The following is a 110,559-nucleotide window of genomic DNA, read 5'->3' as shown; positions in this document are numbered from 1 at the left end:
GCTCCTGGCGGGTGCAGGTTTTGCTCATGCGGAAGGTGCCGGCGGTGCGGGCGGCGCAGCTGGACAGTCCGGCGGCGCAGCCATGCAGGGCGGCGCGACCGGCGGTGCTGCCGGCGGAGCATCGAGCGGCGGCATGAACGCGCCCGGCGGCGCGATGCATCGCGACAGCGCCTCGCCTGCGGCCGGCGGCGCGTCCGACATGCGCTCCAGTCAATCGGAACAGAAGCCCGGTGCGACCAAGAGCCAGCACGCCGAGGACGGCATGAAGGGCCCGGCCACCAAGGGCGCGAGCACCGAGAGCGACAGCAAGGGCGGCGCCAAGAACATGAAGGCCGAAGGTCGCGAGGGTCGCGACAACAACATGAAGGCCGAGGGTCGCGACAGCAAGACCGGCACCAGCACCAATGCCGAAACCAAGACCGGCACCGAGCGTTCGCAGACCACCACCGGACAGGCCGGCGCCGCTGCCAAGCTCACCACCGAGCAGCGCACCAAGATCACCACGGTGATCCGCAGCCAGCGCGTCGAGCCGGTGACCAACGTCAACTTCAACATTTCCGTCGGCACAAGGGTGCCGCGCGAGGTTCACTTCCACCCGCTCCCGACCGAAGTCGTGACGATCTATCCGGAGTGGCGCGGATATGACTTCATCCTGGTTCGCGAGCAGATCGTCGTGATCGATCCTCACACCTACGAGATCGTCGCGGTTCTCAACGTCTGATCCCGACCAGGCAGGCGACGAGAACGAGGGGCGGGCAGCAATGCCCGCCCCAACCTATTGCGCAAAGCGCGCGCGGGAGCCATCACACGCAACGCGTGCAGTCCCGTGGACAAAGCCGGTTGTTCAGCAATTTCGTACTCTTAAGACGGTTTTTCGTGTGACGGACCAAGCCTCGGTCAGCCTACCCGGCTGCCGAAAGGCTTCCCCTTGGCGGCTTTGTTACCTATAACGCCGCCCACTGCCGCCACACCGCCGGGATGGGAATGGCCGACGCCGCGCACAACACGATCTATGTCCTCAACGGACCCAACCTCAACCTGTTGGGCACCCGCGAGCCGGAGACCTACGGCCATGCCACCCTGGCAGACGTGGAACGGCTGTGCGTCGAGACGGCCGCCCGCTTCGGCCTGACGGCGGAATGCCGGCAGTCGAACCATGAGGGTGTGCTCGTCGATCACATCCATGAGGCCCGCAGCCGCGGTGTGGTCGGAATCATCCTCAATGCCGGCGCCTACTCTCATACCTCCATTGCCCTGCACGACGCGCTGATGGGGGTGAAGATTCCCACCGTCGAAGTGCACATCAGCAACATCCACGCCCGCGAGAGCTTCCGGCACCATTCTTTCACCGCGAAGGCCGCGTTTGCCTCGATCTGCGGCTTCGGCATCGACGGCTACCGGCTGGCGATCACCGGCCTCGCCGCCAAGATCGGCGCCAAAGCCGTCACGCAGACCGACATCTAGCGCAAGCCTGACGTCACAGTCCTCACGCATCCCAACGTTCCGGATCAGATCATGGCGCCCCAGCCCGACGACAAGACCATCGCGAAATCCGAAGACAGCCAGCTCATTCGCGAGCTCGCAGCGCTGCTGGATGAGACCAGCCTGACCGAGATCGAGCTGGAGCGTGCCGGCCTTCGCATCCGCGTTGCCCGCAACGTGACCGTTGCGGCGGCCGTCCATTCGGCCATCGGAGCCGCCACCGCTGGCGTTCCCGTGGTCGCGGCCGCCACCGCGGCAGCCGCCGGCGCGGACTTGTCAAAACATCCCGGCGTGGTGCCCTCGCCCATGGTCGGCACCGCCTACTGGGCGCCCGAGCCCGGCGCCAAGCCGTTCGTCGAGGTCGGCTCCAAGGTCTCGGTCGGCCAGACCCTGATGATCATCGAGGCCATGAAGACGATGAACCAGATCCCGTCGCCGCGCGCCGGCACGGTGACGCAGATCCTGGTCGAGGACGGCCAGCCCGTGGAGTTCGGCGAGCCGCTCGTCATCATCGAATAAGCGCGACTAGCGGACGGCGACGAGCGAATGGTCCGCCATTCCACGTCCGCCGCTCACTACTCGCCACTCGCGCCCGAGGCACAATGTTCGACAAGATCCTCATCGCCAATCGCGGCGAAATCGCCCTTCGCATCCTCAGGGCCTGCAAGGAGCTCGGCATCTCCACCGTCGCGGTGCATTCCACCGCCGACGCCGATGCGATGCATGTCCGTCTCGCCGATGAAAGCGTCTGCATCGGGCCGCCGCCGTCGAAGGACAGCTATCTCAACATCCCCGCCCTGCTCGCCGCCTGTGAAATCACCGGCGCCGACGCCGTGCATCCCGGCTACGGCTTCCTGTCGGAGAACGCGCGCTTCGCCGAGATTCTTGCGGACCACAATCTGCATTTCATCGGGCCGAAGGCGGAGCACATCCGCCTGATGGGCGACAAGATCGAGGCCAAGAAGACGGCCAAGCGGTTGGGTATTCCGGTGGTGCCCGGCTCCGACGGTGCGGTGACGCCCGACCAGGACGCGATGGCGATCGCCAAGGAGATCGGCTTCCCGGTGCTGGTCAAGGCCGCCGCCGGCGGCGGCGGCCGCGGCATGAAGGTCGCCCACACCGAGGCCGATCTGCAGCTGGCGCTGACCACAGCGGCCAACGAGGCGAGATCGGCGTTCGGCGACGCCTCGGTCTATCTGGAGAAGTATCTGCAGAAGCCGCGCCACATCGAGATCCAGGTGCTCGGCGACGGCCGCGGCGGCGCCATCCATCTCGGCGAGCGCGACTGCTCGCTGCAGCGCCGCCACCAGAAGGTCTGGGAGGAAGGCCCCTCCCCGGTGCTCGATGCGGCCGCGCGCGCCAAGATCGGCAATACCGTCGCCAAGGCGATGCAGGAGCTGAAATATATCGGCGTCGGCACCATCGAATTCCTCTACGAGGACGGCGAGTTCTATTTCATCGAAATGAACACGCGCATCCAGGTCGAGCATCCCGTCACCGAGATGATCACCGGGATCGACCTCGTGCTGGAGCAGATCCGCATCGCCGCCGGCGGCGACCTGCCGATGAGCCAGGACCAGGTCGTCATCAACGGCCACTCGATCGAGTGCCGCGTCAACGCAGAGAACCCGGTCAGCTTCCGGCCCTCGCCCGGCAAGATCCAGCAGTACCATCCGCCCGGCGGCCTCGGGGTCCGCATCGATTCCGCCGTCTACCAGGGCTATGTGATCCCGCCCTATTACGACTCGCTGGTCGGCAAGCTCATCGTCCACGGCAAGAGCCGGGTCGAGTGCCTGATGCGGCTGCGGCGCGCGCTGGACGAGATGGTGGTCGACGGCATCGAGACCACGCTGCCGCTGTTCCGCGCCCTGGTCCGCGAGCCCGCGATCATCGACGGCGACTATCACATCCACTGGCTCGAGCAGTATCTGGCCGGCCAGAAGACCGACTGAGCGGCCGCATTCAGAAAACTGTCATCCGAAGCGGAACCATCCGGCCGCAGCCGCGTTCTGGTGGGTCGGATCAGTTCCGCCAGGGGGCAGTGATTTTCAACGACGTGCGAGTATGCGGTGGCGCCTGAGGTGAGACGAAGGCGCACGCTGGGACAGGTCCTGCTGCTGTCAGCGGGCTTCCTCGTGCTTGTCGCGGTCAGCACGGCGTCGGTTCTGCTGGTCAACAAGGCCCGCAGCGACAGCGCCTGGGTGGTGCACACCGTCGAGGCCGAGAACCAGATCAACGCCCTGCTGCTCGAGGTGCGGCGCGCCGAGAGCGCGGCGCGGGCCTACCTTCTCACCCAGGGACAGGAGTTCCTCAACGACCACGAGGCGGCCGTCGCGGCGATCGGGCCGGTGCTCGAGAAGCTCCATGGGCTGGTCGCGGACAACCCCGCCCAGGTTGAAAATCTCGCCACGCTGCGCAGCGTGATCGAGACCCGGCTGTCGCAATTCGACCGCGAAAAGCTGCTGGTCGCGCGCGGCGACCTCGCCGCCGCGATCGCCCTGGTCCGCGACGCGGGCTCGACCAGCAGCAGCAAGACCATGCGCGACACCGCCGAGGCGATGCGTCTCGAGGAGGAGCGGCTGCTGGCGCTGCGGACCGCCAATGCCGATGCCAGCCAGCAGCTCGCCGCCATCGTCACCATCACCGGCTCGGCGCTGGTCGTCGTGCTCGCCATCATCTCGGTGCTGCTGGTGCGCCGCTCGACCCGCGCGCGCGACGATGCCGAGGCACAGCTGCGCGAGAGCAATCTCAATCTGGAAGCCACCGTCGACGAGCGCACCGCCGATCTGCGCGAGGCCAATGAGGAGATCCAGCGCTTCGCCTATATCGTGAGCCACGACCTGCGCTCGCCGCTGGTCAACATCATGGGCTTCACCAGCGAGCTCGACGAACTGCGCAACGATATCTTCCGGCGCATCGCGACGCTGGCGCGGGCGGCCTCCGACGCGCCGCCGCCGGCGGAAGGCACCGAGCCCGAGCTCGAAGGCGCCGACCAGCAGCTGTCGGAGGATTTCACCGAGGCGCTCGGCTTCATCAAATCCTCGATCGCCAAGATGGACCGGCTGATCTCGGCCATCCTCAACCTGACCCGCGAGGGCCGCCGCGAGTTCGTGCCGGTGCGGGTCGATACGCGCGAGCTGATCGAGGGCATCGTCTCGACCCTGGCGCATCAGGCGGCCGAAACCGACACCACCATCCGCGTGGAACCGCTGCCGGCCATCGTCAGCGACCGCCTGGCGCTGGAGCAGATCTTCTCCAACCTGATCGACAACGCCATCAAATATCTCAAGCCGGGCGTTCCCGGCGACATCGCCATTCGCGCCCGCACCAAGCTCGGTTTCGCCATCTTCGAGATCACGGACAACGGCCGGGGGATTGATCCCCGGGATCATCAACGTATCTTTGATCTGTTCCGCCGCGCCGGGACCCAGGACCGTCCGGGTCAGGGGATTGGATTGGCGCATGTCCGCGCGCTGGTGCGCCGGCTCGGCGGAACCATGTCGGTCGCGTCGGAGCTCGACCAGGGCAGCACGTTCACCGTCACGCTCCCGATCAACTGGAACGCCTCAAACCGGAATTCAGACCGATGACCATGCCCGTGACGATCATCATGATCGAGGACGACGAAGGCCACGCCCGCCTGATCGAGCGCAACATCCGCCGGTCCGGCGTCAACAACGAGATCAAGCCGTTCACCAATGGTACAGATGCCGTGAAGTATCTGCTGGGTGCTGACGGCACCGGCCTCGATCACAAGGGGCACGCATTGCTGATCCTGCTCGACCTGAACCTGCCGGACATGACCGGCATCGACATCCTGAAGATGGTCAAGCAGAACAGCTTCCTGAAGAGCGCGCCCGTGGTCATCCTCACCACGACCGACGACTCGCAGGAGATCAAGCGGTGCTACGAACTCGGCTGCAACGTCTACATCACCAAGCCGGTCAACTACGAAAGCTTCGCCAACGCCATTCGCCAACTCGGCCTGTTCTTCTCCGTCATCCAGGTTCCGCCCGCCGCATGAGCTCCGCCGCCCCCACGCTGCTCTACATTGACGACGACGCGGCGCTGGCGCGGCTGGTGGAGCGCGGGCTCAAGCGCCTGGGCTTCACGGTGGAACACGCGAGCGACGGCAGCGCGGGCTTGCAGCGGCTGGAGCGCGGCGGCATCGACGTCGTGGCGCTCGACCAGTACATGCCAGGCTTCGACGGGCTCGAGACGCTGGAGCGCATCATGGCGCTGCCCGAACCACCGCCGGTGGTGTTCGTCACCGCCTCACAGGATTCCAAGATCGCGGTCACGGCCCTGAAGGCGGGCGCGGCCGACTACCTCGTCAAGGACGTGCAGGGCGAGTTCATCCCGCTGCTGCAGGTCGCAGCCGAAGGCGCGGTGCGGCAGGCACGGCTGCAGAAGGCGCGCGACGAGGCCGAGGCCGAGGTGCGGGCGTCACGCGACCGCTACGCGGCGCTGGCCGCCGAGCGCGAGGTCCTGCTGCGCGAGGTCAATCACCGCGTCGGCAATTCGCTCCAGATCATCGCCTCGCTGCTGCATCTTCAGGCCAACTCCAGCAATCAGGACGACGTCAAGGCGGCGCTGACCAACGCCATGGGCCGCGTCGCCGCCGTGGCACAGGTGCATCGCCGCCTCTACACGTCCCAGGACCTCAAGAGCGTGCTGCTCAACCAGTACCTGGATTCGCTGCTCGACGACCTCCGCCGCTCGGCCGAGGGCAACCGGATGTCGCGGCTGACCCTGAAGGCGGAGCCGGTCGAGATCGACCCGGATCGCGCGGTCGCGATCGGCATCGTCGTCAACGAGCTGGTCATGAACGCGGTCAAATACGCCTATCCCGACGGCCCTGGCCCGATCCATGTCGAGCTGAAGCTCGCGGGTGAGGACATCATGCTGTCGATCGCCGACAACGGGGTCGGCCTCAACGCGACCAGCGACCCGCGCTCGACCGGCATGGGCCAGCGCATCGTCAGCGCCATGGCGACCAAGCTCGATGCCAGCGTCGGCCCGGACCCGAACCATGCCGGCACCAAGATCGTCGTCCGATTCCGCTTCGAAAAGCATGCTCCCAAGCCCGCTTCTGCCGCGGTCGGTTGAGCTGGCGCGGACGGAACGCGACCATCGCGCGGCCGACGTCGGCCTGCTATGCTGATCTCATGAATACGCGCGACTCCGCAGCGTCAGAGATCACGCCCGAGGTCCTGCTGCGTGCCTATGCCTGCGGCATCTTCCCGATGGCCGAAAGCGCCGACGACCCGACCTTGTTCTGGGTCGAGCCGGAGCTGCGCGGCGTCATTCCGCTCGACGGCTTTCGCGTCGCCTCGCGCCTGGCGCGCACGGTCCGGTCGGATGCCTTCACCGTGACCGTGAACCAGGCCTTCAAGGCGGTGATGGATGGCTGCGCCGCGCCGCAGCCCGGCCGCGAGGACACCTGGATCAACAAGCGCATCCGCGAGCTCTATAGCGGCCTCCACGCGCTCGGCCATTGCCACAGCGTCGAATGCTGGCAGGATGGCGAGCTGGTCGGCGGCCTCTACGGCGTCAGCCTGGGCCGCGCCTTCTTCGGCGAGAGCATGTTTCACCGCACCCGCGACGCCTCGAAGGTCGCGCTGGTGCATCTCGTCGCGCGGCTGATCGCCGGCGGCTTCGAGCTGCTCGACACCCAATACGTCACCGAGCACCTCAAGACCTTCGGCGCCCTCGAGATCCCGCGCCGGCGCTACACCGTGCTGCTCGAAAAGGCCCTGAGGGGGCCGGCCGCCAATTTCGCCAGGCTGGCGGTTGATCGGCCGATCTCAGGCGCCGAGGCACTCGCGATCATCGCCGCGCGCGGCTGAGCGCCGGTTATCTGAACACTCCGCCGAACGGTCCGCCCGCCTGGGGCGGCGGCGGTGGTGGCGGCACCTGCTGGGTCTGATACTGCTGCGGCGGCGGTGGCGACCTGGGCGCCGCCTGCCGCTGCTGCGGCGGACGCTTTTGCGCAGGCTGCGGCGCCGCGGCCGGCTTCTGATCCGGCGCGGCGCTGACGACCGTGGTCTGCGGCTCTTTGCAGTCGACCAGCCAGATGTCGTAGATCGGGTGCTCGACGCCGTGCAGGCCGGGGCTGGCCGCGAACATCCAGCCCGAGAAGATGCGCTTCACCTCGCCCTGCAAGGTGATCTCGTCGACCTCCACGAACGCGTCGGTGTTGGCGGCCTCGGTGGCCGGCCGCGTGTAGCAGGCATCGGTTTTCACCCGCAGGGCGCCGAACTGCACGGTCTCGCCGATTTCCTCGTCGAAATTGATGATGCGGCCGGTGATCTTGTCGAGCCCGGAGAAGCTCGCCTTCTTGTTGACGATCTTCTGCGCCGGCGGTTCGGTCACGACCTCGTCGCCCGGCTGGATGGTGGCCGGGGTTTGCGGTACCGCGCCGTTCGGCGGGATCGCCGCATTCTGGGGTACGCCGCGTGGCGGCGCCTGCCGCTGACCGGGCGCAGCCCCCGGCTGGCCGGGCGGCGGCACGGCCGCGACCGGAGGATTGTTCTGTGGCAGGATCGTCGTTCCCGGCGGCGGCGCCAGCGGCTGGGATTGGACCGGACCCGGCAGGGCGGCGCCCTGCCCTGGCGGCGGCCGGGTCGGCGCCGGCAGCACCCGGCCCTGCGGCAGCTCGGGGATCTCCTCCTCTTCCTCGGGAGGCGGAATCGGCTCGCCACGGCGCGGAATGTTGCCCGGCGGGCGCGGAACCGGATCGGAGAAAATGGTACCGATCTGCGCGCGCGCCGGCACGGACAGCGTGAGGGATGTGGCGGCCAGCAATGCCGCGATACCGGTCAGGACGATTGTTCGGTGCATCTCGCGCGGCTTTATCAGGCGAATCGGGGTTCGGGACAATCAAATCGCGTCATGACCCATCCGCCGCTCTCGATCAGCCCTCCCGTTAACATGCCGAATACGGCGGGGAAAGGGCGAGCTGCCAGCACGCCGCGTGCTGGTCAGCCGGTTCATCCAATGAGATAGTCGTGATCAAGAGCCGGACGGAACCGGCGTCAAAGGGAAGGAAACCGATGTCTGATTCGATCCGTCTCGACTGCCGGGTGGCCGTCGTTACCGGCGCGGCCGGCGTCATCGGCGCCGCGACCATGCGGCTGCTGGCCGCGCGGGGCGCCCGCATCGTCGCCGTCGACCGGCGCGAGGCCGATCTCGCCGCCGCGACGGCCGGCCTGCCCGCAAGCGCCGAGACCTTCGCCGTGGCCGCCGACGTCACCGACGAGGACCAGGTCGCGGCCTATGTCCGACAGGCCTGCAATCGGTTCGGCACCATCGACGTGTTCTTCAACAATGCCGGCATCGAAGGCGAGATCAAGCCGATCACGGCGTATCCGCTGGAGGCGTTCCGCCGCGTGCTCGACGTCAACGTGATCGGGGTCTTTCTCGGCCTCAAGCACGTGCTGCCGGTGATGCTGAAGCAGAACCGCGGCTCGATCATCAACACCGCCTCGATCGCCGGCCTGATCGGCTCGCCACAGATCGCGGTCTACAGCGCCAGCAAGCACGCGGTGATCGGCCTGACCAAGAGCGCATCGTGGGAATGCACCGGCACCAATGTGCGCGTGAACTGCATCTGCCCCGGGCTGATCGAGAGCCGCATGCTGAGCGCGATCATCGAAGGGCGCAGCGGCGCACCCGTGCCGGCCGACAAGGTCGTCGACCGCGTCCCCGCGCGCCGGCTCGGCCAGGGCGCGGAGGTCGCCGCGATCGTCGCCTTCCTCGCCTCCGATGATGCGAGCTACGTCTCCGGCGCAGCCTACACCGTCGATGGCGGCCGCACCGCCGCCTGACGTCCCTTCCACTCGACCGTCTTTTCAACCCGACAGGTTTTTGCAATGCCCGTGCAACTCGATGCCGATGCCGCTGCCGTCTACAAGGCATTTCAGGAGGCCGGTCGGCCGGCCTATGAGACGCTGACACCGCAGGAAGCGCGGGACTACTACCTGGCCGCGCGCGTCGTCAGCAATCCCGAGCCGCCCGAGCTTGCGGAGGTCAAGGACCTCGCCATCCCTGCCCCGCATGGCGCAATCCCGGCCCGGCTCTATCGGCCAAAAACGGTGCGGCAGACCAACGGTCTTGCGCCGGGATTGGTGTTCTATCACGGCGGCGGCTGGGTGATCGGCAATCTGGACTCGCACGACGTGGTCTGCCGCGCGCTGGCGCACGAAGGCGAACTGATCGTGATCTCTGTCGATTACCGCCTCGCGCCCGAGCACAAGTTTCCGGCCGCGGTCGACGACGCCGCCGCGGCCATACGATGGATCGCCGACAATGCCGCCGCGCTCGGCATCGATGCAGCCAGGCTCAGCGTCGGCGGCGATTCCGCCGGCGGCAATCTCGCCGCCGTCGTCGCGCTCTCGGCGCGTGACGGCAAGGGCCCGAAGCTCTCAGGCCAGGTGCTGATCTATCCGGCCACCGACTTTTCGATGAGCCATCCCTCGCACAGCGAGCCCGAGACCAGCGTGCTGCTGACGCATTCGGTGATCCGCTGGTTTCGCGACCACTATCTCAACAGTGCCGCCGACATCCATGATTGGCGGGCCTCGCCGGCAAAGGCGGAAACCCTGGTCGGGCTCCCGCCGGCTTATGTGCTCACCGCAGGCGCCGATCCGCTGCGCGACGAAGGCGACGATTACGCGCGGCGCTTGCGCGAGGCCGGCGTGCCGGTGACCTATCGGACGCATCCCGGCCAGTTCCACGGCTTCTTCACCATGGGCAAGCTGCTCGACCAGGCCAATGTCGCGGCGCGCGACATCGGCGTCTGGCTGAAACAGCTCGATCGGCCCGGCGGCATCTGAGCCGTTACCGCGCTGAGCTCAGAACACAACGACCCGCGAGTTCGCGGGTCGCGCTCACATGCGGTCGAAGTCGTCTCGTGTGAGATCGGCTTGCTCGCGCTCGAGCAACAGCTACATCCCGTGCAAACCAGCCGGGACGACTGGACAGCCACATCTCATTCCTCGCAGCAGGAGACTCGCGCATGAAGACCGTGAACCTCGCCGACAAGCTGAGCCAATTCTCAGGCCATTGGGACCCGCACGTGGTCGCGGACTACAACGACAATGACGTGATGGTCGTGAAGTTCATGGGAGAATTCCCGTTCCACAAGCATGACACGACGGATGACTTCTTCCTCGTCCTGGAAGGCGAGATGGAAATGGATATCGAAGGTCAGCCCTCGCGAACGGTGAAGGCCGGCGAGTTGTTCGTTGTTCCCAGAGGCGTCGTCCATCGGCCGCGCGCGGCCAAAGAGGTCAAGGTGCTCCTGATCGAACCCAAGGGCGAACCGAACTCAGGCGACTCCGACCGGGTGCCCGCGCCCAAGCCGCGCATCTGACTCGCCGAAAGACGTCAGAGCTTCGGGACTCCGCGAGTTTGAGATATCATTCGGAGCGGACAGGTGAGCAGGATGAACATGGAGCCAACTCTGGAGATTGCGCTGGCTTGGTTCAAGCCCGAGGAGTGGGATGATATCAGGCGTATCTGCCCAGATCTGCACGATACCTACGAAGAATGGCTGACCAGCGTTCAGGAGGTCATCGACACGATCGGCGATCGTCCAGACCAGCGTGTCGTGAAGGTGATCCTGACCGCCGCCGAGCTTCGGACATGGCAGCGTGCGGCCGGACGCAAAGTCGATGGCAGGGTTCGCTCCCAGCTTGCCGCCAAGCGCGCGAGCAGGATCCGCAACGAGTCCCCACAGCCGTCCCCCGAGCCTCGTTCTGGCTCAGACGGCAGTCGCTGACGCTTGTCGCTCAGTACGCTCAGGCAGGCCAGGGCCAGTTCTGAGGGCGCAACGGCCGCCCATGCAGCTGACGAAGCGGAGCATCGCCGAAATGTCCGCTGTTTTTGCGCTGCAACCAAGATAGTGTCCCGTCGCCCGCAAGAACGGCCCATGGCCGTCTGGCGAGACCATCCTCCAATAGGATCGCCCCGATGTTCGACCGCTTGACCCACCAACCCGATGACCCCCTGCTCGCTCTGATCGGCATCTTCAAGGCTGATCCGAGAGCGGACAAGGTCGATCTGGGCGTCGGCGTGTATCGTGACGAGGCCGGCCATTCGCCGATCTTCCGCGCTGTGAAAGCTGCCGAGCGTATCATCTGGGAGAGCCAGGACAGCAAGAGCTATGTGGCGCCGGAAGGCGACCAGGCATTCCTCGACCTGCTGTGGTCGATGGTCGGCGGCACGGCCTTGCCGGTCCACGCCGCCGGCGTGCAGACGCCGGGCGGCTCCGGCGCCTTGCGCCTCGCAGCCGATCTGGTTCGCCAGGCCGGCACCGGCAAGATCTGGCTCGGCCTGCCGAGCTGGCCCAACCATGCCGGCATCTTCGCCGCGGCCGGGCTCGAGATCGAGACCTATCCCTACTTCGACGTGCCCTCGCAGACGCTGCAGCTCGACCGCATGCTGGAGGCACTGCAGCGCGCCGCGCCCGGCGACGCCGTCCTGATCCACGCCTCCTGCCACAATCCCACCGGTGCCCCGCTGCGCGCGGAGGATTGGGCGCGCATCACCGCCGTGATCGCCGCGCGCGGGCTCGTGCCGCTGATCGATTCCGCCTACCAGGGATTCGGCGCCGGGCTCGAAGGTGACGCCGCCGGCCTGCGGACGATGATCGCGGCCGTCCCCGAGGCGCTCGTGGCCGTGTCGTGCTCGAAGTCCTTCGGGCTCTATCGTGAGCGCACCGGCGCGCTCTATGCCGTCGCGACGTCGCAGGCAGCCGCCGACACCGCGCGCTCCAATCTCGTCGCGATCGCGCGCACCAGCTACTCGATGCCGCCGGACCATGGTTCGGCGATCGTGAAGACCATTCTCGACAGCTCCGATCTGCGACGCGACTGGAGCGAGGAGCTCGAGTCGATGCGGCTCCGCCTGGCGAGCCTGCGGCGCGGCTTTGCCGAGGCGCTCGGCGGGCGCTGGTCCAACACGATCGCGATCGGCGTCCAGGAAGGCATGTTCTCGCTGCTGCCGGTGACGCCGGCCGAGGTCATGGCTTTGCGCGAAAAGCACGGCGTGTACATGCCGACCTCGGGCCGCATCAACATCGCAGGCCTGAAGCTCGCCGACGTCGCGCGCGTCGCCGGCCTGTTCAAGTCGCTTTGAGCCATCGCCTGCAAGGACCAAGGCCGTGACCGAGATCGTCGCTCAGGAGCGGCACAAGCTCTACGAGGACGCGATGGCGCTGACGCTGGGCACGCTGTTCGTGTCGCTCGGCATGCTCATCTACAGCAAGACGGTACTGCTGGTCGGCAGCACCGCCGGCCTGTCGCTGCTGTTGAGCTACGTCAGCGGCTATGGCTTCGGCGTCAGCTTCTTCCTGATCAATCTGCCGTTCTATGCGTTGGCCGTCCGGCGCATGGGCTGGCCATTCACGATCCGGACCTTCGTCGCGGTCGGGCTCGTCGCGCTGTTCTCACGGCTGACGACGTCATGGATCGACATCAGCCATATCGATCCGATCTATGCCACGGTGATCGGCGCCGGCCTGACCGGGACCGGCCTGCTGATGCTGTTCCGGCATCGCACCGGGCTCGGCGGGATCAACATCCTGGCGCTGTATCTGCAGGAGCACTGGAAGATCCGCGCCGGCTATTTCCAGCTCGCCGTCGACTTCCTCATCATGATCGCCGCGTTCTTCGTCATCCCGGTCAACCGTCTGGCGCTGTCGATCCTGGGCATCGTGATCGTCAACGTCATCATCGCGATCAACCACAAGCCCGGGCGCTATATGGCGCTGAGCTGAGCCGCCGGATTTCCAAGCGCAAGGTCGATCGCGCCTGGCCGGCTCGGCCGCGACACGCGCCGGGTGCCGCCTGGGTGCGCTGCACCTTGCCAGACGGCGCATTCCATGGGATGAAAGCTCTGGTATGCCAGCAACCGAGGCAATGGGTTACCGCCTCCGTCCGCCCCTGCGGGGCGCCTGACGGACTCTTCGGTCCGGCTGGATCACCAATAAGAAACGCGAACGCGAAATCTCGAACCGATCTCTGGGGACGACCAAGGCATGGCACGCAACATCCTGATTCTCGGGGCCTCCTACGGCTCCCTCCTCGGCACCAAGCTGCTGATGGCCGGTCACAACGTGACGCTGGTCTGCCGCAAGAAAACGGCGGAGCTGATCAACCGCGATGGCACCGAAGTCCGCATCAAGCTGCGCGACGAGCCGACGCACCGCTCGATCTTCTCGCGCGACCTGCCGGGCAAGCTCGACGCCGCCACGCCGGACAGTGTCGACCTGTCGCGCTACGACCTGGTCGGCCTGGCGATGCAGGAGCCGCAATACACCAACCACACCATTCGCGTGCTGATGGTGAAGATCGCCGAGGCCAGGCTGCCGTGCCTCTCGATCATGAACATGCCGCCGCTGCCCTATCTCAAGCGCATCCCGGCGCTCGCCAATGTCGACCTCGACGAGGCCTACACCAATCCCGCGGTCTGGGAACGCTTCACGCCCGGGCTGGTGACGCTGTGCTCGCCGGATCCGCAGGCCTTCCGTCCGCCGGAGGAAGGCGCGAACGTGCTGCATGTCGGCCTGCCGACCAACTTCAAGGCCGCTGCGTTCGAGGACGAAACGCACAACGCGCTGCTGCGCGAGCTCGAGCGCGACATCGACGCGGTCAGGCTCGACGGCCAGGACGTGCCCGTGAAGCTGAAGGTGTTCGACTCGCTGTTCGTGCCGCTGGCGAAGTGGTCGATGCTGCTGACCGGCAACTACCGCTGCATCACCCGCGGCGAGCCGCAGGCGATCCGCGACGCCGTGCACGGCAACCTCGCCCAGTCGAAATCGATCTACGAGCACGTCGACGCCATCGCGCGCAAGCTCGGCGCCGATCCAAGCGACCAGGTGCCGTTCGAGAAATACGCCAAGGCGGCCGAGAGCCTGCTCAAGCCGTCGTCGGCCGCGCGCGCCGTCGCCGCCGGCGCGCCCTTCATCGAGCGCGTCGACCTTCTGGTGAAGCTGATCTCGCAGCAGCTCGGCATGCCCAACCCCGAGATCGATCAGACAGTGCAGACGGTCGACTTCAAGCTCAACGAGAAGATCGTGGTCGGCGGCTCCAGCGCGCAATGACGCGCGGGCGCCGACATCGTCCGTAACCAGATGTGACTTTGCATGAACGCGCGGCCAACGCATGGTTCGCGCGTTCATTGATTCCCATCGTTCGGAATGAAGATGCCGTCCCTCGGGCCTCTCGCTTTTCCTCTGCAGGCCCTGAGCTGGCTCGGCAATCAGGGCACCCGCGCCATCGTCGCGGTGCTGATCGTGGCAATCGCAGTGCCGCCGCTCGGCGAGCTCACGCGCCCCTACGTCACGCATGCGATCTTCCTGCTGCTCTGCATCTCGTTCATGCGCGTCGACGTCGCGATGCTGCGCGCGCATCTGCGCCGGCCTCTGCTGGTGGTGGCCGCGACGGCCTGGACCACGGTCGCCGTGCCGGCACTGGTCGGCACGATCGCGCGCGCCACGGGCGTCGATGCCGCCGCGCCCGACCTCCATCTCGCGCTGATGCTGCAGGCGACGGCTTCGCCGATGATGGCCTCGCCCGCGCTCGCCGCGCTGATGGGGCTGGATGCGACGCTCGTACTCATCACCTTGGTGACCTCGACCGCGCTGGTGCCGCTGACGGCGCCGCTGTTCGCCTATGTGTTTTTGGGCGAGACATTGTCACTGTCTCCGGCCGCGCTCGGGCTGAAGCTCGCCGCCATCCTTGCGGGCGCGCTGGCTACGGCGGCCGCGATCCGCCTTGCCTTCGGCAGCGACGCGATCCGCCGCTACCGCGCGCCGATCGACGGCTTCAACATCCTCATCCTGTTCGTGTTCGCTTCCGCCATCATGGCGCATTTTCTGGCCGACCTGGCGGCGAGCCCGTTCCGCATGCTGGGACTGGCGCTGCTCGCCTTCGCGGTGTTCTTCCTGCTGCTTGGTACCACGATGCTGCTGTTTCGCGGTGCGGGGCGCGAACGCGCGATGGCGCTCGGCATGATGGTGTCGCTGCGCAACATGGGGCTGATGCTCGCGGCGACCGAGGGCGCGATCCCCGGCACGACCTGGCTGTATTTCGCGATGAGCCAGTTCCCGATTCACCTGGCCCCACAATTGTTGCGGCCGGTCGCCGAGCGCCTGCGCCCGAGGCCGCTTCCATCTGGCGGGACCGATCACGGCTTGATCAGTCCTGCATCGGAATGAGGCAGACCAGCAGCGGCATGCGGCCGCTCCGGCATGACGACGGCCGGCCGCTTACTATCAAGGCCGACATGGTTGTTGCTGGCGTGAAAGGCCGGCGCTACGCTCCGCGCCTGTTGGTGCAGGAGGATTATGTGACCCCATCAGACGATCAGACAATTTCCGAAGACCGCCGCGAGGCGCTGCGCTACGCGCTCGCGATCGGCTCCGGTGCCGCGCTCGCGTCCGCCATGACGACGACGCCGGCTTCGGCGCAGGCGGCCGCCGACAACACGCTCGACCGCGTCCGCGCCAACAAGGTGCTGCGCATCGCCGTGCTGCCGGGCGAGCTGCCCTATTTCAACAAGGATCTCGCCTCCGGCACGTGGTCGGGCTTCTCGATCGAGATGGCCAACGACATCGCCAAGCTGCTCGACGTGAAGCTCGAATATGTCGAGTCGACCTACGGCAATTCGGTGCTCGACCTGCAGGCCGGCAAGATCGATCTCGGCTTCGCGCTCAACCCGACGCCGCAGCGCGCGCTGGTGATCGACTTCTGCGGCACGGTGTTTCCGCATCCGTTCGGCGCGATGCTGAAGAAGGGCATGGAGGCCAAGACCTGGGCCGACATCAACAAGCCGGAAGTGAAGATCGCCGTCGACGTCGGCTCGGCCAACGAGGCGGTGGCCCGGCGCTTTGCGCCGAACGCGACCATCAAGTCGCTGAAGTCGCGCGACGAGGTGATGCTGGAGATGGCATCGGGCCGCGTCGACGTCGTCGTCAACGCACTGATCCTCGGCCTCACCGCGATCGCCAAGAACCCCAACCTCGGCACCTACAAGATCCTGCAGTCGCCGTCGGTCGCGATCCCCTCCAGCATGGGCGTGCGCCGCGAGGCCGACAAGCGCTGGCGCGACTTCCTCGCGGTGTGGATCGACTACAATCGCGGCATCGGCCAGATGCGCGAATGGTTCGTCAAGGGCCTCGGGCTGGCCGGCGTCAAGGCCGAGGACGTGCCGGTCGAGGTGAATATCTAAGCGAAGCTGCGCTCTCTCCGCCGTCATTGCGAGGAGCGCAGCGACGAAGCAATCCAGGCCTACGCGTGCCGCCCTGGATTGCTTCCACCGTCGCCCTTCAGGCTATGGCGGACAAGTCGCTACGCTCGCAATGACGGCGAGGATGTTGCTACGCCGAGCCTCTCACGCCTTGTCGTAGCTCATGCCGCGCTCGAACCGGCGGCCCAGCAGGGTGGCCGGAAACAGGATCGCGAAATAGATCAGCGCGATGATGGTGTAGACCTCGAGCGGCCGGTAGGTGTCGGCGTTGATCAAGGTCGCGTTGTAGACGAGATCCGGCACGGCGATCACCGACACCAGCGAGGTGTTCTTCAACTGCGTCACCGACTGGTTGACGTAGGGCGCGAGCATCGGCTTCAAGGCCTGCGGCAGGATCACGAGCCGCATCATCCGCCACGGACGCAGACCGAGCGCGCGCGCCGCATCCCACTGCCCGCGCGGCACGCTCTCGATGCTGCCGCGCACGATCTCGGCATAGAACGCCCCGGCATAGAGCGACAGCACGGTGACCGCGGCGACATGCGCCGGAATGTTGACGCCGATCACGACCGGGAAGGCGTAGTAGAACCAGATGATCTGCACCAGCAGCGGGGTGCAGCGGAACAGCTCGATATAGCCGATCAGCAGCCAGTCGATGACGACCGGGCGGCGCAGCCTGACGATGCCGACGAGGAGCCCGATCACCGAGCCGAGCAGGATGGTGCCGAGCGTGTAGGCCATGGTCCAGCCGAGCCCCACCCAGAACAGATGGCTGTACTTGGCGAGGATGGCGAAATCCCAGGTGTAGTTCATCGCAGCTCCGGCGTGACGCGGTCGCGGCCCCTCACAGATACCGGCTCGGAGCAAAGGCGGAGGCGTCGAACGGCGGCGCCTCGCCCGCGATCATCGCGGCGATCGCCGCGCCCGTGGCCGGCCCCGTGGTGAAGCCGATATGCTGGTTGCCGAATGCAAGCCACAGGCCGGAATGTCGCGGCGCCGGCCCGATCATCGGCAGCGAATCCGGCAAGGTCGGCCGCGCGCCGCGCCAGGGCTGGGCCACGGCCTCGCCGAACTCGACCACGCCGCGCGCCAGCGGCACCACCTGCTCGAGCTGGGCGAAATTCGAGCGTGCATCGCGGTCGGTCAGCTCGACGCCGCTCGTGACCCGCACGCCGTTCTCCATCGGCGTCATCAGGAAGCTGCCCTCGGCGTCGTGGATCGGACGGTGCAGCATGCGCGCTGGATTGGGCGTGAACTCCTGGTGATAGCCGCGCTCGAACGCCATCGGCACCCGGTAGCCCAGCGACCTGAGAATGTCCGGCGACCACGGGCCGAGCGCAACCACGACATGGCGGGCGCGGATCTCGCCGTCGCCGAGCACGATTCGCCAGCCGTCGCCGTCCGACAGCAGGGCCCTGATCTCGGACTGCCGCAGCACACCGCCCGCGCCCTCGAACATCCGCGCATAGGCCTTGGTCACGTTGCCGGGCGAGTCGACCGACGCCGTCTGGCTGTGCAGCAGGCCGACCTTGTAGACCGGCAGCATGTTCGGCTCGAGCGCGGAAATGCCCTGGCGGTCGAGCAGCTCGCTCTCGATGCCGTATTCGGCCAGGAAAGCCTGCTCCGCCTTGGCCGCTCCGACGGCGTCGCTGCGCCAGGCCTTGAGCCAGCCGGTCTCGCGGATGCGCTGCGGCTCGCCCGACCTGACGATCCAGTCGCGATGCAGCTTCAGCGACGCGCCAATCAGGCCATGCAGGGCGGTGGCACGCGGCCTGACGCGGGACTCCACGGCATTGGCGAGGAAGCGCAGCACCCATTCGACGTTACGTAGAGTCCATGCCGGATCCCAGCGCAGGGCTGCACTCCGGTTGCCGATATAGGACGGCAGCGCTGAGAACAGCGAGGGTTTATTGAGCGGCAGGATCGAGCCGGAGGACAGAATGCCGGCATTGCCGTACGATGTCTCCTCGCCCGGCGCCTTGCGGTCGACCAGCACCACCGAAAGCCCGCGCTCCCGAATGGCGTAGGCGGAGGAGACGCCGACGATCCCCGCTCCCAGCACGACCACGTCGGCTGTCTGCTGCACGCTCTCCATCGTCACTCGATCCATCTGCTGCTTACATCAGGGTCAGGCCGCCATCGACCGGCAGCAACGCGCCGGTGACGTGGCCGGCGTCTTTCGCCAGCAGGAAGGTCACGGCCGCGGCGATGTCATCGGGCTCGGCGAGGCGCTGTTGCGGATTGGCCGCCGCCGCCGTCTGCCACGCGGCCGGGTCGAGCGAGCCGAGCCGCCCCGCATCCTTGCGCGTGTAGCCGGGCACGACGATATTCGCCGTGCCGCCGCACGCAGCCAGCTCGATGGCGAGGCATTTCACCAGCGCCTCCAGCGCCGCCTTGGCGGCGGCCGAGGCGGGAAAGGTGCCGCCCGGCACGAAGCGATGCGCGACGAAGCTGGAGATCGCGACGACGCGCGCATCCGCGCTTTGCATGAGGTCGGGGAGTGCGGCGCTGGCGAGCTCATGAAAAGCCGCCGGCATCACGGCGAGCGAGCGGTCGAGCCCGTCGCGCGGCAGATCGCGAAAGCTGCGGCGGTCGGCAAAGCCGGCGGCATGCACCACCGCGTCGATCCGGCCGAACCGCGTTCGGGCCGCAGCCGCCAGCTCGGTGGCAACGCCCTGTCTGGCCAAGTCGCCGCAGTGAAATTCGACTTCGGCACCGGCCTCTCGGCACGCCGCGGCGACGTCCCGCAGACGCGCCAGACCCGCTTCGTTGGCCCCCTGCCCGTGCAGCATCACGGCCTGTCCCGGCGCGGAGAGGCGGCGCGCCACGGCCGCGCCGATGCCGGCTCCGCTGCCGGTGATGATGGTGACACGCATCGTGCCTCGTCTACCCCTCGGTTTCGCGGGGCGGACTATAGGTCTCACACCTGCCGATGCCAACACGCGGACGGACATGCACCGATGTCCGCCGCGCGGGTCTGCGTGTCACAGACGTTCGGAAACGTCTAGCTGATCAGCTGTTCAGCATTTGGCGCCGACACTGCACTTGTTGGTCGACTGGGAAATCGTGCCGCCCTTGCCGCTGCAGGTGGCCGCATAGGCATTCACGCAGGCGACCTTCGCGGATGTGCAGCCCGCATGATCGTTCTTCACGCAGATCGTCTCGCTATAGGTCTCGATCGTGCTGCCGCCTTTCTTGCAGACGCACATTCCGGTGACTTCAGCTTTTGCCGCAAAGGCGCTGTCGACACCGCCGACCGCGGCAGCAGCAAACAAAATCAGGGACAGAAATACGCGCATCGTATCCTCCATGAACAATGGCAATACATTCAGTATGCGCACTCTACGCGCGAGACACAACTTTAAATTGTTTCAATTGCCATCGACGATCGACGCCCGCGCCTCCAATCCACCGACGCAGGTCAAGCGGTGAGGCGTGCCGCGCGCCGCAGGGCCTGCGGCGGCTGGCCGAAGGCGCGAATGAAGGCGCGACGCATCCGCTCAGGATCGCGAAAGCCGGTCGCCTCGGCCACCAGCTCGATCGGCTGATGCGAGGCCTGCACCCGATCGCGCGCCACTTCCAGCCGCAGACGCTCGATCGCCTTCGACGGCGTCGTGCCGGTCTCGGCCACGAAGGCGCGGGTGAAATGCCGCGTGCTCATGCCGGCACGCTCGGCAAGGTCGTCGACCGTCAGCGGCGCATCGAGATGCTCGCGCGCCCAGGTCAGGAGTTCGGCGAAGCGGCCGCTCGGCGCCTTCAGCTCCAGCAGCGAGGAGAACTGCGACTGCCCGCCGCTGCGGCGATGGTACAGCACGAGCTGACGTGCGGTCTTCTGCGCGATCTCCTCGCCGTGATCGTCGGCGACCATGGCGAGTGCGAGATCGATGCCGGCAGTGATCCCAGCCGAGCTCCAGACGTTGCCGTCGCGGACATAGATGCTGTCAGGCTCGAGCTTCACATGGGGGTAGGCGCGCAGGAACTGCCGCGTGCGCTGCCAATGTGTGGTCGCGCGCCGCCCGTCCAGCAGGCCCGCTTCGGCCAGCACGAAGGCGCCGGAACAGATGCTGGCAAGCCGGGTGCCGCGCTGCGCGACCTTGCGAACGAAGTTCAGCGTGCATGTGTTGCGGCTCGCGGCTTCCACACCCTCGCCGCCGGCGATCAGCAGCGTGGTCAGCGCCGACACCGGACCGAATTTGCGCGCCAGCATCTCAGCCCCCGATGACGACCGCACGGGTCCGGGCGTGGCGGCGATGACCCTGATCGATGGCGTGACGCGCGCATAGCGCGCGGCGATCTCGAACACCGAGATCGGCCCGGCGGCGTCGAGCAACTGAAAATCGGGATAAATGAGCACGCCGATCATGGGGATGGCTCCGTGGCCCGCGCTGTCCGGAAACGAGGGAACTTTGGCATATGAGCCATCCAGCGGACCATGCAGAATGACCGCCGTCAAGCACCAGACCTGCGAGCACCGCCATGCCCCGACCGATTTCGATCGCTCTCGTTCTGTTTCCCCAGGTGACCCAGCTCGATCTCACCGGACCGGTACAGGTGTTCTCGAGCGTGCCCGGTGCAACGCTGCACCTGGTCTGGAAGAAGATCGAGCCGATCCCGACCGACTCAGTTCTCACGCTGCTGCCGACGACGACCTTTGCCGACTGTCCGCAGGCGGACGTGATCTGCATTCCCGGCGGCTTCGGCGTCGACGCCATCCTCGGCGACGCCGAGGTCATCGGCTTCATCCGCCGCCAGGCCGAAGGGGCCAGATACGTCACCTCGGTGTGCACGGGCTCGCTGGCGCTCGGCGCCGCCGGCCTGCTGGATGGCTATCGCGCCGCGACCCATTGGAGCGCGCGCGAGTGCCTGCCGCTGTTCGGCGCCACCGTCAGCACCGAGCGCGTGTGCATCGACCGTAACCGGATAACCGGCGGCGGTGTCACGGCCGGCATCGACTTCGCGCTGACCCTGGTGGCGCAGCTGGTCGATCGCCAGACGGCCGAGGCCATCCAGCTCAGGCTCGAATACAATCCGGCGCCCCCTTTCACCGCTGGTTCCCCCGACACGGCGCCGCCCGAGGTGGTGTCACGCATGCTGGAGCGGATCGCACCGTCCCGGAAGCGGCGAATCGAGGCGGCGGAGCATGCGGCGGCCGCCCTCCGGACCAACCCGTCGTAGCGCAGGTTTGCCAGGCTCCCGAAAGCAAAGCGGCCGCCCGGAGTTCGGGCGGCCTCTTCCGATCGGGTCATCTCGCGCGAAATCGAATCAGCCGCCAGGAGTCCAGGGCTGATAATCACCGGTGGCCTTTGGCCTGCGACCGCTGCCCAAGGTCGAGCCGGCCGGGCGATACGCCAGCGCGGTCCCCGTCAGGTTCGGCTGATGCGGCTTTTCCCACTCGCGCGGCTTGTAGCCGTCCTGAGTCGGCGGCACGTCGACCATGTGATGCATCCAGCCGTGCCATTCGGGCGGAATACGGCTCGCTTCGGCCAGGCCGTTATAGATCACCCAGCGCCGCTCGAAATGCAGCACCGGATCGATCTTGCCGCCGGCGGTCCGATAATAGCGGTTGCCCTGTGCATCCTGCCCTACGAGCTCGCCGAAGCGCCAGGTCCACAATTGGGTGCCGAAAGTCTGGCCGTTCCACCACGTGAAGAGCTTGAGAAAGAACTGTTTCATGGGCTTGGGGCCGGTTCTGTGAAGGTCCCGGTTCTGATGCCACCCCGCCCGCATCTTGTCCAGTGTTGCACCGCCTCCGCCCGCGACGATGTATCGGTTCACGGCGGGGAACGACATCCGCGGCCTGCGGTTAGGTCATTTTCCCCCTGATGGAGCGATAACGATGACCAGACTGAAGACGTGGAGCACGGCGGCGGCAGTGGCGCTGATTCTGCCGCTGGCGGCAGCGACGACGAGCTTTGCCCAGGGTCCGGGCGGCGGCGGTCGTGGTCCGGGCGGCGGCGGTGGTGCCGCCATCGGCGGGGGCGGTGGCGGTGCGATCGGCGGCGGCGGACGCGGCGGCTTTGCGGCCGGTCCGGGTGGCGGCGGCATGAGCGGCGGCAGCTTTGCCGGACGCGCAGCCGTTGGCGGCGCAGCGCTGGCGGGTCGCGGTCCGGCGGCCGGCGCCAACGTCGCCGTCAACACCGGTGGCGGCCGCGGCAACTGGAGCGGCGGCAATTGGGGTGGCGGCGGCTGGCAGGGCGGCCACCGTGGCGGCTGGCATCACCGCGGCGGCGGCTTCTGGCCGGGTGTCGGCGTTGGCGTCGGAATCGGGTTGGGCAGCAGCTATGCCTACTACAATGATCCGTATTATTACGGGCCCGACTATTACTCCGACTACTCGTACTATGACGACTCCGCGCCTGTTGCCGTCGTCGGAACCGAAGGCGTCGACCCGAGCTACTGCGCACGCAGGTACCGCTCGTATGATCCGGCTTCGGGAACTTATCTCGGCTATGATGGCATTCGCCATCCATGCCCGTAAGAGTCTGACATCGTAGCTGCGACAACAGCAGGCGGCGAGGGCTACGCTCGCCGCCTTTTTCGTGCCGTATTGTTGTTTGTTCTGTGTCTAATGCGCCACGTTGCAGGCTGATTTTCGCCCATATTTCAAAATGTGCCTCGCGACGTGCAGATGATCGGCCCGTTCCGGTCCAATATTGTTTGAGCTCGTGATTCTGCCCGTTTGGGCGCTTCGCAGGCTTGGTTGATATCAGTCGATGGACACATGGATTTTCGCGGGACTCGCGCAGTGCAAACGCCGCGGGTGAGCGGCTTGGGCCTGCCGCCCGCGAACGCGCCAAGAACTTCGAACAAGGAGGCGCGCCTTGCCGACATATCTTCACTGCTTGGACGCAGCTGCATCGAAGCTCGGAGCATGTGGCTGGCCGCGATTGTCCCCGGCCCGGCTGGCGGACATGTCGATGATTGAGAAACGCAGATGACCTATCAGCGCCTCGCATTGGGGCTCGGTCTTGGAACGCTGCTGGCGATCGGCGCCGCGTCCACGGCGCTCGACATCAAGTCGCGCCACGACGCGGCCTGGGTGAATTCATCGCTCGACATCCTGCAGAAGACCTCCGATCTGCGCCTGCTGCTACGCGAAGCGGAAGCGGCCTCTCGCGGCTACGCACTCGTCGGTGAAGATCAATTCAGGACGGAGTTTGCCGATGTCAGCACGAAAATTCCGGTCGCCATGGCCGAGCTGCGGCGCGCCGTGGCCGACAATCCCGAACCGCTGAAGCTTCTGACCGAGACCGAAGCCCTGGTTGCCCGCAGGGTCGAGCTCGCCGCGGAGCTGATCCGGTTGCGCGCCGCCTCCGATCGTGCGGGGCTCGAAGCGCTCAGAAGCCGCGCCGAAGGCCCGGCGACCATGAGCGAGATCACGGCCCATCTCGACCGTTTCGTTGCCGATCAGCGCGAGCTGCTGACGCAGCGTTCGATGACGTCGAAGGCCACCGGATCGCTGTTGCTCACGATCGACCTGTGCGGCCTCGCGCTGCTGCTGATCATCGCCTTCTACCTCATCCGGCGGACCTATCTCCACGATCGTGCGCTGCGCGCGTCGCTGGTCCGGTCCGAAGCCGAGGCCATCTCGCTGGCGGAAAAGGCCGAGCAGCAGCATCTCGACCTGATCGCCGCCCATGAGAAGCTGCGCCATTCCGCCGAGATCCTGCAGAACACGTTCAACAGCATGGCAGAGGGCGTGCTCGTCATCGATGCCGCGGACACCGTGGTATTCTCGAACCCCGCGGTCGAACATCTGCTTGGCTACAGCCCGGAAAAGAATCTGGCCGACGTCCGCGCGCGCCTCCGCGTCTACGAAAGCGACGGCGTGACGCCTGTCGCAGCCCACGACCTGCCGACGCCGCGAGCCTTGCGGGGCGAGAGCTTCGACCGCCGCGAGCTGATCGTCTACCGGCCCGACCGGGACGAGACGCTGCGACTGATGATCTCCGGCCGCCCGCTGCGCGACGCCGCGGGCGGCATTACCGGCGCGGCGATGGTCTATCACGACATCACCACGGCGCACGAGACCGAGCGGCTGCTGCAGCAGGCGCAGAAGCTGGATGCGATCGGCAAGCTCACCGGCGGCGTCGCACACGACTTCAACAACATGCTGACGATCATTACCGGCACCATCGAGACGCTGGCCGACGAGGTGAAAGACCGCCCCGCCGCCGCGGCGACCGCAGCGCTGATCGGACAGGCGGCAGACCGCTGCACCGAGCTGATCCGGCATCTGCTCGCCTTTGCCCGCAAGCAGCCGCTGCATCCGCGCGACAGCGACGTCAACAGCACGATTCTCGACATCGCAAAGCTGCTGCGTCCGACGCTCGGCGAGCAGATCGAGATCAACTCGATCCTCGAAGACGAGACGCTGATCACGCACATCGATTCGGCGCAGCTCGCCAACTCGCTGGTCAACATGGCGATCAACGCCCGCGACGCGATGCCCAATGGCGGCAAGCTGCTGCTGGAATCGCGCCGGGTGGTGCTCGATGAGGCCTATGCCTCGGCCAACGCCGGCGTGACGCCCGGGCCCTATGTCATGGTCGCCGTCAGCGACACGGGCACTGGCATGTTGCCGGAGGTCCGCGACCGCGCCTTCGAGCCGTTCTTCACGACCAAGGAAGCCGGCAAGGGCTCCGGCCTCGGCCTCAGCATGGTCTACGGCTTCGTCAAGCAATCCGGCGGCCACATCAAGATCTACAGCGAGGAAGGACGGGGCACCACGATCCGGCTCTACATCCCCGTGCCCAAGGGACAGGCGACGAGCCCTGCTCCGCCCGAGCCGCCGCCGCCGCGCGGCGAGGAGACGATCTTTATCGTCGAGGACGATCCCCTGGTGCAGGATTTCGTCGTGTCACAGTTGCAGAGCCTCGGCTACAAGACCATCACCGCATCGACCGGGGTCGAGGCGCTGGCCAAGATCGACTCCGGCCAAAGCTTCGATCTCCTGTTCACCGACGTCATCATGCCCGGCGGCGTCAACGGCAAGGAGCTCGCCGAGGAGGCGCTGCGGCAGCGGCCCGGCACCAAGGTGCTGTACACGTCCGGCTATACCGACAACGCGATGGTCGAGCACGGCCGCCTCGACCAGGCGGCGCTCCTGCTCACCAAGCCCTATCGCAAGTCGGAGCTCGCCAAGATGGTGCGGCTCGCGCTGGCAGACCCCGCCGATGACGCCCTGGCCGATGATGCGTTGGCCGAGAATGCCTTTTCCGAGGACGTGCCGACGCGCGCTCACTTCTCCTGACTCGACCATCGCGCGGATCGGAACTGCGATCGTCCCGGAGCTCGGCGCCAAAAAATTCCGATGGAAACCTTCCCATGCAGTTGGCAGGACACGACGGCATCCCGCGCCATTGGAGGCCACCGATGATCCGCCGGCGCGTGGTGCTGGGGCTCGGCCTTGGAACTCTGCTCGCGATCGGCGCTGCGTCGACGGCACTGGACATCAAGGCGCGCAACGATACCGCCCTCGTCGAGCACACGATGGAGGTGCTGGAGAAATCCTCCGAGCTCCGCGTCCTGCTGCGTCAGTCAGAAGCGGCCTCGCGCGGCTTCGCCTTGTCCGGAGCCGACCGTTTCATCGCAGAGTTTCAGGAGACAAGCGGACTCATCCCTGCGGCCTGGGCCGACCTGCGAGGGCTCGTCCGGGACAATTCCTCGCAGAGCGAGCGGCTGCGAGCAATTTATGGCATCGTGCAGCGGCGCATCCAGCTTGCCGGCGAGCTGATCCGTCGCCACGCGGCGAACGATCGCGACGGCCTGCAGGCGCTGGCGGCGAGCGCGGCCGGTCCGGCGGCGATGACGACGATCAACCAGGCGCTCGACGCCTTTACCGACGACGAGCGCCGGCTGCTGGCGGACCGCGCCACGATCTCGCGACGAACCGGGTCCTGGCTGCTGGCGATCGACCTCGCCGGCGTCGGCCTGCTGCTCCTGATGTCGGGCTATCTCGTCCGGCGCGCTCATCTTTCCGACCGGGCGCTGCGCTCGTCCCTCACCCTGTCACGGAAGACCGCGACCTCGCTGGAAGCCCAGGCCGTGCAGCAGCGCAGCGATCTCGCCGCGGCCTATGACGAGCTGCGCCGCTTCTCCGCCATTCTCACGAACACCTTCAACAGCATGGCCGAGGGCGTCCTCGTCGTCGATCCCGAAGGGACCATCATGCTGTCGAACCAGGCGATGGGACGTTTCCTGGGAACGAATGTGGGCAAGACTTTCGCCGAGATGCTGGCCGCAAACCAGTTCTACGAGAGCGACGCCGCCACCCGCATTGTCGACGAGGAGCTCCCGATCGCGCGCGCCTTGTGCGGGCGGTCGTTCGACCGCCGCGAGGTCGTGGTCAAGCCGACTGACGGCCGGCCGCAGTTTCGCCTGATGGTCAGCGGCCGGCCGCTGCGCAATTCCGCAGGCGCGATCAGCGGCGCCGCGCTGGTGTATCACGACGTCACCGACGTGCACGAGACCGAGCGCCTGCTGCAGCAGGCGCAGAAGCTCGATGCCATCGGCAAGCTCACCGGCGGCGTCGCGCACGACTTCAACAACATGCTGACGATCATCACCGGGTCGATCGAGGTCCTGATCGACGCGGTGCAGGACCGGCCGGCGGCGGCCGAGTTCGCGGCCCTGATCGGCAGGGCCACCGATCGCTGCACCGAGCTGATCCGTCATCTGCTCGCCTTCGCCCGCAAGCAGCCGCTGCGTCCGCGCAACATCGACGTCAACGGCACGGTGGAGGACATCGCCAAGCTGCTGCGGCCGACGCTCGGCGAGCAGGTCGAGATCAGGACCGTTCTCGCCGACGAGGATCTCATCGCCCATGTCGATTCCGCGCAGCTCGCCAACGCGCTGGTCAACATGGCGATCAACGCGCGCGATGCGATGCCCGACGGCGGCAGGCTGCTCCTGGAGACGGCGAAGACCACGCTCGACGCGGCCTATGCAGCGGCCAATCCCGGCATCGTCCCGGGCTCCTACGTCATGGTCGCGGTCAGCGACACCGGCAGCGGCATGCCGGCCGAGGTGAAGGATCGCGCCTTCGAGCCGTTCTTCACCACCAAGGACGCCGGCAAGGGCTCCGGTCTCGGCCTCAGCATGGTCTATGGCTTCGTCAGGCAGTCCGGCGGCCACGTCAAGCTTCAGAGCGAGCAGAACCGCGGCACGACGATCCGGCTCTATCTGCCGGCGGCGCAGGCGGCGCAACAGACCGAGCCAGAGCACGAGCAGGCGCTGCCGCATGGCCGTGAGACGATCCTGGTGGTCGAGGACGATCCGCTGGTGCGCGACTTCGTGCTCGCCCAGTTGCAGGGCCTCGGCTACACCACCCTCGTCGCCTCGCAGGCCTCGGAGGCGCTGGCGATCGCCGCGCAGAACCAGCCCTTCGACCTCTTGTTCACCGACGTCATCATGCCCGGCGGCATCAGCGGCCGGCAGCTCGCCGAAACCATCATGACGACGCGCCCCGCGCTCCCCGTGCTCTACACCTCCGGCTATACCGGCGATGAGATGGTCGAGAACCAGCAGCTCGTGCCGGACGCGCTGCTGCTGACCAAGCCCTATCGCCGCGCCGAGCTTGCGCAGATGGTGCGACGCGCGCTGGACGGCAAGCCGGCTGGCGCTAGCCGCGGGTCGCCATCGCCACCGCGGCCAGCGTGAACGCCAGCGCGGCCACCTGCCCTGCCCCGAGCGGCTCGCGCAGCGCGATCGCGGAGGCCAGGACGCCGATCACCGGCACCGCCATCGTGCCGATCGCCGCCACGGACGCCGGCAGCCGCGACAGCGCCGCGAACCAGGCGACATAGGCGACGCAGAACTGGATCACGGTGGAATAGAACATCAGCGCCCAGTCGAGCCGATCGAGCTTCGTCCAGTCGGAATGCTCGACCGCGAAGCCCACGATCACGATCGGCACGCAGCCGATGCCGATCTGCCAGGCCGCGGCCGACAAAGGCGGCAGCCTGATCGGGAGCTTCTTGGCCATCACCGTGCCGAGCGCGAAGCCGAACGCGCCGCCGAGCACCATCAGGATGCCCGGCAGCTTGTCGCGACTGGCGTTGAGTCCGTTGCTGCCCATGATCGCGGCCAGCCCCGCGAACGCCAGCACCAGCGCCAGCACGCGCAGGAGCGTCGGCCGCTCGCCGAGGATCGGCCAGGCCAGCAGCGAGGCCCACACCGGCATGGTGTAGGCGATCAGCGCCGCCTCGCCCGCCGGCAGCCACAGCAGCGCCAGCCCCATCAGCACCATCCAGGCGGTGACGTTGAGCATCCCGGCCAGGATCAGCCGCGGCCAGACCTCGCGCGGCACGTAAAGACTCTGGCTGCGGATGACGGCCAGCAGAGCCAGGAGAAGCGCGCCGACCACCCCGGTGGTGCCGCGCAGGGTCAAGGGCGGCAGCACGCCCACCAGGTGCTTGGTGACCGGCCAGTTGAAGCCCCAGCCGAGCGAGGTGATGGCGAGGAACATCAGCCCGGCGGGCGTGATCCGCCCGCTGGCCACTGGCTTGTCTGTCATGGAATCACCGGCGCCGTCCGTGGGAGGACGACCTTGCCGGCGTTTTCCCGGCCACACCAGGGATTGTGGGGCATGCCTGCCCCGCGAACGCTCCGTAGGCGCCCGTGAGTCCCGCTGATGCAAGCAAAACACGCCGTTTGCACGCGAATAAATCTGCCCCTGTGAACAGCGGGACGAAGCCCTGTGGACAGCGCTCCGAACAAATTTTTCCGGTTTCGAATCCGCGAGGACTCGCCGATAGTTACGGCCATCACGATACCGGCACACGCCCTGGTTATCCCGTACTTTCCCCCATATTTAGTGTTTGGTTAGGGAACCCCCACTAGTCCTTGACGGGGGAAGCGGAGTCGTCCTAGCTTCCGGCCCGGTTCGGCGCACAGTCATGTTTCGGGTCTGGCCGGCCGCTTCCCTCGAGAGGGTTCGAAGACGACCACGCCGCCGTCCGTACGGCTGCGGGCGTGGGTCGCCGTCTGCCCTGTGTACCATCGCTGCGCCGCCGCGCTCCGGCGGGGAACCCACTAGATGTGGGGTCTCCCCTGCAGGGACGACGGAGCAGAGCGGCGGAAGTGACGCGTTGAGAACAGGCGGCGCAGGCAGCGGACGGGCTGCACGCGCCGCGCAGGAAGACGGGGCGAGACGCCGGACAACGGCGCAAGGCCTTCGGCTTCGAGGCTGAACAGATGCGGACCGGGCAACCGGTTGAACTGCGGCGGCAGACGAGTTTCCCGGCAGCGTCCGGGGACTTCCAGCCGCCGCCCTTGGATGCAATGATCCGGCCGCAGCGAACGCGGTCCGGCAAGAACAATTGGGGCTCGCGATGCGGATTGAACGGCGCAACACCACCGAAGGACAGTCACCCTATCAGGGGATCGACTTCCGCCTGACCACGTCCGAGATCAAGAATCCGGATGGCTCCGTGGTGTTCCGGCTCGAGAATGTCGAGGTGCCCGAGTTCTGGTCGCAGGTCGCCTCCGACGTGCTGGCGCAGAAGTATTTCCGCAAGGCGGGCGTCGCCGCGCGCCTGAAGAAGGTCGAGGAAGAGACCGTGCCGTCCTGGCTGTGGCGCTCGGTGCCGGACACCGAGGCGCTGGCCGCTCTCCCTGAGAATGAGCGCTATGGCAGCGAGCGCTCCGCCAAGCAGGTGTTCGACCGCCTCGCCGGCTGCTGGACCTATTGGGGCTGGAAGGGCAACTACTTCTCGAGCGAAGAGGACGCGGTCGCGTTCTACGACGAGCTGCGCTTCATGCTCGCCAAGCAGATGGTCGCACCGAACTCGCCGCAATGGTTCAACACCGGTCTGCACTGGGCCTATGGCATCGACGGCCCCGGCCAGGGCCACTATTACGTCGACTACAAGACCGGCAAGCTGACCAAGTCGAAGTCCTCCTACGAGCACCCGCAGCCGCACGCCTGCTTCATCCAGGGCGTCGAGGACGACCTCGTCAATGACGGCGGCATCATGGACCTGTGGGTGCGCGAGGCGCGCCTGTTCAAATACGGCTCCGGCACCGGCTCCAACTTCTCGCGGCTGCGCGGCGAAGGCGAGCGGCTGTCGGGCGGCGGCCGCTCGTCCGGCCTGATGAGCTTCCTCAAGATCGGCGACCGCGCCGCCGGCGCGATCAAGTCGGGCGGCACCACCCGCCGCGCCGCCAAGATGGTGGTGGTCGACGCCGACCATCCGGACATCGAGGCCTATATCGACTGGAAGGTGAAGGAGGAGCAGAAGGTCGCGGCGCTGGTCACCGGCTCCAAGATCAACCAGAAGCACCTCAAGGCCGTGATGAAGGCCTGCGTCAATTGCGAGGGCTCCGGCGACGACTGCTTCGATCCGGAGAAGAACCCGGCGCTGCGCCGCGAGATCAAGCTCGCGCGCCGCGCGCTGGTGCCCGACAACTACATCAAGCGGGTCATCCAGTTCGCCAAGCAGGGCTACAAGGACATCGACTTCCCGATCTACGACACCGATTGGGATTCGGAAGCGTACCTGACCGTGTCCGGCCAGAACTCCAACAACTCGGTGTCGCTGAAGGACGACTTCCTCCGCGCCGTCGAGACCGACGGCGACTGGAACCTGATCGGCCGCACCAACAAGAAGGTCGTCAAGACGCTGAAGGCGCGCGACCTCTGGGAAAAAATCGGTCACGCCGCCTGGGCCTCGGCCGATCCCGGCCTGCACTTCAACACCACGATGAACGACTGGCACACTTGCAAGGCGTCCGGCGACATCCGCGCGTCCAATCCGTGCTCGGAATACATGTTCCTGGACGACACCGCGTGCAACCTGGCCTCGGCCAACCTGCTGACGTTCTACAACACGCAGACCAAGCACTTCGACGTCGGCGCCTACGAGCATCTGTGCCGGCTCTGGACGGTCGTGCTCGAGATCTCCGTGCTGATGGCGCAGTTCCCGTCGAAGGCGATCGCCGAGCTGTCCTACGAGTTCCGCACGCTCGGCCTCGGCTATGCCAATATCGGCGGCCTCTTGATGACCATGGGCCTGTCCTACGACTCGAAGGAAGGCCGCGCGCTGTGCGGCGCGCTCTCGGCGATCATGACCGGCATCGCCTACAAGACCTCGGCCGAGATGGCCGGCGAGCTCGGCTCCTTCCCCGGCTACAAGAAGAACGCCGCGCACATGCTGCGCGTCATCCGCAATCATCGCCGCGCCGCGCGGGGCGAAGCGACCGGCTATGAGGCGCTATCGGTCGCCCCGGTGCCGCTCGACCACGCCCACTGCCCGCAGGTCTCGCTCGTCAGCCACGCCATCCAGGCCTGGGACGACGCGCTCGCGCTCGGCGAGACCAACGGCTATCGCAACGCCCAGGTCACCGTGGTCGCCCCCACCGGCACCATCGGCCTCGTGATGGATTGCGACACCACCGGCATCGAGCCGGATTTCGCGCTGGTGAAGTTCAAGAAGCTGGCCGGCGGCGGCTACTTCAAGATCATCAACCGCGCCGTGCCGGAGGCGCTGCGCGCCCTCGGCTATCGCGAGAGCGAGATCGCCGAGATCGAGGCCTATGCCGTCGGTCACGGCTCGCTGTCCAACGCGCCGGGCATCAACGCCTCGACCCTGAAGGCCAAGGGCTTCACCGACGAGGCCATCGCCAAGGTCGAGAAGGCGCTGCCGACCGCCTTCGACATCAAGTTCGTGTTCAACAAGTGGACGCTGGGCGAGGACTTCATCGTCAAGCAACTCGGCGTCTCGGCGGACGCGCTGGCCTCGCCGACCTTCGAGCTGCTCGCCGCCATCGGCTTCACCAAGCGCGAGATCGAGGCCGCCAACGTGCACATCTGCGGCGCGATGACGGTCGAGGGTGCCCCGCATTTGAAGGCCGAGCACTATGCGGTGTTCGATTGCGCCAATCCCTGCGGCAAGATCGGCAAGCGCTATCTCTCGGTCGAGAGCCACATCCGCATGATGGCGGCGGCGCAGCCGTTCATCTCGGGCGCGATCTCAAAAACCATCAACATGCCGAACGACGCCACGGTCGAGGACTGCAAGGCGGCGTATCTGTTGTCCTGGAAGCTCGCGCTGAAGGCCAACGCGTTGTATCGCGACGGCTCAAAACTGTCGCAGCCGCTCAACTCGCAGCTCATCTCCGACGATGAGGACGAGGACGATGCGGTCGATTCCTTCTACGAGAAGCCGATGGCCGCGCGTGCGGCGCAAGTCTCGGAGAAGATCGTCGAGAAGCTAGTCGAGCGCATCGTCGTGATGCGCGAGCGCGAGAAGATGCCGGATCGCCGCAAGGGCTACACCCAGAAGGCGGTCGTCGGCGGCCACAAGGTGTACTTGCGCACCGGCGAGTATGATGACGGCCGTCTCGGCGAGATCTTTATCGACATGCACAAGGAGGGCGCGGCGCTGCGCTCCTTCATCAACAACTTCGCCATCGCGGTGTCGCTCGGCCTCCAGTACGGCGTGCCGCTGGAGGAGTATGTCGACGCCTTCACCTTCACCCGCTTCGAGCCGGCCGGCCCCGTGCAGGGCAACGACTCGATCAAATACGCGACGTCGATCCTCGACTACGTGTTCCGCGAGCTCGCCGTCAGCTACATGTCGCGCTTCGACCTCGCCCATGTCGACCCCTCGGAGAGCAACTTCGACGCGCTCGGCCGCGGCGTCGACGAAGGCAAGCCGTCGGAGGACGGCCCGAGCCAGCAGGCCGCGAAATACGTGTCGCGCGGCCTGACCCGCTCCCGCACCGACAACCTCGTCGTGATGCGCGGCGGCTCGTCATCGAGCACGGCGGCGGTCTCCACCCCGCATGACGCCGGCCCCTCCGGCCGCGTCACCGCCCTCTCCGGCTCCCGCGTCGGCGACGCCATCGAAGGCGCCGTCGCCCTGAAGCAGGAGGCGCAGCACGACCTCTCGCCCACCGAGAAGCTCGAAGCCCTGCAATGGAGCAAGGCCGGCACGGCCAACGCGCAAGTCGCCTCCAAGGCCGAACGCCGCGCCGAAGCCAAGGCCAAGGGCTACGAAGGCGAGATGTGCTCGGAGTGCGGGAACTTCACGCTGGTCCGGAACGGCACCTGCATGAAATGCGACACGTGCGGCAGCACGACGGGGTGTTCGTAATCTTAGAAAGAAAGACGACACAGCTATCTCTCGGAGAGGAACAGACGGGCGGCCGAAAGGTCGCCCTTCTTTTGGGGATCGCACCGGTGGACATTGTAGTAGCGGAAAAGAAACTTACAGGCCTTTCGAAGATCAATGTGCTTCTTGGAAAGAACGGCACCGGAAAAAGTACTCTGCTACGTACGTTTGAACAACACAGGGACGCACTGCCCAATGTTGGCTCGGCGCGATACATAACACCTGAACGTGGCGGTCAGCTTGCATACGATGGGGGCATTGAGACGACCCTTGCAAACAACCCGGGATGGGCGGACAATGTTCGCCGCACAAATCGCTATGAAAATTTCAGAGGTTTAAGCGTCACAGAATATCGCAGATTAGAGACATTAGTTCTCAGAAAGATCGAAAAAGACCTTAAATCGCGTCAAGACCTCACGTTTTCGTTTGATTCTACGCTTGCGCTTATCAATAAGCTGCTAGACCACGTCGAGCTTTCTCGCGGAACGAATGCTGGATTTGAAATCAAGTCCAAGAATACCGACCAACCGCTCCCCGCACAACTAATAAGCAGCGGAGAAGCCGAATTAATCAGCCTCGCGATTGAGATACTTGCGTTTTCTTACGGAGCTGAGGATCTTCAGGGAAAAACCTCATACTTATTTCTGGACGAACCTGACGTTCACCTTCACCCTGATCTTCAAGAACGTTTAATGACACTGCTGGTGGACGCTGTAAGATCGCGAGATATCGTCGTTCTAGTCGCGACTCACAGCACAGCTGTCCTAGGAGCTCTTAGCGCTTACACTGAGGCCCACGTTGGATTTATCTCGTCCGGACAAAACGAAGTAGGATTTGTTCCGATCAACGAACCCTTACAGAGGGTCTTACCAATTTTTGGCGCCCATCCACTATCAAACGTCTTCAATAAGATGCCTATACTCCTCGTTGAGGGTGAAGACGATGAGCGCATTTGGCAGCAAGCAGCTCGGACCTCTGAGCGCAGACTTTTGGTTTGGCCCTGTGCGGCCGGAGATATTCAGAGCCTCGACAAGTATGAAGATCAGGTCGAAGAGATTGCCGGCGCAATCTACGACAGTGCAACGGCGTTTTCGCTGAGAGATCGAGATGAACACCCCTACGAAATCAACGATAAAAAGATAGTAAAGCGAATGCGACTGTTCTGCAGGGCGGCAGAAAATCTGATACTGTCAGATGATGTACTGGCGTCACTTGACACGAACTGGGCTAAGATGATCGAGGCCATAGACTATTGGCTCACGCAGTACCCTGAGCATCCGCAGTTCAAGGAGATGAACAAATTCAAATTATCGGGCTATGATAGACAGCTTGGGAACGTGAAGTCGCTTCGCAATATTTTCATGATGCTAGCGGGCTCACAAAAACCTTGGGAAGTGGCGGTTGGCCAAGCCATTGGACGCCTCATGTCATCCAGTCCTGAAGCTACTGATCATAGCCTCACAACTTATCTTGGGCCCAAGCTCATCGACGCCTTGGCCTTGCGCCCCCCAAAGTTTAGTCGGTTGCAGTTCTTAATTAAACGATCGTCGTCGGAAGCATAGGGCGGACAAGATCAAATCTCGCCGCTTGACCGGATCGGCGCGTTACGCTTCGCTAACATGCCCCACGCGGCGAGCCTTAGGCTCCGCCTTCCCCATGCACCTCCACATCTTCTCCGATCTCCACGCCGACATGGCCGACATCAAGCCGATCGCGGCGTTGCCCGGGGTCGATGTGGTGGTCGTCGCCGGCGATGTTGGCGAGAGGGCGGTGAACGGTTTTGCCCGGTTGCGCGAGATCGTGGCCGACGACGTGCCGATCGTCATGGTGATGGGCAACCATGAGTTCTATCACCGCACCTATCCGGAGGAGCTGACGCAGGCGCGCGCCGAGGCGGCGCGGTTCGGGGTGCATCTGCTGGAGAACGAGGCGGTCGTGCTCGCGGGCGTGCGCTTTGCAGGCTGCACGCTGTGGACCGACTATGCGATCTTCGGCCCCGGCTCCGAGGTCCACACCATGGCGGTGTGCCGCGACCGCATGAACGACCATCGCCGCATCACCTGGCGCAAGCAGCCCTGGCTGCGCTTCCGGCCGCAGGAGGCGCTCGGCCTGCACCGGACCTCCCGCACCTGGCTCACCGGCCTCCTCGAGACGCCGTTCGACGGCCCGACCGTCGTCGTCACCCACCACGCCCCCGGCTGGGGCTCGGTCGCCGAGCGCTATCGCAACGACCGCGTCACTGCCGCCTACGCCTCGGACCTCTCGGCGCTGATCCTGGCGACGCAGCCGGCGCTCTGGATCCACGGCCACATCCACACGCAATCGGACTATCAGATCGGCGCCACCCGCGTGATCTGCAACCCGCACGGCTATGGGAAAGAGAACCCGGATTTCGATCCGGCCCTGGTCGTCGAGGTCCCGTAGCCCGGATGAGCGAAGCGACATCCGGGTTCATCGCAGGTGACGTGTGAGGCCCCGGATGTCGCTATCGCTCATCCGGGCTACGCGCGCTATCCGAATTGGCCGACGCTGCCTGCCGGCGCATTCAACTGGCTCGCTTGTGCTGGATCGAAGGTCGTTGCGTCCGCCACGACCTAGCGCTTCCCCCGCGCTTTGGTTGACTTGCATCAACAGCGCCGACGTGAATCCGCACCAAGCTGTCGTCGTCAGAGAAGCGGAGGCAGCATCATGGCCGATACGCAAGCGTCTCTCGTCCCATCCCACGACACACCCGATCCGCATCGTCAAATCGATTCAGCCGCCTGGGCCGTCTTCTTCATCTGGCTCGGCGTGGTCATGCTCGCCGGGCTTCCCTGGGGCTGGTTCCTGGTGGGCGTCGGGGTCCTCATCCTGGGCGCACAGATGGTGCGGACGCAACGGAGCCTCAAGGTCGACCGGTTCGGCGTAGTCATCGGGGTCATCATTCTTGCGGCCGGCCTGTGGGATCTTCTTGCCTTGCCGTTGCCGCTCATGCCGATGATCCTGATCGTGCTGGGCGGATATCTGCTCTGGAAGACGCTTTCGACGACGGCATCCCCCTAAGACGGCGCAGGACACATCAGGAGGCTCGCGGCAACGCCGCGTCGCATCGCGCCCGCTGCGGCGCGGGTGATGGAATGTGCGACGCCGACATTGACCCCAGCGGCGCCCCCGCCGGGAACACCGGGATAGTACGGGAGGCCGGAACGATCGCCAGGAACTCCATGTTGCTCCGATCTCAACACGGAGGAGGTTCGTTCATGAGGATGGCAGTCGTTCTGGCCGCGGCGCTGTTCGCGGCTTCACCAGCGTTCGCCGCAGAGACCGCAGGGAGTTTGCACGGCGTGTCGAAGACGGCGCCCGGCCATCGCATGCAGACCAGCAGGACCTCGACGGCGCCCGGCGCGTCCGAGTATGCGCCTGGTCATCAGCGCAACACGGCCGCCGGCCCGGGGCATTCCGAGAGCGCTCCCGGCCAGCGCATGACGACGACCGGCTCCAGCACGACCAGGAAGTAGTTCGCGCGCGGGGGGTGCGAGATCGACGAGCTCGGCCCCCCCCTTCGCTTGACGACACAGACAAGCCGCAAAGCCGCTCCATCCATCATTTCATTGTCCAAACATCCGAGGAGTCCCATGCGCAAAGCGCTCTTCATCCTGGCTGCATCGATCTCGACCGCACTGATCACACCTGTCAGCGCCATGCCGCTCGCGCCCATCCAGGTCGATCACGCCGATCGCGGCGCGTCTGATGTCATCGCGGTCAGAGGCGGGCATGGCCACGGCGGCCATGGTCACGGCTGGGGCCGCGGCGGTGGTCATCGGGCCTTCGGCTGGAGCCGCGGCCGCAAGGTGGGCTGGCGCGGCCATCACTGCCCGCCCGGTCACTGGAAGAAGGGGTGGTGCTAACCGGACCGCGTCCCCTCCCGCAAGGCGAGACGAAGCTTCGCCATGATGGGAGGGGGGCGCATTCGTCGTACGTCGCTCAGTTCGCCACATCCAAACACTGCAGTAACGAGCGACCGAGCTGCTTCAGCAGCTACTTGAAACACACCGACTTGTCGGTCGGGTGAAACGAATTCCCCGGCATCGGCTTCAACGGAGTCAGCTTGGGGTTGGCGTTCAGCAGCCGCTTCGAGTACGCGCCGAGCGCGGCGTTCATCGTGTTCAGCCGGTCCTGCGCATCGGTGCGTTGCAGCGGAAAGGTGATGACGCCGGAGTTGTAGACCTCCGCGCGGGACCATTGCTGCCCCGAGACGATGCGGCCGACGAGGCGCGATTTCAAATCGGCGGCGCTGTCGCCGGCCGCGCTCTTGCGCCCGACGACATCAGGCGGCAGCAGGCTGGGGTTGACGATCCAGCCGCGCGGCTTGGCGACGTTGTTACCGAACAGGATCAGCTCGTCCACCGTGTTGTTCAGCGCCACATAGTCGCGCAGCGGCAGGCTGGTGTCGCCGGTGCCCGTCTCCTGGACGTGGCTCGCCAGATGCGGCCCCGTCGCGCAATAGGTGCCGAAGCTGAGCTTGATGCTGCCCGAGCTCATGAACATGTAGCTGCCGACATCCGAGCCGCCCGGGGGCGACGGCGCGTCGTCGCCGCAGAAGGTGCCGTGCGAGGAGGCATCCTGCAGGGAGTGCAGATAGAGCCCGATCCGGGCGATCTGCACCGGCACCGGCGGCTTCCGGGGATCGTCGAACAGCACGCCGGTGGTCCTGCTCTTGTCGTCCAGCCAGGACTTCAGCTGGGTGTAGTCGACATTGCCGTTGCTGTTGTCGAGAATCTTCGGCCCGGAGGTCACGTTGATCGCCGGCCCGATCGCGTAGTTCTCCAGGAGCGGCACGTTGCCGCTGATCGGGACGTTCGACAGACATTTCGGGCCGCTGAAGTTCGACGAGCCGTTCGGCACGGTGTATCCGGCGGTGCACAGCAGGCCGGGCGCCTCGTCGCCCTTCATCGCCCATTGCCGGAGGTCGTACAGCGTGCCCTGATAGACGCTGTCGATGGTGATGGGATAGCCGGGCGGCGGATAGTGGAACGGATACACCGCCTGCACGCCGCTGGCGCCGTGCACATCGGTGCCCTGCCCGTTCGGCGAGAAGTTGAGCAGGTAGTGATACAGCGGCCCGTCGGTGGTGTTGTTGGTGCGCTGGAAGCCGTTGAACTTGGCGGTGATGTAGCTGGCGCCGGAATTGGTCGAGGTCGCCTGCCCGCCGCACTGGTCGATCGGCGCATATTGCGCGTAGTCGGAATTCTCGTTGTAGGCGGCGATCCAATAGGCGACGTCGGCGCGGTAGCCGAGCGCCTGGGCGATGAAATAGGTCGAGTCCGCATGGATCATGCTGCGGCCGGGCGGAATGACGGCGAACTGCACCGCCTCGAGCAGGCAGCCGCGGTTCAGCGCCTCCGCCGGATCCTTGCAGGCGCTGGCCGGCGCGAGACAATTCTTCAGCCCGTCCTTCACGCGCGGGATACAGATGTCCTCCAGGAACGCGTGCGCGGGGCGCGGCGCGGTCAGGCCCCAACCGAGGGCCACCGATGCGGCGACGACAGACATGGTCGACAATGCAAAACCGATGCGCATGAGAAACTCCTTTGGTGATTTGAAATTCAGCCGGCCAGGACTGCGCCATGGCAAAACGCCATGCGCCCGACCGGTGGATTGAAACGCAGCTCGTCCGCGATGCGCGCATCACGGATTCGGCAAGCCCGATTTGATCCTATATAGGACGATTCATCAACCTATAGTTGCCAAAAATCACCGTTGCCGCGTAGCCCGGATGAGCGAAGCGACATCCGGGTTCATCGCTGGCGCTGCGGCAGACCCCGGATATCGCTTCGCTCATCCGGGCTACGGTCACCGCCACTTCGGATCGTCGATATGGTTGATGTCGTGATCGTCGGCGGTCCACTCGCGGATATGGACCGAGCCGTCGCGCGCGACTTCGATGAGCTTGTTCACGAGATCGGCGTTGCGGACGGAATAGAGATCGAGCGCCTTCTGAAACAGACTCATCTGCTCATCCCGCGTGCCCTTCGGGATCAGGATCACCAGCCCGGCATGTACGTCGAGCTTGGCATATTCCTTCAGGAAATCTCTGCGATTGTCGGTGACGATGATGTAGTCGTTCGCGCTTGCGAACCGCACCAGATTCCAGTCCTGCCAGCCGCTCTTGCCCAGATGGGTGACGTAGTCCGCCTGATAGCCGCGCGCCTTTGCCACTCCCACCAAGGCGCCGCTCAGGCACTCGTCGATCAGGAATCGTTCGCTCAACGGGTGGCTGCCGCGTTCTCCGCCGATCGCCAATCGGCACCATAGGTGACCTCGGCCCAGCGGATCACCGCGTCGATGCCATCGATCGGCAGGCTCGGATAGTCGGCGAAGATCTCCTGCGCCGGATAGCCGGCGCGCAGGTAGGCCAGGATGGTTTCGGCGGGCACCCGTGTCCCGCGAACCACCGGATCGCCGCTCATGACCGTCGGATCACGAACGACCTCTGACCTGACGGCGACCTTGATGGTCATGGCTGCCTTCCTTTCCCGCGGCTGTCATCATAGCGCGATAGGCGCCGGGGGGCGAGACGGGAATTTGGCTTCGTCCAAACACCGGAACGGTGGGCACGCGCCGCCTTGCGGCGGCGCTTTGCCCACCCTACGCTTCACCGCTCGCGACTGCGACCGAAGTGACGTGATCGCTCAGCGCAGCCCGCCGGTCACGTGCAGCGTCTCGCCGGTCACGTAGGACGCATCGTCCGAGGCGAAGAATGCCACCGCGGCGGCGATCTCCTCGGCCTTGCCGACGCGCGCGAGCGGCGTGGCCGTTTCGATCCAGTTGCGCATGTCGCCCTCGTGCAGGCCGGCGGCGACGACGCCCTCGGTGACGATCATGCCGGGATTGATGGTGTTGACGCGGATCTTGCGCGGCGCCAGTTCCTTCGACAGCACCGAGGAGATGGCGTCGACGGCGGCCTTGGTCGCGGTGTAGACGGCGGTGTTCGGCGGCGTCAGGGTGGACACGCCGGAGGAGATGTTGACGATGCTGCCGCCGGCCGGATTGAAATGCCGCGCGGCCTCCTGCGACACCAGGAGCAGGCCGAGCACGTTGACGTCGAACTGGCTGTGGAAGTGCTCCGGCGTGATGCCGTCGAGCGGCGCGAAGGCGTAGACGCCGGCGTTGTTGACGAGGATGTCGATCGGGCCGAGCGCCTTCACCGTCTCGGCGACGATGGTCTTGACGTCGCCGGGATTGGCGAGGTTGCCGCGCACAGCCACCGCCTTGCCGCCCTTGCCGGTGATCCCCGCCACGACGCGGTCGGCGCCCTCCCGGCTGGAGCTGTAGTTGACGGCGACAGCGGCGCCTTCCTCGGCCAGCCGGGCCGCGATCGCGGCGCCGATCCCCTTGGACGCGCCGGTCACCAGCGCCACCTTGCCCTCAAGTCGCTTGCTCATCTTGCTCTCCACACTGCGCCGCCTGCGGCGTTCGGTTCAATCGTTCAGAACTAGTGAACTATTGAACGCGCGCAAGGCCGTCGCTATATGTTTTTCATGGCGCAGCTGTTTCACCCGTCGCGCGAGGACATCACATTAGCGGGAGTGCTGGCCGCACTCGCCGATCCCTTGCGGCTGCGCATCGTCAAGAGCCTGATGGAACGGAAGGACTGCATGTCCTGCACCGAGGCCGCGCCCTGCCCCGGCATCGCCAAATCGACGCTGTCGAACCATTTCCGGGTGTTGCGCGAGGCTGGCCTGATCCACACCACCAAGCAGGGCGTCGAGCATCGCAACGTCGTGCGCGAGGCCGACCTCAATGCCCGGTTCCCGAAATTGTTGAAGACGATTCTGGGCTACGCGGAGTAGCCGAAACGTAGGGCGGGCAAAGGCGCGCCAGCGTCGGTTTTGCCGGGCACCATTTTGCACGCGCCGTGCCCACCGCCCGCACCCGCCAGCGTCGATGGTGGGCACGCGCCGCCTGACGGCGCCGCTTTGCCCACCCTACGGTTCACTGTCATGCGAGCGCAGCCGTTAGGTCAGATTGGATAGCGCCATTTCAGCGCGCGACGGGCGAAGAAGGCGGCCACCGCGACGATGGCCAAAGCGATCAAATCGGCCTTGAGCGCAGCGGACGGAAAGCGGACGAACATGGGCGTGAAGATCAGCGCGAACAGCGCCAGCAGAAGGCCGTTATAGGTGTAGTACAAGGGCGACTTGAAGATGCCGGTGGGCGCCAGCTCGGCGTGGGACATCGGTTGCGGCAGCAGGAACGCAATCAGCAAGCCGATAAGGTCTGCACCGTCCATGACGTCGACGTTCGTCCATTCTGTGCGTTCGCGCTGATGTGCTCCGCAGGGAGTAGCTGTCTCGCCTGGCCATCACAAGTTCCGCGTGGTCACGCGTCGATCACATCTTCATGTGTCGTCGGCATCCGATGATTGGTTCGACGCAACCGCGCAATGACAAGCTTTGGAGCAAATGCACACGCCACCGTGCCTACCGTCGATGGTGGGCACGCGCCGCCTGACGGCGCCACTTTGCCCACCTTACAAGTCACGGGACGGTCGCGTAGGAGAGCAAAGGCGCATCACTGCGGACGTAGCGACGGAGACAGGAGGATCCCCGCTCCTACTTCTCCTCCTCCATCGTCACCGCGACGGCGCCGATGGCCGACAGCCGCACCTTGTCGCCTTCGACGCCGGCGACGAGGCCCTTGTCGATGAAGTGATGATGCCCCTTGTGGCTGCCCTCGCCGCTGTCCTTTTTGGTCAGCTTGATGCGGTTGCCGTCGACGCGGTCGACGGTGCCGACATGCGCGCCGTCGGCGCCGATGACTTCCATGTGTTCCCTGATGTCCTGCATGGCGCGGGTGCTCCGTGGCTGATGTGGAAGCAGCTTCAACCGGCGGATGGGAGATGTGTTCCGCGATGCGCCTTCCCGCAGACGCAGCCGCAGGGTGGGCAAAGGCCCGCCCGGCTCGATCTCGTCGGCACGCCCCGCCAGCCCACCCTCCGACAGCGTCATGCGCGGCGAAATCCTGCTGCGCCTCGCGGCTGATTTCGCCAACGCCATCAGGCTGATCGACCGTGTCCAGACCTTCCGCGAAAAATAAATCGCTTTCGTTTTTTCAAAAATCATGATTGTCTACGCCCATCCCGGCCCGCCGAGAGGGGCGTATCGCGATCGTCACGAGACGTGGGCCGGAGATGCGGTGGCCGCAGGCGTGCCGCAGCGGGTCTTCTGGCTCGCCGACGAACGGTATGCTTGCGGACGTGAAGACGCGTGGTCCTGGCGCCCCGAAGCTGGCGCCAAGTGCGGCGGTGATGATGATCCCGCCGTGCGACGGTGGCTACAAGCCGGACACCGGGGAGATCGCGTTATAAGCGTGAAAACCATCGCGCGGGGAATGCCGGGATGCCTCGGCTGAACCTGTGGTGACTGCCGCCTGCTTATCTTCTGCAGGCGGGCCATGGGTGCGGCCAGCGCCCGGCATTCCCCGCGCCCTCTCCCTTCAGAGGGCCGACGACCGGCAAGGCTCGGGCGCCATCGGCGCCGCGGGATCGCGTCCGCTTGGCCGATGCTAGGCCTTGCGCACGGTGCCGAGGAAGCCCTCCACCGCCACGCGGAAACGATCGGCATCGGTGGACATGCGGCGGACGGAGTCGACCATTGCCGCGCCCGCATTGCCGGTCTGGCGGTTGAGCGCTGCGACCGAGCCGATCGTGTCGGTCACGGCGCGGGTGCCCTGGGCGGCATGCTGGAAGTTGCGCGAGATCTCGGTGGTGGCGGCGCGCTGCTCTTCGACCGCCGCGGCGATCGCCGTCATCTTCTCGTCGATGCTGGAGATGTTGTGGCTGATGGCGCGGATCGCCTCGACCGACTCGCCGGTGGCGGCCTGGATCTCGGCGATCTGGCGGGTGATATCGTCGGTCGCGGTCGCGGTCTGCGCCGCGAGGTTCTTGACCTCGCCGGCGACCACGGCGAAGCCGCGGCCGGCCTCGCCGGCGCGCGCCGCCTCGATGGTGGCGTTGAGCGCCAGCAGGTTGGTCTGCGCGGCGATCGCGGTGATCATCTTGACCACCTCGCCGATGCGGTTGGCGGCGCGGTCGAGCATCTCGACGGTGGCGTTGGTCTGCGCCGCCTTCTCCACCGCCTGGCGCGCATCGGCCGCGGAGGCCTGCACTTGCGCGGCGATCTCGGAGACCGACGCGGTCAGCTCCTCGGTGGCGGCGGCGATGGTCTCGAGATTGCTGGTCGCGGTCTCCGCGGCGCTGGCGACCGCGGCCGTCTGCTCGGTGGATTCGTCGACCAGCTTGCGGACCTCGCCGGCGCTGGAATCGAGCTGGCCGGTCGAGTTGCCCATGCTGACGATGACCGCCTGCACGGTGTCGTCGAAGCTCTTGCAGGCGCTGTCGATCGCCTGCGAGCGCTCCAGCCGGCGGCCCTGGTCGAGCTCGCGCTCGCGCGACAGCCGGTCGGCGGTGGCGGCGCTCTCGCGCAGGCCCTCGAGGGCGGCAGCCATGGCGCCGAACTCGTCGGCATGAGCGAATTGCGGCACCGGGGTCTGGTAGTCGCGCTGGCCGATGCGCTGGATCGCCTGCATCAGGACGCCGACCGGGCGCATCAGGCGGACGCGCACCGCGCGCAGCGCCAGGCCGGCCACCACGAGCGCGGCCAGGAAGGCGAGCGACTGGACGACCAGGCTGCTCAGCGCGGCGGTCCTGATCTCCTCGGCGCGCGCGATCGCGCCGTCGAGCGCGGTCATGCCGACGGCGATGATGCCGGCGAACGGGCCCTGGCAGAACGCGTTCCATTCCGGCGCCGGCATCGCCGGCTTGCCGCTGCCGTCAAACCCCTTGGTGAGCTGGTCCATGCGCTGATGGGCGGCCTCGACCTCGGTGCGCGAGGTCTTCACGGCCCCGGCGAGCGCGGTGCTGCCGCCCCCCGCCAGGAGGTCGTCGAGCCCGGACCAGCCGGCCGCGACGGTGCCGCGCCATTGCGCGACCGCGCCCTTCTGGGTGTCGTCGAGCGGCTTGGAGGCGTTGATGTTGGGACGCAGCGCCGAGCATTGCAGGCCGTAGCGGTCGCGGACCTGCCAGGCCAGCCGCCGCGCCTGCACCATCTTGGCGATCGCCGGATCGGTCATCCAGGCGCGGTTCGAGACGGCGAGCGAGGCGGCGTTGGCGACGTCCAGCGTCTTGGTCATTGCCTGGTACCAGGCCTGCGTGCGCGCCAGCACGCGTTCGGCGCGCGGCTTCGCGGCTTCGTCGAACAGCAGCTTGAACTGCGGGACCGTGGCGTCCCAGCTCGATTTCAACCCGGCCAGGAGGTCGTCGCGCTCGGGCATGTCGACGCCGGCGAGCGCGGCGACGATGCCGTCATAGCCCTTGGCCTCGATGCCCTGATATTCGGTGAGCTTGGCGCGCGGATCGTCCTCGCTCAGCAGCACGCTCTGGATGTCGCCGCGGTGGGCGCGCATGACCAGGACGTTCTGGAAGATCGCCTTGTCGGCCGCGGTCAAATGCTCGGTCGCGACGCTCTCGCGATAGCGGCCCGCGGCGCCGCTCATCAGGATCGCCGTGGACACCAGGATGCCCGCCGCCAGCACCGACAACAGCACCATCAGCAGAGTACTGACCGATTTCTTCATCACGCGCCGCCCCACACCAGAAAGTGGCAGGATGACGCGATTGCACAAATTCTTCCTTAACCATGGACCGGCACACCGGCGCCCGAGGTAATCAGTTGCCGAAATCCCCTGCTCCACGCCAACAAAAAATGCGCAAGCCGCAACGCGGCAGACGTTGGCGCGCGCTGCGGCGCGATGCGAAGCGAATCGCAGGGCGCGGTGCGCAGTGGCTGGGCCGGACGGTGGGCACGGCGCCGCGGTGGATCAAGATCACCTGCGGCGCCTTGGTGCTGCTCCTGACCTTCGCGCTGGTCAATCTGGCCTATCACGTCCTGCGCAAGCCGACCGAGCTGTTCGTGGTGACCGGTCATTCGCTCGACAAGGAGCCGGAGGAGACGTGGCGCCAATATGGCGCGCTGTTCCGTGAGAGCTCGACAGGATCGATCACGCCGGAGTTGCTCGCCGCCCTGGCGCAGACCGAGAGCTCGGGCAATCCGGTGGCGCGCACCTATTGGCGCTGGCGCCTCGCGTGGAATCCGTTCGCGCTGTATCAGCCGGCTTCCAGCGCCGTCGGCTTGTTCCAGATGACCGACGGCGCCTTTGCCGACGCCGCACGGTTCTGCATCCGGGATCACGAGGTGGTCAGCGACGGCTGCGGGTCGCCGAGCCTGTACGTCCGCGCATGGCCGGCGCATGCGGTGGCGCTGACGGTGATCTCGCTCGACCGCCAGGTCGCCGCCGTGCTCGCACGGCAGCCTGGCGCCAAGCCGAGCGCGCAGCAGCGGCAGGATCTCGCAGCCGTCATTCATCTGTGCGGCGCCGGGCCGGCGGCCGGATTCGCGCGGCGCGGCTTCAAGCCGGCGGATGGCGAGCGCTGCGGCGACCATTCGGTCGCGGGCTATCTCGGCCGCGTCAATGCGATGAAGAAGCAGTTTCAGAAGCTCTCGGCGGCGGAGCGGAGCTAGCGCATGGCGCCCGCTCGGCGACATCGAGAGCCCGCCCGGTTCCGCGTTAAGCACGTCGGATTCACTGATGTGGGCAAAGCGCGCCCGTTAAGACATTGGCAACGAACTGCCGCGCATTTTCTCCGTCCCATTAGTACAGGAGTCACCATGTCAGAGATCGGCATTCCCGGCGCGCGCATCCGGTCCTTCATCGAGCGGATCGAGCACCTCGACGGCGAATTGGCGGAGCTGAACGAGCAGAAGAAGGAAGTGTTCGCCGAGGCCAAGGGCGAAGGCTTCGACGTCAAGATCCTGAAGGAGATCATCAAGCTCAGGAAGCAGGACCAGGACGAGCGCGACGAGCACGAGACGCTGCTCGACACCTATCTCCGGGCGATGGAAGCGGCCGAGACCGGGCCGGCCAGCAAAACCCCCGAGCGCAAGGCGGCGTGACGCTGCCGACCGACGATGGCGGCGCGCAGCCGATCCGTGCCGCGCGCTGCCCTCCCCCGGGATTTTTCTTGCCCGGTTCCATCCGAGCCTCTAACGCTGCGCCATGCTTCTGCCGCGCCCGAGGATGAGATGACCGACGCAATGACCTGCCCGCAATGCCGCTCCGAGCACGCCTATCAGGACGGCGCGCTGTGGGTCTGTCCCGAATGCGGCCATGAATGGAGCGGCGACGCCGCCCTTGCGGCGGCGGCCGGCGACGACGCCAGCATCCGCGACGCCAACGGCAACGTTCTGACCGACGGTGACAGCGTCATCGTCATCAAGGACTTGAAAGTGAAGGGATCGTCGTCCGTCGTGAAGGGCGGCACCAAGGTGCGCAACATCCGCCTGCAGGAGGCGAGCGACGGCCACAACATCGCCTGCAAGATCGACGGCATCGGCCAGATGAACCTGAAGTCGGAGTTCGTGCGCAAGGCGTAGGGCCTCGTGCTCCCGGAACATTCGCGACGCCATGGCGTTCGGATCAACAACGGGAGGATGGCCATGCTGACGGACGACCAGATCGCGACGCTTTCGGATATCGGCCAGGCAATCGCCTTCTCACCCGACCGGCAGGACGAACTCGATGGACTGATCCGCGAGGGTTATGTCGCCAAGGACGGCGACATCTACGAGCTGACGGCGAAGGGGCAGAAGATCCTGACCGATCGAGGTGCCGGATTGAACGAGGCCTGACGACGCGGAGGCTCCCAGCACCGGGCGTCGGGGCGTCTATATCAGCGCCACCGGAAGTCTGGCATCAGGCCGGATATCATCCTGGGGATCGACGGTTCGTCTGCGGACGCCCGTGCGAACCGAACTCTGATTCAGGCAATGAACGGCGATACTCCGCCCGAAGCCCCCGAAGCCAATGTCCGCGAGCGCCGCAGGACTGCGCAGGCGCTGCCTGTTATTTGACGCAATAGGCCCGGCTCAGCCTCGGCACTCAGGCCGAACCACGCAACACGAGCAAATCGCCAAATGATCGAGCAGCAAACACGGGCCAGTTGCCGAACGCTGCGTGATCCAAGCAGTGAATCCATCACGCTTCTGTCGCCATGAAGTGACACCCGTAGCAATCCGTCCCGTAGCAGCACGACCTGGATTCATAACTTGGCATGAACTCTGCTTTCTCGATCCTGACCGGGTCCCACTCTTTGGAGGCAGAATCAACGTGCTCGTCACTCTCGTCGCAATGCTATGCAACGGCCAGCTCTGCATGGAGAAGGTCGTCACCAACAGCGAGATGTCCGGCATCACGATGACATCCTGCGCCGTCAGCGCGCAGATCGGAATCGCAGACTGGATGTCCAAGGGTCCCTATCACGAGTGGCATCTGCAGAGTTACAAGTGTGTCGCCGGCAAGTACGTGCCGAAAACCAGCGCCTGATCCGCTTTGTCCGTCCGGCCGGCGACCGGATATCCGGGGCCGGCCGGACGGAGGAGCTCTGCACGGCTGTCGAATGTTCGACCCCAGCCGCGTCGCATTCGGGACACCGCAGCAAAAAACTGCTGCCGTTCGCATGCAAACGAGCCCTGAATCGGCGAATTCGATGCGCAATGGAGCTGGCCCGCTTCGTGCAGCGCCCCTCAGCGACAATGAGGGGATGACGTCATGCCGTTCTATAGCTTCCATTGCGCGGCCTGCGCAGAGGATGTCGAGTTGCTGATCGGGATTTCTGAAAGGCCTGTCTGTCCGACCTGCGGCAGTCGCAAGCTGACCCGCCTTCCCTCGCTGCCGGCGCCGCCGGCGCGCAGCCCCGGCCTGATCAAGGCCGCTCGCAGCCAGGCCGCACGCGAGGGGCACTTCAGCAACTACAGCCGCGCCGAACGGAAGAAACGCTGACCCGGTCGGGGGGCCGGCGCTCAGCCTCAATCCGATGTGATCTGCACCTCCGGCACGTCATCCTCGGGATCGTCGATGTCGAGGCCGTCCTCCTCGTCCAGATCGATCCCGGAGAGGCAGATGTCACCGTCGTCGATCACAAGCTCGACCACAGACAACGTCCGGCCCTGACAGGGCCCAATGAAGCATTGTCCGGTATCGAGGTCGAACTGGGCACCATGCTCGCCACAAACGAGGAAATTACCTTCCTCGTCCATGAACTCGCCCGGATGCTTGTCGAGGCGGGCGCCCTGATGCGGGCAGGCATTCTCGAAGCCGTAGAAGTTGTTGCCCTTGCGCGTGACCAGGATCGGCCAAGGCTTGGCGCTGCCGTCGGGCTCGCGGCGCTGGAGAACAAAGCCACGCGCCGCGCCATCGTCCACCTCATAGGTCGCGCAGATCGCAAACAGCGTGCTCATCGTCCGCCTCTTCTCGCCTCGCTTGGCGTTTTGGCGCATCCGCGACATCGCAGGCGCGCTGAAGAGGCTCGCAGCAAGCAGCATGCCAGCCAGTGCCTGACAGGCAGATCGTGGGCCTCAGGCCGGTGGCATGCCGAGGCGGCCGATCCCGGGAAATTTCAGCGCCGGCCGGCGCAGATCGACGCCGAGAACTCCCCCGAAGAAGTTCAGCTCGACGCCCTCGATCCAGCCGACGGTGACACCGAGATAGCCACCGAGCGATACGAACAGACCGGTCCCGGAGGCCGTGCGCCCCCACCAGCCGTCAAAAGGGAAGTCCTTGCCGATTGCGGTCGGCGGCAGCACGGCGTTCAGCTCAGGAACCGCGTGCAGCGCCGCCTGCACGAAGGTGTTCGAATTCGGTCCCGGCCAGGCATTGTAGTCGCCATAGGCGCGGAAGCGGTAGTTCTCCATCACGCTGCGGATCCTCGGAATCACCCGCTCGGCTTCTTCGCCGTCGACGGCCAGCACTGTCTCCGGCAACGCACCGAACCAGCGACCATCGGGCGCGAAGCCATCGACCCGGATCGGCTCACCCCACGCGGTGTAGTCGTAGCGGGTGTAGCGCGGGCCGCCCTTCTCCTTCACGACGATCCAAGTGTGGACGGCGAAGATGCCACGCCAACGCACCGTGCGCGCAGCGAATACGCGAACCACCGCGTCGGCATGCTGCGCCGGCGATGGCAGCAGACCCGCGCTCGAACGGTCCGCGGTCTGCCAGCTGCCGCGGCGATCGCCGCGCAGATAGTTCGCGGCCGACAGCGATATGGGCACGAAGATGAGCAGCAGGAAAGCGAGCACGGGCTTTTTCACGATAGGCGAGAACAATGGAGGCGCCGAGGAATGACATCCATGTAGTCGTCGCGCCCGCCGTCGCCAGCGCCGGCCGGCACGCCGCCTTCACAATCCGGACACCACGCCAGTGCTGAAGACTCAGTGCCGGCGGAAACCACCGCCCGGGCCGGAACGCCCGCCGCCGCGAGGGCCGCTGACGCCCACACGCGCAGCACCCATGGCGGGGCCGCCCCCGATATGCGCCAAACCGATTTGCGGCGAAGTCCCGATCATGCGCATGCCGCCCATCTGCGCGCGGGCGCTCTGCGGCGCACCGCTGCTTCGGCTCATCAACGGCTGCACCATGGGTGGCGTTGCAACTCGCGCGGGACCACCAGCCACGACCGGAGGTGCGGCGGGGCCGGCGGCCGTCGCGGGCGGCACACGACCTTGCATGCCCGAAGGCGGTCCGGATCGTTGGCCTGTGCCGGCGACCGCGCCCGGCTGGATCACCCCGCCGGGACCGCGCCCCGGCATCCCCGGGGTCATGCCAGGCTGAGGCGGATTTTGCGCCATGACCGGCGGATGGCGATGCCAGTAGCGATTCCAGAACGCATGCCGATGATACCAAGGCCGGCCGAAATAGAAGCTGCTCCAATAGGTGGTCAGCGTGAAGCCGACAGTCGGCACGTACTCGACATATTCGGGCAGCTCAACGTACTGCTCACGATACAGATAGGCGAGCGTCCGCGCCGCGACCCAGCCGCGTTCGCCTCCGAAGCTGACATCGCACCACGCGCCGCCTTGAATGCAGCCATGGATGGTGATCCTGGCACCGGCCGGAATGCGCTCGACGACGGGAAAACCTGGGCCCGGTCCTGCGCGCATGGTGGCCGCGGTGCGCACCAGGCCCGGCGCGGCCACGGCCAGCGAGGCGGACGTGGCAATCAACAGCGCAGCAATGAGACACGTTCTGAGTTTCACCACGGGCACCCTCCTGTCTGTTTGCCGGAGCGAGCTCGGGCGCGAGACTCTCGTGCCCGCATGCGCGGCTCAGGCATCCACTTTACAGGGATGGTCGCAGGCTATCGCGGCAACCTCACGGCGTTCCGTTGTCGGAGAGAATCTGCGCTGCCCCACCGAGCGCGCGGCGAAATGCCTCGTCGAACGTCACGCCACGGAATTGCCACCGATATTGCCGGCCGGCGCGATCGAGGCGCCATTGCGTGACCCAGCCCAGTTCGGCATCGTCCCAGGTGAGATCGCCAAAGAGCATGACCTCGGCTCCGGGAAACCACGACGCAACCGCCGCGGGCTGGACATCGTTCAACTTGGTGCGCTCAATAGCGGCCTTCGAGACCTCGGAGGCGCTTGGCAGAGCGATCTCGAGCCCACGCTTGACGGCCGCCGCGCGCAGCGCGTCGCGCTGCAGATCGGACCTCCGGTCGTCGGATGCAACGAAGAAAGTACGACCGCCCGACGTCATCGTCACAATCACGCCAATCGACGGGCGCGGCCCCAGCCACGGCTTGATGTTCAAGCTCGCAAGCAACTCATCGATCCGCGCGCGATCGAATGAGACAGTCAGGTCATATGGACGGTCGCGCGTGCCCTGCTCGTCATGCTTCGGCTTGCCCGACATCTGATCGTGATAATCGAAGCCGGTGACGAACTCCGCGGCCCGCGCCTCGAGTGGTGCGAGCCTTGCATCGTTTCTGAGCTGAAATGCACCGGACACCTTGATCAGCACGTCTTCCAGACATGCTGCAAAGGCCGCCCGGCGATTGTCCTCGCCCTGGCCGGTCACGACCGTCTGCGCCTGGTACAAGTCGGTCGGGGCCGCAGTCGCAACAGTCCAGTTCCCGACGACCATCATCATCCAGAGCCCGAGACGCCATACGCCCCGTCCGCGGAGAGCACCGCACTGTCTCATCGCGCCCCTCGATCCGGCTATGTCGGCTATTTCTGCCGATCGAGCTTGACGATCGTCGGTGTGGCGGCGTCGGACGTCGAGAACGTCACGCGATCGCCGGCGTGGATGTTCTCGATCATGGCGTTGTCCTTGATCTTGAACTCCTGGGCTGCCCCGGCCGTGTTGGCGCCGACGGTTCCATCGGGAATGCGCTTGATCGCGATCGTGCCGTTGAGACGGTTGATCCCCGTGACCGTGCCCGCCGTACCCTGCTCAGCTGCCAGAGCGGGCAGAGTTCCCACAAACATGGCGACCGTCGTCAGAATGATGCCAACTGCTCTCATCGCTGTTCTCCTGCCTTGCTTTTCGCGGCAAACAAAACACCACGAATTCTTTGGTTCCCCGAAAGGCCGCAACCCGAGCCACACTCGGTGAATCGCCGCTGCAGATCCTTATGTCGGCCGATGCGGCCTACACGAGCTCGAGCAAGGCGCAACCGCATAGCCTCGTCGACCGGCTGCCCTCATGTAATGATTTGCACGGGTTTGTCATCACTCCCAGGCGAACCACAGTCTCTCCGCGCGCGCAGGATCGACCGGACCTGTCACGTCGAATTCATCAATGCGTCATGTTGCGCCTTGACAGCGCCGGCCGCCGGGAGGACGATCGCTGCCGTCGTCCATTGCGGTAGCCGCTCATGGTGCCGATGATGTTGGAACGACGACGATCCATCTGATTGCAGGGAGGTTCAATGACTCCACCTCCGTACCAGGCCCGCTGAGTGCGACGGTAATCGCTCGGACAATCGCATAGCGGCAAATCACGAACGGCACGCCGGGTCGCGGCTTTGTGGGCTGCATCAGCGAGGCATGGCCCCTTGCCCACCCGGCGCTGTGCCGTGAATCTGGATCATCGGATCAGTGCGAACTCGGCAGCTCTCATTTGGGGAGCTGTGGTTCTGTGGTCCTCCCACGCGCCTCGAAACGCAATCCATCGTCAACGCAATCCGTCGTCAGCCAATCCGTCGTCCGCCAATCCGTCGTCCGAGTAGTCGATCGTCAACCGAGGCACGGCGGGCGCATGGGACACCCGCCGCTCGCGTCGCACAATGCCGTAGCTACTTGGCTGTAGCTACTTGGCCGCAGCTACTTGCCGTAGTCGTAGAAGCCCTTGCCGGTCTTGCGGCCGAGCTGGCCTGCGGCCACCATTTCCTTCAGCAACGGCGCCGGCCGATACTTCGGATCGTTGAAGCCGTTGTAGAACACCTCCATCACCGACAGCATCGTGTCGAGGCCGATCAGATCGGCCAGCGCCAGCGGACCGATGGGATGATTGCAGCCGAGCTTCATGCCCTCGTCGATGTCCGCCGCGGTCGCAATGCCTTCCGAATACGCGAAGATCGCCTCGTTGATCATCGGGCACAGGATGCGGTTGACGGCAAAGCCCGGGCTGTTCTTCGCGGTGATCGCGACCTTGCCGATCCGCTTGGCGAAATCGACGGCCGCCGCATGGGTCGCATCCGAGGTCTGCAGGCCGCGGATCAGCTCGAGCAGCGCCATCATCGGCACCGGATTGAAGAAGTGCATGCCGATGAACCGGTCGGGCCGATCGGTGGCGGTGGCCAGCTTGGTGATCGAGATCGAGGAGGTGTTGGTCGCGATCAGCGCCTCGGGCTTCAGGCCGGCACAGAGGTCCTTGAGGATCTTGAGCTTCAGCTCCTCGTTCTCCGTGGCGGCCTCGATGACGAGGTCGCAGCTCGACAGCTTCGCCTTGTCGGCAGTGCCTGTGATCAGCGACAGCGCCTTGTCCTTGTCGGCGGCCGTCATTTTCTCCTTCTTGACCAGGCGATCGAGGCTGGAGCCCACCGTGGCGAGCCCGCGCGCCACCGCCTGCTCGGAGATGTCGACCATGACGACCGGCACGCCCGCGGCCGCGCAAACCTGCGCGATGCCGTTGCCCATGGTGCCTGCTCCGATGATGCCGACCGTCTGAATCATTGCCGTTTCCTCTCAGTCTCTTCCGCGGGGACCGCCCCGTCCTGCGCCGTTGCTTAACAGGCTATCGGCCCGCGGGGTAGACCCAACGCAAGGGCTGAGAACGGGCCGGCTGCCCCGCGGTTCGCCGGCATCGGGAAGCGGGCGCATCCGGCCAGGGTTGGTCCGCATGCGCAGGAACGGATGCAACCTGCTCTGGTTGGTCTCGTGCCCGCCGAGACGAGCCGCGCCCGCGGCACGGCATCGGGCGTCCCCGAGCGTTTCGACCCAATGACGCGAAGAATGGAGGAGGACATGGGACTGGCTCAATACGCCATCGTCGCGGTCGACGATCATTGGAGCGTTCTGCATGACGGCAACGCCCATGGCGACTACGCGACCAAGGAGGCTGCGTTCGAATCCGCTGCATCAGCCGCGACGCTGGCCATCAAGCAAGGCCACGAGGTGCATCTCAGCGTTCCGGGCAATGACCCAGATCGATCGAACAACTAATCAGCACCGTGACGCTGTCGTCTTGTTCCAACAGGACCTCCAGGGATAGTGAACTGCACGCTAACGTGTGTTAGCGACACAAGGCCGGCAGGCTCGCAGACTCCTGTTCGAAGCAACAGGAGTTCGCCATGAGCGTCACCCGGAACCGGCGTAAGCAGACAGTGTCGTTCGGCCAGCGGCTGCAGCAGGCTGCAACAGCTGCCCGCGAAGCGGCAGCACGTCTTCCCGTAGGCCCCGAGCGCGACATCATGCTGAAGAAGGCGATGCAGGCGGAGACGGCGGCGCATATCAACGAGCTGTTGAGCGCGCCGGTGCTGCACGCCGCCGAGCGCTAGAGCGCGCGCCGTATCGTCTGCTGCGGCTTTGAAAGGAACCCGAACGCCCTCACGACGCTTTGCTTTCGAGGTCTGGTCTCGGCGAGAGGACGATGATGGCCCGGGTCGTGATCGGCACATCGGGATGGCACTACGGGTCCTGGCGCGGCGCGTTCTTTCCGCCTGGACTGCTGATCAGACATCAGCTGCCCTACTACGCCAGCCAGTTCGAGACCACCGAGCTGAATGGCGTGTTCTACAGGACGCCGACGGAAGCTGCCGTCCGTGGCTGGCGCGATCAGACCGGGCTCGATTTCGTTTTCGCCTGGAAGGCCTCCAAATTCATCACGCATTGGAAGCGCCTGTCTGCGCGCTCGGTCAACAGCATCGCGCTGATGGAGAGCCGGCTGTCGCTGCTCGGCGACAAGGCTGGCCCCGTGCTGTTCCAGCTGCCGCCGCAATTCGAAGCGAATCGAGAACGGCTCGAGTCGTTTCTCCCGCTGCTGCCGACGCACCGGCGCTACAGCTTCGAATTCCGTCACCCGAGCTGGTACACACCGGCGATCGTGCGCCTGCTGAGGGACGCGAACATCTCGCTCTGCCTGTCGGACCATCACGACGCGCCGGCGCCGTGGAGGCGGACGGCCGATTTCGTCTATGTGCGCGGCCATGGCCCGGGCGGCCGCTACAAGGACAACTATCCGGACGCGACACTCGAAGCCTGGGCCAAGCGCATTCGCGCCTGGGCGTCGCACGGCATCGACGTCTACGTCTATTTCGACAACGACCAGAAGAGCGCGGCGCCCGCCGACGCTCTGCGGCTACGCCGGCTGCTCGCGGCATCTTCTCACCAGGCACGCCGCGCCGCGCGCGCCAGTTCGTCGGGACATCGTGCACGTCTCTCGGTTTAGGTCTGCAACCAACGAGAGGAACGACCCATGCGACGCACACGCGTCACGCTCGGCTGCCTGGTGCTGGCCGGCCCTGCCCTCGCTCAATCAGTCGGCGAAAAGACCGGGGTGAATTCGGCGCTCGGCATTGCGCCGAGCACCGAGGACTTCGTCAAGCAGGTCGCCATCAGCGACATGTTCGAACTGCAATCGAGCCGGCTCGGCGAAGGGCAACACGCCGGAGAAGAGCTTCGCCGCGCAGATGGTCAAGGATCACACCAGGACTTCGACCGAGCTGAAGAGCATGGTCGAGAGCGGCAAGGTCAAGGTCCAACTGCCCGCCGCTGTCGACAACGCGCATCAGAGCAAGCTCGACAAGCTGAAGGCAGCGAGCGGCAAGGACTTCAGCTCGGATTTCGACGACATGCAGATCAGCGCCCATAAGGACGCGGTGTCGCTGTTCGAGCGCTATGCGAAGGGCGGCGACAATCCGGCGCTGAAGGACGGGGCCGGCAAGACCCTGCCGGCCCTGCAGCATCATCTCGACATGGCGCAGAACCTCGACAAGGGCAAGTGAGCGAATGATATGAGCGCCGGTCCGAGCCGGCGCTCATGATGTTGGAATGCAGTGCCGTGCAGTCCCGTCGTCACGCGGCGCGCACGGAGCCCAGGAAGCGCGCGACCTCGCGCTTCAGGCGGATGCTTTCGCCCGCCAGCGATTGGGCCGCATTCAGCACCTGCGCCGACGCCTGGCCGGTGGCGCTGGAGCCGCGCTGCACATCCGTGATGTTGGCCGAGACCTCCTGCGTGCCGCGGGCCGCCTGTTGAATGCTGCGCGAGATCTCCTGCGTCGCCGCGCCCTGCTCTTCCACCGCGGATGCGATCGTCGAGGCGATCTCCGACATCTTCTCGATGGTTTCGCCGATGTCGCGGATCGCGTTCACCGACTCCTGCGTGGCCGCCTGGATGCCGTTGATCTGCTGGCTGATCTCGTCGGTCGCCTTCGCGGTCTGCTCGGCCAGCGCCTTCACCTCGGAGGCCACGACGGCGAAGCCGCGCCCCGCCTCGCCAGCGCGTGCCGCCTCGATGGTGGCGTTGAGCGCCAGCAGGTTGGTCTGGCCGGCGATCGAGTTGATGAGCTCCACGACGTCGCCGATGCGGGCCGCGGCCTTGGCAAGCTCGCCGACACGATCGTTGGTGCGCTGCGCCTGCTGCACGGCCTCGTTGGCGACGCGCGCCGAATCCTGAACCTGGCGGCCGATCTCCGTCACCGACGATGACATTTCCTCCGTCGCTGATGCCACCGACTGCACGTTGGTCGAGGCCTCCTCGGACGCCGAAGCGACGGTGGTGGCGAGCCGCTCGGACTGCTCGGCCGTGGTCGTGAGCGTTCCTGCCGAACTCTCCAGCGCCGTCGACGCCGAGGACACGACCTCGACGATCTCGCTGATGACGGCCTCGAACTCGCGGGTGATCGTATCCAACCGCTGTCCACGCTGGATCTTGGCCTCCGCCTCGCTCGCTGCGGCCCGGTCTGCCGCCTTCTTCGCCAGCAGCGCATCCTTGAACACCTGCAGCGAGGCGGCGAGCGTGCCGATCTCGTCCTGCCGATCGCTGGCCGGAACGACAACGTCGTCACGGCCGGCCGCGAGGTCGCCGACCACGCCGGTCAGCGCAGCCAGCGGCGCGATCACGCGACGGCGCAGCATGAAGGTCACGACGCCGAGCATGCCGAGCAGCGCGAGCACCGCGCCGCTGCCGATCCCGAACATCACCAGTGCATCGTCACGCGCCGTCTCGGCGCGCGTCCGTGCCTCTGCCAGCGCATTGTCGCGAACGGTCAGGAATTTTCCGATCGGCGGCACGACGGTGCCGCCCAACTGCTCCGGTGACAGCGTGTAGCCGGCATTGCTGCGCGACGCCGCGATCTCCTTCTCGATCAGTCCCGCAGCGTTGTTGAAATACGCTTCGACCGCCTCCGACATCGCCTGCGCGACTTTCGGAGGATTGCCGAGTTGATCGATGCTCGACTCGATCCGTTCGCGATCGACCTCGATCCGGCCTTGCGCACGATCGATGTTGGAATACTCGGCCGGGGCCAGCGGACGCTTGGCGCCGAGCGCCGGGGCCAGCATCGCGGCGCGGCCGCCGGCCGTGATCCGCAGGTCCTGCGTGATGCGCGCAATCGACAGCAGCGGCGTCAGCGATGCATCGGCGGTCGCGACGCGGTTCTCGAGGCGGTTGAGCAGCGGCTCGACCGATTTCAGCACGTCGGTCAAGCCGGGCAGGAATCCCTTCATCGCTGCCGGGTCGCGCGCATTCAGCGGCAATCTCACGGCGCGGTCGACCATCGTGCGCACGTCGGTGAGCTTTGCCTTGGCGGCGTTCAGTCCGTCGAAGATGGCTTGGCTGTCGGAGAGCGTCTCAACGGCCGCTTTCGCCTTGGCGAAGGCGGCGTCGGCCTGCTGCCCGGCCTTGTCGACGACGTCCAGCTGCACAGGAGTGGCCGGAACGTCCTGGAACATCGGCGTGACGAACGGCGCCCGCAATCCCGCGACGGCCTGGCCTGCAAGGAGCACGGCAGCGAACGCGTCGACTGACTTGATCGCTTCGGTTCTGCTCGCGTAGGCGCGATAGTGAGATACCAGCACCTCGCCCCCGAGAACACAGGCAAGCGCCGTGACCGAGAGCATCGATACCGCAAAGAGCTGACCGACTCGCATCGTGCATTTCCAGTTGATTGTTTCGGTCAACTTAGGAAGCGCAGTCTAAGAGGCTATTAACTTGCGCAGGCACGCCGCCGAGGGCAAATCGTCGCGGCCGCACGTCGATTCCCGTATTTTCACGGGCCTCGACAGTGATTCATCATCGACTTTCATGAGAGTTCGACGACAGAAGCGCGCAGTGCAGGTCGGACTCGCGCGATGTCGCTCATGCTCCGACCATCGCGCGATGGCGAAATCATCACCGAGATTGCGGCAGCAGACCCACGCACATCGACAACGCGTTGGTTCCTTGCGCAGGTGCAGAAAGATCAGCGGTCAACGCGGTATCATGCTAACATAAGTTATTGAAGTCGCGCCGCTTGGAACCCCAATAAACTAATTCGGGGGAACCACTCTTTGAGTCATCTGGTCCGCAAGCTTGAGAATTTCGTCCGCCTTTCTGCGGCCGACCGCCTGATGCTCAACCGCGCTGCGGCTCAACGGGTAAGGACCTTCGCGCCACGCACCGACATCGCGCGCGAAGGCGAGAAGCCCAAGGACGTGCATCTGATCCTGAACGGCTGGGCCTGCCGCTACAAGCAGCTCGAGGACGGCCGCCGCCAGATCGTCTCGTTCTTCCTGCCCGGCGATATCTGTGATCTCAACATCTTCATCCTGCGCGAGATGGACCATTCGATCGGCACCATCACGCCGGTGTCGATCGCCGATCTTCCGCGCGAGTTCTTCGACGAGATCAGCGCCGGCTATCCACGCATTGCGACGGCGTTCTGGTGGGAGACGCTGGTCAACGCCGCTATCCAGCGCGAATGGACCATGAATCTGGGGCAACGCACCGCGTCCGAACGCATGGCTCACCTGTTGTGCGAGCTGTTCTTCCGGCTGCGTCTGGCGGGCCTGGCCGACGACAGCAGCTGCAGCTTCCCGCTCACTCAGGCCGATCTCGCCGAGGCGACAGGCCTGTCGAAGGTCCACGTCAACCGCACGCTGCAGGAACTGCGCGCCAGCAACCTGATCGTGCTCAAGGGCAAGATGCTGGTACTTCCGGACCTCGAGCGCTTGATGAGCGCCGGCCTGTTCAACGCGAATTACTTGCATTTGGACCGCGAAGGCCGTCAGCTCGACGCGAATGAGTGAGAGGTTCGGAGCGCTGGCGCTTGCGCTATGCTGACTGTCTCGGCACTCTGCCGGGGAAACGGCGATGGTCGAACAGCGCATGGTGGACGGACCCTTCGAGCAGGAGATCGTGCAGCGCCTCGGGCTGATGCCCAACCTGTTCAGGTCGGCGCCGTCTGCGCCTGAGGCGACCCGACAGCTCTGGCAGTTCGCCAAATGCGCCTATCTCGACACCCCGCTTCCGGCCCTTTTCAAGGAGCGGCTCGCCGTCCATCTGTCGCGCCTCAACCGTTCGCCTTATTGTCTGACCCGGCATTTCGGATTTCTGGTTGGATCTGGCAAGCCCGCGGGTGACTCGACGTCCCGCCCGGAGCCGATCGATCGGGCCCGTCACCTGCTCGCGCGGCCGCTCGCGGATCCCGCGCGCACCGCGGCGGCGCTCGACCGGCTCGAACTCATCCAGCCCCCGCTCGACATCCCGGAGCCGGACAGCGACGGTGAGGCGGACCTGTTCGAGGCCGCGTCGGTGCTGTTCATGCAGCGTGCTGATTTCGACCGCTCGCGGCGCGCAATCCGACATGCCTTCGGCGACACCAGGTTCGATCTGCTGGCGGCCTTCCTCGCCTATCTGCGCACAGCCCACTTCTGGGCCGATGCACACCTGCTCGCGATCGATTCGGACGTGCTTGCCCTCGCACGGACCGATCCCGAGCTCGCCGTCTGCCTCGGCTGCAGCGAGCTGCCGGAGGCCGGGCCGTCCGCACCGCAGCCGCATTCGAACGGCAGCGATGCCAGCGATCATCGGCTGCGCCGCCTCCTCGAGATCGATTCGGTCGGCGTGCTGTTCTTCGATCATGCAGCCGGCACCCTGGTCGACGCCAACGAGGCCTTCTTGGCTATGACAGGCTATTCGCGTCAGGACATCGACAGCGGCCAGCTGACCTGGAAGAGCCTGACACCCCCGGAATGGATGGGTACATCGAGCGACCAGATCGAGCTGCTGCGGCAGACCGGTCGGATCGGTCCCTATGAGAAGCAGTATTTTCGCAAGGACGGCGAACGCGCCTGGATGATGTTCGCCGGCCGTGACCTCGGCGACGGCACCCTGGTCGAGCTCGCGATGAACATCGACGACCGCAAGCGCACCGAGGCCGCGCTGCGCGACAGCGAGGCGCGTTTCCGCCAGTTCGGCGAAGCATCCTCCGACGTGGTGTGGATCCGCGATGCCGAGACCCTGCACTGGGAATATCTCAGCCCCGCATTCGAGACGATCTATGGCGTGCCGCGCACCGCTGTGCTCCGCGGCGACCATCTCGCATCGTGGACCGAGCTCATGCTGCCGGAGGACCGGCCCCGCGCCGTCGAGAGCCTCGAGCGCGCCCGGCGCGGCCAGCGCGACAGCCTGGATGTCCGTATCGTCACGCAGCCGGACGACGTCGCGCGCTGGCTGCGCATCCGTAGTTTTCCAATGGTCGACGAGCTGGGACGGGTGCAGCGCATCGGCGGCATCACCCAAGACATCACGGCGCTGGTCTCGGCCTCCGAGCACCAGAAGCTGCTGCTCGCCGAGCTGCAGCACCGCGTCCGCAACATGCTCGCCGTGATCCGCTCGATCATCCGCCGCACGGGCGATTCGAGCGACAGTGTCGAGGATTTCGCCAGTCACCTCGAAGGCCGCATCACGGCGCTGTCGCGCATCCAGGCGGTCGTCACGCGCGATCCGCTCGCCGGTTTCGATCTGGCCGAGCTGATCGCCGATGAGCTGCGCGCTGGAGCCGCGCGCGAGGACAGGCAATTCTCGCTGTCGGGCCCCCAGGTGCGACTGAGGCCGAAGGCGGCCGAGAGCATCGGGCTTGCCATGCACGAGCTCGCGACCAATGCGCTGAAATACGGCGCGCTGACCGTGCCGCGGGGCTTCATCAGGATCGAATGGCGGCTCGATGAGCGCGACGCGGCCGACTGGCTGGTCATCGACTGGACCGAGACCGGCATGTCCGGCCGTCCGCTGGCTGCGCAGCGCCAGGGCTTTGGAACCGTACTGCTGGAACAGATGCTGCCGTACGAGGTCGGTGCCCGCGTCGTCCGGCGCTTTGAGCCGAGCGGCCTCTGCTGCGAAATACGGTTGCCCACACGCGACATTCTCAAGCGTTGACGGGCCGATCGAAGCGTCGTTCCGCGGCACCGGTCGGTCACAACGGCCGGGGATCTCGCCGGCACGGCGAACGCCGTCGGCATAGCCTTCGCAGTGCATTCGGGGTATGCTCCGCCTGCGGCCTGAGGTGGAGGTCGCATGGGTCGCGCAACCGCCATGTCTTCGCCTTGGTTCGGGCGGATATGACCAAGTGTCGATGAGATTAGGAATCAGCCGAGCGTCGCGACGGAACGATGATGGGACGTTCCTGAGCATGCGGCTCTGGCCAAGATGGATGACCGTGAACATGCAGATGCGTGGGCACGAGGGACAACCGGTATCCAGGTTCTGTGCTGATGCGGCCGGAGAGGCCGAACGTCCCGTGGCGCAGTCGTCATCCGACGTTGGTGTCACGAGGCGTCAGTACGATGCAGCGTGAGTACGCGAAGCGTTGGTGCACGAGGCGTTGGTAGGACGACGCATCGGAACAGAGCCGAGCGCCGCCTGCGAGGCGGACGACAACGGAGGACGGAGCGTCAATGCTTGCAACGACGACCAAAGACGGCGATCAGCAGCCTCATGCCGTGATCGATCCCGAGATCGTGCTGGCGGCCCGCGCCGATCGCACCGCCGCCGAAGCGGACAGGCGCAGCTCGCAACGGCCACCGGATGTACCCTCGCCGAAGATCGACCCTGACTACAGGACGCAGGCGACGAGCGACTTCGCGGTCACCGGAGAGCGCAGCACGTTCGCCACCTGGGCCGTGCGCACCATTCTGGCGGTGCTGTTCGCGGTCGGCAGCGCGGTCGCCGCAGCCGCCTGGCAGAGCTATGGAGACCAGGCCCAGGAGATGATCGCGCATTGGATGCCGCGGATCTCGCTGGCATCGAACACCGACAAGGATGCCGCGGCACAGCCAGCCGCGACCGCGCCCCAGCAGACGGCCGCAGAAGCGCCGGCTGAGGCGCAGGAGCACGCAACGAGCGCGGTTGGCGCGACCGCGTCGCAGGAGCAGGCGCAGTTGCTGCAATCGATGGCCCACGACCTGGCTGCCTTGAGCCAGCAGATCGGCGAGCTGAAGACGAGCCTCGCACAGTTGAAGGCCGGGCAGGAGCAGATGGTCCGCGACATGGCGCGGGTCGCCGAGGCCAAGTCCAGCGACAGGCCCGCCGAGCGGCCGAGCGAGCGGACCGCGGAAGCACGGTCGTTCGATCCGCGCGCCATCGAGCAGACGATCCGGCCGCGCCCGGCCCCGCGCCCTGCGACGGCCGCCGTGACCCCGGCACAGCCCGGAGCAGCGGTGCCGCACCGGCCGCGCATGCCGCCGCCGGCTGCAGCCAACATGGTACCCCCGCCGCCTGCTCCGATGCCGCTGCCGTCGGCGCCGGTCGATCCGGACCAGCCCGTGGTGCGTCCGCCAATGCCGGTGCGCTGAGGGATCCGCACAGGCGCCCGCGCCGGTCCGCGCCGATTGGCGCGGGGGTGATCGATGCCGTCGATCCACTTGTCGCGACGCGGCTTTCCGAGCTAAGGAGCTGCGCCTGACAATGCGCATCCCGAGGGGTTCATGAGCCTGACCGATCCGACCATCCTGTCCGCCTCCGACCTCGCAGACCGCATCGCGATCCTGCGCGACAACATCCGCCAGATCACCGAGCAGGCCGCCTCGCAGTCGGGTGCCGCCGACGAGGAGCGCAACGCCGACCGCCTCGCGCAGCAGAGCGAGGAGCTCGACGTTCTGCTCAAGGAGCAGGAGCGGCGGCTGAACAAATAGCCGGCGGCCCCTTCGATCAATTCGCGCGTGCTGCACTGCGCTCGTTGTTGCCCGGGCTTCGCCCACAGGCTAGCCTCGCCGAAAACAAGCGGGAGGTAGCCAGAGGATGCGAAACGGTCTGCTTTACACGTCAACCCTTGCGACATTGACCATTGCGGCATTGCTGGCGGCCCTGACACCGGGCAGCGCCGAGCCACGCCACATGTATACGACCATGGTGCTGGAGGCGTTCGCCACCAAGGTCGAATGTCCCGGCGTCGATGTCGTCTATCAGGATCTGGTCCAGAAGGCGCAGGACATGAAGATGCCTGACGGAACGACCGAGAAGGTGCGCAAGGCGATCGCCTATATGCATACCGGCGGCAAGATGGGCGAGAAGCAGGACGATGATCTGATGGCTGAGGTCGCCGTCGCCACGCAGGCCATCGATATGGATCAGCGCCGCCTCGGCATGACGAACTGGTGCGAGGAGCAGAAGAAGACGCTGGCCGGCTTCATCCGTCCCAAGGGCTGAGCCGGGCTCGCGGCGCAGGCATAGCACAGCTCTCGCAGCGGCCAGGAACCAGAATGGCGGCTGGCGCTTGGCCGTAGCGGCTGCTGCGTAGCAGATGTCCAGCCCGGAGCGAGCCATGCGCATCGAAACCGCTTTCCTGTTCGACCTCGACGGCACGCTGGTCGACAGCGTCTACCAGCATGTGCTGGCCTGGAAGACGGCGCTGGATGCCGAGAGCATCGAGCTCTCGGTCTGGCGCATCCACCGCAAGATCGGGATGAGCGGCGGCCTGTTCACCAACCAGCTGCTGCGCGAGACCGGCTATGCCATCGAGCCCGAGCGGATCGAGCGGCTGCGGAAGGCGCATGCGGCGGCCTATCAGAAGCTCGGAGGCCAGGTCCGCCCCCTGCCCGGCGCCCGCGAGCTGCTCGGCTTCCTGACCGATGCCGGCATCCCCTGGGCGATCGCGACCAGCGGCAGAATGGAAACGGCGGCTGTCAATCTCGCCGCGCTCGGCGTCGATCCCAAGACCAGCGCCGTCGTGACCCGCGACGAGGTCCGCTACGCCAAGCCTGATCCCGATCTGTTTCTCGCCGCAGCCGCCCGCCTCGACATGCCGATCGAGCGCGCGGTCGTGGTCGGCGACAGCATCTGGGATATGCTTGCCGCAACCCGCTGCCGGGCGCTCGGCGTCGGCCTGTTGAGCGGCGGCTACGGCTCGGAGGAATTGCGCCAGTCCGGCGCCATCCGAGTCTACGAGGACCCGGCCGACCTGCTCGACCACATCGACGAGGTCGGCGGCCGGCGTTGACTCCAGCCAGTCAGCTCTGCGGGCCCGACAGCGAGATGTCGCGTTCGGCGCGGAACACGTTGGCGTAGAGGTTTGCGATCCACTGGCGTCCGGTCGAGGTCATGTTGAGATAGCGGATCTCGGTCTGGATGTGCGGGGCGACGCTGTTCCAATAGAACTGCGGATAGCGGTTGACGATGTCGGCCGGCGACTCATAGCCGAGCTGCCGGTTGATGCCGACCTCCTCGAACTCGTGATACAGCGCGTTGGCCTTGCGGATGTAGTTGGGGTCGCCGAGCTGTCCGATCAGGTCGGCGGCGCGCACGATCGACTGCTCTTCGTCGAAGTGCTGGCCGGCGAGCGGCGGAAAGCGCGTGCCTTCGATGGCGCGGGCGATGCGGTCCTTGTCCAGCGGCGCCATGCCTTCGATGCGGTTGATCACGTACAGCTTCGAGCGGTCGACGTGATACGGCATCAGGCTGGCATCGGAGGAGCCGCGCGGCAGGCAGATCTTGCGGCCGCCGCGATCGACGACGAAGCCGTTGACATCGTCTTCCCTGAACAGGCCGCGGACATAGCCGATGTCGTGAAGCAGGCAGGCCAGGATGACGTGGACGTAGTCGTCCGCCGTCATGTGGCTGTGCAGCGCACGGCCGCGCAGGATCTCGTGGCCGGCCAGCGTCACCAGCAAGGTGTGCTCGACGTTGTGATACAGCGCATCGCTGTTGCCGATGCATTCCAGTGCAATGCGCGCAGCCGCCGGAAGCATCTCCGTCAACTGGGTATGAGACGATCCGAAACGGCGTCGCATATAGGAGCTGAGGAAACGCTCCAACGCCGCTGCCGCGAGCTCCGGTAAGGTCATCATCGCCGCTGCCCTGCCTCAGACAGCCCTAACACAACGTCAAAAGACATAACGCCCGAAAACACAATCACGATAACGCGGCTCGTGGAACGACTGAGACGTCACGATACGGCTCGGGGCGGCCAGCTTCGCACGGACACGCACGAGATCGGCACCCCCGGGGCGTCGAGCACCTTGGCCGACGAGCATAGCCCAGGTTGCGGATATCGGCCACACCCGGACGAGCGCACACCGGAAAACTGCGGGCCGAGCGGCTGAACCTGAGCAGCTCACGTTCACTCGCCGCGGCCCGTTCCCCTCGCAGGACGAAGCGAGCGGAGATCGTCGTGCGGCCCGCCGGACTAGCGTCCCCGGACCGGCAGCGGCGGCCGCGGCGGTCGCGTCTCACCGCGATAATCCCGTCGCCGCGCAGCAGGACGACGGGCCGGCGCGGCTGCCGGCGCATCGACCGACTGCAGATAGGTGCTCAAGGCCGACGCGGCGTCGTCGCTGCTGGTGTAGTGCTTCTGCAGGAACAAATAGAGCGTCAGGCGGAAGCGTCCCTTGGCGAGCCCACGTGCCGAGCGATGACAGGTGGCGCAGCTGTCCGCAAACAGCCGCGCGCCGGATTTACCGGCATCGAGATTTTCCGCCCGTGCACCGCTGATGACAATCAGCAGCAGCACGGCCGATCCAACAAGCCCCAGCTGCGCTCCGGCGCGCCTGCGCGCAGGGACGCGCTCAGGCGACATCAGCCTGCGGGCTTTCCTCGGCCTGCGCACCCAGCGCATCGAGATCGACCAGCGCCGGATCGTCGGGCATCGGCTCGCTCTGCTGCTGTCCGCCGCCATGGACGTGCATCAGCGTCTGCACCCGGCGCGCGTTGAGATAGTCGACGTGCTGATGCGCCAGCGCCAGCGGCAGCAGGGCCTTGGGCAGCGCGGTCATGGTAAAGGCGGCGACGCGCTTCACCTCCTCGCCCTCACGCCAGGTCAGCGGGCTCAGCGTATAGATCATCTGGCGGTCGGTCTCGGGCGCCGGCAGTTGCCGCATCTCGGGCGGCGCCAGCAGGGCCACGTTGATGTTGCCGGCCCGCGTGCGGCTCGCGGCCGCGCGCAGCTCCCAGCAGATCAGCTCCGCGGCGGACATCACCTCGCGCCGGATGTCGTCGACATCGGACGCGAAGCGGCTGGCCTCGCTCAGCGCCGCGCGGCCGCGCGTGACCGCATCGACGAGCGCCGCCGCACCGATCTCGAAGCGCGGAACCGCCTGCTCGATCGCGGTGGCGACGGCCTCGATGTCGTTGGCGGCGCGGTCGCGGTCGCGCTGCGCCACCGCGTCGGCGAAGGCGCGTTCGGCCAGGATGATCTGCTCATCGCATTCGGCGACTGCTGCGCGCAGCGCCTTGGCCTTCTGCTCGACGGCCTGCATCTTGGATTCGGCACGATCGAGCTGCCCGTTGCTGGCGCCGGCCTTGGCGAGCCGCTCCGCGGCAACCTTCTTCTCGTCCAGCGCCGCCTCGGCCACGCGGAGGCGATCCGTCAGCCGTTGCCGCGCGGCCTGCTTGTCCTTCAGCGCACGCTCGAAGATCTCGACGGGGCTCAGCTCACGCTTGAAGAAGACCATGGCAATAATCCCTGGACGGCGGGCGCGCCGGCAAACGTTGGTCGGCGAATCCACCGCCGAATCATGTTGCCCGATTCTTGCGTGGAAAATGGGTCGGAAACCAGGATGAGATGCGGCACACGTTTCCCTTGACGGAACGTATCCACCGCCGGCTGCTGCGGAGCAGAGTCGGTCGATCCGGCGGACCGCGCGGCAATATTCGGTAAAATGGAATCCGATGTCAGCTCTGGTGCGGGCCGCGCATCATCCGCATCGCATCCGAGATGTGGCGCCATTCGCGGGCCTCCTCGGCCTCGCCGCTGGCTTCGCATTGCTGCGCCTTCTGCGCAGCCTGCGCGACGGCCGAGGCGCCGTGCATCTCGAGCATCTGCCGGGCGATCGCGTGGATCTGGACTTCAGACATCATGTCGAGCTCCTGTCGCCGGATCGAATAACCCAAGTCAACTTTCTCCACACCGATGCGTTCCGTGAGATGGATCACTGCGGGCCCGGTTCCCCAGGCTTAGACTTCTCCCCGTAATTTACCTTACGTGATCAATCCGATTTCGCGTGCGCCGCCACGCTGTTACTCCTGGCTGAGATTCGCCGGATGGCGATTGAGGAGACGGACATGACGCAGGTCTTCTTCCACTGCTCCAATCCCGAGGAGTTTCTCGTCGATCGGCGTGGAACCGCGGTCGTCGATCTCGCCGAGGCCTGCGATCACGCCGAGCGCGTCATGCATTCGCTGATTTCCTCCGAAAGCGACGAGGATTGGCGCGACTGGGTACTCCACATTTCCGATGATCTCGGCGAGGAAATCATCGCCATGCCGTTCACGTCGGTGCTCGGCCCGATGCATTGAACGACGCTGCGCGCCATGCCGCGGCGCTGAGACATTGTGTCCACATTAGGGTTACCGGTTCCCTGACAGGTTCCACTCCCCGCATTCTTCTCGCCACATTTGTCCGCCATTTCGGCGCTGTTGCGACGGAGGGGACATCTCATGACCAGACTGCTGGCGACCGCGGCCTTGGCGCTGACATTGACGGCATCGGCGGCGATGGCCGACGAGCACCGCGGCGGCGATGCCGCGCTGGGCGCCTTGTCGGGCGCCGTCGTGTTCGGACCGGTTGGAGCGGTTGCCGGCGCGGTCGTCGGCTACACGGCAGGTCCCTCGATCGCGCGCTCCTGGGGCTTCCGCCGCTCGCGCGCGGCGCGGTCACAGCAGGTCCGGCGTCCGGTCAGGGACAGCCAGGCTGCGATGACCGAGTCTCAGCAGCAACCGCAGGCCGCGCCGCGCAGCGCACCACCGCCTGCACGGACCATCGCTGTCGCTCCGCCGGCGCCGCGCGGTCCGGTGGCGCCGCCGGTGCAGACACTCGAGTAGCTGACTAATCAGTAGCCGCGGGCGCGATCGACGACGTTCAGCAACGGCTCGCCGCGCAGCAGCCGCCGCGCATTCTCCGCGACCTGCTGCGCGATCACCTCCCAGGATGCGATCGCCGCCATGTGCGGCGTCACCAGCACGCCCGGCTCGCGCCACAGCGCATGGTCCGCGGGCAACGGCTCATGCGCGAAGACGTCGAGCACCGCGCCGCGCAGATGGCCGCTGCGCAGCAGCGCGACCAGATCCTCCGTCACCAGGTGCTCGCCGCGGCTGCACAGGATCAGCGCGGCGCCCTTGGGCAGCCGGCCCAGACGCTCGGCGTCGAGCAGCCCCACGGTCGAGGCCGTCAGCGGCAGCAGCGAGACCAGGATCTCCGTCTCGCCCAGGAAGTCGTCGAGCGCAGCGGCGCCGCAATGGGTCCGCACGCCGGCGAGCGCCTTGGGCGAGCGCGACCACGCGCTCACCGCAAAGCCCAGCTCGACCAGACGGGTCGCGGCCGCGGAGCCGAGCTCGCCGAGCCCGAGAATGCCGACCCGACGGTCCCTGGCGGCACGCTGCTCGTAGCGCCGCCACACGCCGTTCCGCGCGTTGCCGACGGCGCGATCGAAATCGCGGTGGAAATACAGCGTCCCCCACAGCACGAACTCGGTCATGGCCGCCGAGATGTCGGGATCGACGATCCGGCACAGCGGCACATCCGGCACGGTGGAATCGGACAAGATATTGTCGACGCCGGCCGCGATCGAATGGATCAGCTTCAGCTTCGGCATCGCCGCCAGCGCACCGGGCTCCGGCTTCCAGCACACGGCAAGCTCGGCGTCGCGCGCCGCGGCTTCCGGCCATGACGCGACGGTCACGCCCGGCAGCTCGCGCGCGAGCAGCGCCCGCATCGGATCCATCAGCCCGGGACGGCTGAGAAGCGCGACCGTGATCATGCCGGCCGCAGTCCGCACCATTGCGCGACGAACATCGCGATCGACAGCGTGGTCTTGCGCACGCTGTCGAGATCGACGCGCTCGTCGAACGCGTGCGGACCGACGCCGTAGGGCCCGTAGCACAGCGCCGGGATGCCGTAGTCGACCTGATAGTAGCGGGTGTCGTTGACCGCCGTGGACAGCCGCACGTCCAGCGGCTGCTCGAACACGCGCGCATGGACGTCGGCGAGCGCGGCCTCCGCGGCGCTGCCGGGCTCGCACACGGCGGGATCGGCCTGGAAGCCGCTCCACACCAGCTCGACCGGATTCTCCGACAGGAAGCTGTCTGCGGCCTGCGCTATGGCGAGACATTGCTCGATGCCGGCCATGGCCTGCGCCGGCGTTTCGCCGGGCAGCACGCCGAGCCGGCAATCGAGGTCGCACCACGCCGGCGTCGAGCTGGCCCAGTCGCCGCCCTTGATGATGCCGACGTTGAACTTGATCGGATCCTTGACCGCGGCGAACCACGCGTTCGACCTGGCGCGCGCGTTGATCTCCCGGGTGTGCTCCTGGAACGCGCGGATCAGGTGCATCGCCGACAGGATCGCATTGGTGCCGGTCTCGGCGTAGGCGACGTGCACCGGCGTGCCGCGCACGCGCAAGCGAAACCAGATCGCGCCGACCTGGGCGCGGGTCAGCGTGTGGCCGGTCGGCTCCGGGATCAGGCAAGCATCAGCCGTGTAGCCGCGCAAAAGAGTCGAGAGCGCGCCGTTGCCGGTGCTCTCCTCCTCGGTCACCGTCTCCAGGTGAATGCGTCCGTCCGGCACGAAGCCGGCCGCCTTGATCGCATCGAGCGCGAAGATCATCGCGGAGACGCCGGCCTTCATGTCCTGGGCGCCGCGCCCGATCATCCAGCCGTCGCGCACGATCGCCTCATAGGGCGGGTCGTTCCAGAGATCGGTCGGCCCTTCCGGCACGACGTCGACGTGGCCCTGCAGGATCAGGCTGCGGCCCTTGCCCGCTCCGTCGAGCGTCGCCACCACCTGCTGCGAGCCGTCGAGCGCGATGCCGTCCATCGGCGCCGCCTTGGGATGGCGCATCAGGTCGACATCGCCCAGGCTGAAGCGGTCGACCTGATAGCCGCGGCTCGCGAGCTCGCGCGCCAGCCAGTCCTGCACCGGCGCTTCCTCGCCGCGCAGGCTGCGGAACTGCACGAGCTGCTGCAGGAAGGCGACCTGCCTGGCGAAGTTGGCATCGACGGCGGCGGCGAGCCGCTCCATCACGTCATTCGGCACAGCCGCCGCAGCTTCAGTCACGTTGCAAACCTCCAGCCTTCCCGTTCACCTCGGCCGCACGTCATGCGGCCAGGCACTTCTCCAGGATCGCGAGCCCTTCGTCCACGATCTCGTCCGAGGCCGTCAGCGGCACCAGGATGCGAATGGTGCTCGCGGTGACGCCGCACGACAACAGGATCAGGCCGTTCTCGTGCGCCACGCGCGTCACGCGCTTGGTCATTTCCGCATCCGGCTCGTCGCTGCCGCGTTGCTTCAGGATATCGAATGCAACCATTGCGCCAGGACCGCGCGGACCGGAAACCGGAACCAGCGTGTTGGCGCGCGAGAAGCGCGCGATCGCCGCACGCAGCCGCTCGCCGATCGCATTGGCGCGGTCGAGCAGCTTCTCCTGCTCGAACACATCGAGCACGGCAAGCGCCGCGGCGCAGGCCAGCGGATTGCCGCCATAGGTGCCGCCGAGACCGCCCGGCTCGGCGGCGTCCATGATCGCAGCGCGGCCGATCACGCCGGACAGCGGCATGCCGCCGGCGAGACTCTTGGCGACGCAGATCAGGTCCGGCTGCACGTCGTAGTGCTCCATCGCGAACATCTTGCCGGTGCGGCCGAAGCCGGTCTGCACCTCGTCGGCGATCAGCACGATGCCATGGCTGTCGCAGATCCGGCGCAGGCCCCGCATCAGCTCCGGCGGCGCCTGGTGGAAACCGCCCTCGCCCTGCACGGGCTCGATGATGATGGCCGCGACCTGCGAGGCGTCGATGTCGGCCTTGAAGATGAAGTTGATGTAGGACAGCGTGTCCTCGACCGTCACGTTGCTGCCGGCGATCGGAAACGGCGCGTGCCAGACGCCGGGCAGCGGCGGCCCGAAATGCTTCTTGTACGGCATCACCTTGCCGGTCATCGCATTGGCGAGCGCGGTACGGCCGTGGAAGGCACCGGTGAAGGCGATGATGCCGCTGCGGCCGGTGGCGGCGCGTGCGATCTTGATGGCGTTCTCGGTCGCCTCCGCGCCGGTCGTCAGCAGGATCGACTTGGCCGGCCCCGAAATCGGCGCCAGCGCGTTGAGCCGCTCGCTCAGCCGCACATAGGGCTCGTATTGCAGCACCTGGAAGCAGGTGTGGGTGAAGCGGTCGAGCTGTGCCCGGATCGCGGCAACGACATGCGGATGGCAGTGGCCGGTGTTGAGCACCGCGATGCCGCCGGCGAAGTCGACGTAGCGCTTGCCCTCGACGTCCCACACCTCGCTGTTGAGGGCGCGGTCGGCAAACAGCGGCGTCGCATAGCTCACGCCCCGGACGACGGCCTCATGACGTCGCGCCAGCAGTTCTTCGTTCGCAGCCGAATTCGCAACCATGGCTCAACTCCTCGTCGGAAAATCGAGCAGAAGGCTAAGCCGCGAGCCGTCGCGATCAATCAGCTTGTTCCTGACGACAGGTGCCTGCAATGCACCAGACCCAGCAGGATGAGCGCGCAGCTACGCGGCGAGCACATTCTTCAGCCACGCCCGCAGCGCCACGATCGCGGGCTCGTCCCAGCGCTCCCGGAGCGCGACGAGCTGATAGGCTCCCATGTGGAGTGCCGATGGGATCACCTCGACCAGCGCACCGCTGCGCAGATCATCGGCGACCAGCACCTCGTTGGCGAGCGCGACGCCCTGGCCGAAGCGGGCGGCTTCAATGGCGAGATGCGCGTGCCACAGCCGCTGCCCGCGCAACGTGACCGGCTCGCGATACCCCGCAAGCTCGAACCATTGCTCCCATTGCGCGGTGGACTCCTCGTGGATCAGCGAGGCCCTGGCGAGGCCCGGGAGTGTCGCGATCGCCGGAAACCTTGCCAGATAGGCCGGGCTTGCGACCGGGAATACGCGTGGGCACACCAGCTCCTCGGCGACCACGCCGCCGCTCCGGTCGATCGCTTCGGCATAGACGATCTCCGCATCCGCTTCGCCGCGCTGCAGGTCGGGGTGCGCCAGCGTCGGCTGCAGGTTGATGTCCCAGTTGCGTGGCGGGCCGCTCAGCTCGGGCAGCCGCGCCAGCAGGCGGCGATTGGCGAGGCCCGGAATGCACCAGATGTTCAGGGTCGGACGCGCCACGGGCCGCACCGACATCGTCGCGCGGGCGATGATGTCGAAGGCCTGGCTGACCTCGGCATGGAACTGACGTCCGGCATCGGTCAGCGCGAGGCCCCGTCCCTCGGCGCGCACCAGCGCCACGCCCAGGCTGCGCTGCAGATTCTGCAGATGGCGCGAGACCACGGTGTGGCTGACCGCGAGCTCGTCGCCGGCGGCGCGCACGCTGCCCTTGCGGCCGACGGCCTCGAAGGCACGCAGCGCGATCAGGGAGGGCAACCGGGGTCTCGTCATGCTCGCACAGTTCTCAGCCTGCGCGGTCTCCCTCCCCGCCCTGAAGCGGAACCGCCACGATCCGTCGGTCGCGCGGCTGATGTCGGGAGCGCCGGCGGCCATGCCGGCGTCCGTTGACCGAACAGGACGCTCCGGGCGGAGCACCCGCATCGCGGATCACGAGGGCGCTTTCGCGCGTCATGCCGCTCTTACCGTCAGCATGGGCACAACGCCAGCCTTGAGAAAGCCACGCTCGCCGGACCGCGCATTTGCCTTAACGCCGCAGGCGACGTCGCAAGCGATCCTTAAGCGTCCTGCGACGACAGGCGGGATTTGCCTCAAAGTTTCCACAATTCGACTTTGAATCGGGGGTGCTTCGAGCAGGAGAACCCCCAAGATGCGGATCAGCCAAATGATCTACGTCGGTTCGCTGGCAGCCCTCGTCGCGACGGCCGCCCCCGCACTGGCGAAAAGCTCCCAGGCATCCAAGCCGGATGATCAGGCCACGTCGTCCCTGCCGTGCCGCGCCTACCAGCAGGCCCCGGACGGGAGCTGGATGGAGCGGCCCTGTCAGGGGCAGAGCGCAAGCGCCCCGGCGCGTCAGCGCGCGGTCACCAACGGGACCGGCAGCGCGGAACAACGTTAGCGGACTTGGAGCGGACTTGGCGCAAGAGCTGGAGCGCTTGCGCTCCGGCCTGCGCTGATGCCCGCACTCAGTAAGGTGGCGCCCTGCGCGCCCGCTGCTCCCTGCCCGCCTCGACCCACCACAAGAGATCGTCGGCAAAGCGCGGAAACGCGTGCTCGAGCGATTGGCCGGAATCGCCGGTCGGCTTGCCGTCGGCGGACAGCGCCTGACCGATCGGGCCGACGGCAAGCGTGCTCGACACCACCACCATGCCCATCTCCGACAACGTGCCGTGCCACGCCGTGGCGGCCCGTGCCCCGGAGAGGCGGCCGGCGGAATAGCTCGCGATCGCCGCCGGACGCCAGAACCATTCCTCGAGAAAGTGGTCGGTGAGGTTCTTCAGTCCCGGCTGCATGCCCCAGTTGTATTCGCCAGTGACGAACACGAAGCCGTCGGCGGCACGGATCTTGGCCGCAAGCTCGGCCATGGCTGCTGGCGCCTGGCCGGGCGGATATTCCTTGTACATGCGGTCGAGCATCGGCAGGCCGACCGCCTTGGCGTCGATCAGCTCGACGACCTGATCCCTGGCGCGCAACCCGTCCACGACGAATTGCGCGAGCCGGATGCCCATCCGGTCGGAGCGATAGGAGCCGTAGAGGACGAGGATGCGGAAGCTCATGGCGGGTCAACTCCTGGCCGTACAATCCGCGCCAAGCTAACACGCCGTCATGTCATCGAGGTAGTTCTGGTCACGCCGCAGATCGAAGGACCGGCGGCGCGAGGCTGGCGGAAACGAGGCGTGGCACGCTCAGCGCGTCACGGTGGCCGAAGCGGAGCGTTCCGATGGCCGGCCGAACACGCTGCGGCAACCGTCGCTGAGGCTGGCGCGCTGCTTCATCATGCAGGCAATGATGCGGTCGCGATCGGGAATCTCCGACGAGCACAGCCGGAAGACGTCGCCCGTGCACAGCCGCCGCTGGTCGTCCTCCGTGAAGGCATGGCCCGCGCGCGGGCTGGCGACCATCGCCAGCGCAAGCCCCGCCATTGCCACATTCCAATTCCGCATCCTGAACAGATGAGTTCGCATCGCCGTCCCCAATTCGCCCGCTGTTTGTCCGGTTCACCCGCTGCCTTCGCTGATGTCGCGAAGCAGTTGCCGCCGCAGAATCAAATGATGACACGTCGCGGCGCGCCTTCAACAAGCGCTCTCGGTCCTGCACCACAATTTTGCGGCCTGTTGCATCTTCGACTCCCCTTGGCCGGCCGGAACCTGTGAGACGCCGCCAAATTGTCATTAGGCGAACGCAATCCGGCCCAGCCGCGCTCACACTCTCACGGCGTAGTGGCGGCGTCCTGATGGTGCTTCGGACCATCACGTGTCCCGAGTTCAGGTGTGGGAGTCAGGTTCATGGCGTACACGATGGTGGCTGAGCGGGAGCAGCAGACGATCCGCAAGCAGCGCGAAAGCGCCCTCATCGTTCTCGCCAACGCACAGGTGATGGAGGCTGAAGGCTGGCAGGTCGTCATCACCGACGAGGACGGCAACAGCCTGCCGCTCGCCGAGTTCGAAGCCGGCCTGTCGCAGAAATTTTCGTCTTGGTACAAGGCCAAGCAGCGGCCGGTGGTGCCCACCACCATCCCCGCCCCCAACCTGTTCGCGACGCCGGCCAATGACGACGCCGAGCCGGAGGCCGTCGTGGCCGCCGCACTCGCCGCCGAGCAGGTCGAGACGGCCGAGGTCGAGACGGCAGAAGTCCAGGAGGCTGCGGTCCAGGAGATCGCCGAGGACGATTTCGAAACGGCCGAGACCGCCAACGCTCCGGCGGCCGAGAAGGCCGAGCGCGAGGAGATCGCGCTCGACGCCGCCGAGATGGCCAACTGATACGGCCGCCGCGCCGCAACATCGGCGGGCTTCAGTCGCCGCCGTCGTAGAACCCCTCCAGCGGCAGCTCGATCTGGGCCTTGGCCCTGCCGATCCACTCCCGCGCAACGGCGTTGGACGGCCCCACGCGTGCATCGCGGCATGCACGCGAAGACCATCCCCGGTCGCTTCGCGTGGCGCGCATCGAGCGTGCTTCAGCCTGCCTTCGCTTCCTCGCGCGATCAGCGTGCGCCGGGCAACTAACAAACATGTTCACGCCGCGGCTCTCGGCCGAACAACGATCATCGGAACGACGCGAACGCCTGCCCGCCGGGCAAATCAAGGCGCATGTCCATCTGGTGGCGTCACCTCCGGGGCTTGAATCGGCAACAACGGCGGTGCGCGCGGAAACGATTTTCCGCAGGCCCATCAAGCTGATTTGGCCTGTCCAGTCCCTTCGTCGAAAATATTCTGCTTTTCCTAAATCGAATTCAGTGCTTTTGTCGCGCCATCTCCCGCTCGCAGGAGGGGCGGTTCGCGGTCGTCACGGACGTGGAGCGGGAGGAGCGGTGAACGCGATGGCAGCGCAGCGCATCTTTGCGCCGACGAACGCTGGTGTCGCGTACGGTCAAGTCGCGTGGTCCTGGCATCCCGACGCTGATGCCCCCGCGGTGGCGCGCCCAAAGCGCGTCATCGTGCACGGTGACCAGAACGCCCGGCGCACCGGGGAGCGCGCGAAGCAGCCGTTAAGATCATCGCGCGGGGAATGCCGGTTGCCCGGCTGAACCTGTGGTGACTGCCGCCTGCTTTTTTTCTGCAGGCGGGCCATGGGTTGCGGCCAGCATCCCGGCATTCCCCGCGCCCTCTTTTTATGGAGAGGGCAAGACGGACGGATCCCTCGGGCGCGGAGCGTCGCGAGAGCGCGAGCGCATGCGTGAACATCTCGAAGTCTGCGAAAAGGTGAGGTCATGAGCGGAGCAGCGCTTCCACAGACTCACCGTCATTCCTGGGCGCGCGCAGCGCGAGCCTGGCATCCATACTCACAGGCAGGAATGATTGAGCGAGATGGAGCGGCCAACATGCCTCACACGGCCGCTCGTGGTTATGGATGCCGGGCTCGCGCTGCACGCGCCCCTGCATGACGATGAGGCGAGATGGTGCTCCTCCCACCGCTGTCATGCCCCGCCCCCGCGTCTCGCCTTCGGCGAGCCCGAGGACAGGCTCCGGCGGGGCATCCGGTGCGCCGCGGCCGCTCGCGCAATCACGACGGCCTCGGCGTGCTGGATCGCCCGGTCCCGTCTTCGCCTGTCGGCTACGACGCGGCAACGAGCGCCAGGGCGCGCCGCAGCTTTAACGGAGGCGGCAAGCCGGGCGATGACACCAAGTGTGAAGGGGCGGATAGTGACGCGAGCAACACGCGCGGCATGGCCCGACACGGCAGCCGTCTCGGACCAGGTTTCTCACAACAGCTTCGCGCTCACGAACAGCGTGCGCACCGCCGTGGTGGCCTGGACCGTCATGATCGCGTTGTCGGCCGCGGCCTGCAACGCGGCCATGGCCTGGTCGTGCAGCGACTTGAACTCCATCCACTCGACGGCGTTGAGGCTGGTGAGGAACTGATGGGCCTGCCCGACCGTCGAAATCACGACCGGCTTGCCGTTCACCTTGATGTTGAAGGTGGTACGCAGACGCGTTTCCGAGTTTGCGGGATCAATCATGGGGACCTTCCGGAAGATGCGACGGGCGTCACCGCCGAGGTCGCGCCGAGGCCCAGCAACAAAACGTCACTCGGTCTTTTGCGCGGTCCGCGTCGGGGTGCCAGCCTCGAGCCCGACGACGACAACGAGTCGGTTGAACTCGCCGTCATCATACGCCTTCAGGAAGCGATCGTAATTCTTGATCGAGACGCAGCCGTTCGAATCACCCTCCGGCCCCAGCATATAGGGGTGGGTCAGCAATCCGCTCCGGCCGAGGGTCGATCCCTCCACCACGTTCATGCGCAGGGCGCGCACGCCGTGAAACGGCTTTTCGCGCGGCTTCAGGTCGTAGGTGGCGGGCGGGGTCGCGCCGACCATGCGCTGATTGACGTGCTCGGGGTCGTCGCGCAGGCTGCCCATGCCGGAATGGGCCTCGAGCCCGATGCCCGACGGCAGATACACCATCTTGGCCTTGATGTCGTAGACGGCTGTCTTGTCGTAGCCGAGCGCACCGAGATCGATCCCGGAGCGCACGATGCCGCTATCCGGGCCGAGCGAGGCGAACTTGGTCGGGCTCGGCAACAGGTCGGACAGCTTCTGCAGGATGGAGCGATCGTCGACGCGTCCGACGGCTTCAGGCGCACTGGCCGAAACCAGGCTGGTCGGCAGGTTCGCCACGGACGGACGCGGCCGCGGCAACGGCACGCCGGGTGCAGGCATCGTGACGGTATTGCCCTCAGTCAACATCGGCCGCCAATCGCTGTTGCTGGGGTCGCGTGCGCCCGAATCACGCGCTTCCATGCCCTTCATCAGCGCGGCCCGGGCATCGAGCAGCTGGCGGTCGATCGCGCCACGAAGCGCGAAACGGTCGAGCGCGCGGACCGCATCTTTTTCCGAATAGGCCGTGGCCGAGGCGGACGCCGGCGCGAAACGCGTTTCGAAGGTCATGGACGGTGCGGCGGCGGCCGGAATCGCCGCACTCGCAAGCGACGTCTCATCGCTGTTCGCTCCGACCCATGCGGCCGCGCCCGCTGCGACCGCAAGTGCTGCAAGCACGAGTGCGATCGCTTCGGAGCGCCCGAAGCGGCCTTGCGACAACAGAACGTCTACGCTTGCTTCACTGGAAGCCATCACGTCCCCGATATACCCCCCTTTTCGGACCACCCGGGAAAGGTGCCCGACCCCAAGGGGTACGATTCGACCCGTCATGACATAGGATGGCAAGAGTGCGGCATAATCTAGACAAACGCCAGCCCGGAGTGATGGGGAATGGACCGGGATCCAAGCCTCGCAGGGCCGCGCCGCGACCGTCCCAGAAAGCCGATTACATCGATGAATCAGCCGGTTGGAGGAATGGATGAACGCCGAATGGGATGATCTCGGCCGATTTGCCGACGCACAAAGTTCGATTTATTCACGGGTGACCGCCGAACTTGCGGCCGGCGCCAAGCAAAGCCACTGGATGTGGTTCATCTTTCCCCAGGTCGAGGGGCTCGGCAGCTCCGCCATGGCGCAGCGCTACGCGATCCGCTCCCGCGCCGAGGCCGAGGCCTATCTGGCGCATCCCCTGCTCGGCCCGCGACTCGTCGAATGCACCCGACTGGTGCTCGCGGTGCAAGGCAAGTCGCTGCGCGACATTCTGGGTGTGCCGGACGATGCCAAATTCCGCTCATGCATGACGCTGTTCGATTCGATCAGCCCGAATGGGATCTTCGCGCAGGCGCTCGATCGCTATTGCGACGGGGTGCGGGATCGCCAGACGTTGGCGTTTCTGCAGCGCGGCATGGGATGACCACTCGCTGCAAAGCGCGTCGCGTCCGCGTCATCGGTAGCATGCTGATGAGTTCGCCGGCCGACTCGGCCGGATTTCGGGTGATAGGCCGAACAGGAAACTTGATCACGCCAAGATTTGCGGCTCCCATCCGCCGCATTGTTTGTCCCAAGGAGACACACTCATGAAGAAGTTGTTCCTGATTGCCGCGCTCGCGACCTTCGCCGCCGGCTCCGCCTTCGCCGAGGATAGCTGCGAGACCAAGGCCGTCGGCAAGGACGGCAAGGCACTGGCCGGTGCCGCCAAGACCTCGTTCATGAAGAAGTGCATGGCCGAGACGTGTGAAACCAAGGCGGTCGGCTCCGACGGCAAGAAGCTCGCCGGCGCCGCCAAGACCAGCTTCATGAAGAAATGCGAGGCCGGCGGCTGACCGGACGCCGGGCTGGACGACATCTGGGCCCCGCCATGGGTGGGCGGGGCCGCTCGATGATCGTCGGGTTCCATCGGCAGCGGCCTGACGGACGATCGTTGACATGTTATGACGTCAAGCGATCTCCACATCGAGCTGCATAGGCCCTTCAATGTTCTCCGCTTTGCCTGCCCCGCCTCCTCATCTGCGCGAGGCGGCGTGAGTCCCTCAGAGATCGATGCGCTCCGGCAGCGGCTGCGGGAGCTCGAAAGCGAAAATGCCCGTCTTCAGGCCCTGTTCGCCGCCGATGCCGGCAAGCGCGCGCGCGCCGAGACCGCCCTGGCGGAGAGCGAGGAGCGGTACCGGACGCTGTTCAACTCGATCGATGAAGGCTTCTGCATCATCGAGTTCTTCGACGGCCCGCACGGCCCGCTGAGCGACTACGTCCATGTCGAGGCCAACCCGGCCTACGCGCTGCATGCGGGCATTCCGAACGTGGTCGGACAGAAGGTGCGGGAGATGGTGCCGGGCGAGGCCGACGGCTGGGTCGAGCTCTATGGCGGCGTGCTGCGCACCGGCGAGCCGATCCGGTTCGAGCGCGAGCTGGTCGCCACCGGACGTTATCTCGAGCTCGCGGCGTTCCGGGTGGAGCCGGCCGAACGTCGACAGGTCGCGGTGCTGTTCCAGGACATCACCGCGCGCAAGCGCGCCGAGGCTGCACTACAGGAGATCAACGACACGCTGGAGGCCCGCGTGGTCGCCGCGCTCGCCGAGCGCAAGCTGCTCGCCGACATCGTCGAAGGCACCAACGCCTTCGTGCAGGTGGTCGATACGCAATACCGCCTGATCGCGATCAACGGCGCAGCCGTGCAGGAGTTTGGACGTGTCTTCGGCCTCCAGCCCAAGATCGGCGACGACATGCTGGAGCTGTTCAAGGATCTACCGGAGCATCGGGCGGCGGTTCGCGCGGTATGGTCCCGCGCGCTGGCTGGCGAGGAGTTCGTCGCGGTCGAGGAATTCGGCGATCCCGGCCGCGACCGCCGCTTCTACGAAATGCGCTTCTCGGTGCTGCGCGACGCCGCGGGCCGACAGATCGGCGCCTATCAGTTCGCCTATGACGTCACCGACCGGCTGCGCGAACAGACCCGGCTGCACGAGGCCGAGGAGGCGTTGCGGCAGTCGCAGAAGATGGAGGCCGTCGGACAGCTCACCGGCGGCATCGCCCATGATTTCAACAATCTGCTGACCGGCATCCTGGGCTCGCTCGAGATGCTGCAGACCCGCCTGCGCCAGGGCCGCTTTGCCGATGTGGACCGTTACGTCGCGGCCGCCCAGGGCGCCTCGAAGCGCGCCGCCGCGCTGACCCATCGCCTGCTCGCCTTCTCGCGCCGGCAGACGCTCGATCCCAAGCCGACCGATGTCAACCGGCTCGTCATGGGCATGGAGGAGCTGGTTCGCCGCACCGTCGGCCCGCAGATCGCGCTCGAGGTCGTGACGGCCGGAGGGCTCTGGCCGGCACTGATCGATTCGTCGCAGCTCGAAAGCGCACTGCTCAACCTCTGCATCAATGCCCGCGACGCGATGCCCGAGGGCGGCCGGATCACGATCGAGACCGCCAACAAATGGCTGGACGACCGCGCCGCGCGTGAGCGCGACCTGCCGCCCGGCCAATATATCTCGCTGTGCGTGACCGATACCGGCACCGGCATGACGCCCGACGTGATCGAGCACGCCTTCGATCCGTTCTTCACCACCAAGCCAATCGGCCAGGGCACCGGCCTCGGCCTATCGATGGTCTACGGCTTCGTCCGGCAGTCCGGCGGACAGGTGCGGATCTATTCCGAGCTCGGTCAGGGCACCACGATGTGTCTCTATTTCCCGCGGCATTATGCCGGCGCCGTTGAGGCCGCCGATCCCGCGCGCGCCGGCGCGGCGCCGTCTTCCCGCACCGGCCAGACCATCCTCGTTGTCGACGACGAGCCGACGGTGCGCATGGTGGTGATGGAGGTGCTCGACGAGTGCGGCTACGCGGTAGTCGAAGCCAAGGACGGACCGACCGGCCTTGCGGCGCTGCAATCAGACGCGCACATCGATCTCCTGATCACCGATGTCGGTCTGCCCGGCGGCATGAACGGCCGCCAGCTGGCCGATGCGGCGCGCGCGACGCGGCCGGATCTCAAGGTGCTGTTCATCACCGGCTACGCCGAGAACGCGATCCTGAGCAGCGGCCAGCTCGCGCCGGGGATGCAGGTGCTGACCAAGCCGTTCGACGTCGAGGCGCTGGCCGCCCGCGTCGGCGAGATGGTGGAGAGCTGAACGCGTGATCGCCGCCGTCTTGCCCTCGATCAGCCGCGCAGGCCCGGCGCTTCGTGGCCGCTGCGCGCGACATACTCGGTGTAGCCGCCGCCATACTGGTGCAGGCCGTCGGGCGTCAGCTCCAGCACGCGGTTGGAGAGCGCGGCGAGGAAATGACGATCGTGCGAGACGAACAGCATGGTCCCCTCGAAGTTCGACAGGGCCGCGATCAGCATTTCCTTGGTCGCCATGTCCAGATGGTTGGTCGGCTCGTCCAGCACCAGGAAGTTCGGCGGATCGTAGAGCATCTTGGCCATCACGAGCCGTGCCTTCTCGCCCCCCGACAGCACCCGACATCTTTTCTCGACGTCGTCGCCGGAGAAGCCGAAGCAGCCCGCCAGTGCGCGCAACGAGCCTTGACCGGCTTGCGGAAACGAATGCTCGAGCGACTCGAACACCGTCTCGTCGCCGTCGAGCAGGTCCATCGCATGCTGCGCGAAGTAGCCCATCTTGACGCTGCCGCCGATCGTCACCGAGCCGTCATCGGGCTCCGCGCTACCGGCGACGAGCTTCAACAGGGTCGACTTGCCGGCGCCATTGACGCCCATCACGCACCAGCGCTCGCGGCGCCGGATCATGAAGTCCAGCCCGTCGTAGATGCGGCGGCTGCCATAGCTCTTCGACACCTTCTTCAGCGCCACCACGTCCTCGCCCGAGCGCGGCGCCGGCAGGAAGTCGAACGCGACGGTCTGGCGCCGCTTCGGCGGCTCGACCCGCTCGATCTTGTCGAGCTTCTTGACCCGGCTCTGCACCTGCGCCGCATGCGAGGCCCGCGCCTTGAAACGCTCGATGAACTTGATCTCCTTGGCGAGCATCGCCTGCTGGCGCTCATATTGCGCCTGCTGCTGCTTCTCGTTCAGCGCCCGCTGCTGCTCGTAGAAATCGTAGTCGCCGGAATAGGTCGTGAGCTGGCCGGCGTCGATCTCGATCACCTTGTTGATGATGCGGTTGATGAATTCGCGGTCGTGCGAGGTCATCAGCAGCGCGCCCTCGTAACCTTTCAGGAAATGCTCCAGCCAGATCAGGCTCTCGAGATCGAGGTGGTTGGACGGCTCGTCGAGCAGCATCACGTCGGGACGCATCAGGAGGATGCGCGCCAGAGCGACGCGCATCTTCCAGCCGCCGGACAACAGGCCGACATCCTTGTCCATCATCTCCTCGGAGAAGCCGAGGCCGGCCAGTGCCTCGCGGGCCCGGCTGTCGAGCGCATAGCCGTCCAGCTCCTCGAACCGCGCCAGCACCTCGCCATAGCGCGCGATGATGTCGTCCATCTCGTCGGCGCGGTCCGGATCGGCCATCGCGGCCTCGAGCTCCTTGAGCTCGGCGGCGACCGACGACACCGGCCCAGCGCCGTCCATCACCTCCGCCACCGCGCTGCGGCCGGACATCTCGCCGACATCCTGGTTGAAATAGCCGATCGAGACGCCGCGATCGATCGAGACCTGCCCCTCGTCGGGCTGCTCGCGGCCCGAGATCATCCGGAACAGCGTCGTCTTGCCGGCCCCGTTCGGACCGACCAAGCCGATCTTCTCGCCACGCTGGAGGGCGGCGGAGGCTTCGATGAAGAGGATCTGGTGGCCGACTTGCTTGCTGACGTTATCGAGGCGGATCATGAGGTCTCAGGACATGGACAGGTTGCCGCCGCTCTTAGTCGATGCGCGCCGCCGGTGGAAGGCGCAATTTAGGCGCCCTCCGCCGCTCTGTCCGCCCCATCCCGGTCAGCGGCCCTGAGGCCGAAAATCCTGGTTGCCGAACGGCTTGTCGGTCGGAATGCGGATCGCGACGTAGCCGCGATCCATGGTCGCGTGGCAGGCGTTGCATCCCGACGTCAGCTCGGTCACGGCGGAGGCGAAGCGCTTGCCATCCTTGGCGGCGATGGCGTCCGAGATCGACTGAATCGGCTGGCCCAGCGTGGTGACGTTGTCCACCGGCAGTCCCGAATAGAACACCGCGGCGTCGGTCAGGCTCTGCCTCAGTTGCGCGAGCTCATAGGACGCGAGATCCCAGTTCTTGGCCTGTCCCGCGAACCACAGTTTCGCATGCCTGACTTGGATCAGATTCATGATGTCGCCGAGCCGCGGCAGATATTGTTCTGCATTGGACTGCGACTGTGCCGCCGCCAGGGAGATGGCCGAACAGGCGATCAGAACGCCTGAAACCCACTTGCGATAATTCATTCGACGCCCCGCTTCCATAAACCGCTTCCAGAAAGACATACCGCTGCGATCGGAGACGGACTTGCGATTGATCAAGGCGGCGCCTCCGCGATCACGCCAGCCCGCCAAACGAATGATCCGCCGAAGCGGCTGCTCCGGCGGATCATCATGTCAGCCCCGGCCCCGGGGTAATGTGTTCGGCGTCTTAGGCTGCGGCTTTCGCGCCGGTCGGAACCATCGCGATCGTCTTCAGGACCTGAGACGCGATCTGGTAGGGGTCGCCCTGCGAGTTCGGACGGCGGTCTTCCAGATAGCCCTTATAGGCGTTGTTCACGAACGAGTGCGGCACGCGGATCGAGGCGCCACGGTCGGCCACACCCCAGCTGAAGGTGTCGATCGAAGCGGTCTCGTGCTTGCCGGTCAGGCGCATGTGGTTGTCCGGACCATACACGGCGATGTGGTCGGCGCGCGCCTCCTTGAAGGCGTCCATCAGCTTCTCGAAGTACTCCTTGCCGCCGACCTCGCGCATATACTTGGTCGAGAAGTTGCAGTGCATGCCCGAACCGTTCCAATCGGTGTCGCCGAGCGGCTTGCAGTGGAACTCGATGTCGATGCCGTACTTCTCGGTCAGACGCAGCATGAGGTAGCGGGCCATCCACATCTGGTCGGCAGCCGTGCGCGAGCCCTTGCCGAACACCTGGAATTCCCACTGGCCCTTCGCCACCTCGGCGTTGATGCCTTCGTGGTTGATGCCGGCCGCGAGGCAGAGGTCGAGATGCTCTTCGACGATCTTGCGGGCGACGTCGCCGACGTTCTTGAAGCCGACGCCGGTGTAATACGGACCCTGCGGAGCCGGATAGCCGTATTCCGGGAAGCCGAGCGGACGGCCGTCCTTGTAGAAGAAGTACTCCTGCTCGAAACCGAACCACGCGTCCGGATCGTCCAGGATGGTGGCGCGGGCGTTCGACGGATGCGGGGTCTTGCCGTCCGGCATCATCACTTCGCACATCACCAGCACACCATTGGTGCGGGCGGCATCGGGATACACGGCGACCGGCTTCAACACGCAGTCGGAGCTATGGCCTTCGGCCTGCATCGTCGACGAGCCGTCGAAGCCCCAAAGGGGCAGCTGTTCCAGGGTCGGAAACGAGGAAAATTCCTTGATCTGTGTCTTGCCGCGCAAATTCGGCACCGGCTTGTAGCCGTCGAGCCAGATGTACTCGAGCTTGTACTTCGTCATTGAGCCTCTCTGTCTTATCGAAAGGTGGGAGCCCAGCAATCGAAGGCTCCCCGCTTACCCGGCCACGATCGGCCAGCGCACTCTTAAGCATGGAACGTGCCAAGTCCCGCGACGTCCCGTCGCATGGACGAAGGCCAATCAGGGCGGAGCTGGCGCTGGTTTTTGCACGTCAGGGGTGCGGCAAAGCAGCGCGACCGGGATTGCACGGAACGCATGGCGGAAATCAGAAGCTGGTCAAAACCCGCTTGATTCCGTGGCATTTGCGGCGATGCGCAAAAACGTCCGAACAAGCTCTCAGCAAGTCCGGGACATTTTTGAAAAGACCTGAGCCTCTTTCCGCAACCTTTGGTCCAGCCCAAGTGTTGGTCAGCTGCACGTTGCTGCGGAGGAAGCAAAGACAGAAATGCCCGCAAAACGCGCAACATGTGATTTGATTTTGGTCACGTTGCATTCCCTCCGGGCAGAGCCGATATCGAGACCGCTAACCACAAGAGAACGAGTCGGGCGCAGCATGACGTGTGGCCCGATGGAAGGAGACTGAGGAATGGACACTAACGTGCACGAGGGGTCCGCAAGGATCTATCAATTTCCGCGCGGAGGGCGGGCAGGTCTTGCGCCTCGCCAATCCGCGGCATCGCCGGCGCGGCCGATCGCGCCCTCGATCCAGCCGACGATCTACAGCGGCAGCTGGTATCACGACGAGGCGATCCAGGAAGCCAAGCCGGCGTGGGACCGCTGATGTCCGACTGTACCGTGCCGCTCACGCGCCTTTGCTGAAGGGTCGGACCGACAAGGTTCCGGCCCTTTTTCTTGCCCGCTGTCAACCATGTCTACTGCGGGCGGTCACCGACGGGCTCGACGTGGCGGGTGCATACGTTCCGCCGTCCTGAGCCGCTTCATGCTCTCCCCTGCCTTGCCGTCGCGCAGGCGAAACGATGCTTCACATCAAGCCCGCATTCCCTAGAATGCGTTCATGCCCGCCCATCCGCTCCGCCATCTCGGACTTCACGGTGCCAGCAACTTCAGAGATCTCGGCGGATATCCCAGCAGGGATGGCCGGCACGTGCGATGGCGGCAGCTGTTTCGGTCGAACCATCTCGGTCAGTTGACGGAGCCCGACCTCGCGGTCCTGCGGGAGCTCGGCATTCGCGCAGCGTTCGATTTCCGCGGTCGCGACGAGCGCGCGGCCGGCCTCTGCACGATCGCCGAGATCGCCGTGCATTCCGTGCCGATCGAGCCGAGCGTCCTGCCGGCGCTGCGGGCCCTGGCGACAGGAGGACAGCTCACAACCGACCATGCCTTGGAGCTGATGCGCGAGTCCTACCGCAACTACATCCGCAGCTACACGCCGCGCTTCCGCGCGCTGTTCGAACATGTTCTCAACGGGAATGCGCCGTTGGTGATCCATTGTACGGCCGGCAAGGATCGCACCGGTGTCGCCTGTGCACTGGTCCTGCACGCGCTCGACGTTCCGGATGACGTGATCCTGGAAGACTACCTGCTCACGAACCAGCTCTATCGTCGCGAGACTGCAGCTCACGCGGATCTTCCCGCTGATGTGGTCCAGGCGATCGGGACGGTCCAGGCCTCGTTCCTCGCCGCTGCGTTCGACGCCATGCGTGATGATTTCGGCGACGTCGACGCCTACCTGCGCGACGGTCTCGGCATCGACGGCGCAGCACGAAAGACGTTACAGGCGCGCTATCTCACGCTGTGAGCCAGGGCGGCGCGAATACGCTTGAGCCCGATCAGGCCGCTTCGATATCGGCTGTCTCGGCGGCTTCCATCGCGTCGAGATCGGCAATCACCTCCTCGAATGCGGAAATCGCCTGTTGAACCGCCGCGATCTGCATCAATTCCCAGCCCGTCACCGGACCTGCACGGTTCTGCAAGGCGACCACCAGATCCCGCCGCTGCTCCTTCAGTTGCACCAGCGGCAAACCGTGGTCCGGCAGATGTCTCATCATGTCAAAGCTCCAACGCCCCTCAAGCGGCATAGCGACAGGCTAGCGGGCGGCGCTGGCAATCCACTTACGAAAGTCCGACTAATTTTATCGATCAGGCCGGCACGACCGGCACCGTCATGATGGCGCTGGCCATAACGTCGCTGATCTTCGCGGTGGCGGCCTCGCTCACATGCAAGCGGTCACCGTGCCCGTCGTCGAGCGCCGACAACGGAATCTGACCAGCCTCATGCCAGCTCTTCATCAAATTCCAGCGCCTGAAGAGATTGACGTTGGCCGCAGACGTGACCTTCTCGATCCGTCGCTGAATGTCCTCGGCACGCGCCAGCCTGTTCGGCACCGTCACGATCGCCGCCGTATATTGCAGGTCCATCACGATGGCGTCGATGGCCAGCCCCGCCAGCCATCGAAGGCCGACGCGCAGCGCCGCCTCGACCTCATCGGGACTGTAGACCTCGGGCCTGTAGGCGGCGTTGGTGCCGACCTGCCAGATGACCAGCGACGGCTGCTCCGCAATCACGTCGCATTCGAAGCGCGAGAGCTCCTCCGGGGATTCCTGTCCGCCCACACCCCGATTGAGGACGTCGATCAGGCAGCCGAAATTGGTCTTGCGCAGCGACTGCTCGATCCGGGCCGGGAAAGCGACAATTCCGTTGGTGCCGGCGGTGGAAGATGAGCCAAGCGCCACGATCCGGGTCTTGCGCTGCGCATCCAGACTCTGCCTGAACTGTCTGATCGGACGAGTAAAACTGGTGGCGACGTCGGGAAATTCGAGAGAGTCTGTCGCCGTCATGGTCACCTCTGACGAACCACGCTTTCTGATTGCAATTGCATGCCCCGGCCGTCCGGCCATTGCAACTCATCGGCAGGGCCATAGTATAACAAGCGGCGCTGTGGGGCGCGTCAACGGAGACCAGGGACGGAATGAACGGAGCAGTGATTGTCATTACGGGTGCGCAAGGGGCGCTCGGACGCAGCGTGGCCGATCTCGCGCTCGCACGGGGCGCGCATGTGGCCGGGATCGATCATGCCCAGGCCGAGATCCCGGCGAGTGACGACCGCATTGAGCTCGGAGGCGTCGACCTCTCCGACCCCGGGCAGGCAAAAGTCGCGATCGACTCCGTCGCCGCCCACTTCGGCACTCTGGATGCGCTGATCAACATCGCCGGCGCGTTCGCGTTCGAGACCACGGCCGACGGCGACGATTCCGTCTGGGAGACGATGCATGCGCGAAACCTGATGACCGCGCTGCACGCCTCGCGCGCGGCGATCCCGCATCTCGTCCGCTCCAGCACGGGCCGCATCGTCAACATCGGCGCCATGGGCGCGCTCCAGGCCGGTGCCGGCATGGGCCCCTATGCTGCGTCCAAATCGGGCGTGCATCGCCTGACGGAAGCGCTCGCGGCAGAATGGAAGGGCAAGATCACCGTCAACGCCGTTTTGCCGTCGACGATCGATACGCCGGCCAACCGCGCCAGCATGCCCAAGGCCGATTTCGACAAATGGGTGACGCCGCAGGAACTCGCGGAGGTCATTCTGTTTCTCGCCAGCGACGCCGCGAGCGGCGTGACCGGCGCACTGATACCGGTTGTCGGCCGGGTGTAGCGAAGCCAGCCGGTCACCCCGACTTGGCGCTGACATCACCGGACTCGGCGGGCTAGACTCGCGCGCGCTCTGAGTCGCACACATCGGACGGCCCCTTGGAAACCGCGCTCTACCTTCCCGTCAAACGCTTCCTCGAAAACCTTGGCTTCTCGGTCAAGGGGGAAATCGGCGGTTGCGACGTGGTGGCGCTCAAGGGCGACGACCCGCCGGTGGTCGTCGTCTGCGAGCTGAAGCAGGTCTTCAACCTGGAACTGCTGCTGCAGGCGGTCGATCGGGCTGGGGCCTGCGATGAGGTCTGGGTCGCAGCAAATCTGTCAGCACGTGGCAAGGGTCGTGAAAGCGACTCCCGCTACCGCAATCTGTGCCGCCGGCTCGGCTTCGGCATGCTGGCCGTGACCTCAGCCGGAGACATCGAAGTGCTGGTGCGGCCGCCTACCACCGCGCCGCGCAAGAACCCCAAGAAGCGTTCGCGTCTCGTGATCGAGCATCAGCGGCGCAAGGGCGACCCCGTCGCTGGCGGCTCGACCCGGGCTCCCATCATGACGGCCTATCGGCAGCAGGCGCTGGCCTGCGCCTCGGCGCTCTCGGGCGGGCCGAAGCGCGTCCGCGACCTCCGCGCGGAGATTCCGGATGCGCCGAAGATTCTGCAGCGTAACGTCTACGGCTGGTTCGACCGCGCCGAGCGCGGTGTCTATGTCCTCACAAAAGCCGGCCTCGCGGCCTTGCGCCGCTGGCCCCAGGATATCCACATGACGCAGGTACCGTTGCCCAATCGCGACATGGTGAACGCATAGCTGGGCTGCCCCGCGGAATATATATTGCAATGCAACAATCCTGCTTCTAGGTATCCCGGACGATTCACGAGGCCCCCATGAGCGAAGATTGGAACACCAAGTACGGTCCGCGTCGCGTCAGGCGTGATCCCCCGACTCTGGAGGAAGCGATCTTCGCCGCGTCAGGCATCACCGACGACGTGCAGGCCCAGGCCGAGATCGCGTCGGCGCTGATGGGTCTGCCGCTCGAGCAGGTGCTGCCCGAGGTGAAGAAGGCAGTCCGCGTTGCCGCGCGCACCAACACGCGCGTCATCACGGCCGACCAGGGCACGCAGCAGCGCGCCGTCGTGGTCGAGCGCCGCACCGTGCGCCGCTTCAATTTCGACAAGCGCACCGGCACCTGAACGCCCTTCGGGGCGGATCGACCAATGCAATCAAACGAAAAGGCGCGGCAGCGGTGATCGCTGTCGCGCCTTTGTCGTTGCAGCAACGGCTCGGATCAGGCCGCGCGCTTGTCGCCGTACATCCGGGTCACGAGCTTCCAGCAGGCCCGGTTGAGGGTGAAGAACGCACGCGCGGCCGCGATCGGCGCATCGATCACGAGCTTCGCGAGCTCATCCTGGGGCTGCTCGCTCAGATCGATCGTGCCGGTCGATTCGCCGTGACGGAACGCCAGATGCGCGCCGAACTTGGCCGCGAGCGCCCGCATCGCATGGTTCTGCGATCCGGTCGTGACGCGAAGCTTGCGATAGCCCTTCCACCGCGCTTCCGAGATCACGCGCTGGAACAGCAGGCTGCCGACGCCGCGGCGGCGCACGCAAGCCTCCACGCTGAACGCAATCTCCGGAAGCCCGTCCTCAGACTGCTCCGGCGGATGCAACTCGGCGGCGCCGCGCACCATGCCGTTTTCCATGTAGGCGACGACGATCGTGCCATCGGCCGCACAGCGGGCCGCATAGCGTTCGATGAAACTGTCATCGAGGAAGCCGTTGAATCGATCGTGCCGGCTTTCCGCATCGAGCCGCAACAGATGATCGCGCAGCAACGGCAGTTCTTCGTGCTGGCTGAGCGTCCGCACATAGCCGAAGCCCGGCCGGGGACGAAAAGTATCTACCTGTGACACTGCCTGAGACTCCTCTCGAGAGCCCTCGCACACAGACGTCTTTCCCTAGACAGAAGCTATATTGTGCATCGCAACATTCATTGCAAGCCCCGCGCTCTACGGAGAGAACATGCGGCCATGCAAGGATCGCGTGCGTTAACAATTCGTTTGTGTACGAATCATCACAGCACGAGCTGAGTCTGGGTCACGATCGCGACCAGGCGCCCGTCCTCGGTCTCCACCCGCGTCTGCCATACCTGAGTGCGGCGGCCGCGGTGCACGGGCGTGGCGGTTGCGGTCACCACGGTCCCCTCCTTGGCGCCGCCGATGAAGTTGGTCTTGCTCTCGATCGTCGTGGTGCCCTTGGCTTCCTTGGGAAGGTTGATCACGGTTGCGGCTGCGCCGACCGAGTCCGCCAGCGCCATGATGGCGCCGCCATGGATGGTGTGATGCAGGGTGCAGAGATCCGGCCGAACCTGCATCTGCGCCACAACGCGATCGGCGCTGGCCTCGGTGAAGGTGACGCCCTTCAAGTCCGCGAACGGCATCTTCAGCGAATTGATCTTGTCCAGCGGCGTCATACCGTTCCTCTCCTTGCGCACGGACGACACGTCTCCCCGTGCCTTCACCGCACCCTGGATGCGCCAAGCCCAGACCGCGCGGCAATGACCTCCGAGGTCATTGCCGCGACGGCCTTGCGCTCACGCCTTCTCGACTCCACACCACTCGGCGATGAACAAGGCCATGGTCTTGGTCGCCTGGCGTAGCGAGTCGAGATCGACATATTCGTTGAAGCCGTGCATCGCCGCGCCGGTCGCGCCGAAGCAGAGGCTGGGGATGTTGTAGTTGAGCCCGTAGAAGCGGGTATCCGTGAGCGCCGTGAAGACGAGGTCCTGCACCTCCCCGCCGTAGACGGCGGTGAAGGCCTTGCCGAACGCCGCCTCCGGCTCAGCCGAATTGGTCAACTCGTATCCTTCGGACAGGAAGCCGGACCACTCGACCACCGGCGGATTGTTGGAGAGGAAGCGGTGATCGCGCGAAGCCGCGGCGACGCAGGCGAGAATCTCGTTCTGGCAGTCCTTGACCGACCAGCCCGGCAGGATGGCGATGCGGCAATCGACGTCGCACCAGGCCGGCACGCTCGAGGCCCAGTCGCCGCCTTTGATGATGCCTGGATTGAAGTTGATCGGATGCGTGAGCGTCTTGAAATGATGGTCGCCCTTGGCGCGCTCGTTCCAGTCCGCTTCGAGCTTCTCCAGCGCATGGATCAGATGATAGCTCGCCTGGATCGCATTGGCGCCGACGCCGGCTTCGAACACATGCGCGGGAAAGCCGCGCACCTTGAGGCGGAACCAGATCACGCCAACCTGAGAGCGCACCATCTTGCCGCTGGTCGGCTCGGGGATGAAGCAGGCATCCGCGCGGTAGCCGCGCTGCAAGGTCGACAGTGCGCCGACGCCGGTGCTCTCCTCCTCGATCACGGACTGGACATGAATGCGCGCCGTCGGCTTGAAGCCGGCCGCCTTGATGGCATCGAGCGCATAGAGTGCGCCGATCGTCCCGGACTTCATGTCGCAGGCGCCGCGGCCATACATTCGTCCGTCGCGGATCACCGGCGAGAACGGCGGCGTCTCCCACATCTCGAGCGGGCCGGCGGGTACCACGTCGCAATGCCCCTGCAAGATCAGCGATCGCCCGGCCGACGTGGCCGGCCGGTAGGTTCCAACCACGCTGCGCGCCTTCGAGAAGTCGTGCTCGATCGGGCCGTAGCCGCGCATGTCCTTTAGATCGTCGAGATCGATGTGCCAGTCGTCGACCTCGTAGCCGCGCACACGCAGGAGATCGCCGAACATGTCCTGGCACGGCCCTTCGGCGCCGCGGGTCGAGGGGATGGCGACGAAGTCGCTCGTGGTCGCAAGCTGCCGGTCGAAGTGGGCATCGACGGCGTCGACGATGCGCTGCGTAGTGTCCTGGGTGATCATGCCTGTCGCGGTTCCAATTGCCGATGACCGCACCAAATCACAATCTGATGCATAGTTGCACCGGATTCGCCGCTGCTTTCAGAATCGCAAGGCCGCTCGTACATTCGCGCATACGAACGACGGTAACATACTTTGGATTTTGGCATGTCGGACCACCGCAATATCCTCTATTTCCTCCTCGGCATTCTCAGCGCGGCGATCATCGTGCTCGGCTACAATTTATATCAGGCCAAGAAGCAGCCCGAGGGTGTCCAGATCAATCTCGGGCCCAAAGGCCTGAAGATCGAAGGGAAGTGATGCGTTCTCAAATCTTCGCGTTCGCGGACGTCGCAGCCTGCCCTCTCGGCGTCCTCGGTATCTTGCTCTTGGTTGCCGCACCCGCGCAGGCGCAATATGTCGGGCGCGAGCAGGACATCACGGATCTCCGGCTCGGCCAGCGGGTGCTGGTCGATGACGGCACCTGCCCCGCCGGCCAGGTGAAGGAGGTCTTGGGCTCCAAGATGGCAGAAACCGGTATTGTCCGCACCACGAAATGCGTGCCGCGGTTCGGGCCGAAAAGGAAGTAGCTGATCTCGTTCGATTGGGCCGTCATACGTAGCCGGCCTCCGGCACGTGACCTTCCGCACAGTCCTGAATCTGTGCATCGACGATGCTCCTGCCCCACGGACAATCTCGGGGACGCAGCATGTCGATGTCAGCGGTGCAGGATCACGGCTTCTTCGAAGCGGCCGACCGGCCGCAGCCGGTCAAGGCCGATTTCAGCCGCTACGCCCTGCTCGGCTATCTGTCGATTGCGCTGGTGTTCGGCGGCTTCGGCGTGTGGGCGGCCTATGCGCCGCTCGACCGTGCGGCGATCGCACCGGGCACCGTGTCCGTCTCCGGCGATCACAAGGTGGTTCAGCACCGTGAGGGCGGAATCATCAGGGAGATTCTGGCCAAGGAAACTCACGCCGTGCATCGCGGCGACCTGCTGTTTCGGCTGCAGCCGACCGAGGCCCAGGCCAACACCGACCTCCTGCGCAAGCAGATGGACGCGGCGCTGGCCGAGGAGGCGCGCCTGCTCGCCGAGCGCGGCAATGCACGGATGATCACGTTTCCCGACGCGCTGCTCAACCGCCAGAACGTGCCGGAGGCGGCGCTTGCCATCGCCGACCAGCAGCGGTTGTTCGTCGAGCGTCGCAATGGCCTGATCAGCCAGATCAACATCCTCAACTCGCAGATCGCCCAGCAGCAGCAGGAGCTCGCCGGCCGCGACCGCCAGCGCGCAGCGCTCTCCGCGCAGCTCGCGAGCTTCGAGACGCAGATGAACAATGTGCGCCCGGCCGTCGCCGCAGGCTATTATCCGCGCAACAAGTTCCTTGAGCTGGAACGCGAGCGCGCCCGCGTCGAAGGCGATCTCGGCCAGGCGCAGGCCGACGTCGCGCGGCTGACGCAGACGGCCGCGCAGACGCGCCTGCAGATCGACCAGACACTGCAGAAATATCTGACCGAGGTCGGCCAGCAGCTCGACGGCACCCGGGCCAAGCTGTCGGACCTGCGCGAGAAGCTGGTCATCGCCGAGGACGTGCTGCGCCGGGTCGACATCCGCGCCGAGCGCGACGGCATCGTCATGAACATGAAAGTCCACACCGTCGGCGCCGTCGTGAAGCCCGGCGATACGCTCGCCGAGATCGTTCCGGTCGGCGAAGGCGTCGACGTGATGGCGCACGTCTCGCCGCGCGACATCGAGAGCGTCGCGATCGGCCAGAGGGCCGAGGTGCGCTTCTCCAATTTCTCCTCGCGCACCACGCCGACGATCTTCGGCAAGGTCACGAGCGTCTCGGCGGACGCGATGTCCGACGAGGCGAGCAAACAGAGCTACTATTCGGCGCGCGTGGTGATCGACTATTCGACCATCCCGCCCGAGATCGCCGAGAAAATCCTGCCGGGCATGCAGGCCGACGTCATCATCTCCACGGGAGAGCGCACCGTGCTCGAATATCTGGTCGGCCCGCTGCTCAACACGCTCGCCAAGACGTTCCGTGAGAAATGAGCCGAGAGCACCTATACCGACCGCGCCGGTGGCGTGCCCGCAACGACTGCAAGGTCGCGGGCACGCCGCACGCCGATGGCGTCCAGTTCGCGACCCTGTTCGGGATCGGCAAGCCTCTCACGCATCGCTCCATCCAGATCAACAAGGCCGGCAGCTGTCGCCACGCCCCCGGACATTGCGAGCTGCCAGCCTCTGGTCTCCGCCAATTCAGCCAGAAGCGCCGGCCACTCCGTCCCAAGTCCGAGCACAGCCACCTGCGAGGTGCGTCCAAGGGTCAGTTGCCCGACAACGATGTCGCCAAGGTGAGCACCAATCGCCAGCTCCACGGGCCGACCGATCTCCGCGGCGATCTTTTCGTTGACGCGGTCCATGACCACGTCCATGGCGCGGATCGCCTGCAGCGCATCGCGGCAGCCTTGTTCTGCTCCCTGCTCCTCGCCGAAGACGGCGAGCACGCCGTCGCCGAGGAAACGATCGATGCGCCCGGACCGGGCTTCGATGGCTCCGCCAATGGCGCCGAAGATCTCGTTCATCATGAAGCCGAGGTCGGAGGGCAACCGATCGCGCGCGATGGTCGCCACCGCGCGGACCCGAACATGAACCAGACACACCGCGCGGCGCTCAGCCTGGAGGCCGTCGACGGCGGGCACCCTCTCCTCTCGTTGGCCGCCGACGAGACGCGTGATCGTCAGCGGCGCCCCAGGGCGGATCTGGCAGGCCAGGCGCACATTCACCGGTGCCGCCAATTCGGCGAGCATGGCACGCTCCGCGTGGCCGGGTGGCGCCAACGTCTCCGCTCCTTCATCGACCCGGACGCGGCAGAGACCGCAGCGGGCGCGGCCGCCGCATTCGGCCTGGAGCGACAGCCCATGACTGCCGACGATCTCCAGCAGCGTCGGACCGACCGCGGCCTGCACCGTCGCGCCGCCCGTGACGGCAACGGCAATCTTCGGCGCTGCGAGCGATGCGACGTGGCGGAACACGATGATCGTCACGCCTGCAACGAGCAGCGCGACGGCCGCGATCTGCGCCGAAACCTGCAGCAGGGCAATCCACTTGGCGTCGAGTTCGCTCGGCCAATGGGTGACCTCGCGCATCTGCTCGGCCATGCCGGGATTGCCGAGCAGCGCGGCGACGGCGCGTCCGGACACCACGAAGCCCATCAGCGCCGCCAACGGCAGCGCGACGGCGAGGACGAACAGCAGCGGCTGCATCACGCGATACCAGCCACGGAATTTCAGCCAATGATGCAGGCCGATGCAGCCGTGGATCCAGACCAGCAGCAGCAGCGCGGTCTGAATCCAGGCCGCCTTGGGCCACAGCAGCGCCAGCGCATAGAGGTAGCCGTCCTGAACGCCGAACAGAGCATGAGCCATGTGGGTCTCGATGACGTGCGGCAGCAACAACAGTGGGATCGCAAATCCGGTGGCGATCTGAACGAGCTCCCACGAGGACAGCCGCCACGTGCCGCGCTCAACCGTCTTGGTGAACGCAAGCACGGCATGCGCGAGCAGTGCCGCCGCCAGCACGATCATTCCCGGCCACGATCGGGTGACGACCAATCGCCATTCCTGCACCTCGTCCATCGCCTCGAGGCTGAACAGACCAACCGCATGGTTGAGAAAATGCGTCGCAGCGAAGGCAAACAGGACGAGGCCCGACACGAGCCGGATGTTCTGGGAGGTTACGGCAGGCATGAGGTCACTGTGATTCAGGCAAGTGCGAAATCTGGGCACGGCTGATCCATCCGGTAGCGGCTGCAACCGGCCAACTCAAGCGCCGGCAGATCCGCCTCGAGCTATGTGAGGTCAGTCACGGTCGACGACGGCTGCCCAGGCCAAGCTCCCCAGCACCATCGCAAGGGGATCCGACATGACGAGCACCACCCGAAGCCCGCTGGGAACCGCGCTCCGCGCGTGCTTTCCCGCGCTCACCGCGACCTTCGTGCTCAGCCTCTTCATCAATGCGAGCATGCTCGCCTCGCCACTCTACTCCATGCAGGTCTATGACCGCGTGCTCACCAGCCGCAATCTCGGCACGCTGGTCATGCTGACGCTCATCGTCGGTGTTTTCCTCGTGCTGTATGGCGTCCTCGAATTCGCCCGTTCCGGCGTTCTGGCCCGTGCCGGCGTGCAGTTCGAAGGCACGCTGCGCCACCCGCTGTTCGAGACGATGATGAAGGCGGAGCTGTCGCCGCGGCATCGCTTCGGCCAGCAGATCATCCGTGACGCCGAGACCATCCGCGACTGCATCTCCAGCGGCACCGCCGCCATCGCCTGCGATCTGCCGTGGACGCCGGTGTTCGTCGCGCTGTGCTTTCTGCAGCACGCCTATCTCGGAATCCTCTCTTTGCTCGGCGCGACGGTGCTGTTCTCGCTGGCGCTGCTCACCGAATTCTACACCCGCGCCAGCGTCGAGCGCACCAACGCGCTGGCCAACGAGGCCTCGCGCTTCGTCGCGGCGGCGCTGCGCAATGGCGAGGTCGTGCGCGGCCTCGGCATGGGCGACATCGTCATGGACCGCTGGAGTTGCCGTCAGTCGGCGATGGTCGATGCCCACAGCACCCTCGTCGAGCGGGGCGCGGCGATGCATTCCGTGACCAAGTTCGCGCGCATGGCGGTGCAGACCTCGCTGCTGTGCATCGGCGCCTGGCTCGCGATCGAGCAGCAGATCTCGCCCGGCGCGATGATGGCTACGTCGATCATCATGGGCCGCGCGCTGGCGCCGGTCGAGCAGGTCGTCGGGCAGTGGAAGCGCATCATCGCATTCCGCTCCGCCTATCGCCGGCTGGAGGAGCTGTTCCAGGCCCTGCCAGTCACGGCTGCGCCGACGGCGCTGCCGACGCCGCGCGGCGACATCGACGTCGAGAACGCCGTGGTGTGGCCGCCGGCGGCCGGCCGCCCCTCGGTCAAGGGCGTCAGCTTTTCGCTCAAGGCCGGCGAGAGCCTCGCTATCGTCGGCGCCTCCGCCAGCGGCAAGTCGAGCATGGCGCGCGCCATGGCTGGGGTCTGGCCGCTACGCGAAGGCGTGATCCGCATCGACGGCGCCGCCTACAGCCAATGGGACCCAAACCGGCTTGGCAAGCACATCGGCTACCTGCCGCAGGACATCGAGCTGTTCTCAGGCACCGTCGCCGACAACATCGCCCGGCTTGCGAAGGTCGACGAAGCAGCCGTTGTCGCTGCCGCCAAGGCCGCCGGCGCGCATGAGGTCATCCTGCGCCTGCCCAACGGCTACGACACGCCGATCGGCGAAGGCGGCGTGGCATTGTCCGGCGGCATGCGGCAGCGCGTCGGCCTCGCCCGCGCGCTCTACGGCAACCCGCGGCTCTTGATCCTCGACGAGCCGAACTCGAACCTCGACGAGGACGGCGAGCGGGCGCTGGCGCACGCCCTGGCCCAGGCGAAGACCGCCGGTCGCACCGTGATCGTCGTCACTCACCGTCCGCAGCTGTTGGCGCATGTTGACCGCATCATGGTGATGGCCTTCGGCAAGACGCTGGCATTCGGCCCGCGCGACGAGGTGATCGCCAAGATGCGCGGCCAGCGTGTCGTCGTCGCCCACGACCGGGCGACCGCCAGCGCCGCGGCCTGAACGAAGCCAGTGCAGATCGCACACCGCAAGGAGCCGGCCATGATCAAGTTCACATCCAATGCGAGGACCCTGCAGCTGGCCTTCGCGACCGCCGTCCTGCTGCCGATCTCGGCTGCGGCGGAGACGCCGATGACCGCGCGGCAGATGCTGGCTCACGCGCAAACCCAGGCCCTCAATGTCCCCAGCGATATCAGGAAGCCCGAGTTGGACCGCAGCGAAAAGATCACCAGCGAGGCCGCCTCCGCAGGCAATGCCGCCATCGCCGCCCCGCTTCCGGTCATCGAGCCGCCGGCGCCGATCTCGCCGCCAGCCCCGGCGCTCACCGCACTGGCTGCGCCCGTCCCGGCGCCTGGGGCAGCCTCGTCGCAGACGCGTACCAACTCGCTCACGGCCGCCGCGCCCGTTGCTGAAGCTGCCAAGACGTCGAATGCAGCGCTCGCGACACCGCCCGCGGCCGCCACCACCGAAGCAGGCCCGATGGCACCAGCCCCGACTCCGCCCGTCACGGCCGCAGCTTCACCGGTGCTGGTCCCCGCGATCGCTCCTGTTGCCGCGCGGCCCCGGTCCGGCCTCCCGGCCGCGGCGGCCACACAGGCCACGGGGACGCAACCGGCCGCTTCGTCGTCCGCCGAAAAGCCTGCTCCTGTACGGCATCAGCCAACCCGTGCCGGCGCGGCAGCGGCCCGTCCTGCACCCAAGCCTGCTGCAAGATCGTCAAGACACAGCGACGAGGATGCCATCAGTACCCGGATCTCGCGCATCATGCGCCGGCCGGACGTGCAGTCCCTGATGTCGCAATACGGCCTGGACTGACAACGAGCACCGCCGGACGATCGATGCTGATCGACATCAGGCCCGGCGGCTGATCAGTTGGCCGGATCGAACATGCACTGCAGCGCGGGTTTCGCGATCTTGGTGAACGTGGGGCCGATCTCCGCTCGCTTCGGTGCGGGCACCCAATCGATCTCGATGGTCGGCACGCCGGTCTCGCTGATCCCGCGCAGCAGCGCCTCGCGCAAGTCGGCATCCTCCACCATCGCGGCCGCATGATCATGCAGGCAGGAGCAGACAGCTTCAGGATGCGTCCACCGGTCGAGCATATGAGGCGCACACTGCCGGACGAACTCGCCGCGCAGATCTGGCAATCGGGTCGTCGTCCGCGCCTCGACGCAGGGCCAGAAGAGGCACACCAGCACGGCAAGCGCCGCAGCGCCCAGCCGAAAACGCATGGTGGACCGCTGGTGCTTGTTTTTCGTCATGTCATCCACGCGGGCCGGAACGACAGGATTCGCATGTCGCTGATGGTTTCTTACCCGCTTCAGGTTTCAAGCGGCCTGCGGCACGGGCACAAAATGGTTTCATGGCCCCTCCGCTTCGTTTCATCGCGACCCACCCGACGACACAAAGTACAATCAAACCGAGAGTGATCTAAGCACCACCTGCTTTCGCTGCGCCAGCGCCATCCGGGGCAATCGTCAATCTCCCGATGGAGAGCTTCTTAACGACCTTGCGTTAACCGTGGCCGCCAGGGAGAACCTCCCAGGCCACCACAGCGATCCGGCAGCGCGGCGCGCTGGGGGACGAAGTTGCCCCTCAGGGTCACCATGGACGAGCGCTTGCCCATACCCAAGCCGAAAGTGTCTCGCCGCAGCTCCCTGGCTTACGCCGATGGCGCAGCAGCGAACCGAGAGCTACGCCGGCTCGACGCTGCAGAGCCTGGTGCGGCTGATCGGCTGCCACGATCCTGCCAAGCAGCAACCGCCCAGCCAGGCTTTCGGCAGCCGATCGTCTCTTGGCACATCCCTTATTGAATGAAATCGCCGCACTTCTGGACTGCGCCGTCATCGGCTTTGCCCCAAGGCATGATCGGGACGGAGGAGGTCGAGTTCTTCGGCGAGCCCTCGATCAGCCTGTCCGAGTAGACCATGTAGACCAGCACGTTGCGCTTGGCGTCGCAGCCGCGAACGATCTGCATCTTCTTGAAGAACAGCGACCGCCGCTGCCGGAACATGTCGTCGGCCTGTTCGAGCTTGCGCTTGAACCTGATCGGGCCGATCTGCCGGCATGCGAGCGAGATGTCGGAGACCTCCTCGGCCAGGCCCAGCCAGCCGGCATATCCGCCCTTCTGCGGCACCGTGAAGTGGCAGGCGACGCCCTCGACCTCTGGATCATCAACGCCATAGGTCGCGAGCTTGTCATTCGGGCTGAGCAATTTGAACACGGTCGACCGACGGAAGATCAGATCCGGCTCGTCTGCGGCGTATGCTGAGATGACAGGCGAGGACAATCCGATAAGCAGTAGGCAAGCGAGGGTTTTCAGCCACAGATCAAACCGTTTGGTGGCTCTGAACGACATGTCGGTCTCCGTTATACCGCCGATGCTCGGCATACCGCCCATGTAGGGACACAAATGCCTGCAAGGAAGGCGCTCCAGCCCGTGACCTTCCCCTACCCGTTTAACGGGATGTGAGGCTTTTCTGCTACGATTGGAACGAAATCACGCAGGGCAGAAGCCCCAAGCTGGTGAACGCAGACTCCGTCTGCGACACTAAAGACCAGATGGTTCTTGAGGATTTGCCGGAATGCTCTGCGTTCGTGCGGCCGCCAGGGGGCGGTTCTATTGTGCAGCAATCGTTTCAGTTCCGCTTGCCCTCGCAGCGACTTCACAGGCTGACGCAGCGTCTTATTACTACTGGAACGACTCTCAGCCCGTCACCATTGCTCCGACCTTACGCCCGGCCGCGCCGCGCAGGGCCAAGGCGCGCCACCTCGACAAGCTGAAGACCGAGAAGGAGGCTGCCAAGCCGCAAGGGCCGGTCACGATCGCGGTGTCGATCAACAAGCAGCAGCTCAAGGTCTACGACGCAAACGGTCTGTTCGCGGAAGCGCCGGTCTCGACCGGCATGAAGGGACATTCCACCCCGATGGGCGTGTTCAGCGTCATTCAGAAGCAGAAATTCCATCGCTCCAACATCTATAGCGGCGCCCCGATGCCGTTCATGCAGCGCATCACCTGGTCGGGCGTCGCGCTCCATGCGGGCGTACTGCCCGGCTACCCGGCCTCGCATGGCTGCATCCGCATGCCGCCAAGCTTTGCAACCCGATTCTATGGCTGGACGCGGATGGGATCCCGGGTCCTGGTCACGCCGAACGAGGTGGCTCCTGCGAGTTTCTCGCATCCGATGCTCGCTGCACTGAAGGCGCCGCAGCCGAGCGCATCGGTGCAACCCGATGCGACTGCGCCGGCGGCGATCAAGTCGGACAAGGGCGCGGCCGTCACCACCGCGATCACAGTCGCGACGACGGATCTGCGCGCCACGATCGGTCATGCCGAGAGCCCGCGCTCCGGCGAAGGATCGCCCGCCGCGTCGCGCCAGGTGCAGACCGCCGACGCCGCCAACGCCAACGGACTCCCACCGATGGTCTCGGATGCTTCCCCAAGCGTCGAACCATCGCGCTCGCCACCGGTGGAGGTTCAAAGCAATACTGCCGATCTGAAGCCCAGTGTCGCCGAGACCAAGATTGAGCCTGCGACCGCCGACGCAGAGGCCAAGTCTGCCCCCGGCGACGTCGCTCCGGCGAGCGAGCCAACGAATGCTGCGCAGGTGGCCGCTCCGGCTGTCGAGAAGCCGGCTGAGGCATCGAATGCCGAAGCCACCGGTTCGACCGAACTCAAGCCTGCCGAGTCCAAGCCGCCTGAGTCCAAGTCGGTAGAGTCCAAGCCTGCCGACGCCCCGATCGCGGACCAGCCTGCGTCGCCGTCCACACCGGCGGCAGAGGCACCGGCGAAGGCGGTCGATCCCAACGATCTCGCCAAGGATCAGTCGCGTGTTGCCGCGCCGGACAAGCCGATTGCGCCCAAGCCCGAATTGAAGCGCAACAGCCAGATCGCGATCTTCATCAGCCGCAAGGATTCGAAGCTGTACGTGCGGCAGAACTTCGCTCCGGTGTTCAACATCCCGGTCACCATCGCACCGGGCGACAAGCCGCTCGGCACCCACGTGTTCACCGCGACGGCTGACAAGGCCGATCCGGCGACGATGCGCTGGTCGGTCGTCTCGCTGCCCTCCTCGGCGCGGAGCACCGCGGCGAACGATGGCGCCGCCAAGGCGGTCCGGCGCGGCAAGAAGTCCGCGGGCGCCGATGCCGAGCTGAAACAGGTCGTTCAGCTGAGCAGCGCAGCCGAGGCGCTCGATCGCATCACCATTCCCGCCGACGTGATGGCGTGGCTCGGCGAAGCCCTGTCGACCGGAAGTTCGCTGATCGTCTCCGATCAAGGCATCAACCAGGGCGAAACCGGCGAGGGCACGGACTTCATCCTTTCGCTGCGCTGAAGACCGATCACGTCCCTCTTTCCGCCCCACCGCAGGGGTATCCCGTGCCGCAATGCAGTCTGATCCAGCGCAACGTCGCGGCCGTTCACGCAGCGGCCGGTCGAGCGCGGGCACATTCATGCTGACGGGGCTGGCTCTGCTCAGGGAGATTCACATGATCAATCGCAGGATGGTTGTTCTCGGCATCGGCGCCTCGTTGTCGGGCGCGGCGCTCACGTCGCAGGCGGCTCATGCCGACAATGCGGTGACCAAGATGACCGCCTACCGCTTCTCCTTCCCGGCGCTGGCCGGTGAGCCGATTCGGCTCGCCGATTTCGCCGGCAAGCCGGTGCTGGTCGTCAACACGGCCTCGCAGTGCGGCTACACCCCGCAATACACCGGCCTCCAGAAGCTGTGGAGCGAGTTCCATGAGCGCGGGCTGACGATCATTGCCGTGCCGTCCAACGACTTCAACCAGGAGCCCGGAATCGCCGGCGACATCGCCGAGCTGGCCAACAAGGACTATGGCGTGACCTTCCCGATGACCGCCAAGGCGGTGGTCACCGGTTCCAACGCCCACCCGTTCTACCGCTGGGCCGCCGAGGCGCGGCCCAAGGAGACGCCGCGCTGGAACTTTCACAAATATCTGATCGGCCGTGACGGCTACATCGCCGACGTGTTCGCCTCCTCGGTCGAGCCGACGGAGACGCGGGTCAAGACCGCGGTCGCCCGGCTGCTGGCGAACGGCTGAGCAACACTCGGCAGGAATGCGGCGGAAGCCGGCAACTTCCCCCGTGTTTTTGCCTCGTTTCCTTTTGGCGCCACTCCGGCTGCTGGGCTAATATCCCGGCCGGATGACGGAGCGACTCTCGGCACTGGCGCTCCCGTTGCAACAACCCCGAGGAAACACGATGCGGATTGCAGCAGGATTGGTGTTCGCGAGCTCTTTGGCGGCTTCGCTGTTGACGTCTGGCGTGGCGTGGTCGCAGGCGCAGCGCACGGCGGCGGCACCGACCCCGGCTGCTGCCGCACCCGTACCCGCTCCGGCCGCTGCGGTGCAGACCCAGCCGCCGCGCGCGCCCTGCATGAACCCCGAGGCGCTCGGCGTCGGCCGCACCGTCGAAATCGACACGACCGGCGGTCCAGGCTTCGGCTTCGAGCACTTCAAGGACCTTGACTTCCTGAAGGATCACGAGGTCGTGCTGACCTTCGACGACGGCCCGTGGCCGGAGAACACGCCCAGCGTGCTCAAGGCGCTTGCCGACCAGTGCACCACCGGCATCTTCTTCATCATCGGCAAGCATGCGACCTATTATCCGGAGATCCTGAAGCAGGTCTACAATGCCGGCCATACGGTCGGCACGCACACCTGGTCGCATGCGGCGCTGACCAACAAGAAGCTGACCGAGGATCAGCGCAAGGAAGAGATCGAGCTCGGCATCAGCGCCGTGAAGTGGGCGCTCGGCGGCAACTCGCCGGCGCCGTTCTTCCGCTTCCCGGCCCTGCAGCACCCGCCGGAGATGGTGACCTATCTCGGCACCCGCAACATCGGAATCTTCTCCTGCGATCTCGACTCGTTCGACTTCAAGGCGCGCAATGCGCAGGCGGTGCTCGACGTCACCTTCAAGAAGCTCGACAAGCTCGGCAAGGGCATCATCCTGATGCACGACTTCCACAAGCATACCGCCGAGGCCCTGCCCGAGATGCTGCGCCGCCTGAAGGCCGGCGGCTACAAGGTGGTCGCGATGCGCGCCAAGGCGCCGGTGCAGTCGCTGCCGCAATATGACGAGCAGCTCGCCAAGGTCGCGAAGCTGCCGACGGTGAGCCAAAGGCCGGTCTCGAGCGTTGTGACGACAGTGTCCGAATGAGACAGGATTCCTTTCGTCAGTGACCAAGCTTCGTATCGAAGGTTACGTGATCGTGTCGGCCGACGGGATGTTGGCCGACGCGCACAATGCGATGCCGCCCGCCCTGAAATTCCCCGGCGACGCCGCATTCTTTTCCCAGGCCCTCGATGGCGCCGATCTGATCGTCCATGGCCGCAACTCTTATGAGGACCAGCCGAACTCGCCGAAGCGCCGGCGCATCGTCGTGACCCGCAAGGTCGCGGGGCTGGCGCCGGATCCGGAGAAGCCGCTCTCTACCCTTTGGAATCCGGCGGGCGCCTCCTTCGAAGCCGCCTGTGAAGCCGCGGGCGTCAGCTCTGGCACGGTGGCGGTGATCGGCGGTCCGGTCGTGTTCGAGATGTTCATGGACAGCTACGACAGCTTCTTCCTGTCGCTGGCGCCCCACGTCTCCCTGCCCGGCGGCGCGCCGTGCTTTCCAGGCGTCGGTCCCGACCGATCGCCGCAGCAGGTGCTGACGGCCCACGGCTACACGCCGTCCAATCAGCTGATGCTCGATCCCGCCGACGACGTCAGCGTGACCGCCTGGAAGCGATCCGCTTAAGGCTCCCTCCTAGATATCTCCGTAGGCGCTCTGCTCCGGTGCCTTCGGGCCCTTGCCGTAGCCGAAGATCATGAACAGCGCGCCGATGATCGACAGGTTCTTCAGCGCGTCGATCAGGGTCTTGGCGTTGTCGGGCGGGGTCTGGTTCCAGAAGTCATGGAAGTAGAAGATGGTCGCGCCGACGAACAGGATCATCAGAGCCGCGAAGAAACGCCCGAGAAAGTTGAGCGCGATCATCACACCGGCGAGCACCTCGAACGCGCCGGCCGCGATCGCCAGGATCTGCGGCATCGGCATCTTGGCGGCGGCCTCGAGCTGCGCCGCATAGGGCGCGAGCATCGTGGGAATCGTGACCTTGGCGGCGATCAGATCGGCGGTGGCGGCAATGCCGAACAGCTTGGTCGCGCCCGTGTAGATGAAGATCACGGCGAACAGAACGCGCCCGAACGTAATGAAACCCGGCATTCTCGCCCTCACGGATCAACTTCAAACGATGTGTCGCCGGCCTACAGGGCCGGATATGTGACGTCGCGAACGCTTTTCAACAATAAAGGCGGGCGGAATACGACCGAAACCGGACGAATTCCGCCACACTTCGATCACGCCAACCCGCTTTACGCGAACAGCGTCGGCTGCGCCCTCCCCGCCCGCTCCTGGGCCTCGACGGCGGCCACCGCCGTCATGTTGAGAATGCCGCGCGCCGTCACCGATGGCGTGAGGATATGCGCCGGCCTGGCAGGGCCGATCAGGATCGGCCCCACCGGGACCGCATCCGCCAGCACCTTGATCATCTGATAGGCGACGTTGGCGGCATCGAGATTCGGCATGATCAGCACGTTGGCCGAGCCCTCGAGATTGGAATGCGGCAGGATCGCCTTGCGCGCGGTCGCCGACAGCGCGGTGTCACCCTGCATCTCGCCGTCGGCCTCGAGGTCGGGACGATGCTGCTTCAACAGCGCCGTCGCCTGCCGCATCTTGCGCGACGACTCCGTGTCGTAGCCGCCGAAATCGGAGTGCGACACGAACGCGATCTTCGGCTTGATGTTGAAGCGCGTGACGTGGTTGGCCGCCAGCGAGGCCATCTCGGCGAGCTCCTCAGCGGTCGGATCCGGCCGCACCTGGGTGTCGCCGATGAAATAGGCGCCCTTGCTGGTGATGGTGAGCGCCAGCGCCGCGTAGTCGCTGACCCCCGGCATGAAGCCGATGATCTCGCGGACATGACGCAGATGGCTCATGTAGCGGCCCTCGACGCCGCAGATCATGGCGTCCGCCTCGCCTCTGACGACGGCGAGCGCCGCGATGACCGTGGCGTTGGTGCGCACCACCGTGCGCGCCGCATCCGGCGTGACACCACGGCGGCCGGCGATCTCGATGTAGCTCTGCACGTAAGACCGGTAGCGCGGATCGTCCTCGGGATTGACGAGGTCGAAATCACGCCCGGCCTTGATCGACAGGCCGAAGCGCTTGATGCGGGCCTCGACAACGCTGGGGCGACCGACCAGGATCGGCCGCGCCAGCTTCTCCTCCAGCACCACCTGGGTGGCGCGCAGCACGCGCTCGTCCTCGCCCTCGGCATAGATCACGCGGACCGGCTGCGTCTTTGCCTTGGCGAACACAGGCTTCATCACCAGGCCGGAGCGGAACGCGAAACGCTCCAGCAACGCGGTGTACTCGTCGAAGTTCGTGATCGGCCGGGTCGCAACACCGGACTCCATCGCCGCCTTCGCCACCGCGGGCGCGATGCGCAGGATCAGGCGCGGATCGAACGGCGATGGGATCAGCGACCCCGGGCCGAAGCCCTGCGTCTCGCCGCTATCGAAGCCGCGGCTCACCGCATCCGAGGGCGGATCCTGGGCGAGCTGCGCGATCGCATCGACAGCGGCCTGCTTCATCGCCTCGTTGATCGCGGTGGCGCCGACGTCGAGCGCGCCGCGGAAGATGAACGGGAAGCACAGCACGTTGTTGACTTGGTTCGGGAAGTCCGAACGCCCGGTGCAGATCATCGCGTCGGGCCGTGCGGCGCGCGCCTCCTCCGGCATGATCTCCGGATTTGGATTGGCGAGCGCCATGATCAGCGGCTTCTCGGCCATCTGCTTGAGCAGCTCCGGCTTCAGCACGCCGCCGGCGGACAGCCCGAGGAAGATGTCCGCGCCACCGATCACATCGGCGAGCGTCCGCTTGTCGGTCTTCTGCGCATAGACCGCCTTCCACGGATCCATCAGCGTGTTGCGGCCCTCATGGACGACGCCGTCGATGTCGCAGACCCAGATGTTCTTGCGCTGCGCGCCCATCGACACCAGCAGATTGAGGCAGGCGATCGCGGCGGCGCCTGCGCCCGACGTCACGATCTTGACCTCGGAGAGCTGCTTGCCGGACAGCGACAGCGCGTTCTTGATCGCGGCGCCGACGATGATTGCAGTGCCGTGCTGGTCGTCATGGAAGACCGGGATCTTCATCCGCTCCTTGAGCCGCGCCTCGATCTCGAAGCACTCCGGTCCCTTGATGTCCTCGAGGTTGATGCCGCCGAAGGTCGGCTCCAGCGCCGCGACCGTCTCGACCACCCGGTCGATGGTATCGGCCGCGATCTCGATGTCGAATACGTCGATGCCGGCGAATTTCTTGAACAGGACCGCCTTGCCCTCCATCACCGGCTTGGAGGCCAGGGGGCCAATATTGCCGAGGCCGAGCACAGCGGTCCCGTTGGAGACGACGGCCACCAGGTTGGCCCGCGCGGTCAGCGACGCCGCCTCGGCCGGGTTGTTGGCGATCTCGGTGCACGCAGCGGCGACGCCCGGCGAATAGGCCAGCGCCAGGTCGCGCTGATTGGCGAGCGGCTTGGAGGCCTGGATCTCCAGCTTGCCGGGCCGCGGCAGGCGGTGATAGGCCAGGGCTGCGGAACGAAGATCTTCAGAATAGGACGACGACATACGTGCTCCAGCGTTTCCGACCCGGATTTTTGGTCTCTTGAGTCTCGGTCAGACGTCGGTTTTTCCGGCCGGTGGAAGCGCATGTGATGCACGCTGGGCGGCTTTCATGCAACATCCGAAACCATGCTCGCCGGCATCCCGGGCCAGCGATTCCCCAATTCGCAGAAGCACATCCCTACTCCATCGATTTCATTGAGACCATCACCACTTGCTGCCTAAGCCTTGGGCGGAGCACATCAAATGACCCGTATCGTGATCGGAATTCTCACGGCTGTCGCGCTGGCCGTCGCTGGCCTCGTCGGCGTGCCCTGGTACGCCCAGAGCCGCGCCGAGCGCGAGGTCGAGGCGAGCTTTGCCCAGATCCGGCAGAGTGGCGCCACGGCAACCCATGGCAAGGTCGCCTTCGACCTGTGGAGCCGCAAATTGACAATCGCCGACGTCAAGCTGGAATCGGCGACCCAGCCGCCGGCCAGCGTCACGCTTGGCACCGTCACCGCGACCGGCCTGAGCCAGCCTGATTCCGAGCATGTCACGGCCGCCAGCATCGAGATCGGCGACATCGCCATGGCCGGCCAGATCCCCGGCCCCTCGCCGCTGCGCCTGAGCTACAAGCTGCCGCAACTGGTGGTGAAGGATTACGCCGGCCCGGCGCGGTTCGCGGCGATCCCGGCCGGGGCGGGTGCGCTCGAGACCACCCGCGCCCTCGCCCAACAGCTCGCCACCGTCAGCGCCACCTCGGCCACGGTGCCGCGGGTCACCGGCACGATGGAAGGCGGCGCCGCGGTCGGGCCGACCGAATTCGGCTATTCCGGGCTGGTGGTGGACGGCATCAAGGGCGGCCGCATCGACAACTACAAGATCCAGGAAGTCACCTTCAGCACGGCGGCGCAGCCGCCGAACGGCAAGGTCGAGACGGTGCGCGGCCGCATGCTCGACATCGTGACCAAGGACATCGACGTCAACGCCATCGTCGCCCTGTTCGCGACCGAGTCCGCCAAGGACGATCGTGCCATCCGCCTGAGCGGCTCCGCCGGGATGGGCCTCTACGAGATCACGTCCGATCTCGGCATGCGCATGCACATCGACGCCCTGACGATGGACGAGTTCGGCGTGCGGCCGTCGCGCATCCAACTGCCCGCGCTGGTCGCTGCCCTGACGCCGACCTCGCCGCGAACGAGCGCCATGACGCCCGACCTCATCGACAAGGTGGCCAGCATCTATGACGGCGTCCTGTTCAAGAACGTCGAGGTCCGAGGTCTGGCGGTCGAGACTCCCGACGGCCCGGTCAAGGTCGCGCTGACGCGGTTCGACCTCGACGACGGCAAGGGCGACGTCGCGTTCGAGGGCTTCGACGGACGGACCCCGAACGGACCGGTCAAGCTCGGCCGCTTCGCGGTCAAGCGCTTCGACATGGGCGGTATGCTGCGCCAGACCGCCAAATTCGCCGTGCCCGGCGCCAAGCCCGGTGCGGCCGAAGCCATGGCGCTGTTCAAGCTGATCGGCGGCATCGAGCTGAAGGGGCTGACGACCTCCTACAAGGCGAGCACCAAGCCGGTGCAGATCGACAATTTCAGCCTCGACTGGGGCCAGTTCGTCGGCCCCATCCCGACCCAGGCGCACCTGGTGGCCAAGATGGCCGGACCTCTGGATGCGTCCAATCCGGCGCTGCTGCCGCTCCTCGTCGCCGGCATCGACACCGCCGCGTTCGACGCCGATCTCGGCCTCGGCTGGACCGAGAGCTCGGGTGCGTTCGCGCTCCAGCCCTTCAAGCTCGAGGTCAGCAACCTCATCGCAGCCTCGGCCAATGTCTCGCTGTCGCAGGTGCCGCGCGACGTGTTCACCATCGACCTGCAGCAGGCCACGACGGCAGCGGAGCAGATCGAGGCCAGCGGGCTGGAATTGACCCTGCGCGATCTCGGCGCGGTGGACGTGCTCGTCGCCAACTACGCGCGCGGTCATGCGATCACGCGCGATGCCGCGCGCAAGGCGCTGGTCGACAGCATCAAGGCGATCGGTGCCCAGGTCGCCGCCGACAACATCGATGTCGCCAGCGCCGTCGAGGCCATCAGCCGTTTCGTCCAGATCCCGCGCCAGACCTTCACGCTGAAGCTCTCGCCGCGCGCCAAGGTCCCAGCCCTGCAGCTCGCCCAGCTCATCGCCATCGACCCGCCGAGCGCGCTGGCGCAGTTCAAGATCGAGGCCCAGACCGCGCCGTGACTTGAGCCGCGATGTGAGGGGAGAGTGAGTCCCGCCTCTCTCCTCCGTCATTACGCATTCCGGGGCGCGCGCAGCGCGAGCCCGGAATGACAACGATGGGATTTGTGCACGGGGCTGACATCGGTACGATGGCGAGGACGGCCTTTGTCCCATGAACGTCCGCGTTCTTCGCATCCCTCATTCAAGTCAACTCGCGAGCCACGCGCGTCCCCGATCCCGCGGCGCGAGCGCCCGAGTTGTCCGGTCGTTCGGCCCTCTCTCAGATGAAGAGGGCGCAGGGAATGCCGGGTGCTGGCCGCAACCCATGGCCCGCCTGCGAAAAAAATGCAGGCGGCAGGTACCACAGGTTCAGCCGAACATCCGGCATTCCCTGCGCGGTGGGCTTTGCGGCTGCTTCGCGCTCTTGTGTGTTCGAAACCTGCCAGAATGTGCGAACGGGCGGTTCTGACCAACCGCCCGTCGCTGGATCT

At 66.0% G+C, this 110,559-nt stretch carries 113 protein-coding genes and 2 pseudogenes (1 of these 115 only partly in view); 67 read left to right on the top strand and 48 right to left on the bottom strand.

What is annotated here, in order from left to right:
- From ACQR1H_RS11685 to aat, 8 genes are all read left to right on the top strand, one after another.
- Positions 1-721: the 3' portion of a DUF1236 domain-containing protein gene (locus ACQR1H_RS11685; protein WP_434863603.1), read on the top strand. It extends 38 nt beyond the left edge of the window; only the last 721 of its 759 coding nucleotides appear in the window; its start codon lies off the left edge, out of view; it ends in the stop codon at positions 719-721.
- Positions 722-984: 263 nt separating this feature from the next.
- Positions 985-1,464 carry a type II 3-dehydroquinate dehydratase gene (aroQ, locus tag ACQR1H_RS11680; protein ID WP_315800163.1) on the top strand — a complete coding sequence of 160 codons (480 nt, stop codon included), beginning with the start codon at positions 985-987 and terminating at the stop codon, positions 1,462-1,464.
- Between the two features lie 51 nt (positions 1,465-1,515).
- Positions 1,516-2,001: an acetyl-CoA carboxylase biotin carboxyl carrier protein gene (gene accB, locus ACQR1H_RS11675; RefSeq protein WP_315800164.1), complete on the top strand. Its 486-nt coding sequence runs from the start codon at positions 1,516-1,518 to the stop codon at positions 1,999-2,001.
- Positions 2,002-2,084: 83 nt separating this feature from the next.
- Positions 2,085-3,434 (top strand): acetyl-CoA carboxylase biotin carboxylase subunit, encoded by a 1,350-nt coding sequence (gene accC, locus ACQR1H_RS11670; protein WP_315800165.1) that lies wholly within the window; start codon positions 2,085-2,087, stop codon positions 3,432-3,434.
- Between the two features lie 117 nt (positions 3,435-3,551).
- Positions 3,552-5,072, top strand: a complete 1,521-nt coding sequence (locus ACQR1H_RS11665) for a sensor histidine kinase (protein WP_434863602.1) — start codon at positions 3,552-3,554, stop codon at positions 5,070-5,072.
- Positions 5,069-5,506 (top strand): response regulator, encoded by a 438-nt coding sequence (locus ACQR1H_RS11660; protein WP_172109443.1) that lies wholly within the window; start codon positions 5,069-5,071, stop codon positions 5,504-5,506. The genes ACQR1H_RS11665 and ACQR1H_RS11660 overlap by 4 nt, the downstream gene beginning before the upstream one ends.
- Positions 5,503-6,591: a sensor histidine kinase gene (locus ACQR1H_RS11655; protein ID WP_315800167.1), complete on the top strand. Its 1,089-nt coding sequence runs from the start codon at positions 5,503-5,505 to the stop codon at positions 6,589-6,591. The genes ACQR1H_RS11660 and ACQR1H_RS11655 overlap by 4 nt, the downstream gene beginning before the upstream one ends.
- Positions 6,592-6,650: 59 nt before the next feature.
- Positions 6,651-7,331, top strand: a complete 681-nt coding sequence (gene aat, locus ACQR1H_RS11650) for a leucyl/phenylalanyl-tRNA--protein transferase (RefSeq protein WP_315800168.1) — start codon at positions 6,651-6,653, stop codon at positions 7,329-7,331.
- Positions 7,332-7,338: 7 nt separating this feature from the next.
- Here the strand turns inward: aat and ACQR1H_RS11645 are convergent, their stop codons facing one another.
- Complete coding sequence (locus ACQR1H_RS11645) at positions 7,339-8,325, bottom strand: DUF2155 domain-containing protein (RefSeq protein WP_316236584.1); 987 nt, start codon at positions 8,323-8,325, stop codon at positions 7,339-7,341.
- Between the two features lie 212 nt (positions 8,326-8,537).
- Here ACQR1H_RS11645 and ACQR1H_RS11640 point away from each other — a divergent pair, with 212 nt between their 5' ends.
- The 9 genes from ACQR1H_RS11640 to ACQR1H_RS11600 all read left to right on the top strand — a co-directional run bounded on the left by ACQR1H_RS11640 (position 8,538) and on the right by ACQR1H_RS11600 (position 16,719).
- Entirely contained in the window at positions 8,538-9,311 is a 774-nt protein-coding gene (locus ACQR1H_RS11640) for an SDR family NAD(P)-dependent oxidoreductase (protein WP_434863601.1), read from the top strand.
- A gap of 45 nt (positions 9,312-9,356) precedes the next feature.
- The gene (locus tag ACQR1H_RS11635; RefSeq protein WP_315800171.1) at positions 9,357-10,319 is read left to right on the top strand and encodes an alpha/beta hydrolase; all 963 of its coding nucleotides are present in this window, start codon (positions 9,357-9,359) and stop codon (positions 10,317-10,319) included.
- A gap of 182 nt (positions 10,320-10,501) precedes the next feature.
- Positions 10,502-10,858, top strand: coding sequence for a cupin domain-containing protein (locus ACQR1H_RS11630; protein WP_315800172.1), 357 nt, complete (start codon positions 10,502-10,504; stop codon positions 10,856-10,858).
- A 72-nt stretch (positions 10,859-10,930) separates the two neighbouring features.
- A complete protein-coding gene (locus ACQR1H_RS11625; protein ID WP_434863600.1) occupies positions 10,931-11,266 on the top strand; it encodes a hypothetical protein in 336 nt (111 codons plus the stop codon).
- 191 nt (positions 11,267-11,457) lie between these two features.
- Entirely contained in the window at positions 11,458-12,624 is a 1,167-nt protein-coding gene (locus ACQR1H_RS11620) for an amino acid aminotransferase (RefSeq protein ID WP_315800174.1), read from the top strand.
- A 25-nt stretch (positions 12,625-12,649) separates the two neighbouring features.
- Positions 12,650-13,264 carry a YitT family protein gene (locus ACQR1H_RS11615; protein WP_434863599.1) on the top strand — a complete coding sequence of 205 codons (615 nt, stop codon included), beginning with the start codon at positions 12,650-12,652 and terminating at the stop codon, positions 13,262-13,264.
- Positions 13,265-13,525: 261 nt separating this feature from the next.
- On the top strand, positions 13,526-14,590 hold the full coding sequence (locus ACQR1H_RS11610; protein WP_315800176.1) for a ketopantoate reductase family protein: 1,065 nt from the start codon (positions 13,526-13,528) through the stop codon (positions 14,588-14,590).
- Between the two features lie 102 nt (positions 14,591-14,692).
- Complete coding sequence (locus ACQR1H_RS11605) at positions 14,693-15,706, top strand: Na+-dependent transporter (RefSeq protein ID WP_434907695.1); 1,014 nt, start codon at positions 14,693-14,695, stop codon at positions 15,704-15,706.
- Between the two features lie 131 nt (positions 15,707-15,837).
- Positions 15,838-16,719, top strand: coding sequence for a transporter substrate-binding domain-containing protein (locus ACQR1H_RS11600; RefSeq protein ID WP_009030182.1), 882 nt, complete (start codon positions 15,838-15,840; stop codon positions 16,717-16,719).
- A gap of 162 nt (positions 16,720-16,881) precedes the next feature.
- Here ACQR1H_RS11600 and ACQR1H_RS11595 read toward each other — a convergent pair whose 3' ends face one another.
- The 5 genes from ACQR1H_RS11595 to ACQR1H_RS11575 all read right to left on the bottom strand — a co-directional run bounded on the left by ACQR1H_RS11595 (position 16,882) and on the right by ACQR1H_RS11575 (position 21,100).
- A complete protein-coding gene (locus tag ACQR1H_RS11595) occupies positions 16,882-17,550 on the bottom strand; it encodes an amino acid ABC transporter permease (protein WP_434907575.1) in 669 nt (222 codons plus the stop codon).
- A gap of 31 nt (positions 17,551-17,581) precedes the next feature.
- Positions 17,582-18,832, bottom strand: coding sequence for an NAD(P)/FAD-dependent oxidoreductase (locus tag ACQR1H_RS11590; protein WP_434907694.1), 1,251 nt, complete (start codon positions 18,830-18,832; stop codon positions 17,582-17,584).
- 22 nt (positions 18,833-18,854) lie between these two features.
- Entirely contained in the window at positions 18,855-19,613 is a 759-nt protein-coding gene (locus ACQR1H_RS11585) for an SDR family NAD(P)-dependent oxidoreductase (protein ID WP_434907574.1), read from the bottom strand.
- A gap of 144 nt (positions 19,614-19,757) precedes the next feature.
- Positions 19,758-20,048, bottom strand: a complete 291-nt coding sequence (locus tag ACQR1H_RS11580) for a hypothetical protein (RefSeq protein ID WP_434907573.1) — start codon at positions 20,046-20,048, stop codon at positions 19,758-19,760.
- Positions 20,049-20,158: 110 nt separating this feature from the next.
- Entirely contained in the window at positions 20,159-21,100 is a 942-nt protein-coding gene (locus ACQR1H_RS11575; RefSeq protein WP_434907572.1) for a GlxA family transcriptional regulator, read from the bottom strand.
- Positions 21,101-21,213: 113 nt separating this feature from the next.
- Between ACQR1H_RS11575 and ACQR1H_RS11570 the strand changes: the two genes are divergently transcribed.
- A complete protein-coding gene (locus tag ACQR1H_RS11570) occupies positions 21,214-21,912 on the top strand; it encodes a DJ-1/PfpI family protein (RefSeq protein WP_434907571.1) in 699 nt (232 codons plus the stop codon).
- Between the two features lie 87 nt (positions 21,913-21,999).
- On the opposite strand, the gene ACQR1H_RS11565 is transcribed toward ACQR1H_RS11570, so the two are convergent.
- Positions 22,000-22,410 carry an NADH:ubiquinone oxidoreductase subunit NDUFA12 gene (locus ACQR1H_RS11565; RefSeq protein WP_315800436.1) on the bottom strand — a complete coding sequence of 137 codons (411 nt, stop codon included), beginning with the start codon at positions 22,408-22,410 and terminating at the stop codon, positions 22,000-22,002.
- Positions 22,411-22,573: 163 nt separating this feature from the next.
- On the opposite strand from ACQR1H_RS11565, the gene ACQR1H_RS11560 reads away from it, so the two are divergent.
- The 3 genes from ACQR1H_RS11560 (at position 22,574) to ACQR1H_RS11550 (ending at position 28,398) form a co-directional block, all read left to right on the top strand.
- The gene (locus ACQR1H_RS11560; RefSeq protein ID WP_434886055.1) at positions 22,574-23,215 is read left to right on the top strand and encodes a BA14K family protein; all 642 of its coding nucleotides are present in this window, start codon (positions 22,574-22,576) and stop codon (positions 23,213-23,215) included.
- A 456-nt stretch (positions 23,216-23,671) separates the two neighbouring features.
- Positions 23,672-25,990, top strand: coding sequence for a CHASE3 domain-containing protein (locus tag ACQR1H_RS11555; protein WP_316236591.1), 2,319 nt, complete (start codon positions 23,672-23,674; stop codon positions 25,988-25,990).
- 122 nt (positions 25,991-26,112) lie between these two features.
- Positions 26,113-28,398: a CHASE3 domain-containing protein gene (locus ACQR1H_RS11550; RefSeq protein ID WP_434907570.1), complete on the top strand. Its 2,286-nt coding sequence runs from the start codon at positions 26,113-26,115 to the stop codon at positions 28,396-28,398.
- On the opposite strand, the gene ACQR1H_RS11545 is transcribed toward ACQR1H_RS11550, so the two are convergent.
- Complete coding sequence (locus ACQR1H_RS11545; protein ID WP_316215697.1) at positions 28,361-29,254, bottom strand: DMT family transporter; 894 nt, start codon at positions 29,252-29,254, stop codon at positions 28,361-28,363. The two genes, ACQR1H_RS11550 and ACQR1H_RS11545, sit on opposite strands and share 38 nt — an antisense overlap.
- A gap of 817 nt (positions 29,255-30,071) precedes the next feature.
- Between ACQR1H_RS11545 and ACQR1H_RS11540 the strand changes: the two genes are divergently transcribed.
- The 6 genes from ACQR1H_RS11540 (at position 30,072) to ACQR1H_RS11515 (ending at position 37,741) form a co-directional block, all read left to right on the top strand.
- A complete protein-coding gene (locus ACQR1H_RS11540; RefSeq protein ID WP_434907569.1) occupies positions 30,072-33,836 on the top strand; it encodes a vitamin B12-dependent ribonucleotide reductase in 3,765 nt (1,254 codons plus the stop codon).
- Positions 33,837-33,922: 86 nt separating this feature from the next.
- Positions 33,923-35,416, top strand: coding sequence for an AAA family ATPase (locus tag ACQR1H_RS11535; RefSeq protein WP_434907568.1), 1,494 nt, complete (start codon positions 33,923-33,925; stop codon positions 35,414-35,416).
- A gap of 94 nt (positions 35,417-35,510) precedes the next feature.
- Positions 35,511-36,278, top strand: coding sequence for a metallophosphoesterase (locus ACQR1H_RS11530; protein WP_434907567.1), 768 nt, complete (start codon positions 35,511-35,513; stop codon positions 36,276-36,278).
- A gap of 264 nt (positions 36,279-36,542) precedes the next feature.
- Positions 36,543-36,896, top strand: coding sequence for a hypothetical protein (locus ACQR1H_RS11525; protein WP_434907566.1), 354 nt, complete (start codon positions 36,543-36,545; stop codon positions 36,894-36,896).
- A 197-nt stretch (positions 36,897-37,093) separates the two neighbouring features.
- Positions 37,094-37,351: a hypothetical protein gene (locus ACQR1H_RS11520; protein ID WP_434898653.1), complete on the top strand. Its 258-nt coding sequence runs from the start codon at positions 37,094-37,096 to the stop codon at positions 37,349-37,351.
- Between the two features lie 117 nt (positions 37,352-37,468).
- On the top strand, positions 37,469-37,741 hold the full coding sequence (locus ACQR1H_RS11515; RefSeq protein ID WP_434898652.1) for a hypothetical protein: 273 nt from the start codon (positions 37,469-37,471) through the stop codon (positions 37,739-37,741).
- A 130-nt stretch (positions 37,742-37,871) separates the two neighbouring features.
- Here ACQR1H_RS11515 and ACQR1H_RS11510 read toward each other — a convergent pair whose 3' ends face one another.
- The 4 genes from ACQR1H_RS11510 to ACQR1H_RS11495 form a co-directional block, all read right to left on the bottom strand.
- Positions 37,872-39,413 (bottom strand): hypothetical protein, encoded by a 1,542-nt coding sequence (locus ACQR1H_RS11510; RefSeq protein ID WP_434907565.1) that lies wholly within the window; start codon positions 39,411-39,413, stop codon positions 37,872-37,874.
- A 273-nt stretch (positions 39,414-39,686) separates the two neighbouring features.
- Entirely contained in the window at positions 39,687-40,103 is a 417-nt protein-coding gene (locus tag ACQR1H_RS11505; RefSeq protein ID WP_434907564.1) for a DUF5615 family PIN-like protein, read from the bottom strand.
- A complete protein-coding gene (locus ACQR1H_RS11500; RefSeq protein WP_315800195.1) occupies positions 40,100-40,354 on the bottom strand; it encodes a DUF433 domain-containing protein in 255 nt (84 codons plus the stop codon). The genes ACQR1H_RS11505 and ACQR1H_RS11500 overlap by 4 nt, the downstream gene beginning before the upstream one ends.
- Positions 40,355-40,525: 171 nt before the next feature.
- Positions 40,526-41,278 carry an SDR family NAD(P)-dependent oxidoreductase gene (locus tag ACQR1H_RS11495; RefSeq protein WP_434889265.1) on the bottom strand — a complete coding sequence of 251 codons (753 nt, stop codon included), beginning with the start codon at positions 41,276-41,278 and terminating at the stop codon, positions 40,526-40,528.
- Between the two features lie 96 nt (positions 41,279-41,374).
- Between ACQR1H_RS11495 and ACQR1H_RS11490 the strand changes: the two genes are divergently transcribed.
- Complete coding sequence (locus ACQR1H_RS11490) at positions 41,375-41,686, top strand: ArsR/SmtB family transcription factor (RefSeq protein WP_316180812.1); 312 nt, start codon at positions 41,375-41,377, stop codon at positions 41,684-41,686.
- 170 nt (positions 41,687-41,856) lie between these two features.
- Here ACQR1H_RS11490 and ACQR1H_RS11485 read toward each other — a convergent pair whose 3' ends face one another.
- Positions 41,857-42,126, bottom strand: coding sequence for a hypothetical protein (locus tag ACQR1H_RS11485; protein ID WP_315800198.1), 270 nt, complete (start codon positions 42,124-42,126; stop codon positions 41,857-41,859).
- A 322-nt stretch (positions 42,127-42,448) separates the two neighbouring features.
- Positions 42,449-42,682 carry a DUF2171 domain-containing protein gene (locus ACQR1H_RS11480; RefSeq protein WP_315800199.1) on the bottom strand — a complete coding sequence of 78 codons (234 nt, stop codon included), beginning with the start codon at positions 42,680-42,682 and terminating at the stop codon, positions 42,449-42,451.
- Between the two features lie 55 nt (positions 42,683-42,737).
- Here ACQR1H_RS11480 and ACQR1H_RS11475 point away from each other — a divergent pair, with 55 nt between their 5' ends.
- Positions 42,738-42,932 carry a hypothetical protein gene (locus ACQR1H_RS11475; RefSeq protein WP_434883156.1) on the top strand — a complete coding sequence of 65 codons (195 nt, stop codon included), beginning with the start codon at positions 42,738-42,740 and terminating at the stop codon, positions 42,930-42,932.
- Between the two features lie 468 nt (positions 42,933-43,400).
- On the opposite strand, the gene ACQR1H_RS11470 is transcribed toward ACQR1H_RS11475, so the two are convergent.
- Positions 43,401-45,470, bottom strand: coding sequence for a methyl-accepting chemotaxis protein (locus tag ACQR1H_RS11470; RefSeq protein ID WP_434907563.1), 2,070 nt, complete (start codon positions 45,468-45,470; stop codon positions 43,401-43,403).
- 164 nt (positions 45,471-45,634) lie between these two features.
- Here ACQR1H_RS11470 and ACQR1H_RS11465 point away from each other — a divergent pair, with 164 nt between their 5' ends.
- The 6 genes from ACQR1H_RS11465 to ACQR1H_RS11440 all read left to right on the top strand — a co-directional run bounded on the left by ACQR1H_RS11465 (position 45,635) and on the right by ACQR1H_RS11440 (position 48,731).
- A complete protein-coding gene (locus ACQR1H_RS11465) occupies positions 45,635-46,414 on the top strand; it encodes a transglycosylase SLT domain-containing protein (protein WP_434907693.1) in 780 nt (259 codons plus the stop codon).
- Between the two features lie 147 nt (positions 46,415-46,561).
- The gene (locus tag ACQR1H_RS11460; RefSeq protein WP_315712263.1) at positions 46,562-46,846 is read left to right on the top strand and encodes a DUF2312 domain-containing protein; all 285 of its coding nucleotides are present in this window, start codon (positions 46,562-46,564) and stop codon (positions 46,844-46,846) included.
- 129 nt (positions 46,847-46,975) lie between these two features.
- Positions 46,976-47,326 (top strand): zinc ribbon domain-containing protein YjdM, encoded by a 351-nt coding sequence (locus tag ACQR1H_RS11455; protein ID WP_316215682.1) that lies wholly within the window; start codon positions 46,976-46,978, stop codon positions 47,324-47,326.
- Positions 47,327-47,389: 63 nt separating this feature from the next.
- Positions 47,390-47,581, top strand: a complete 192-nt coding sequence (locus tag ACQR1H_RS11450; protein WP_315712266.1) for a hypothetical protein — start codon at positions 47,390-47,392, stop codon at positions 47,579-47,581.
- Positions 47,582-48,059: 478 nt separating this feature from the next.
- A complete protein-coding gene (locus tag ACQR1H_RS11445; protein ID WP_316215681.1) occupies positions 48,060-48,275 on the top strand; it encodes a hypothetical protein in 216 nt (71 codons plus the stop codon).
- 225 nt (positions 48,276-48,500) lie between these two features.
- Positions 48,501-48,731 (top strand): FmdB family zinc ribbon protein, encoded by a 231-nt coding sequence (locus ACQR1H_RS11440; RefSeq protein WP_315800203.1) that lies wholly within the window; start codon positions 48,501-48,503, stop codon positions 48,729-48,731.
- 26 nt (positions 48,732-48,757) lie between these two features.
- On the opposite strand, the gene ACQR1H_RS11435 is transcribed toward ACQR1H_RS11440, so the two are convergent.
- The 6 genes from ACQR1H_RS11435 to ACQR1H_RS11410 all read right to left on the bottom strand — a co-directional run bounded on the left by ACQR1H_RS11435 (position 48,758) and on the right by ACQR1H_RS11410 (position 53,911).
- The gene (locus tag ACQR1H_RS11435) at positions 48,758-49,189 is read right to left on the bottom strand and encodes a Rieske (2Fe-2S) protein (protein WP_315800204.1); all 432 of its coding nucleotides are present in this window, start codon (positions 49,187-49,189) and stop codon (positions 48,758-48,760) included.
- Between the two features lie 117 nt (positions 49,190-49,306).
- Positions 49,307-50,029, bottom strand: coding sequence for a DUF3750 domain-containing protein (locus ACQR1H_RS11430; RefSeq protein WP_434907562.1), 723 nt, complete (start codon positions 50,027-50,029; stop codon positions 49,307-49,309).
- 132 nt (positions 50,030-50,161) lie between these two features.
- The gene (locus tag ACQR1H_RS11425; RefSeq protein WP_434895196.1) at positions 50,162-50,989 is read right to left on the bottom strand and encodes an SH3 domain-containing protein; all 828 of its coding nucleotides are present in this window, start codon (positions 50,987-50,989) and stop codon (positions 50,162-50,164) included.
- Between the two features lie 112 nt (positions 50,990-51,101).
- A complete protein-coding gene (locus ACQR1H_RS11420) occupies positions 51,102-51,881 on the bottom strand; it encodes a DUF2066 domain-containing protein (protein ID WP_434907561.1) in 780 nt (259 codons plus the stop codon).
- 80 nt (positions 51,882-51,961) lie between these two features.
- Positions 51,962-52,258, bottom strand: a complete 297-nt coding sequence (locus tag ACQR1H_RS11415) for a copper-binding protein (RefSeq protein WP_434872710.1) — start codon at positions 52,256-52,258, stop codon at positions 51,962-51,964.
- Between the two features lie 801 nt (positions 52,259-53,059).
- Complete coding sequence (locus ACQR1H_RS11410; protein ID WP_316236604.1) at positions 53,060-53,911, bottom strand: 3-hydroxybutyryl-CoA dehydrogenase; 852 nt, start codon at positions 53,909-53,911, stop codon at positions 53,060-53,062.
- 291 nt (positions 53,912-54,202) lie between these two features.
- Here ACQR1H_RS11410 and ACQR1H_RS11405 point away from each other — a divergent pair, with 291 nt between their 5' ends.
- The 4 genes and pseudogenes from ACQR1H_RS11405 (at position 54,203) to ACQR1H_RS11390 (ending at position 56,181) form a co-directional block, all read left to right on the top strand.
- Positions 54,203-54,400 carry a hypothetical protein gene (locus tag ACQR1H_RS11405; RefSeq protein WP_315755672.1) on the top strand — a complete coding sequence of 66 codons (198 nt, stop codon included), beginning with the start codon at positions 54,203-54,205 and terminating at the stop codon, positions 54,398-54,400.
- Between the two features lie 128 nt (positions 54,401-54,528).
- Positions 54,529-54,735, top strand: coding sequence for a hypothetical protein (locus tag ACQR1H_RS11400; RefSeq protein WP_315800208.1), 207 nt, complete (start codon positions 54,529-54,531; stop codon positions 54,733-54,735).
- A 95-nt stretch (positions 54,736-54,830) separates the two neighbouring features.
- Complete coding sequence (locus ACQR1H_RS11395; protein WP_434872888.1) at positions 54,831-55,625, top strand: DUF72 domain-containing protein; 795 nt, start codon at positions 54,831-54,833, stop codon at positions 55,623-55,625.
- Between the two features lie 27 nt (positions 55,626-55,652).
- Positions 55,653-56,181 (top strand): annotated as a pseudogene (locus ACQR1H_RS11390) (DUF4142 domain-containing protein).
- Between the two features lie 70 nt (positions 56,182-56,251).
- Here ACQR1H_RS11390 and ACQR1H_RS11385 read toward each other — a convergent pair.
- Positions 56,252-58,327, bottom strand: coding sequence for a methyl-accepting chemotaxis protein (locus ACQR1H_RS11385; protein WP_434872709.1), 2,076 nt, complete (start codon positions 58,325-58,327; stop codon positions 56,252-56,254).
- Between the two features lie 399 nt (positions 58,328-58,726).
- On the opposite strand from ACQR1H_RS11385, the gene ACQR1H_RS11380 reads away from it, so the two are divergent.
- From ACQR1H_RS11380 to ACQR1H_RS11355, 6 genes are all read left to right on the top strand, one after another.
- Positions 58,727-59,464 carry a Crp/Fnr family transcriptional regulator gene (locus tag ACQR1H_RS11380; protein WP_315712288.1) on the top strand — a complete coding sequence of 246 codons (738 nt, stop codon included), beginning with the start codon at positions 58,727-58,729 and terminating at the stop codon, positions 59,462-59,464.
- A 64-nt stretch (positions 59,465-59,528) separates the two neighbouring features.
- Positions 59,529-61,595 (top strand): PAS domain S-box protein, encoded by a 2,067-nt coding sequence (locus ACQR1H_RS11375; RefSeq protein ID WP_434872708.1) that lies wholly within the window; start codon positions 59,529-59,531, stop codon positions 61,593-61,595.
- Positions 61,596-62,113: 518 nt separating this feature from the next.
- Entirely contained in the window at positions 62,114-63,010 is an 897-nt protein-coding gene (locus ACQR1H_RS11370) for a hypothetical protein (protein ID WP_434872707.1), read from the top strand.
- 132 nt (positions 63,011-63,142) lie between these two features.
- The gene (locus ACQR1H_RS11365) at positions 63,143-63,349 is read left to right on the top strand and encodes a hypothetical protein (protein ID WP_315800212.1); all 207 of its coding nucleotides are present in this window, start codon (positions 63,143-63,145) and stop codon (positions 63,347-63,349) included.
- Between the two features lie 106 nt (positions 63,350-63,455).
- Positions 63,456-63,863, top strand: coding sequence for a hypothetical protein (locus ACQR1H_RS11360; protein WP_315800213.1), 408 nt, complete (start codon positions 63,456-63,458; stop codon positions 63,861-63,863).
- A gap of 115 nt (positions 63,864-63,978) precedes the next feature.
- The gene (locus ACQR1H_RS11355) at positions 63,979-64,653 is read left to right on the top strand and encodes an HAD family hydrolase (protein ID WP_316215676.1); all 675 of its coding nucleotides are present in this window, start codon (positions 63,979-63,981) and stop codon (positions 64,651-64,653) included.
- Between the two features lie 10 nt (positions 64,654-64,663).
- Here the strand turns inward: ACQR1H_RS11355 and ACQR1H_RS11350 are convergent, their stop codons facing one another.
- The 4 genes from ACQR1H_RS11350 to ACQR1H_RS11335 form a co-directional block, all read right to left on the bottom strand.
- Positions 64,664-65,500, bottom strand: a complete 837-nt coding sequence (locus tag ACQR1H_RS11350; RefSeq protein ID WP_315800215.1) for an HD domain-containing protein — start codon at positions 65,498-65,500, stop codon at positions 64,664-64,666.
- A 338-nt stretch (positions 65,501-65,838) separates the two neighbouring features.
- Entirely contained in the window at positions 65,839-66,228 is a 390-nt protein-coding gene (locus tag ACQR1H_RS11345; RefSeq protein WP_316180835.1) for a cytochrome C, read from the bottom strand.
- The gene (locus ACQR1H_RS11340) at positions 66,218-67,102 is read right to left on the bottom strand and encodes a hypothetical protein (RefSeq protein WP_316215675.1); all 885 of its coding nucleotides are present in this window, start codon (positions 67,100-67,102) and stop codon (positions 66,218-66,220) included. Before ACQR1H_RS11340 ends, ACQR1H_RS11345 begins: the two co-directional genes overlap by 11 nt.
- A gap of 220 nt (positions 67,103-67,322) precedes the next feature.
- Entirely contained in the window at positions 67,323-67,505 is a 183-nt protein-coding gene (locus tag ACQR1H_RS11335; protein WP_315741166.1) for a hypothetical protein, read from the bottom strand.
- Positions 67,506-67,712: 207 nt separating this feature from the next.
- On the opposite strand from ACQR1H_RS11335, the gene ACQR1H_RS11330 reads away from it, so the two are divergent.
- Complete coding sequence (locus ACQR1H_RS11330; protein WP_434880883.1) at positions 67,713-67,946, top strand: DUF6894 family protein; 234 nt, start codon at positions 67,713-67,715, stop codon at positions 67,944-67,946.
- Positions 67,947-68,087: 141 nt separating this feature from the next.
- On the top strand, positions 68,088-68,471 hold the full coding sequence (locus ACQR1H_RS11325) for a hypothetical protein (RefSeq protein WP_316180838.1): 384 nt from the start codon (positions 68,088-68,090) through the stop codon (positions 68,469-68,471).
- A gap of 8 nt (positions 68,472-68,479) precedes the next feature.
- On the opposite strand, the gene ACQR1H_RS11320 is transcribed toward ACQR1H_RS11325, so the two are convergent.
- From ACQR1H_RS11320 to ACQR1H_RS11305, 4 genes are all read right to left on the bottom strand, one after another.
- Complete coding sequence (locus ACQR1H_RS11320; protein WP_434845981.1) at positions 68,480-69,406, bottom strand: 2-hydroxyacid dehydrogenase; 927 nt, start codon at positions 69,404-69,406, stop codon at positions 68,480-68,482.
- Positions 69,403-70,701, bottom strand: a complete 1,299-nt coding sequence (locus tag ACQR1H_RS11315; RefSeq protein WP_434907560.1) for an ArgE/DapE family deacylase — start codon at positions 70,699-70,701, stop codon at positions 69,403-69,405. Before ACQR1H_RS11315 ends, ACQR1H_RS11320 begins: the two co-directional genes overlap by 4 nt.
- 40 nt (positions 70,702-70,741) lie before the next feature.
- Positions 70,742-72,031: a 4-aminobutyrate--2-oxoglutarate transaminase gene (gabT, locus tag ACQR1H_RS11310; protein WP_434907559.1), complete on the bottom strand. Its 1,290-nt coding sequence runs from the start codon at positions 72,029-72,031 to the stop codon at positions 70,742-70,744.
- Between the two features lie 120 nt (positions 72,032-72,151).
- The gene (locus tag ACQR1H_RS11305; protein ID WP_315800222.1) at positions 72,152-73,039 is read right to left on the bottom strand and encodes a LysR substrate-binding domain-containing protein; all 888 of its coding nucleotides are present in this window, start codon (positions 73,037-73,039) and stop codon (positions 72,152-72,154) included.
- A 376-nt stretch (positions 73,040-73,415) separates the two neighbouring features.
- On the opposite strand from ACQR1H_RS11305, the gene ACQR1H_RS11300 reads away from it, so the two are divergent.
- Positions 73,416-73,664, top strand: coding sequence for a hypothetical protein (locus ACQR1H_RS11300; RefSeq protein WP_315800223.1), 249 nt, complete (start codon positions 73,416-73,418; stop codon positions 73,662-73,664).
- 67 nt (positions 73,665-73,731) lie between these two features.
- On the opposite strand, the gene ACQR1H_RS11295 is transcribed toward ACQR1H_RS11300, so the two are convergent.
- Together ACQR1H_RS11295 and ACQR1H_RS11290 are read right to left on the bottom strand one after the other, a co-directional pair.
- On the bottom strand, positions 73,732-74,322 hold the full coding sequence (locus ACQR1H_RS11295; protein ID WP_315800224.1) for an NADPH-dependent FMN reductase: 591 nt from the start codon (positions 74,320-74,322) through the stop codon (positions 73,732-73,734).
- Between the two features lie 129 nt (positions 74,323-74,451).
- Positions 74,452-74,688: a hypothetical protein gene (locus tag ACQR1H_RS11290; protein WP_315712310.1), complete on the bottom strand. Its 237-nt coding sequence runs from the start codon at positions 74,686-74,688 to the stop codon at positions 74,452-74,454.
- Positions 74,689-75,051: 363 nt separating this feature from the next.
- On the opposite strand from ACQR1H_RS11290, the gene ACQR1H_RS11285 reads away from it, so the two are divergent.
- A complete protein-coding gene (locus tag ACQR1H_RS11285) occupies positions 75,052-75,525 on the top strand; it encodes a hypothetical protein (RefSeq protein ID WP_315800225.1) in 474 nt (157 codons plus the stop codon).
- 1,439 nt (positions 75,526-76,964) lie between these two features.
- On the opposite strand, the gene ACQR1H_RS11280 is transcribed toward ACQR1H_RS11285, so the two are convergent.
- Both ACQR1H_RS11280 and ACQR1H_RS11275 read right to left on the bottom strand, forming a co-directional pair.
- Positions 76,965-77,222, bottom strand: coding sequence for a hypothetical protein (locus tag ACQR1H_RS11280; RefSeq protein ID WP_315800226.1), 258 nt, complete (start codon positions 77,220-77,222; stop codon positions 76,965-76,967).
- A gap of 66 nt (positions 77,223-77,288) precedes the next feature.
- Positions 77,289-78,332 carry a DUF2778 domain-containing protein gene (locus tag ACQR1H_RS11275; RefSeq protein ID WP_434907692.1) on the bottom strand — a complete coding sequence of 348 codons (1,044 nt, stop codon included), beginning with the start codon at positions 78,330-78,332 and terminating at the stop codon, positions 77,289-77,291.
- Positions 78,333-78,558: 226 nt separating this feature from the next.
- Here ACQR1H_RS11275 and ACQR1H_RS11270 point away from each other — a divergent pair, with 226 nt between their 5' ends.
- From ACQR1H_RS11270 to ACQR1H_RS11260, 3 genes are all read left to right on the top strand, one after another.
- Positions 78,559-78,993, top strand: a complete 435-nt coding sequence (locus ACQR1H_RS11270) for a DUF1810 domain-containing protein (protein ID WP_315800227.1) — start codon at positions 78,559-78,561, stop codon at positions 78,991-78,993.
- 163 nt (positions 78,994-79,156) lie between these two features.
- Positions 79,157-79,402, top strand: a complete 246-nt coding sequence (locus tag ACQR1H_RS11265; protein WP_008961253.1) for a hypothetical protein — start codon at positions 79,157-79,159, stop codon at positions 79,400-79,402.
- Between the two features lie 198 nt (positions 79,403-79,600).
- Positions 79,601-81,697 carry a PAS domain-containing protein gene (locus ACQR1H_RS11260; RefSeq protein WP_434863590.1) on the top strand — a complete coding sequence of 699 codons (2,097 nt, stop codon included), beginning with the start codon at positions 79,601-79,603 and terminating at the stop codon, positions 81,695-81,697.
- A gap of 29 nt (positions 81,698-81,726) precedes the next feature.
- On the opposite strand, the gene ACQR1H_RS11255 is transcribed toward ACQR1H_RS11260, so the two are convergent.
- The 3 genes from ACQR1H_RS11255 to ACQR1H_RS11245 all read right to left on the bottom strand — a co-directional run bounded on the left by ACQR1H_RS11255 (position 81,727) and on the right by ACQR1H_RS11245 (position 85,132).
- Positions 81,727-83,349 carry an ABC-F family ATP-binding cassette domain-containing protein gene (locus ACQR1H_RS11255; RefSeq protein WP_315800229.1) on the bottom strand — a complete coding sequence of 541 codons (1,623 nt, stop codon included), beginning with the start codon at positions 83,347-83,349 and terminating at the stop codon, positions 81,727-81,729.
- Positions 83,350-83,454: 105 nt separating this feature from the next.
- Complete coding sequence (locus ACQR1H_RS11250; RefSeq protein WP_315800230.1) at positions 83,455-83,913, bottom strand: hypothetical protein; 459 nt, start codon at positions 83,911-83,913, stop codon at positions 83,455-83,457.
- Positions 83,914-84,097: 184 nt separating this feature from the next.
- Positions 84,098-85,132 (bottom strand): glutamine synthetase beta-grasp domain-containing protein, encoded by a 1,035-nt coding sequence (locus tag ACQR1H_RS11245; protein WP_315712320.1) that lies wholly within the window; start codon positions 85,130-85,132, stop codon positions 84,098-84,100.
- 544 nt (positions 85,133-85,676) lie between these two features.
- Between ACQR1H_RS11245 and ACQR1H_RS11240 the strand changes: the two genes are divergently transcribed.
- Both ACQR1H_RS11240 and ACQR1H_RS11235 read left to right on the top strand, forming a co-directional pair.
- Positions 85,677-85,871 (top strand): DUF2735 domain-containing protein, encoded by a 195-nt coding sequence (locus ACQR1H_RS11240; RefSeq protein ID WP_315800231.1) that lies wholly within the window; start codon positions 85,677-85,679, stop codon positions 85,869-85,871.
- A 234-nt stretch (positions 85,872-86,105) separates the two neighbouring features.
- Positions 86,106-86,849, top strand: coding sequence for a tyrosine-protein phosphatase (locus ACQR1H_RS11235; RefSeq protein ID WP_434863589.1), 744 nt, complete (start codon positions 86,106-86,108; stop codon positions 86,847-86,849).
- Positions 86,850-86,880: 31 nt separating this feature from the next.
- Here the strand turns inward: ACQR1H_RS11235 and ACQR1H_RS11230 are convergent, their stop codons facing one another.
- Both ACQR1H_RS11230 and ACQR1H_RS11225 read right to left on the bottom strand, forming a co-directional pair.
- The gene (locus ACQR1H_RS11230; RefSeq protein ID WP_012044361.1) at positions 86,881-87,099 is read right to left on the bottom strand and encodes a hypothetical protein; all 219 of its coding nucleotides are present in this window, start codon (positions 87,097-87,099) and stop codon (positions 86,881-86,883) included.
- A gap of 91 nt (positions 87,100-87,190) precedes the next feature.
- Positions 87,191-87,949, bottom strand: coding sequence for an SGNH/GDSL hydrolase family protein (locus ACQR1H_RS11225; RefSeq protein WP_434863588.1), 759 nt, complete (start codon positions 87,947-87,949; stop codon positions 87,191-87,193).
- A 71-nt stretch (positions 87,950-88,020) separates the two neighbouring features.
- Here ACQR1H_RS11225 and ACQR1H_RS11220 point away from each other — a divergent pair, with 71 nt between their 5' ends.
- The 3 genes from ACQR1H_RS11220 (at position 88,021) to ACQR1H_RS11210 (ending at position 89,878) form a co-directional block, all read left to right on the top strand.
- Positions 88,021-88,701 carry an SDR family oxidoreductase gene (locus ACQR1H_RS11220; protein WP_316236615.1) on the top strand — a complete coding sequence of 227 codons (681 nt, stop codon included), beginning with the start codon at positions 88,021-88,023 and terminating at the stop codon, positions 88,699-88,701.
- A gap of 95 nt (positions 88,702-88,796) precedes the next feature.
- Positions 88,797-89,495 (top strand): DUF2161 domain-containing phosphodiesterase, encoded by a 699-nt coding sequence (locus ACQR1H_RS11215; RefSeq protein ID WP_315800235.1) that lies wholly within the window; start codon positions 88,797-88,799, stop codon positions 89,493-89,495.
- 77 nt (positions 89,496-89,572) lie between these two features.
- Positions 89,573-89,878 (top strand): hypothetical protein, encoded by a 306-nt coding sequence (locus ACQR1H_RS11210; RefSeq protein WP_172109527.1) that lies wholly within the window; start codon positions 89,573-89,575, stop codon positions 89,876-89,878.
- A gap of 95 nt (positions 89,879-89,973) precedes the next feature.
- On the opposite strand, the gene ACQR1H_RS11205 is transcribed toward ACQR1H_RS11210, so the two are convergent.
- From ACQR1H_RS11205 to ACQR1H_RS11195, 3 genes are all read right to left on the bottom strand, one after another.
- The gene (locus tag ACQR1H_RS11205; protein WP_410053124.1) at positions 89,974-90,630 is read right to left on the bottom strand and encodes a GNAT family N-acetyltransferase; all 657 of its coding nucleotides are present in this window, start codon (positions 90,628-90,630) and stop codon (positions 89,974-89,976) included.
- 128 nt (positions 90,631-90,758) lie between these two features.
- Positions 90,759-91,157, bottom strand: a complete 399-nt coding sequence (locus ACQR1H_RS11200; RefSeq protein WP_434863587.1) for a PaaI family thioesterase — start codon at positions 91,155-91,157, stop codon at positions 90,759-90,761.
- 120 nt (positions 91,158-91,277) lie between these two features.
- Complete coding sequence (locus tag ACQR1H_RS11195; protein ID WP_315800238.1) at positions 91,278-92,558, bottom strand: ArgE/DapE family deacylase; 1,281 nt, start codon at positions 92,556-92,558, stop codon at positions 91,278-91,280.
- A 144-nt stretch (positions 92,559-92,702) separates the two neighbouring features.
- On the opposite strand from ACQR1H_RS11195, the gene ACQR1H_RS11190 reads away from it, so the two are divergent.
- From ACQR1H_RS11190 to ACQR1H_RS11180, 3 genes are all read left to right on the top strand, one after another.
- Positions 92,703-92,855 carry a hypothetical protein gene (locus ACQR1H_RS11190; RefSeq protein WP_315800239.1) on the top strand — a complete coding sequence of 51 codons (153 nt, stop codon included), beginning with the start codon at positions 92,703-92,705 and terminating at the stop codon, positions 92,853-92,855.
- Complete coding sequence (locus ACQR1H_RS11185) at positions 92,855-93,124, top strand: DUF6719 family protein (RefSeq protein WP_315800240.1); 270 nt, start codon at positions 92,855-92,857, stop codon at positions 93,122-93,124. The genes ACQR1H_RS11190 and ACQR1H_RS11185 overlap by 1 nt, the downstream gene beginning before the upstream one ends.
- Before the next feature lie 119 nt (positions 93,125-93,243).
- On the top strand, positions 93,244-94,590 hold the full coding sequence (locus ACQR1H_RS11180) for an HlyD family type I secretion periplasmic adaptor subunit (RefSeq protein WP_434892204.1): 1,347 nt from the start codon (positions 93,244-93,246) through the stop codon (positions 94,588-94,590).
- An 11-nt stretch (positions 94,591-94,601) separates the two neighbouring features.
- Here the strand turns inward: ACQR1H_RS11180 and ACQR1H_RS11175 are convergent, their stop codons facing one another.
- Complete coding sequence (locus ACQR1H_RS11175; protein WP_434907558.1) at positions 94,602-96,287, bottom strand: adenylate/guanylate cyclase domain-containing protein; 1,686 nt, start codon at positions 96,285-96,287, stop codon at positions 94,602-94,604.
- A gap of 175 nt (positions 96,288-96,462) precedes the next feature.
- Here ACQR1H_RS11175 and ACQR1H_RS11170 point away from each other — a divergent pair, with 175 nt between their 5' ends.
- Positions 96,463-98,184: a type I secretion system permease/ATPase gene (locus tag ACQR1H_RS11170; protein WP_434907557.1), complete on the top strand. Its 1,722-nt coding sequence runs from the start codon at positions 96,463-96,465 to the stop codon at positions 98,182-98,184.
- Positions 98,185-98,223: 39 nt separating this feature from the next.
- Positions 98,224-98,997: a hypothetical protein gene (locus tag ACQR1H_RS11165; RefSeq protein WP_434907556.1), complete on the top strand. Its 774-nt coding sequence runs from the start codon at positions 98,224-98,226 to the stop codon at positions 98,995-98,997.
- A 53-nt stretch (positions 98,998-99,050) separates the two neighbouring features.
- Here the strand turns inward: ACQR1H_RS11165 and ACQR1H_RS11160 are convergent, their stop codons facing one another.
- Together ACQR1H_RS11160 and ACQR1H_RS11155 are read right to left on the bottom strand one after the other, a co-directional pair.
- Positions 99,051-99,413, bottom strand: coding sequence for a hypothetical protein (locus ACQR1H_RS11160; RefSeq protein WP_434907691.1), 363 nt, complete (start codon positions 99,411-99,413; stop codon positions 99,051-99,053).
- A 575-nt stretch (positions 99,414-99,988) separates the two neighbouring features.
- On the bottom strand, positions 99,989-100,540 hold the full coding sequence (locus ACQR1H_RS11155) for a CreA family protein (protein WP_315800246.1): 552 nt from the start codon (positions 100,538-100,540) through the stop codon (positions 99,989-99,991).
- 226 nt (positions 100,541-100,766) lie between these two features.
- Between ACQR1H_RS11155 and ACQR1H_RS11150 the strand changes: the two genes are divergently transcribed.
- From ACQR1H_RS11150 to ACQR1H_RS11135, 4 genes are all read left to right on the top strand, one after another.
- Entirely contained in the window at positions 100,767-102,518 is a 1,752-nt protein-coding gene (locus ACQR1H_RS11150) for a L,D-transpeptidase family protein (RefSeq protein ID WP_434907555.1), read from the top strand.
- 154 nt (positions 102,519-102,672) lie between these two features.
- On the top strand, positions 102,673-103,248 hold the full coding sequence (locus ACQR1H_RS11145) for a glutathione peroxidase (protein ID WP_316180865.1): 576 nt from the start codon (positions 102,673-102,675) through the stop codon (positions 103,246-103,248).
- A gap of 160 nt (positions 103,249-103,408) precedes the next feature.
- Positions 103,409-104,365, top strand: a complete 957-nt coding sequence (locus ACQR1H_RS11140) for a polysaccharide deacetylase family protein (protein ID WP_315800249.1) — start codon at positions 103,409-103,411, stop codon at positions 104,363-104,365.
- Positions 104,366-104,384: 19 nt separating this feature from the next.
- Complete coding sequence (locus ACQR1H_RS11135; protein WP_316180866.1) at positions 104,385-104,945, top strand: dihydrofolate reductase family protein; 561 nt, start codon at positions 104,385-104,387, stop codon at positions 104,943-104,945.
- Positions 104,946-104,954: 9 nt separating this feature from the next.
- On the opposite strand, the gene ACQR1H_RS11130 is transcribed toward ACQR1H_RS11135, so the two are convergent.
- Both ACQR1H_RS11130 and ACQR1H_RS11125 read right to left on the bottom strand, forming a co-directional pair.
- A complete protein-coding gene (locus ACQR1H_RS11130) occupies positions 104,955-105,410 on the bottom strand; it encodes a DoxX family protein (RefSeq protein ID WP_315800251.1) in 456 nt (151 codons plus the stop codon).
- 149 nt (positions 105,411-105,559) lie between these two features.
- Positions 105,560-107,872 carry an NADP-dependent malic enzyme gene (locus ACQR1H_RS11125; protein ID WP_316180869.1) on the bottom strand — a complete coding sequence of 771 codons (2,313 nt, stop codon included), beginning with the start codon at positions 107,870-107,872 and terminating at the stop codon, positions 105,560-105,562.
- A gap of 240 nt (positions 107,873-108,112) precedes the next feature.
- On the opposite strand from ACQR1H_RS11125, the gene ACQR1H_RS11120 reads away from it, so the two are divergent.
- The gene (locus tag ACQR1H_RS11120) at positions 108,113-110,089 is read left to right on the top strand and encodes a hypothetical protein (protein ID WP_434907554.1); all 1,977 of its coding nucleotides are present in this window, start codon (positions 108,113-108,115) and stop codon (positions 110,087-110,089) included.
- A 259-nt stretch (positions 110,090-110,348) separates the two neighbouring features.
- On the opposite strand, the pseudogene ACQR1H_RS11115 reads toward ACQR1H_RS11120, so the two are convergent.
- Positions 110,349-110,559 (bottom strand): annotated as a pseudogene (locus ACQR1H_RS11115) (hypothetical protein); the annotation flags it as partial.

The organism is Bradyrhizobium sp. HKCCYLRH2015 (assembly GCF_051168215.1).
In the GTDB taxonomy this organism is placed as follows: domain Bacteria; phylum Pseudomonadota; class Alphaproteobacteria; order Rhizobiales; family Xanthobacteraceae; genus Bradyrhizobium.
This window is presented reverse-complemented; position numbering and strand designations above follow the sequence as displayed.

What these genes read in the sequence shown, in the direction of transcription:
- ACQR1H_RS11625 (WP_434863600.1), top strand. Translation starts at nt 10,931, where the DNA reads ATGAACATGGAGCCAACTCTGGAGATTGCGCTGGCTTGGTTCAAGCCC.
- ACQR1H_RS11235 (WP_434863589.1), top strand. Translation starts at nt 86,106, where the DNA reads ATGCCCGCCCATCCGCTCCGCCATCTCGGACTTCACGGTGCCAGCAAC.
- ACQR1H_RS11645 (WP_316236584.1), bottom strand. Translation starts at nt 8,325, where the DNA reads ATGCACCGAACAATCGTCCTGACCGGTATCGCGGCATTGCTGGCCGCC.
- ACQR1H_RS11195 (WP_315800238.1), bottom strand. Translation starts at nt 92,558, where the DNA reads ATGATCACCCAGGACACTACGCAGCGCATCGTCGACGCCGTCGATGCC.
- ACQR1H_RS11345 (WP_316180835.1), bottom strand. Translation starts at nt 66,228, where the DNA reads ATGTCGCCTGAGCGCGTCCCTGCGCGCAGGCGCGCCGGAGCGCAGCTG.
- ACQR1H_RS11470 (WP_434907563.1), bottom strand. Translation starts at nt 45,470, where the DNA reads ATGAAGAAATCGGTCAGTACTCTGCTGATGGTGCTGTTGTCGGTGCTG.
- ACQR1H_RS11530 (WP_434907567.1), top strand. Translation starts at nt 35,511, where the DNA reads ATGCACCTCCACATCTTCTCCGATCTCCACGCCGACATGGCCGACATC.
- ACQR1H_RS11605 (WP_434907695.1), top strand. Translation starts at nt 14,693, where the DNA reads ATGCCGTCCCTCGGGCCTCTCGCTTTTCCTCTGCAGGCCCTGAGCTGG.
- ACQR1H_RS11350 (WP_315800215.1), bottom strand. Translation starts at nt 65,500, where the DNA reads ATGATGACCTTACCGGAGCTCGCGGCAGCGGCGTTGGAGCGTTTCCTC.
- ACQR1H_RS11525 (WP_434907566.1), top strand. Translation starts at nt 36,543, where the DNA reads ATGGCCGATACGCAAGCGTCTCTCGTCCCATCCCACGACACACCCGAT.
- ACQR1H_RS11405 (WP_315755672.1), top strand. Translation starts at nt 54,203, where the DNA reads ATGGGACTGGCTCAATACGCCATCGTCGCGGTCGACGATCATTGGAGC.
- aroQ (WP_315800163.1), top strand. Translation starts at nt 985, where the DNA reads ATGGCCGACGCCGCGCACAACACGATCTATGTCCTCAACGGACCCAAC.
- ACQR1H_RS11225 (WP_434863588.1), bottom strand. Translation starts at nt 87,949, where the DNA reads ATGGCCGGACGGCCGGGGCATGCAATTGCAATCAGAAAGCGTGGTTCG.
- ACQR1H_RS11450 (WP_315712266.1), top strand. Translation starts at nt 47,390, where the DNA reads ATGCTGACGGACGACCAGATCGCGACGCTTTCGGATATCGGCCAGGCA.
- ACQR1H_RS11165 (WP_434907556.1), top strand. Translation starts at nt 98,224, where the DNA reads ATGATCAAGTTCACATCCAATGCGAGGACCCTGCAGCTGGCCTTCGCG.
- ACQR1H_RS11595 (WP_434907575.1), bottom strand. Translation starts at nt 17,550, where the DNA reads ATGAACTACACCTGGGATTTCGCCATCCTCGCCAAGTACAGCCATCTG.
- ACQR1H_RS11560 (WP_434886055.1), top strand. Translation starts at nt 22,574, where the DNA reads ATGACCAGACTGAAGACGTGGAGCACGGCGGCGGCAGTGGCGCTGATT.
- ACQR1H_RS11280 (WP_315800226.1), bottom strand. Translation starts at nt 77,222, where the DNA reads ATGATTGATCCCGCAAACTCGGAAACGCGTCTGCGTACCACCTTCAAC.
- ACQR1H_RS11480 (WP_315800199.1), bottom strand. Translation starts at nt 42,682, where the DNA reads ATGCAGGACATCAGGGAACACATGGAAGTCATCGGCGCCGACGGCGCG.
- ACQR1H_RS11485 (WP_315800198.1), bottom strand. Translation starts at nt 42,126, where the DNA reads ATGGACGGTGCAGACCTTATCGGCTTGCTGATTGCGTTCCTGCTGCCG.
- ACQR1H_RS11120 (WP_434907554.1), top strand. Translation starts at nt 108,113, where the DNA reads ATGACCCGTATCGTGATCGGAATTCTCACGGCTGTCGCGCTGGCCGTC.
- ACQR1H_RS11630 (WP_315800172.1), top strand. Translation starts at nt 10,502, where the DNA reads ATGAAGACCGTGAACCTCGCCGACAAGCTGAGCCAATTCTCAGGCCAT.
- ACQR1H_RS11150 (WP_434907555.1), top strand. Translation starts at nt 100,767, where the DNA reads ATGCTCTGCGTTCGTGCGGCCGCCAGGGGGCGGTTCTATTGTGCAGCA.
- ACQR1H_RS11145 (WP_316180865.1), top strand. Translation starts at nt 102,673, where the DNA reads ATGATCAATCGCAGGATGGTTGTTCTCGGCATCGGCGCCTCGTTGTCG.
- ACQR1H_RS11575 (WP_434907572.1), bottom strand. Translation starts at nt 21,100, where the DNA reads ATGATCGGCGTGCTCATTTATCCCGATTTTCAGTTGCTCGACGCCGCC.
- ACQR1H_RS11640 (WP_434863601.1), top strand. Translation starts at nt 8,538, where the DNA reads ATGTCTGATTCGATCCGTCTCGACTGCCGGGTGGCCGTCGTTACCGGC.
- ACQR1H_RS11175 (WP_434907558.1), bottom strand. Translation starts at nt 96,287, where the DNA reads ATGCCTGCCGTAACCTCCCAGAACATCCGGCTCGTGTCGGGCCTCGTC.
- ACQR1H_RS11290 (WP_315712310.1), bottom strand. Translation starts at nt 74,688, where the DNA reads ATGGCGGGGCTTGCGCTGGCGATGGTCGCCAGCCCGCGCGCGGGCCAT.
- ACQR1H_RS11155 (WP_315800246.1), bottom strand. Translation starts at nt 100,540, where the DNA reads ATGTCGTTCAGAGCCACCAAACGGTTTGATCTGTGGCTGAAAACCCTC.
- ACQR1H_RS11570 (WP_434907571.1), top strand. Translation starts at nt 21,214, where the DNA reads ATGCCCCGACCGATTTCGATCGCTCTCGTTCTGTTTCCCCAGGTGACC.
- ACQR1H_RS11495 (WP_434889265.1), bottom strand. Translation starts at nt 41,278, where the DNA reads ATGAGCAAGCGACTTGAGGGCAAGGTGGCGCTGGTGACCGGCGCGTCC.
- ACQR1H_RS11220 (WP_316236615.1), top strand. Translation starts at nt 88,021, where the DNA reads ATGAACGGAGCAGTGATTGTCATTACGGGTGCGCAAGGGGCGCTCGGA.
- ACQR1H_RS11360 (WP_315800213.1), top strand. Translation starts at nt 63,456, where the DNA reads ATGCGAAACGGTCTGCTTTACACGTCAACCCTTGCGACATTGACCATT.
- ACQR1H_RS11230 (WP_012044361.1), bottom strand. Translation starts at nt 87,099, where the DNA reads ATGATGAGACATCTGCCGGACCACGGTTTGCCGCTGGTGCAACTGAAG.
- ACQR1H_RS11270 (WP_315800227.1), top strand. Translation starts at nt 78,559, where the DNA reads ATGAACGCCGAATGGGATGATCTCGGCCGATTTGCCGACGCACAAAGT.
- gabT (WP_434907559.1), bottom strand. Translation starts at nt 72,031, where the DNA reads ATGGTTGCGAATTCGGCTGCGAACGAAGAACTGCTGGCGCGACGTCAT.
- ACQR1H_RS11325 (WP_316180838.1), top strand. Translation starts at nt 68,088, where the DNA reads ATGACCAGACTGCTGGCGACCGCGGCCTTGGCGCTGACATTGACGGCA.
- ACQR1H_RS11440 (WP_315800203.1), top strand. Translation starts at nt 48,501, where the DNA reads ATGCCGTTCTATAGCTTCCATTGCGCGGCCTGCGCAGAGGATGTCGAG.
- ACQR1H_RS11170 (WP_434907557.1), top strand. Translation starts at nt 96,463, where the DNA reads ATGACGAGCACCACCCGAAGCCCGCTGGGAACCGCGCTCCGCGCGTGC.
- ACQR1H_RS11435 (WP_315800204.1), bottom strand. Translation starts at nt 49,189, where the DNA reads ATGAGCACGCTGTTTGCGATCTGCGCGACCTATGAGGTGGACGATGGC.
- ACQR1H_RS11520 (WP_434898653.1), top strand. Translation starts at nt 37,094, where the DNA reads ATGAGGATGGCAGTCGTTCTGGCCGCGGCGCTGTTCGCGGCTTCACCA.
- ACQR1H_RS11185 (WP_315800240.1), top strand. Translation starts at nt 92,855, where the DNA reads ATGCGTTCTCAAATCTTCGCGTTCGCGGACGTCGCAGCCTGCCCTCTC.
- ACQR1H_RS11585 (WP_434907574.1), bottom strand. Translation starts at nt 19,613, where the DNA reads ATGCGTGTCACCATCATCACCGGCAGCGGAGCCGGCATCGGCGCGGCC.
- aat (WP_315800168.1), top strand. Translation starts at nt 6,651, where the DNA reads ATGAATACGCGCGACTCCGCAGCGTCAGAGATCACGCCCGAGGTCCTG.
- ACQR1H_RS11460 (WP_315712263.1), top strand. Translation starts at nt 46,562, where the DNA reads ATGTCAGAGATCGGCATTCCCGGCGCGCGCATCCGGTCCTTCATCGAG.
- ACQR1H_RS11515 (WP_434898652.1), top strand. Translation starts at nt 37,469, where the DNA reads ATGCGCAAAGCGCTCTTCATCCTGGCTGCATCGATCTCGACCGCACTG.
- ACQR1H_RS11400 (WP_315800208.1), top strand. Translation starts at nt 54,529, where the DNA reads ATGAGCGTCACCCGGAACCGGCGTAAGCAGACAGTGTCGTTCGGCCAG.
- ACQR1H_RS11275 (WP_434907692.1), bottom strand. Translation starts at nt 78,332, where the DNA reads ATGGCTTCCAGTGAAGCAAGCGTAGACGTTCTGTTGTCGCAAGGCCGC.
- ACQR1H_RS11545 (WP_316215697.1), bottom strand. Translation starts at nt 29,254, where the DNA reads ATGACAGACAAGCCAGTGGCCAGCGGGCGGATCACGCCCGCCGGGCTG.
- ACQR1H_RS11395 (WP_434872888.1), top strand. Translation starts at nt 54,831, where the DNA reads ATGGCCCGGGTCGTGATCGGCACATCGGGATGGCACTACGGGTCCTGG.
- ACQR1H_RS11375 (WP_434872708.1), top strand. Translation starts at nt 59,529, where the DNA reads ATGGTCGAACAGCGCATGGTGGACGGACCCTTCGAGCAGGAGATCGTG.
- ACQR1H_RS11500 (WP_315800195.1), bottom strand. Translation starts at nt 40,354, where the DNA reads ATGACCATCAAGGTCGCCGTCAGGTCAGAGGTCGTTCGTGATCCGACG.
- ACQR1H_RS11365 (WP_315800212.1), top strand. Translation starts at nt 63,143, where the DNA reads ATGAGCCTGACCGATCCGACCATCCTGTCCGCCTCCGACCTCGCAGAC.
- ACQR1H_RS11355 (WP_316215676.1), top strand. Translation starts at nt 63,979, where the DNA reads ATGCGCATCGAAACCGCTTTCCTGTTCGACCTCGACGGCACGCTGGTC.
- ACQR1H_RS11130 (WP_315800251.1), bottom strand. Translation starts at nt 105,410, where the DNA reads ATGCCGGGTTTCATTACGTTCGGGCGCGTTCTGTTCGCCGTGATCTTC.
- ACQR1H_RS11655 (WP_315800167.1), top strand. Translation starts at nt 5,503, where the DNA reads ATGAGCTCCGCCGCCCCCACGCTGCTCTACATTGACGACGACGCGGCG.
- ACQR1H_RS11140 (WP_315800249.1), top strand. Translation starts at nt 103,409, where the DNA reads ATGCGGATTGCAGCAGGATTGGTGTTCGCGAGCTCTTTGGCGGCTTCG.
- ACQR1H_RS11490 (WP_316180812.1), top strand. Translation starts at nt 41,375, where the DNA reads ATGGCGCAGCTGTTTCACCCGTCGCGCGAGGACATCACATTAGCGGGA.
- ACQR1H_RS11190 (WP_315800239.1), top strand. Translation starts at nt 92,703, where the DNA reads ATGTCGGACCACCGCAATATCCTCTATTTCCTCCTCGGCATTCTCAGC.
- ACQR1H_RS11555 (WP_316236591.1), top strand. Translation starts at nt 23,672, where the DNA reads ATGACCTATCAGCGCCTCGCATTGGGGCTCGGTCTTGGAACGCTGCTG.
- ACQR1H_RS11250 (WP_315800230.1), bottom strand. Translation starts at nt 83,913, where the DNA reads ATGAATTATCGCAAGTGGGTTTCAGGCGTTCTGATCGCCTGTTCGGCC.
- ACQR1H_RS11660 (WP_172109443.1), top strand. Translation starts at nt 5,069, where the DNA reads ATGACCATGCCCGTGACGATCATCATGATCGAGGACGACGAAGGCCAC.
- ACQR1H_RS11550 (WP_434907570.1), top strand. Translation starts at nt 26,113, where the DNA reads ATGATCCGCCGGCGCGTGGTGCTGGGGCTCGGCCTTGGAACTCTGCTC.
- ACQR1H_RS11265 (WP_008961253.1), top strand. Translation starts at nt 79,157, where the DNA reads ATGAAGAAGTTGTTCCTGATTGCCGCGCTCGCGACCTTCGCCGCCGGC.
- ACQR1H_RS11160 (WP_434907691.1), bottom strand. Translation starts at nt 99,413, where the DNA reads ATGCGTTTTCGGCTGGGCGCTGCGGCGCTTGCCGTGCTGGTGTGCCTC.
- ACQR1H_RS11540 (WP_434907569.1), top strand. Translation starts at nt 30,072, where the DNA reads ATGCGGATTGAACGGCGCAACACCACCGAAGGACAGTCACCCTATCAG.
- ACQR1H_RS11620 (WP_315800174.1), top strand. Translation starts at nt 11,458, where the DNA reads ATGTTCGACCGCTTGACCCACCAACCCGATGACCCCCTGCTCGCTCTG.
- ACQR1H_RS11330 (WP_434880883.1), top strand. Translation starts at nt 67,713, where the DNA reads ATGACGCAGGTCTTCTTCCACTGCTCCAATCCCGAGGAGTTTCTCGTC.
- ACQR1H_RS11410 (WP_316236604.1), bottom strand. Translation starts at nt 53,911, where the DNA reads ATGATTCAGACGGTCGGCATCATCGGAGCAGGCACCATGGGCAACGGC.
- ACQR1H_RS11200 (WP_434863587.1), bottom strand. Translation starts at nt 91,157, where the DNA reads ATGACGCCGCTGGACAAGATCAATTCGCTGAAGATGCCGTTCGCGGAC.
- ACQR1H_RS11245 (WP_315712320.1), bottom strand. Translation starts at nt 85,132, where the DNA reads ATGACGAAGTACAAGCTCGAGTACATCTGGCTCGACGGCTACAAGCCG.
- ACQR1H_RS11415 (WP_434872710.1), bottom strand. Translation starts at nt 52,258, where the DNA reads ATGAGAGCAGTTGGCATCATTCTGACGACGGTCGCCATGTTTGTGGGA.
- ACQR1H_RS11370 (WP_434872707.1), top strand. Translation starts at nt 62,114, where the DNA reads ATGCTTGCAACGACGACCAAAGACGGCGATCAGCAGCCTCATGCCGTG.
- ACQR1H_RS11255 (WP_315800229.1), bottom strand. Translation starts at nt 83,349, where the DNA reads ATGATCCGCCTCGATAACGTCAGCAAGCAAGTCGGCCACCAGATCCTC.
- ACQR1H_RS11335 (WP_315741166.1), bottom strand. Translation starts at nt 67,505, where the DNA reads ATGTCTGAAGTCCAGATCCACGCGATCGCCCGGCAGATGCTCGAGATG.
- ACQR1H_RS11210 (WP_172109527.1), top strand. Translation starts at nt 89,573, where the DNA reads ATGAGCGAAGATTGGAACACCAAGTACGGTCCGCGTCGCGTCAGGCGT.
- ACQR1H_RS11580 (WP_434907573.1), bottom strand. Translation starts at nt 20,048, where the DNA reads ATGGAGGATACGATGCGCGTATTTCTGTCCCTGATTTTGTTTGCTGCT.
- ACQR1H_RS11510 (WP_434907565.1), bottom strand. Translation starts at nt 39,413, where the DNA reads ATGCGCATCGGTTTTGCATTGTCGACCATGTCTGTCGTCGCCGCATCG.
- ACQR1H_RS11180 (WP_434892204.1), top strand. Translation starts at nt 93,244, where the DNA reads ATGTCGATGTCAGCGGTGCAGGATCACGGCTTCTTCGAAGCGGCCGAC.
- ACQR1H_RS11455 (WP_316215682.1), top strand. Translation starts at nt 46,976, where the DNA reads ATGACCGACGCAATGACCTGCCCGCAATGCCGCTCCGAGCACGCCTAT.
- accC (WP_315800165.1), top strand. Translation starts at nt 2,085, where the DNA reads ATGTTCGACAAGATCCTCATCGCCAATCGCGGCGAAATCGCCCTTCGC.
- ACQR1H_RS11385 (WP_434872709.1), bottom strand. Translation starts at nt 58,327, where the DNA reads ATGCGAGTCGGTCAGCTCTTTGCGGTATCGATGCTCTCGGTCACGGCG.
- ACQR1H_RS11285 (WP_315800225.1), top strand. Translation starts at nt 75,052, where the DNA reads ATGGCGTACACGATGGTGGCTGAGCGGGAGCAGCAGACGATCCGCAAG.
- ACQR1H_RS11420 (WP_434907561.1), bottom strand. Translation starts at nt 51,881, where the DNA reads ATGATGATGGTCGTCGGGAACTGGACTGTTGCGACTGCGGCCCCGACC.
- ACQR1H_RS11610 (WP_315800176.1), top strand. Translation starts at nt 13,526, where the DNA reads ATGGCACGCAACATCCTGATTCTCGGGGCCTCCTACGGCTCCCTCCTC.
- ACQR1H_RS11300 (WP_315800223.1), top strand. Translation starts at nt 73,416, where the DNA reads ATGCGGATCAGCCAAATGATCTACGTCGGTTCGCTGGCAGCCCTCGTC.
- ACQR1H_RS11240 (WP_315800231.1), top strand. Translation starts at nt 85,677, where the DNA reads ATGGACACTAACGTGCACGAGGGGTCCGCAAGGATCTATCAATTTCCG.
- ACQR1H_RS11635 (WP_315800171.1), top strand. Translation starts at nt 9,357, where the DNA reads ATGCCCGTGCAACTCGATGCCGATGCCGCTGCCGTCTACAAGGCATTT.
- ACQR1H_RS11305 (WP_315800222.1), bottom strand. Translation starts at nt 73,039, where the DNA reads ATGACGAGACCCCGGTTGCCCTCCCTGATCGCGCTGCGTGCCTTCGAG.
- ACQR1H_RS11340 (WP_316215675.1), bottom strand. Translation starts at nt 67,102, where the DNA reads ATGGTCTTCTTCAAGCGTGAGCTGAGCCCCGTCGAGATCTTCGAGCGT.
- ACQR1H_RS11320 (WP_434845981.1), bottom strand. Translation starts at nt 69,406, where the DNA reads ATGATCACGGTCGCGCTTCTCAGCCGTCCCGGGCTGATGGATCCGATG.
- ACQR1H_RS11295 (WP_315800224.1), bottom strand. Translation starts at nt 74,322, where the DNA reads ATGAGCTTCCGCATCCTCGTCCTCTACGGCTCCTATCGCTCCGACCGG.
- ACQR1H_RS11125 (WP_316180869.1), bottom strand. Translation starts at nt 107,872, where the DNA reads ATGTCGTCGTCCTATTCTGAAGATCTTCGTTCCGCAGCCCTGGCCTAT.
- ACQR1H_RS11590 (WP_434907694.1), bottom strand. Translation starts at nt 18,832, where the DNA reads ATGGAGAGCGTGCAGCAGACAGCCGACGTGGTCGTGCTGGGAGCGGGG.
- accB (WP_315800164.1), top strand. Translation starts at nt 1,516, where the DNA reads ATGGCGCCCCAGCCCGACGACAAGACCATCGCGAAATCCGAAGACAGC.
- ACQR1H_RS11565 (WP_315800436.1), bottom strand. Translation starts at nt 22,410, where the DNA reads ATGAAACAGTTCTTTCTCAAGCTCTTCACGTGGTGGAACGGCCAGACT.